Annotated in this window: 109 protein-coding genes, 2 tRNA genes, 1 pseudogene and 2 riboswitches (1 of these 114 running past the window's edge); of the genes and pseudogenes, 33 read left to right on the top strand and 79 right to left on the bottom strand. The window is 68.3% G+C overall.

From position 1 onward, the window contains the following. The 11 genes from ASC87_RS12120 to uvrC all read right to left on the bottom strand — a co-directional run. Positions 1-761, bottom strand: the 5' portion of a protein-coding gene (locus tag ASC87_RS12120; RefSeq protein ID WP_056661580.1) for a prolipoprotein diacylglyceryl transferase. The gene continues 157 nt to the left of window position 1, outside the view; the window shows 761 of its 918 coding nt (coding positions 1-761); it begins with the start codon at positions 759-761; its stop codon lies off the left edge, out of view. A gap of 59 nt (positions 762-820) precedes the next feature. After that, positions 821-1,591, bottom strand: coding sequence for an SDR family oxidoreductase (locus ASC87_RS12115; RefSeq protein WP_056661577.1), 771 nt, complete (start codon positions 1,589-1,591; stop codon positions 821-823). Next, entirely contained in the window at positions 1,588-1,986 is a 399-nt protein-coding gene (locus ASC87_RS30700; protein ID WP_157603985.1) for a helix-turn-helix transcriptional regulator, read from the bottom strand. The genes ASC87_RS12115 and ASC87_RS30700 overlap by 4 nt, the downstream gene beginning before the upstream one ends. 727 nt (positions 1,987-2,713) lie before the next feature. Then, positions 2,714-2,789 (bottom strand) — tRNA-His (locus ASC87_RS12105). A gap of 31 nt (positions 2,790-2,820) precedes the next feature. Beyond that, entirely contained in the window at positions 2,821-4,749 is a 1,929-nt protein-coding gene (locus ASC87_RS12100; RefSeq protein WP_056661574.1) for a SurA N-terminal domain-containing protein, read from the bottom strand. A 172-nt stretch (positions 4,750-4,921) separates the two neighbouring features. Continuing rightward, positions 4,922-4,997 (bottom strand) — tRNA-Val (locus ASC87_RS12095). Positions 4,998-5,077: 80 nt separating this feature from the next. Further along, complete coding sequence (locus ASC87_RS12090) at positions 5,078-5,350, bottom strand: HU family DNA-binding protein (protein ID WP_056661571.1); 273 nt, start codon at positions 5,348-5,350, stop codon at positions 5,078-5,080. A 192-nt stretch (positions 5,351-5,542) separates the two neighbouring features. Continuing rightward, on the bottom strand, positions 5,543-6,397 hold the full coding sequence (locus tag ASC87_RS12085) for a DMT family transporter (RefSeq protein ID WP_056661568.1): 855 nt from the start codon (positions 6,395-6,397) through the stop codon (positions 5,543-5,545). 52 nt (positions 6,398-6,449) lie between these two features. Next, entirely contained in the window at positions 6,450-7,019 is a 570-nt protein-coding gene (gene pgsA, locus ASC87_RS12080) for a CDP-diacylglycerol--glycerol-3-phosphate 3-phosphatidyltransferase (protein WP_056661565.1), read from the bottom strand. A 44-nt stretch (positions 7,020-7,063) separates the two neighbouring features. Then, positions 7,064-7,546, bottom strand: coding sequence for a hypothetical protein (locus ASC87_RS12075; RefSeq protein ID WP_056661562.1), 483 nt, complete (start codon positions 7,544-7,546; stop codon positions 7,064-7,066). Continuing rightward, complete coding sequence (gene uvrC, locus ASC87_RS12070; protein ID WP_056661635.1) at positions 7,533-9,461, bottom strand: excinuclease ABC subunit UvrC; 1,929 nt, start codon at positions 9,459-9,461, stop codon at positions 7,533-7,535. The genes ASC87_RS12075 and uvrC overlap by 14 nt, the downstream gene beginning before the upstream one ends. A 37-nt stretch (positions 9,462-9,498) precedes the next feature. Here uvrC and earP point away from each other — a divergent pair, with 37 nt between their 5' ends. The 3 genes from earP to mnmC all read left to right on the top strand — a co-directional run bounded on the left by earP (position 9,499) and on the right by mnmC (position 13,030). Further along, positions 9,499-10,533, top strand: coding sequence for an elongation factor P maturation arginine rhamnosyltransferase EarP (gene earP, locus ASC87_RS12065; RefSeq protein ID WP_056661559.1), 1,035 nt, complete (start codon positions 9,499-9,501; stop codon positions 10,531-10,533). Positions 10,534-10,639: 106 nt separating this feature from the next. Continuing rightward, positions 10,640-11,194 (top strand): elongation factor P, encoded by a 555-nt coding sequence (gene efp / locus ASC87_RS12060; RefSeq protein WP_056661556.1) that lies wholly within the window; start codon positions 10,640-10,642, stop codon positions 11,192-11,194. Positions 11,195-11,272: 78 nt separating this feature from the next. Continuing rightward, the gene (gene mnmC / locus ASC87_RS12055; RefSeq protein WP_082568575.1) at positions 11,273-13,030 is read left to right on the top strand and encodes an FAD-dependent 5-carboxymethylaminomethyl-2-thiouridine(34) oxidoreductase MnmC; all 1,758 of its coding nucleotides are present in this window, start codon (positions 11,273-11,275) and stop codon (positions 13,028-13,030) included. A 12-nt stretch (positions 13,031-13,042) separates the two neighbouring features. Here mnmC and ASC87_RS12050 read toward each other — a convergent pair whose 3' ends face one another. Together ASC87_RS12050 and rpiA are read right to left on the bottom strand one after the other, a co-directional pair. Then, positions 13,043-13,237 (bottom strand): hypothetical protein, encoded by a 195-nt coding sequence (locus tag ASC87_RS12050; RefSeq protein WP_056661550.1) that lies wholly within the window; start codon positions 13,235-13,237, stop codon positions 13,043-13,045. Positions 13,238-13,320: 83 nt separating this feature from the next. Then, positions 13,321-13,980 (bottom strand): ribose-5-phosphate isomerase RpiA, encoded by a 660-nt coding sequence (rpiA, locus tag ASC87_RS12045; protein ID WP_056661547.1) that lies wholly within the window; start codon positions 13,978-13,980, stop codon positions 13,321-13,323. A 50-nt stretch (positions 13,981-14,030) separates the two neighbouring features. On the opposite strand from rpiA, the gene ASC87_RS12040 reads away from it, so the two are divergent. The 3 genes from ASC87_RS12040 to ASC87_RS12030 are packed head-to-tail and all read left to right on the top strand — an operon-like array spanning position 14,031 to position 17,426. Next, positions 14,031-15,068: a quinone-dependent dihydroorotate dehydrogenase gene (locus tag ASC87_RS12040; RefSeq protein WP_056661545.1), complete on the top strand. Its 1,038-nt coding sequence runs from the start codon at positions 14,031-14,033 to the stop codon at positions 15,066-15,068. A gap of 47 nt (positions 15,069-15,115) precedes the next feature. Further along, positions 15,116-16,513 carry a cardiolipin synthase gene (gene cls, locus ASC87_RS12035; RefSeq protein ID WP_056661542.1) on the top strand — a complete coding sequence of 466 codons (1,398 nt, stop codon included), beginning with the start codon at positions 15,116-15,118 and terminating at the stop codon, positions 16,511-16,513. Positions 16,514-16,565: 52 nt separating this feature from the next. After that, complete coding sequence (locus tag ASC87_RS12030) at positions 16,566-17,426, top strand: hypothetical protein (RefSeq protein WP_056661632.1); 861 nt, start codon at positions 16,566-16,568, stop codon at positions 17,424-17,426. 263 nt (positions 17,427-17,689) lie between these two features. On the opposite strand, the gene ASC87_RS12025 is transcribed toward ASC87_RS12030, so the two are convergent. Genes ASC87_RS12025 through ASC87_RS12015 form a run of 3 tightly spaced genes read right to left on the bottom strand, consistent with a single transcriptional unit; the run spans position 17,690 to position 19,745 of the window. After that, a complete protein-coding gene (locus ASC87_RS12025; protein WP_056661538.1) occupies positions 17,690-18,343 on the bottom strand; it encodes a LysE family translocator in 654 nt (217 codons plus the stop codon). Positions 18,344-18,386: 43 nt separating this feature from the next. Beyond that, the gene (locus ASC87_RS12020; protein WP_056661535.1) at positions 18,387-19,025 is read right to left on the bottom strand and encodes a 3-oxoacid CoA-transferase subunit B; all 639 of its coding nucleotides are present in this window, start codon (positions 19,023-19,025) and stop codon (positions 18,387-18,389) included. Positions 19,026-19,028: 3 nt separating this feature from the next. After that, entirely contained in the window at positions 19,029-19,745 is a 717-nt protein-coding gene (locus ASC87_RS12015) for a CoA transferase subunit A (RefSeq protein ID WP_056661530.1), read from the bottom strand. A gap of 96 nt (positions 19,746-19,841) precedes the next feature. On the opposite strand from ASC87_RS12015, the gene ASC87_RS12010 reads away from it, so the two are divergent. Genes ASC87_RS12010 through ASC87_RS12000 form a run of 3 tightly spaced genes read left to right on the top strand, consistent with a single transcriptional unit; the run spans position 19,842 to position 22,198 of the window. Beyond that, on the top strand, positions 19,842-20,405 hold the full coding sequence (locus ASC87_RS12010) for a LuxR C-terminal-related transcriptional regulator (RefSeq protein WP_056661527.1): 564 nt from the start codon (positions 19,842-19,844) through the stop codon (positions 20,403-20,405). A gap of 37 nt (positions 20,406-20,442) precedes the next feature. Beyond that, a complete protein-coding gene (locus ASC87_RS12005; RefSeq protein WP_056661524.1) occupies positions 20,443-21,834 on the top strand; it encodes an MATE family efflux transporter in 1,392 nt (463 codons plus the stop codon). Between the two features lie 34 nt (positions 21,835-21,868). Then, positions 21,869-22,198 carry a thioredoxin family protein gene (locus ASC87_RS12000; RefSeq protein ID WP_056661521.1) on the top strand — a complete coding sequence of 110 codons (330 nt, stop codon included), beginning with the start codon at positions 21,869-21,871 and terminating at the stop codon, positions 22,196-22,198. A 63-nt stretch (positions 22,199-22,261) separates the two neighbouring features. Here ASC87_RS12000 and ASC87_RS31800 read toward each other — a convergent pair whose 3' ends face one another. The 10 genes from ASC87_RS31800 to ASC87_RS11965 all read right to left on the bottom strand — a co-directional run bounded on the left by ASC87_RS31800 (position 22,262) and on the right by ASC87_RS11965 (position 30,909). Then, positions 22,262-22,741: a hypothetical protein gene (locus ASC87_RS31800; protein WP_157603984.1), complete on the bottom strand. Its 480-nt coding sequence runs from the start codon at positions 22,739-22,741 to the stop codon at positions 22,262-22,264. 54 nt (positions 22,742-22,795) lie between these two features. Beyond that, a complete protein-coding gene (locus ASC87_RS30695) occupies positions 22,796-23,692 on the bottom strand; it encodes a septation protein IspZ (protein WP_082568573.1) in 897 nt (298 codons plus the stop codon). 91 nt (positions 23,693-23,783) lie between these two features. Further along, positions 23,784-24,212, bottom strand: a complete 429-nt coding sequence (locus ASC87_RS31795) for a hypothetical protein (protein ID WP_157603983.1) — start codon at positions 24,210-24,212, stop codon at positions 23,784-23,786. Positions 24,213-24,294: 82 nt separating this feature from the next. After that, positions 24,295-24,936, bottom strand: coding sequence for a DUF2625 domain-containing protein (locus tag ASC87_RS30690; protein ID WP_082568572.1), 642 nt, complete (start codon positions 24,934-24,936; stop codon positions 24,295-24,297). A 71-nt stretch (positions 24,937-25,007) separates the two neighbouring features. Further along, a complete protein-coding gene (locus tag ASC87_RS11990) occupies positions 25,008-26,042 on the bottom strand; it encodes an RNA methyltransferase (protein WP_056661515.1) in 1,035 nt (344 codons plus the stop codon). A 19-nt stretch (positions 26,043-26,061) separates the two neighbouring features. After that, positions 26,062-26,409 carry an SRPBCC domain-containing protein gene (locus ASC87_RS11985; protein WP_056661629.1) on the bottom strand — a complete coding sequence of 116 codons (348 nt, stop codon included), beginning with the start codon at positions 26,407-26,409 and terminating at the stop codon, positions 26,062-26,064. Continuing rightward, positions 26,406-26,864, bottom strand: coding sequence for a helix-turn-helix transcriptional regulator (locus ASC87_RS11980; RefSeq protein ID WP_056661626.1), 459 nt, complete (start codon positions 26,862-26,864; stop codon positions 26,406-26,408). Before ASC87_RS11980 ends, ASC87_RS11985 begins: the two co-directional genes overlap by 4 nt. A gap of 26 nt (positions 26,865-26,890) precedes the next feature. Next, positions 26,891-29,392, bottom strand: coding sequence for a transporter substrate-binding domain-containing protein (locus ASC87_RS11975; protein ID WP_082568571.1), 2,502 nt, complete (start codon positions 29,390-29,392; stop codon positions 26,891-26,893). Between the two features lie 67 nt (positions 29,393-29,459). Continuing rightward, on the bottom strand, positions 29,460-30,125 hold the full coding sequence (locus tag ASC87_RS11970) for a YceH family protein (RefSeq protein WP_056661508.1): 666 nt from the start codon (positions 30,123-30,125) through the stop codon (positions 29,460-29,462). Position 30,126: 1 nt separating this feature from the next. After that, the gene (locus tag ASC87_RS11965) at positions 30,127-30,909 is read right to left on the bottom strand and encodes an SDR family oxidoreductase (protein ID WP_056661623.1); all 783 of its coding nucleotides are present in this window, start codon (positions 30,907-30,909) and stop codon (positions 30,127-30,129) included. Positions 30,910-31,070: 161 nt separating this feature from the next. Between ASC87_RS11965 and ASC87_RS11960 the strand changes: the two genes are divergently transcribed. Further along, positions 31,071-32,756 carry an electron transfer flavoprotein-ubiquinone oxidoreductase gene (locus ASC87_RS11960; protein WP_056661505.1) on the top strand — a complete coding sequence of 562 codons (1,686 nt, stop codon included), beginning with the start codon at positions 31,071-31,073 and terminating at the stop codon, positions 32,754-32,756. A gap of 150 nt (positions 32,757-32,906) precedes the next feature. Here ASC87_RS11960 and ASC87_RS11955 read toward each other — a convergent pair whose 3' ends face one another. Then, positions 32,907-34,331 carry a family 16 glycosylhydrolase gene (locus ASC87_RS11955; RefSeq protein ID WP_056661502.1) on the bottom strand — a complete coding sequence of 475 codons (1,425 nt, stop codon included), beginning with the start codon at positions 34,329-34,331 and terminating at the stop codon, positions 32,907-32,909. A gap of 184 nt (positions 34,332-34,515) precedes the next feature. Continuing rightward, a riboswitch (glycine riboswitch) is annotated at positions 34,516-34,620 on the top strand. A gap of 33 nt (positions 34,621-34,653) precedes the next feature. Further along, positions 34,654-34,778: riboswitch (glycine riboswitch) on the top strand. Between the two features lie 55 nt (positions 34,779-34,833). Here ASC87_RS11955 and gcvT point away from each other — a divergent pair. From gcvT to ASC87_RS11935, 4 genes are all read left to right on the top strand, one after another. Next, positions 34,834-35,955 (top strand): glycine cleavage system aminomethyltransferase GcvT, encoded by a 1,122-nt coding sequence (gcvT, locus tag ASC87_RS11950; protein WP_056661499.1) that lies wholly within the window; start codon positions 34,834-34,836, stop codon positions 35,953-35,955. A 102-nt stretch (positions 35,956-36,057) separates the two neighbouring features. Beyond that, positions 36,058-36,426: a glycine cleavage system protein GcvH gene (gene gcvH, locus ASC87_RS11945; protein ID WP_056661496.1), complete on the top strand. Its 369-nt coding sequence runs from the start codon at positions 36,058-36,060 to the stop codon at positions 36,424-36,426. 51 nt (positions 36,427-36,477) lie between these two features. Continuing rightward, a complete protein-coding gene (gcvP, locus tag ASC87_RS11940) occupies positions 36,478-39,387 on the top strand; it encodes an aminomethyl-transferring glycine dehydrogenase (RefSeq protein ID WP_056661493.1) in 2,910 nt (969 codons plus the stop codon). A gap of 4 nt (positions 39,388-39,391) precedes the next feature. Beyond that, entirely contained in the window at positions 39,392-40,294 is a 903-nt protein-coding gene (locus tag ASC87_RS11935) for an alpha/beta hydrolase (protein ID WP_056661490.1), read from the top strand. Between the two features lie 9 nt (positions 40,295-40,303). Here ASC87_RS11935 and ASC87_RS11930 read toward each other — a convergent pair whose 3' ends face one another. The 19 genes from ASC87_RS11930 to ASC87_RS32430 form a co-directional block, all read right to left on the bottom strand. Next, complete coding sequence (locus ASC87_RS11930; RefSeq protein WP_157603982.1) at positions 40,304-40,957, bottom strand: hypothetical protein; 654 nt, start codon at positions 40,955-40,957, stop codon at positions 40,304-40,306. A 185-nt stretch (positions 40,958-41,142) separates the two neighbouring features. Continuing rightward, positions 41,143-41,490 (bottom strand): hypothetical protein, encoded by a 348-nt coding sequence (locus ASC87_RS11925; RefSeq protein WP_056661484.1) that lies wholly within the window; start codon positions 41,488-41,490, stop codon positions 41,143-41,145. 127 nt (positions 41,491-41,617) lie between these two features. Continuing rightward, on the bottom strand, positions 41,618-41,827 hold the full coding sequence (locus ASC87_RS11920) for a DUF4287 domain-containing protein (RefSeq protein WP_056661481.1): 210 nt from the start codon (positions 41,825-41,827) through the stop codon (positions 41,618-41,620). 47 nt (positions 41,828-41,874) lie between these two features. Beyond that, the gene (locus ASC87_RS11915; RefSeq protein ID WP_056661478.1) at positions 41,875-42,345 is read right to left on the bottom strand and encodes a RidA family protein; all 471 of its coding nucleotides are present in this window, start codon (positions 42,343-42,345) and stop codon (positions 41,875-41,877) included. A 128-nt stretch (positions 42,346-42,473) separates the two neighbouring features. Continuing rightward, complete coding sequence (locus ASC87_RS11910; protein ID WP_056661475.1) at positions 42,474-42,911, bottom strand: HD domain-containing protein; 438 nt, start codon at positions 42,909-42,911, stop codon at positions 42,474-42,476. A 125-nt stretch (positions 42,912-43,036) separates the two neighbouring features. Continuing rightward, positions 43,037-43,540 (bottom strand): GNAT family N-acetyltransferase, encoded by a 504-nt coding sequence (locus tag ASC87_RS11905; RefSeq protein ID WP_157603981.1) that lies wholly within the window; start codon positions 43,538-43,540, stop codon positions 43,037-43,039. 87 nt (positions 43,541-43,627) lie between these two features. After that, positions 43,628-44,416 carry a nucleotidyltransferase domain-containing protein gene (locus tag ASC87_RS11900; protein WP_056661472.1) on the bottom strand — a complete coding sequence of 263 codons (789 nt, stop codon included), beginning with the start codon at positions 44,414-44,416 and terminating at the stop codon, positions 43,628-43,630. Positions 44,417-44,770: 354 nt separating this feature from the next. Next, a complete protein-coding gene (locus ASC87_RS11895; protein WP_056661468.1) occupies positions 44,771-45,751 on the bottom strand; it encodes a quinone oxidoreductase in 981 nt (326 codons plus the stop codon). A gap of 139 nt (positions 45,752-45,890) precedes the next feature. Continuing rightward, entirely contained in the window at positions 45,891-46,175 is a 285-nt protein-coding gene (locus tag ASC87_RS31790; protein WP_056661465.1) for a hypothetical protein, read from the bottom strand. Beyond that, the gene (locus ASC87_RS11885) at positions 46,172-47,527 is read right to left on the bottom strand and encodes a type IV secretion system protein (protein WP_162255148.1); all 1,356 of its coding nucleotides are present in this window, start codon (positions 47,525-47,527) and stop codon (positions 46,172-46,174) included. The genes ASC87_RS31790 and ASC87_RS11885 overlap by 4 nt, the downstream gene beginning before the upstream one ends. After that, positions 47,527-48,300 (bottom strand): hypothetical protein, encoded by a 774-nt coding sequence (locus tag ASC87_RS11880; protein WP_056661460.1) that lies wholly within the window; start codon positions 48,298-48,300, stop codon positions 47,527-47,529. The genes ASC87_RS11885 and ASC87_RS11880 overlap by 1 nt, the downstream gene beginning before the upstream one ends. Beyond that, complete coding sequence (locus ASC87_RS11875) at positions 48,293-50,800, bottom strand: VirB4 family type IV secretion system protein (RefSeq protein ID WP_056661457.1); 2,508 nt, start codon at positions 50,798-50,800, stop codon at positions 48,293-48,295. The genes ASC87_RS11880 and ASC87_RS11875 overlap by 8 nt, the downstream gene beginning before the upstream one ends. Continuing rightward, positions 50,794-51,099 carry a VirB3 family type IV secretion system protein gene (locus ASC87_RS11870; protein ID WP_157603980.1) on the bottom strand — a complete coding sequence of 102 codons (306 nt, stop codon included), beginning with the start codon at positions 51,097-51,099 and terminating at the stop codon, positions 50,794-50,796. The genes ASC87_RS11875 and ASC87_RS11870 overlap by 7 nt, the downstream gene beginning before the upstream one ends. Next, positions 51,096-51,455, bottom strand: a complete 360-nt coding sequence (locus tag ASC87_RS11865; RefSeq protein ID WP_056661451.1) for a TrbC/VirB2 family protein — start codon at positions 51,453-51,455, stop codon at positions 51,096-51,098. Before ASC87_RS11865 ends, ASC87_RS11870 begins: the two co-directional genes overlap by 4 nt. Beyond that, positions 51,452-52,429, bottom strand: a complete 978-nt coding sequence (locus ASC87_RS11860) for a CpaF family protein (protein WP_056661448.1) — start codon at positions 52,427-52,429, stop codon at positions 51,452-51,454. The genes ASC87_RS11865 and ASC87_RS11860 overlap by 4 nt, the downstream gene beginning before the upstream one ends. Before the next feature lie 82 nt (positions 52,430-52,511). Continuing rightward, positions 52,512-53,150 carry a DUF4400 domain-containing protein gene (locus tag ASC87_RS11855; protein WP_056661445.1) on the bottom strand — a complete coding sequence of 213 codons (639 nt, stop codon included), beginning with the start codon at positions 53,148-53,150 and terminating at the stop codon, positions 52,512-52,514. Continuing rightward, positions 53,147-55,057: a conjugative transfer system coupling protein TraD gene (traD, locus tag ASC87_RS11850; RefSeq protein ID WP_056661442.1), complete on the bottom strand. Its 1,911-nt coding sequence runs from the start codon at positions 55,055-55,057 to the stop codon at positions 53,147-53,149. The genes ASC87_RS11855 and traD overlap by 4 nt, the downstream gene beginning before the upstream one ends. A gap of 4 nt (positions 55,058-55,061) precedes the next feature. After that, on the bottom strand, positions 55,062-56,648 hold the full coding sequence (gene mobH, locus ASC87_RS11845) for a MobH family relaxase (RefSeq protein WP_056661439.1): 1,587 nt from the start codon (positions 56,646-56,648) through the stop codon (positions 55,062-55,064). A gap of 65 nt (positions 56,649-56,713) precedes the next feature. Next, on the bottom strand, positions 56,714-58,009 hold the full coding sequence (locus tag ASC87_RS32430; protein ID WP_056661436.1) for a hypothetical protein: 1,296 nt from the start codon (positions 58,007-58,009) through the stop codon (positions 56,714-56,716). Positions 58,010-58,219: 210 nt separating this feature from the next. Between ASC87_RS32430 and ASC87_RS32425 the strand changes: the two genes are divergently transcribed. Then, entirely contained in the window at positions 58,220-59,083 is an 864-nt protein-coding gene (locus ASC87_RS32425; RefSeq protein ID WP_056661433.1) for a helix-turn-helix domain-containing protein, read from the top strand. 19 nt (positions 59,084-59,102) lie between these two features. Here ASC87_RS32425 and ASC87_RS11830 read toward each other — a convergent pair whose 3' ends face one another. Then, positions 59,103-60,878: a hybrid sensor histidine kinase/response regulator gene (locus tag ASC87_RS11830; RefSeq protein WP_056661430.1), complete on the bottom strand. Its 1,776-nt coding sequence runs from the start codon at positions 60,876-60,878 to the stop codon at positions 59,103-59,105. A 111-nt stretch (positions 60,879-60,989) separates the two neighbouring features. Between ASC87_RS11830 and ASC87_RS11825 the strand changes: the two genes are divergently transcribed. Then, positions 60,990-61,712 carry a hypothetical protein gene (locus ASC87_RS11825; protein WP_157603978.1) on the top strand — a complete coding sequence of 241 codons (723 nt, stop codon included), beginning with the start codon at positions 60,990-60,992 and terminating at the stop codon, positions 61,710-61,712. A 208-nt stretch (positions 61,713-61,920) separates the two neighbouring features. Here ASC87_RS11825 and ASC87_RS11820 read toward each other — a convergent pair whose 3' ends face one another. The 20 genes from ASC87_RS11820 to mltG all read right to left on the bottom strand — a co-directional run bounded on the left by ASC87_RS11820 (position 61,921) and on the right by mltG (position 79,300). Next, positions 61,921-62,508, bottom strand: coding sequence for a polymer-forming cytoskeletal protein (locus tag ASC87_RS11820; RefSeq protein WP_157603977.1), 588 nt, complete (start codon positions 62,506-62,508; stop codon positions 61,921-61,923). 5 nt (positions 62,509-62,513) lie between these two features. Beyond that, positions 62,514-62,708 carry a hypothetical protein gene (locus ASC87_RS11815; RefSeq protein ID WP_056661421.1) on the bottom strand — a complete coding sequence of 65 codons (195 nt, stop codon included), beginning with the start codon at positions 62,706-62,708 and terminating at the stop codon, positions 62,514-62,516. An 867-nt stretch (positions 62,709-63,575) separates the two neighbouring features. Continuing rightward, positions 63,576-64,889, bottom strand: coding sequence for a type II toxin-antitoxin system HipA family toxin (locus ASC87_RS11810; RefSeq protein ID WP_056661418.1), 1,314 nt, complete (start codon positions 64,887-64,889; stop codon positions 63,576-63,578). Position 64,890: 1 nt separating this feature from the next. Continuing rightward, entirely contained in the window at positions 64,891-65,259 is a 369-nt protein-coding gene (locus ASC87_RS11805) for a helix-turn-helix domain-containing protein (protein WP_056661415.1), read from the bottom strand. Positions 65,260-65,338: 79 nt separating this feature from the next. Then, positions 65,339-68,026 carry a YncE family protein gene (locus tag ASC87_RS11800; protein WP_157603976.1) on the bottom strand — a complete coding sequence of 896 codons (2,688 nt, stop codon included), beginning with the start codon at positions 68,024-68,026 and terminating at the stop codon, positions 65,339-65,341. Positions 68,027-68,081: 55 nt separating this feature from the next. Continuing rightward, positions 68,082-69,296 carry a c-type cytochrome biogenesis protein CcmI gene (gene ccmI / locus ASC87_RS11795; RefSeq protein ID WP_056661412.1) on the bottom strand — a complete coding sequence of 405 codons (1,215 nt, stop codon included), beginning with the start codon at positions 69,294-69,296 and terminating at the stop codon, positions 68,082-68,084. Further along, complete coding sequence (locus tag ASC87_RS11790; RefSeq protein WP_056661409.1) at positions 69,293-69,775, bottom strand: cytochrome c-type biogenesis protein; 483 nt, start codon at positions 69,773-69,775, stop codon at positions 69,293-69,295. Before ASC87_RS11790 ends, ccmI begins: the two co-directional genes overlap by 4 nt. Next, the gene (locus ASC87_RS11785; RefSeq protein WP_056661405.1) at positions 69,772-70,296 is read right to left on the bottom strand and encodes a DsbE family thiol:disulfide interchange protein; all 525 of its coding nucleotides are present in this window, start codon (positions 70,294-70,296) and stop codon (positions 69,772-69,774) included. Before ASC87_RS11785 ends, ASC87_RS11790 begins: the two co-directional genes overlap by 4 nt. Beyond that, the gene (locus ASC87_RS11780) at positions 70,293-72,245 is read right to left on the bottom strand and encodes a heme lyase CcmF/NrfE family subunit (protein WP_056661402.1); all 1,953 of its coding nucleotides are present in this window, start codon (positions 72,243-72,245) and stop codon (positions 70,293-70,295) included. Before ASC87_RS11780 ends, ASC87_RS11785 begins: the two co-directional genes overlap by 4 nt. Further along, complete coding sequence (ccmE, locus tag ASC87_RS11775; RefSeq protein WP_056661399.1) at positions 72,242-72,682, bottom strand: cytochrome c maturation protein CcmE; 441 nt, start codon at positions 72,680-72,682, stop codon at positions 72,242-72,244. The genes ASC87_RS11780 and ccmE overlap by 4 nt, the downstream gene beginning before the upstream one ends. Beyond that, complete coding sequence (ccmD, locus tag ASC87_RS30685; RefSeq protein ID WP_082568567.1) at positions 72,679-72,849, bottom strand: heme exporter protein CcmD; 171 nt, start codon at positions 72,847-72,849, stop codon at positions 72,679-72,681. The genes ccmE and ccmD overlap by 4 nt, the downstream gene beginning before the upstream one ends. Further along, positions 72,827-73,579, bottom strand: a complete 753-nt coding sequence (gene ccmC, locus ASC87_RS11770; RefSeq protein WP_056661396.1) for a heme ABC transporter permease CcmC — start codon at positions 73,577-73,579, stop codon at positions 72,827-72,829. The genes ccmD and ccmC overlap by 23 nt, the downstream gene beginning before the upstream one ends. Positions 73,580-73,714: 135 nt before the next feature. Further along, the gene (gene ccmB / locus ASC87_RS11765) at positions 73,715-74,392 is read right to left on the bottom strand and encodes a heme exporter protein CcmB (RefSeq protein WP_056661393.1); all 678 of its coding nucleotides are present in this window, start codon (positions 74,390-74,392) and stop codon (positions 73,715-73,717) included. After that, positions 74,389-75,006, bottom strand: coding sequence for a cytochrome c biogenesis heme-transporting ATPase CcmA (gene ccmA / locus ASC87_RS11760; protein ID WP_056661390.1), 618 nt, complete (start codon positions 75,004-75,006; stop codon positions 74,389-74,391). The genes ccmB and ccmA overlap by 4 nt, the downstream gene beginning before the upstream one ends. A gap of 77 nt (positions 75,007-75,083) precedes the next feature. After that, positions 75,084-75,296, bottom strand: coding sequence for a hypothetical protein (locus tag ASC87_RS11755; RefSeq protein WP_056661388.1), 213 nt, complete (start codon positions 75,294-75,296; stop codon positions 75,084-75,086). Positions 75,297-75,414: 118 nt separating this feature from the next. Next, complete coding sequence (locus ASC87_RS11750) at positions 75,415-76,194, bottom strand: TatD family hydrolase (RefSeq protein ID WP_056661385.1); 780 nt, start codon at positions 76,192-76,194, stop codon at positions 75,415-75,417. Between the two features lie 42 nt (positions 76,195-76,236). Then, positions 76,237-76,638 (bottom strand): PilZ domain-containing protein, encoded by a 402-nt coding sequence (locus ASC87_RS11745; protein WP_082568566.1) that lies wholly within the window; start codon positions 76,636-76,638, stop codon positions 76,237-76,239. Positions 76,639-76,690: 52 nt separating this feature from the next. Continuing rightward, positions 76,691-77,695 (bottom strand): DNA polymerase III subunit delta', encoded by a 1,005-nt coding sequence (holB, locus tag ASC87_RS11740; RefSeq protein ID WP_056661379.1) that lies wholly within the window; start codon positions 77,693-77,695, stop codon positions 76,691-76,693. After that, positions 77,689-78,300: a dTMP kinase gene (gene tmk / locus ASC87_RS11735; protein WP_056661376.1), complete on the bottom strand. Its 612-nt coding sequence runs from the start codon at positions 78,298-78,300 to the stop codon at positions 77,689-77,691. Before tmk ends, holB begins: the two co-directional genes overlap by 7 nt. 13 nt (positions 78,301-78,313) lie before the next feature. Next, positions 78,314-79,300: an endolytic transglycosylase MltG gene (mltG, locus tag ASC87_RS11730; RefSeq protein WP_235582151.1), complete on the bottom strand. Its 987-nt coding sequence runs from the start codon at positions 79,298-79,300 to the stop codon at positions 78,314-78,316. Between the two features lie 66 nt (positions 79,301-79,366). Between mltG and ASC87_RS11725 the strand changes: the two genes are divergently transcribed. The 4 genes from ASC87_RS11725 (at position 79,367) to ASC87_RS11710 (ending at position 82,768) form a co-directional block, all read left to right on the top strand. Beyond that, complete coding sequence (locus ASC87_RS11725) at positions 79,367-80,308, top strand: folate-binding protein YgfZ (RefSeq protein ID WP_056661373.1); 942 nt, start codon at positions 79,367-79,369, stop codon at positions 80,306-80,308. Between the two features lie 138 nt (positions 80,309-80,446). Continuing rightward, complete coding sequence (locus ASC87_RS11720) at positions 80,447-81,388, top strand: cupin-like domain-containing protein (protein WP_235582150.1); 942 nt, start codon at positions 80,447-80,449, stop codon at positions 81,386-81,388. A gap of 121 nt (positions 81,389-81,509) precedes the next feature. Further along, a complete protein-coding gene (locus ASC87_RS11715) occupies positions 81,510-81,821 on the top strand; it encodes a DUF4936 family protein (protein ID WP_056661367.1) in 312 nt (103 codons plus the stop codon). Next, entirely contained in the window at positions 81,809-82,768 is a 960-nt protein-coding gene (locus ASC87_RS11710) for an NRDE family protein (RefSeq protein ID WP_056661365.1), read from the top strand. The genes ASC87_RS11715 and ASC87_RS11710 overlap by 13 nt, the downstream gene beginning before the upstream one ends. A gap of 11 nt (positions 82,769-82,779) precedes the next feature. Here ASC87_RS11710 and ASC87_RS11705 read toward each other — a convergent pair whose 3' ends face one another. Both ASC87_RS11705 and ASC87_RS11700 read right to left on the bottom strand, forming a co-directional pair. Continuing rightward, a complete protein-coding gene (locus ASC87_RS11705; RefSeq protein WP_056661362.1) occupies positions 82,780-83,637 on the bottom strand; it encodes a YbgC/FadM family acyl-CoA thioesterase in 858 nt (285 codons plus the stop codon). Then, positions 83,634-84,551, bottom strand: a complete 918-nt coding sequence (locus ASC87_RS11700; RefSeq protein ID WP_056661359.1) for an alpha/beta hydrolase — start codon at positions 84,549-84,551, stop codon at positions 83,634-83,636. The genes ASC87_RS11705 and ASC87_RS11700 overlap by 4 nt, the downstream gene beginning before the upstream one ends. A gap of 112 nt (positions 84,552-84,663) precedes the next feature. Here ASC87_RS11700 and ASC87_RS11695 point away from each other — a divergent pair, with 112 nt between their 5' ends. Then, entirely contained in the window at positions 84,664-85,812 is a 1,149-nt protein-coding gene (locus ASC87_RS11695) for an iron-containing alcohol dehydrogenase (protein ID WP_056661608.1), read from the top strand. A 100-nt stretch (positions 85,813-85,912) separates the two neighbouring features. Here ASC87_RS11695 and aceA read toward each other — a convergent pair whose 3' ends face one another. Next, complete coding sequence (gene aceA, locus ASC87_RS11690) at positions 85,913-87,208, bottom strand: isocitrate lyase (RefSeq protein ID WP_056661356.1); 1,296 nt, start codon at positions 87,206-87,208, stop codon at positions 85,913-85,915. Between the two features lie 335 nt (positions 87,209-87,543). Between aceA and ASC87_RS11685 the strand changes: the two genes are divergently transcribed. From ASC87_RS11685 to ASC87_RS11665, 5 genes are all read left to right on the top strand, one after another. After that, on the top strand, positions 87,544-88,881 hold the full coding sequence (locus ASC87_RS11685) for an aspartate aminotransferase family protein (RefSeq protein ID WP_056661353.1): 1,338 nt from the start codon (positions 87,544-87,546) through the stop codon (positions 88,879-88,881). Between the two features lie 96 nt (positions 88,882-88,977). After that, the gene (locus ASC87_RS11680; RefSeq protein WP_056661351.1) at positions 88,978-89,778 is read left to right on the top strand and encodes a gamma-glutamyl-gamma-aminobutyrate hydrolase family protein; all 801 of its coding nucleotides are present in this window, start codon (positions 88,978-88,980) and stop codon (positions 89,776-89,778) included. Positions 89,779-89,846: 68 nt separating this feature from the next. Beyond that, the gene (locus ASC87_RS11675; protein ID WP_056661605.1) at positions 89,847-91,217 is read left to right on the top strand and encodes a glutamine synthetase family protein; all 1,371 of its coding nucleotides are present in this window, start codon (positions 89,847-89,849) and stop codon (positions 91,215-91,217) included. A gap of 14 nt (positions 91,218-91,231) precedes the next feature. Continuing rightward, positions 91,232-92,605, top strand: a complete 1,374-nt coding sequence (locus ASC87_RS11670; protein ID WP_056661348.1) for an aspartate aminotransferase family protein — start codon at positions 91,232-91,234, stop codon at positions 92,603-92,605. A gap of 16 nt (positions 92,606-92,621) precedes the next feature. Further along, positions 92,622-94,121: an aldehyde dehydrogenase gene (locus ASC87_RS11665; protein ID WP_056661345.1), complete on the top strand. Its 1,500-nt coding sequence runs from the start codon at positions 92,622-92,624 to the stop codon at positions 94,119-94,121. On the opposite strand, the gene dusA is transcribed toward ASC87_RS11665, so the two are convergent. The 6 genes from dusA to ASC87_RS11635 all read right to left on the bottom strand — a co-directional run bounded on the left by dusA (position 94,056) and on the right by ASC87_RS11635 (position 100,525). Next, positions 94,056-95,045, bottom strand: a complete 990-nt coding sequence (gene dusA, locus ASC87_RS11660; protein WP_056661342.1) for a tRNA dihydrouridine(20/20a) synthase DusA — start codon at positions 95,043-95,045, stop codon at positions 94,056-94,058. The genes ASC87_RS11665 and dusA overlap by 66 nt on opposite strands. A gap of 244 nt (positions 95,046-95,289) precedes the next feature. Next, positions 95,290-96,897, bottom strand: coding sequence for a glycoside hydrolase family 28 protein (locus tag ASC87_RS11655; protein ID WP_235582148.1), 1,608 nt, complete (start codon positions 96,895-96,897; stop codon positions 95,290-95,292). A 171-nt stretch (positions 96,898-97,068) separates the two neighbouring features. Beyond that, positions 97,069-97,473, bottom strand: a complete 405-nt coding sequence (locus tag ASC87_RS11650; protein ID WP_056661338.1) for a Fur family transcriptional regulator — start codon at positions 97,471-97,473, stop codon at positions 97,069-97,071. A 121-nt stretch (positions 97,474-97,594) separates the two neighbouring features. Beyond that, on the bottom strand, positions 97,595-98,614 hold the full coding sequence (locus ASC87_RS11645; RefSeq protein ID WP_056661335.1) for a Gfo/Idh/MocA family oxidoreductase: 1,020 nt from the start codon (positions 98,612-98,614) through the stop codon (positions 97,595-97,597). Continuing rightward, positions 98,611-99,606 (bottom strand): inositol 2-dehydrogenase, encoded by a 996-nt coding sequence (gene iolG, locus ASC87_RS11640; RefSeq protein ID WP_056661333.1) that lies wholly within the window; start codon positions 99,604-99,606, stop codon positions 98,611-98,613. Before iolG ends, ASC87_RS11645 begins: the two co-directional genes overlap by 4 nt. A 40-nt stretch (positions 99,607-99,646) precedes the next feature. After that, positions 99,647-100,525, bottom strand: a complete 879-nt coding sequence (locus ASC87_RS11635) for a MurR/RpiR family transcriptional regulator (protein WP_056661330.1) — start codon at positions 100,523-100,525, stop codon at positions 99,647-99,649. Positions 100,526-100,712: 187 nt separating this feature from the next. Between ASC87_RS11635 and ASC87_RS11630 the strand changes: the two genes are divergently transcribed. From ASC87_RS11630 to iolB, 7 genes are all read left to right on the top strand, one after another. Further along, complete coding sequence (locus ASC87_RS11630; protein WP_056661326.1) at positions 100,713-101,741, top strand: sugar ABC transporter substrate-binding protein; 1,029 nt, start codon at positions 100,713-100,715, stop codon at positions 101,739-101,741. Between the two features lie 99 nt (positions 101,742-101,840). After that, the gene (locus ASC87_RS11625; RefSeq protein ID WP_157603975.1) at positions 101,841-102,986 is read left to right on the top strand and encodes an ABC transporter permease; all 1,146 of its coding nucleotides are present in this window, start codon (positions 101,841-101,843) and stop codon (positions 102,984-102,986) included. A 14-nt stretch (positions 102,987-103,000) separates the two neighbouring features. After that, a complete protein-coding gene (locus ASC87_RS11620) occupies positions 103,001-103,789 on the top strand; it encodes an ATP-binding cassette domain-containing protein (protein WP_056661319.1) in 789 nt (262 codons plus the stop codon). Further along, on the top strand, positions 103,789-105,738 hold the full coding sequence (gene iolC, locus ASC87_RS11615; RefSeq protein WP_056661316.1) for a 5-dehydro-2-deoxygluconokinase: 1,950 nt from the start codon (positions 103,789-103,791) through the stop codon (positions 105,736-105,738). Before ASC87_RS11620 ends, iolC begins: the two co-directional genes overlap by 1 nt. Next, positions 105,699-107,591, top strand: a complete 1,893-nt coding sequence (iolD, locus tag ASC87_RS11610) for a 3D-(3,5/4)-trihydroxycyclohexane-1,2-dione acylhydrolase (decyclizing) (RefSeq protein ID WP_056661313.1) — start codon at positions 105,699-105,701, stop codon at positions 107,589-107,591. The genes iolC and iolD overlap by 40 nt, the downstream gene beginning before the upstream one ends. A 13-nt stretch (positions 107,592-107,604) precedes the next feature. After that, the gene (gene iolE, locus ASC87_RS11605; RefSeq protein WP_056661310.1) at positions 107,605-108,528 is read left to right on the top strand and encodes a myo-inosose-2 dehydratase; all 924 of its coding nucleotides are present in this window, start codon (positions 107,605-107,607) and stop codon (positions 108,526-108,528) included. Next, positions 108,525-109,334 carry a 5-deoxy-glucuronate isomerase gene (gene iolB, locus ASC87_RS11600; RefSeq protein WP_056661307.1) on the top strand — a complete coding sequence of 270 codons (810 nt, stop codon included), beginning with the start codon at positions 108,525-108,527 and terminating at the stop codon, positions 109,332-109,334. Before iolE ends, iolB begins: the two co-directional genes overlap by 4 nt. A 45-nt stretch (positions 109,335-109,379) precedes the next feature. Here the strand turns inward: iolB and ASC87_RS11595 are convergent, their stop codons facing one another. The 3 genes and pseudogenes from ASC87_RS11595 to ASC87_RS33180 form a co-directional block, all read right to left on the bottom strand. Further along, positions 109,380-110,309: an aldose 1-epimerase gene (locus ASC87_RS11595; protein WP_056661304.1), complete on the bottom strand. Its 930-nt coding sequence runs from the start codon at positions 110,307-110,309 to the stop codon at positions 109,380-109,382. A gap of 21 nt (positions 110,310-110,330) precedes the next feature. Beyond that, positions 110,331-111,173, bottom strand: a complete 843-nt coding sequence (locus ASC87_RS33185; RefSeq protein ID WP_255358926.1) for an SMP-30/gluconolactonase/LRE family protein — start codon at positions 111,171-111,173, stop codon at positions 110,331-110,333. Positions 111,174-111,377: 204 nt separating this feature from the next. Beyond that, positions 111,378-113,099: pseudogene (locus ASC87_RS33180) on the bottom strand (IlvD/Edd family dehydratase); the annotation flags it as partial. Between the last annotated feature and the right edge of the window lie 12 nt (positions 113,100-113,111).

The following is a 113,111-nucleotide window of genomic DNA, read 5'->3' as shown; positions in this document are numbered from 1 at the left end:
AGCAGCCGCTCCGCGCCTGCGAGCAGCAGGTACACCGCGAACAGCCAGCCCTTGCTGAACGGATGACGACGAACAGCCCACAGCAGCCCGAACAGCAGCAGCGCCATCGTGGTCTCGTAGATCGGCGCGGGGTACACGCCAGGCGCCGGGATCACGACACCGTAGATGTTGTTGTCGTAGGTCTGCGCCCACAGCCAGGTGGGCAGCCAGTCGGGCTTGAGCGCCATGTTGGCCACCGTGCCCCAGTCGCCGTCGCCCGAGATCTGGCAACCGATGCGGCCGAGGCCGTAGCCGATCATCATGGTGGGCGCGGCGGCGTCGAGCACCGGCCGCAGCGGCAGGCCCGAGCGCCATACCACCCAGATGCCGGCGAAGGTGCCGACGATCAGGCCACCCATGATGCTGAGCCCGCTGCGCGAGAAGATCATCGGCCACGGATCGGCCAAGAACTGGGGCAGGTGCTCGAAGATGTGAAAGATGCGCGCGCCGAGGACGCCACTGATCAGCACCGCGCAGGCAAAGGTGGAGACGAACTCGTCGAGCCCGCGCTTGTCTTCCACCGGCAGCGGGCTGTCGTCGCGCGGCCGCGGCTTCACCGGACGCAACTCGCCGGCGAGGCGCAGCCGCTGCAGTTCGCGGCGGAAGAACACGGTGGCGACGAGCATCGCCCCCACCACGCACAGCCCGAAGGTCGGCAGGGGCAGCGGGATGTCGAGGCCCGTCAGGGCCTTCAGCGCGTCGCTCAAGTAGGGATAGGACATGGCATGAACGGTATGTGAATGTTGGCGATGCTAGCCGCTCCGGCGGGGCATTCCGGGCCCTAGATTTTCTGGCGCGTGGGCCTCAAGCGGATGTCGTCGATGTGCACGTGGGCGGGCTGGCTCACCGCGAACGCGATCGCACGCGCCACGTCCTCGGGCACCAGCAGCGGGCCACAGTCGGCCTCGACCTGTCGCATGAAGGCCTGTTCGTAGGCCGCGACCTCCTGGAACCCGGAGCGCACGAAGCCCGGCTCCACCAGCGTGACACGCACGCCGCTGGGAGCGACCTCCTGCCGCAGCGACTCCACCACGGAATGCAGCGCGAACTTGGTAGCCCCGTACACAGGGTTGGCCGACGACACGGTGCGGCCGGCGGTGGAGCCGATGACGACGATGTCGCGCGGCACGCCGGCTTCGGCAGAGGCGGTGTCGGCCAGCAGCAGCCGCGCGCAGTCGCGCATCTGCCCGAACAGCGCCAGCACGTTGGTCTCGAACAGCTGCGGCCAAGCCTGCTCGTCGGAAGTGAGCAGCGTGCCGCGCAGGCCGCGGCCGGCGCTCAACACGAACAGCGTGGGCGCCAGGCCGGTGCGCTGCTGCGCAAGGTCCGACAGCCGCTGCACGAGGCTGGCTTCGGCCACATCCGCCGCAAGGCCGGCGAACAGCTTGTCGGCCCTTGCAGCCTCGGCCTCCAGCTCCGACAACCGTTGTGCGCGGCGCCCGCAACCCACCACGGACCAGTGGCCCTGCTCCAGCAGCTCGAGCGCGGTGGCACGGCCGATGCCGGAAGTGGCGCCGGTGACGGCGGCTACGCGCCGGTGACTGCGGCTCATGGCTGCGTAACGCCTTCGCGGCGGTGCCCGGTGGCGGCCGGCAGCGAATCGCCATATTCGTCGGATTCGGTATCGATGAACCAGCGCATGGCCGACACCCGATTATTCACACCCAGCTTCAAATAGATGCTCTTGACCTGGTTCTTCACGGTCCAGGTACTTTTCTTGAGGATCATCGATATCTCCCAGTTCGATTTTCCGGCGATCAGCCAATCGAATACCTGTCGCTCAGCCTCGCTGAGCTTCTCAATCCCTTTCGGCGGCAATGTTTTCTCCCTGAAGACGGACAACGCGATCGTCGAAGACCGCTTCGGCGACTGTGCGAATATCAGCAGCGGCCAAATTCCCATTTGTCGGGTTCGAAATTCAGTGTAGGAGTGGATGCGGGTTTGCACCCCCCTATCCTTGGGGGGGAGTACCGGGTATGTTTGGCAACCACATGTAATGGGTCGGTCCCGAACAATTCGTGATGCAGCGCGTCCGCGGGACAGAATGAGCCAAATGGCGGCACCCGGTGTTCCAGCCGCAGCCAAACCAGCCGAACCAGGAGAATGCACCCTCAGCGCACCCGGATCAGCCTCAGGACCACACACGCAGGAATCGCGGGAATCTCCATCGGTGGGGTTGGCGGCCGGAGCGCGTTCGAGCGGCGTCGCACTCGAGGGCGCGGCGCGCACGAGGCGGCCGGCACCGCGATGGGCTTGGGCTTGGGCTTGGGCTTGGCGTGCGCTCGACCAATGCCTGGATCCGAGCGCAGCAATAACACTGCTTAATGCAAAACCGCGTCCATCCAAGGCCAGGAGGAGGCGGTGCAAGTGCTGGATTCACCCACCGGCAAGATCAGTAGCAATCACGCTTGGCGCCAGGCCTGCATTCGGGCCGAATTGCCGGCCGTGCGGTTCCACGACTTGTGGCACACCTGGACCAGCGGGTACGTCCAGGCCGACACGATGTTGCCGGTGCCGGGCCTCCCTGGCCATGATGCGGAGATACACACACCTTGGTGTCAGCCACGTTGCAGCCTGGGCTGCAAACCCGGCGGCCCGGATCGGATCGGGCACAAATCGCTTTTGACGTCGCCAATAAAAAAGCCACCGAAGTGGCTGTTTTATTAACGTCTTTTGGGGTGGCTGATGGGGCTCGAACCCACGACAACAGGAATCACAATCCTGGACTCTACCAACTGAGCTACAGCCACCGTCGTAAGCCGTTGATTGTAGCCGGTTTCCTCACTTCGACGCAACGGCTTCCGTTGATTTTTCTTCCGCCGCGCCAACAGGCGCCGTGACCTTGACCTTGAAGCGCGTCTTGAGGGCCTGGTAGTAGGCATCGGACTCGGCGGCACCCCAGGCCTGCGCGTACTGCGCGGCAGCCTGTTTCGCGTCGCCGGCCACGGGGTCGCGGCCAAGCACCTTGGTGACCCGCACCACGGCATAACCCTGGTCGCCCAGGTCCACGCCCACGACGGCGGGCAGCGTGGCGGCCGGCACCTTCAGTGCGGTGTCCACCACGTCACGCGGGAACTCGGCGGCCTTGGCACGCGACAGCGTGACGGGCGCCGACGGCAACGCGGTGGCCGGCGCAGCCTTGGCTGCGGCCAGGCGGGCCTCGCCTTCCTTGCGGGCCAGCGCGGCGGCCTGCGAGGCAACGAGGCGCGCCTTCACCTGGTCGCGCACCTCGGCGAGCGGGCGCAGCGCCGACGGGCGGTACGCCACCACGCGCGCCGCGGTGAGCTGGTTCTGCTTGGTTTCCACGGCCTCGGTGTTGCGCTTGTTGTTCAGCGCCTCGGAGGCGAACACGGCCTCGAGCAGCTTGGCCGACGCCAGCGGGCCCTGGGCGCCCTGCACGGCCTGGCGCGTCACGGCCTTGGCGGTCTGCACCTGCAGCTTGAGCTTGTCGGCCGCGGGCTTCAGGCTGTCGGACTGCTCGAAGACGATGTTCGTGAACTCGGTGGCGGTCTCGTTGTAGCGGACCTGGGCCAGCTGCTTCTGGACGGCCTCCTCGATCTCGGCACGGACCGATTCGAAGCTCTTCGCCTCGCCGCCCTTGGCCGACACCAGTTGCAGGATGTAGAAACCTTCGGGCGTGGCGACCACGGGGCTCAGCTCGGTGGGCTTGAGCGCGAACAGCGCGGCTTCGTAGTCCTTGTCGGTGTCGCCGCGTGCGATGGCGATGTCGAGCTCACCACCCCGTTCGGCGGAGCCGGCGTCCTGCGAGTTCTTGCGCGCCACGTCGGCGAACGAGGCCGGGTTCTTCTTCAGGTCGGCCAGCAGCGACTCGGCCTTGGCCTTGGCGGCAGTGCGGTCGTCGCCCTTGATGAGGATCTGGCGCACACGGCGTTCTTCGGGCGCGGTGTACTGCTTCAGGTTTTCGGTGTAGTACTTCTTCAGGTCGTCTTCCGCGACGGTGATGGACTTCTTCACCGCGTCGAGGTCGAGCACGACGTATTCGATGTCGGCCTGCTCGACGGACTTGAACTGGGCCTGGTTCGCGGGGTCCTTGTAGTAGGTGTCGATGTCCGCGTCGGTGGGGCTCACCTTCGTGGCGTAGGTGCGGGCATCGAACTTCTCGATCTGCACCTCGCGCTGCTGGAACATGGCGTCGAGCGCCGACGAGGCCGCCGCCTCAGGGGCCACCACCGAGCCGGTCATGCCGAGCGTGACCTGGCGCAACGCGAGCATGTCGCGCATCTGGGCCTCCAGGCCCTTGACCGACATGCCCTGGGCCGCCACGGCCATCTCGAGGCGTGCCTTGTCGATGACACCGTCCGGGCCGCGGAACGGCGCGAACTGCGGGTCGTTGCGGTAGAAGGCGATCAGGCGTTCGTCGGTGGTGGAGTACCCCCCCTTCACGGCCGCTTCGCGCATCACACGCTCGCGCACCAGTTCATCGAGCGCCTGGCGCTTCATCTCGGGCGTCTCGAACATGCGCAGGTCGACGTTCGGGGCCTGGCGGCGGAACTGGTCGAGCGACTGGCGGAACCACGCGTCCCATTCCGTCTGCTTGATGTCCTTGCCGTTGACCTTGGCCACCGTGGCGTTGCCACCGTCACGCAGGTTGAAGTAGCTGTCGACGCCGACCAGCACGAACGAGCCGATGATCAACGGCACGAGGATGTACATCAGGACGCGTGAATAGGAGCGAATGGTTTCGAACATCAAGACCTCGAGAGGTGGGCGTCATGTGAAGGGCCGGGAGGCCCTTTCTGGTTGTGTGCGCTGCGGCTGTCCAAATGCGACAAAGGCGAACCGAGGTTCGCCTTCTGCAGGGTAGCTTTTGATTTTAGTCTACTGGCGGGGGATGCCTGGCAGAACTTGGGGTTGCCCCGAGTGGTGGGTGCTGAGGGGCTCGAACCCCCGACCTACGCCTTGTAAGGGCGCCGCTCTACCAACTGAGCTAAGCACCCGGAGTACAACGATTCAAAAGCTGTTCAACGGGTCCGTGTGGGTGCGACACGAAACGACCGGGATTAACAACCGGGATCGATCAGTTCAACGCGTCCTTCAGGGCCTTGCCCGGGCGGAACTTCGGCACCTTGGCGGCCTTGATCTTGATGGTCGCACCGGTACGCGGGTTGCGGCCTGCACGTGCGGCGCGCTTCGTGACGCTGAAGGTTCCGAAGCCCACCAGCGAGACGCTGTTGTTTTTCTTGAGTGTTGATTTCACACCGCCGATCAAGGCTTCCAGCGCGCGCGTTGCCGCAGCTTTCGAAATGTCGGCTTGCTTGGCAATGTGCTCAATCAATTCGGATTTGTTCACGTAGGTACCTCGTTATGGAAGGTGTCTCACAAGAATTCGGTCGGGTGCTTGCCCGGATGGCGGCAGCGAGGCGGCTCAAATGATTACAGCCGCAGGAAAACCCAGTGTCAAGCGCGGAAGGGGCATTCTATGCGTAATCATCTGCATCCACAGGGCGTGCGCGACACGTGCTTCCACGCTTGACAAGCAAGGTCACGCCGCAGCCGCGGGCGCCCGCACCACCAGGGCCACGGCCCCGGCGATCAACACCATCCCGGCAACCATCGTGGCGGTGACCGGTTCGCTGAACAGCACCCACGCCATCAGCGCGGTGCACGGTGGCACGAGGTACATCAGGCTCGTCACCTGCGTGGCGGCGCCTCGCTGGATCAGCATGTAGAGCAGCGAGCTGCCGCCCACCGTGAGCCCGATCACCGACCATGCCATCGCACCGATGAGGTGCGGATGGGCTTCGACGGAACCGGGCTCGAACGGCACGAACGGCAGGGTCACCACCAGTGCCGCGGCGAGCTGGATCGTGTTGGCGGTACGCACATCGCACGGCCCTACGAACCGCTTCTGGTACAGCGTGCCGGCGGTGATGGACAGCAGCGCCAGCACCGCCAGCGCGAGGTTGCCGCGCGTGACCTCCCCCGCGCCGAGCTTGTGCCACACCACCAGCAGCAGCCCCATCAAGCCGAGGCCGAGGCCCAGCCACTGGCGCGGCGACACCTTGTGCGACGCGCCCTGGCGGCTCAGCCACACGGCGGTGAGCACCGGCTGCAACCCGACCAGCAGCGCGATGGTGCCCGCCCCCATGCCGGCCTTCACGGCCGCCCACACCCCGCCGAGGTAGCCGCCATGCATCAGCACGCCGGAGACCGCGAGGTGCCCCCATTGCGCCCGCCCGCGCGGCCAGGCAGGCCGTGCCCAGGCGATCCACATCAGGAAACACAGCACCGACAACGCGTAGCGCACGCTCAGGAAGGCAAGCGGCGGCGAGTGCGGCATGCCGTAGCGCGCCACGATGAAGCCGGTGCTCCACACGGGGATGAACACCGCGGGCATGGCCCGCAACAGCCACGAAGGCGAGGACGATGTCAAGGTGCCGGGCCGGCGGTCAGCGCGCCTTCGCGCGGATCTCGGGCAGCGCCTTCTGCAGGTAGTACACCATGGACCAGATGGTCAGCACGGCAGAGATGTAGATGAGCACCGACCCCCACAGCTGCGTGTCGAGCACGCCGAACAGCGTGCCGTGGTACAGCAGGAACGGGATGGCGGTCATCTGGACGGCGGTCTTGAGCTTGCCCACCATGTGCACGGCCACGCTGCGCGACGCGCCGATCTGGGCCATCCACTCGCGCAGCGCCGAGATGGCGATCTCGCGGCCGATGATCACGAGGGCCACGAGCGAATGCACGCGGCCGAGGTGCACCAGCACGAGCAGCGCAGCACACACGAGGAACTTGTCCGCCACCGGGTCGAGAAACGCGCCGAACGACGACGTGAGCTTGAGGCGGCGGGCCAGGTAGCCGTCGGCCCAGTCGGTCAGGGCCATCACGACGAAGAGCACCGTGGCGATCAGGTTGCGGGTGGGCTCGGCCAGAATCTCCAGGTAGAACACCCCGACGATCAGCGGAATGGCGACGATGCGCGCCCAGGTCAACAGGGTGGGGAGATTGAAAAACATGAGGCCATTGTGCCGAAGTTCTGGCACGGCGGCCTGATGCTTTGTCAGTTGTCGAGCGTGCGCGGCTTGAAGCGCCGGTCGTCCCGGAACAGGAACACCTCGGTGAACACCCACGGCTTGGGCAGGTGCGACACGTCGCCGAACGGTGCCGCGCGGTGCACCGCGTCGATGGCCATCTGCGTGGTCTCGGGCGCCTGGCCGGGGTAGCGCGACACGCGGATGCGGCGCACCGAACCGTTCGCGTTGAGCTCGACCTCGAGCACCGGGATGGCGAGCAGCACATCGGGCGGCCGGTCGCCGTAGGTGCCGTTCGGGTTGGCATCGACGATGCGCATGGCGGCCTGCACCCGCACCTCGTTCATCGAGCGCAGCCGCGCGGGTGCACCCAGGCGCGCGGCCGGTTCGGGAAACAGCGGCGGCTTGCCCGAAGGCCGCCCCGACCGCCCGGATGCACAGCCGGAGAGCGCCAGCAAGAGGCCGGCAGCGAGGGCGAGCCCTGCCCGGCGGCGGTTGTCAATGCAATGCACGGTAGATCTCCTCGGCCAGTTCCTTCGAGATGCCATCGACGCTGAGCAGATCCTCCACGCTCGCGTCCCCCACGCCGCGCAGCCCGCCGAAGCGCTGCAGCAGCTTCGCCCGCTTCTTCGGGCCCACGCCGGCGATGTCCTCCAGCCGGCTGCCGCCGGTGCGTACGCTGGCGCGCTTGGCCCGCATGCCGGTGATGGCGAACCGGTGGGCTTCGTCGCGGATCTGGGCCACCAGCATCAGCGCCGCCGAATCGTGCCCCAGGTACACCTTGTCGCGGCCGTCGGCGAACACCAGTTCCTCGAGGCCCACCTTGCGGCCCTCGCCCTTCTCCACCCCGACGATCAGGCGCAGGTCGATGCCGAGTTCCGCGAACACCTCGCGGGCCATGCTGACCTGGCCCTTGCCACCGTCGACGAGCACCAGGTCGGGCAGCCGGGCCGTGCCGGCCTCGGCGGCCGCCACCATCTTGCTGTAGCGGCGCGTGAGCACCTGGCGCATGGCGGCGTAGTCGTCGCCACCGGTGATGCCTTCGATGTTGTAGCGGCGGTATTGGCTGCTCTGCATCTTGTGCCCCTCGAACACCACACACGATGCCTGCGTCGACTCGCCAGCGGTGTGGCTGATGTCGAAACACTCGATGCGAAAGATATCGAGATTGTCGCCGCCCACATCGAGGGCGTCCACCAGCGCGCGGGTGCGTGCCTGCTGCGAGCCTTCCTCGGACAGCAGCCGGGTCAGCTTGAGGTCGGCGCCGGTGATGCACATGTCGAGCCACGCGCGGCGCGGCTCGCGGGGCTGCGTCTGCGCCGTGACCTTGATGCCGCTCTGGTCGCACAACGCGTCGATCAGCGCCTTGTCGACCGCATGGCTCAGCACCAGCAGCGGCGGCACGGTGCTGTCCAGGTAGTGCTGTGCGATGAAGGCCTCGAGCACCTGCACTTCCGGGCTCGGCAGCGTGTCGCGGGCCGAGGTGTCCTCGGCCGTCATCGCGGTGGCGTCGTCCACGTGGGAGGGGAAGTACGGCCGGTCGCCGAGGTGGCGCCCGCCCCGCACCATCGCTAGGTTCACGCACGCGCGGCCGCCCTGCACCTTCACGGCCAGGATGTCGGCGTCCTTCGTGTCGCCCCCCCGGTTGTCTTCCACCGACTGCTGGTGCAGCACCAGCGACAGCGCCGACAGCTGGTTGCGGATCTCCGCGGCCTGCTCGAACTGCAGCGCCTCGGCGTGTTGCATCATCTGCGCCTGCAGCTGGTCCATCACCTGCTGCTGGTCGCCCAGCAGGAAGCGCTCGGCGTTCGAGACGTCGCGGGCGTAGTCCTCCTTCGAGACGAAGTCCACGCACGGGCCCGAGCAGCGCTTGATCTGGTACAGCAGGCACGGGCGGGTGCGGTTGTTGAAGACGGTGTCCTCGCAGGTGCGCAGGCGGAACACTTTCTGCAGCAGCTGGATGGATTCCTTCACGGCCCAGGCGCTGGGGTACGGACCGAAATAGCGGTGCCGCCTGTCCACCGACCCGCGGTAGTACGCCAGGCGCGGGAACTCGTGCGAGGCGATCTTCAGGTACGGGTAGCTCTTGTCGTCGCGGAACAGGATGTTGTACCGCGGGTTGAGCGTCTTGATCAGGTTGTTCTCGAGCAGCAGCGCTTCCGCCTCGGAGCGCACCACCGTCGTTTCCATCCGCACGATCTTGCCCACCATGTGGCCGATGCGCGAACCGCCATGGTTCTTCTGGAAGTAGCTCGAGACGCGTTTCTTCAGGTCGCGCGCCTTGCCCACGTACAGCACGTGGTCCTGCGCGTCGAAGTAGCGGTACACGCCGGGCAGGCCCGGCAATGCCGCCACGTCGCTGAGCAACTGGCGCCGCACGGGATCGGCGCCGGCGTCGGGAGGGGTCGGGGCTTGGGCTTCGGTCATGGAGGGCGCCATTTTGCCGTCCTCCGATAATCGCGCGATGCAATGGGATGTGTTCTGCCGCGTGATAGACAACCATGGTGACCTCGGCGTCTGCTGGCGCCTGTGCGCCGACCTGGCCGCGCGGGGCGACACCGCGCGGCTGTGGACCGACGACGCGTCGGCGCTCGCGTGGATGGCGCCGGCCGGTTCACCCCGCGTCGAGGTGCGCCCCTGGCCGGCCGATGCCGACACCGCCGCCCCGGGCGACGTGGTCGTCGAGGCCTTCGGCTGCGACCTGCCGCACGGGTTCGTGGATGCCATGGCGGCGCGGCGCGTGGCGCCCGTGTGGATCAACCTCGAGTACCTGAGTGCCGAGGCCTATGTGGAGCGGTCGCACCGGCTGCAGTCGCCCCAGATGAGCGGCCCGGGCCGCGGACTCACCAAGTGGTTCTACTACCCCGGGTTCACGCCCGCCACCGGCGGGCTGATCCGCGAACCGGGGCTGCTGGACGCGCTGGCCGGCCTCGACCGCACGGCCTGGCTGGCCGCCCACGGCATCGAACCGCGGCCGGGTGAACGGCTGGTCAGTGTCTTTTGCTACCCGAACCCGGCACTCGCCGGCCTGCCCGCCCGCCTGGCGGGGCAACCCACGCTGTTGCTGCTGACACCGGGCGCGGCCGTGCCCGGCCCGTTGCCCGCCGGCGTGCGCACCCAGGCCCTGCCCTACCTGCCGCAGGCGTCATACGACCGGCTGCTGCGCGCGTGCGACCTGAACTTCGTGCGCGGGGAAGATTCGTTCGTGCGCGCCCAATGGGCGGGCCGCCCGTTCACCTGGCACATCTACCCGCAGGACGACGGCGCCCATGTGCCGAAGCTGGATGCCTTCCTCGACCGCTTCCTGGCAGGGGCGCCGGCAACGCTGGCCACCGACGTGCGGGCCTGGTGGGCCGGCTGGAACGGCGAGGCCCCTTTGCCCGCGCGGTTGCCCGACACCCACGCCTGGGCCACCCAGTGCGAAAATTGGCGGGAGGCGCTCGCAGGGCAAGCGGACCTCGTCACGGGTTTGCGCCAGTTCATCCGCAAATCGAGCTAAAATCCAAGGCTTTGCGCGTTCTGGCACTTTGCGGGTGCGCGCAGACCAGCGTCCGGAACGCCCAGGCATCGTGCCTGCGCACCACGCACCGAACACGGAAATCGCCATGAAGATCGCACAAGAAATTCGCGCCGGCAACGTCATCATGCACAACAAGGATCCCATGGTTGTGCTGAAGACGGAATACAGCCGCGGCGGCCGCAACGCCGCCACGGTGCGCATGAAGCTCAAGAGCCTGCTGAGCAGCTCCGGCACCGAAGTCGTCTTCAAGGCCGACGACAAGATGGACCAGATCATCCTCGACAAGAAGGAGTGCACCTACTCCTACTTCGCCGACCCGATGTACGCGTTCATGGACGCCGAGTACAACCAGTTCGAAGTCGAATCGGAAAACATGGGCGACGCCATCCAGTACCTGGAAGACGCGATGCCCGTCGAAGTGGTGTTCTACGAAGGCAAGGCCATCTCGGTCGAACTGCCCACCAGCCTGGTCCGCGAGGTCACCTACACCGAACCGGCCGTCAAGGGCGATACGTCGGGCAAGGTGCTCAAGCCTGCAAAGCTGGCCACCGGTTTCGAGATCTCGGTGCCGCTGTTCGTGGAAACCGGCGACAAGATCGAAATCGACACCCGCACACACGAGTACCGCAAGCGCGTCTGAGCTTCAGCTCCGGCGTCCGCATGACGGCACACGATCAAGGGCACCTCGGTGCCCTTTTTCAATGGTGAACCCGCTCCCATGAACCCGGCCCGCACGATGGACCTCCCCGCACGCTGGCAAGGCCGTGAGCGGTTCGCGGTGATGCTCGACACCGTGGCGCCCTTCCCCGCGCTCTGGGCCGCGTGGCGTGCCGACCCGCAGCGCTGCGTGCTGCTCGACGTAGTGCTGCTGGCCCCCGGCCCGCTCGACGGCGGCGCGTTGCGGCAGGCGTGCTCGGCCCTCGGGCTCGACCTGCCCGCCGCGTGGCCGCCCGCCACTGCGGACTTCCATTCCCTGGCGCTCGACGGCGGCCGGCTGCACCTGCTGCTCGCCGCGGGCGACCCGCGCCGAGCATGGCGCGAGGTGGTGGCGCGCATCGATGCGTTCCGGATCGATGCCCCCATCGCCGACCCGGTGGGACTGCCCAAGGCGCTGGTGCGCCTGGCCGCACCCGGCTCCACGGTGACGGCCATCCATGCGTCCCCGGCCCTGCGCGACAGCCTGCGGGCCCGTGGGTTCGAGCTTGCCGAGGCGGGCCAGCCCCTGGCCCGCTACCGGCCCGCGTTCGTGCCCAGCCGCGCGCCGGTGCGCCAGGTGGCCGCCGCATCGGGCACGCGGCACGCACTTGTCGTGGGGGCGGGCCTCGCCGGCGCTGCCACGGTGCGGGCCCTGGCCCACCACGGCTGGTCCACCACGCTGCTCGACCGCCACGACACGCCGGCCCAGGCCGCCTCGGGCAACCCGGCCGGCCTGTTCCACGGGATCGTCAACGCCCACGACGGGCCACACGCCCGCTTCAACCGCGCGGCCTCGTGGGCCGCCCGCGACGTGGTGCAGCAGGCCATCGAAGCGCAGGGGGTGGCCGGCAGCACCGCCGGGCTGCTGCGGCTGGAAAGCGCGTCCACCGACCCGGCGGCCATGGTGTCGCTGCTGCACCGGCTGGGCTTGCCGGCCGACTATGTGCAGGCCCTCGATGCCACCTCGGCCAGTGCCGCTTGCGGCATCGCGCTGCACCAACCCGCGTGGTTCTACCCGCACGGCGGCTGGGTGCACCCCGGCGGCCTCGTGCGCGCCATGCTCGCCCAGGCGGGCACGGCCTGCACGTTCCTCGGCGGGCGCGAGGTTCACCGCATCACGCGCGATGGCACGCGCTGGCAGGTGCTCGACACCGAGGGTGGCGTGATCGCCGAATCCGAAGTGCTCGTGTTGGCCAATGCCATGGACGCACTGCGCCTGCTCGACCAGCCGGCGTGGCCCGTGCAATCGGTGCGCGGCCAGCTCACGGTGGCGCCGCGGCCTGACGGCCTGGCGTTGCCCACGGTGCCCATTGCAGGCGGCGGGTACGTGATGCCGGACGTGGCCGGCGAGGTGATGTTCGGCGCCACGGCGCAAGCGGGCGACACCGATCCGTCGGTGCGCATGGCAGACCACGCGCACAACCTGGCGCAGCTGGCGCGGTTGCTCGGATACCACTGGGATGGCGCCCGCCAAGCGCTCCACGGCCGCACCGCGTGGCGATGCGTGGCGGAAGACCGCCTGCCGTTGATTGGAGAGGTGCCGGACTTCGGCACGGCACTGCCCACTGTGGAACAGGCGCGTTTCGTGCCGCGCCGTCAGGGCTTGTTCGTGTTCACCGCGCTGGGTTCGCGCGGCATCACGTGGAGTGCACTGGGGGGGCAGGTGCTGGCCGCAGCCATTGCCGGGGCTCCGTCACCGTTGCCGGCCAGCCTGCTCGATGCGGTGGACCCGGCACGGTTCGTCACCCGGGCGGCAAGACGCGCGGGCACCTCGGGCTGAACGCCCGGTCACTCAGCGCGCGGTCTGCCCTTCGGCGGACGGGGCATCGGACGCACCTTGAGCTTCAGCACCTTGGGCATCGTTGGCGGAACCATCGCCATCGCCATGCGTCTTGCGAACGGCCTTGTCCTTCAGCTTCTCTTCTTTCTTCTTCTTCTTGGCCAGCTCGCGCTGGCGCTTCTCGAACGAATAGTTGGGTTTGGCCATATGGGCACATCCTTCCAGCAAGTTGCAAAAGTGGCAACAGCCCGAGCGTACGCGCTTTTCGTGCGTGACGCCCGAGAGAAGACCTAGAAAGTCATCGTCTTGACACCGGACATGGTGCCGAGCAGGCACACGCTCGCGCGGTTGCGCGCGAAGATGCCGACGGTCACGACACCGGGCCACTGGTTGATGTCGCGTTCCATCGCGGCCGGATCGGTGATGCGCAGGCCACGCACGTCGAGGATGTGGCAGCCGTTGTCGGTCACCACACCTTCGCGCAGGCGCGGTTGCCCGCCGAGCGCCTCGAGGCGGCGTGCCACCTGGGCCGCGGCCATGGGGATCACCTCGACCGGCAGCGGGAACGCGCCGAGCACCGGCACGAGTTTCGACTCATCGGCAATGCACACGAAACGCTCGGCCGTGTCGGCCACGATCTTCTCGCGCGTGAGCGCCGCGCCGCCGCCCTTGACCATGTTTCCCTGGTGGTCGATCTCGTCGGCCCCGTCGATGTAGACGGGGATGCTCGCCACCGTGTTGCTGTCGAGCACCACGATGCCGTGTGCGCGCAGGCGCTCGGTGCTCTTCTCGCTGCTGGAGACAGCCCCCTGGATGCGGTCCTTCATCGTGGCGAGCGCGTCGATGAAGCAGTTCACGGTGGAGCCGGTGCCGACTCCCACCACGCTGCCGGGCACCACGTAGGCCAGTGCGGCCTGGCCGACCAGCACCTTCAGTTCGTCTTGGGTCATGGAAAAACTCGGGTTTGAGACAATGGCGCCATTATCCAAGACCGTTGCCCATGGCCCTCGTCCCCTACGCCCTCACCCGCCCGTTCCTGTTCGGCCTCGATCCCGAACACGCGCACGAGATCACCCTCGGCGCCCTCGCCCGCATCCAGCACACACCCCTGATCTGCGCCGTGGCGCAAAAGCGCGTGGAGAGCCCCGTCACCGTGGCCGGCCTCGTGTTCCCGAACCGCGTGGGCCTCGCGGCGGGCCTCGACAAGAACGGCCGCTGCATCGACGCCTTCGGTGCGATGGGCTTCGGCTTCGTCGAGGTGGGCACGGTGACCCCGAAGGCCCAGCCGGGCAACCCGAAGCCGAGGATGTTCCGGCTGCCCGAGGCGCAGGGCCTCATCAACCGGCTCGGCTTCAACAACGACGGCCTCGACGTGTTCGTCGCCAACGTGCGGCGCAGCCGCTTCCGCCAGCAAGGCGGCATCCTCGGACTGAACATCGGCAAGAACGCGGCCACGCCGATCGAAAACGCGGTGGACGACTACCTGATCGGCCTCGACGGCGTGTACCCGCATGCCGACTACGTCACCGTCAACATCTCGTCGCCCAACACGAAGAACCTGCGCGAGCTGCAGTCCGATGCTGCACTCGATGCATTGCTCACGGCCATCGAGGCCCGCGGCCGCGCACTCGCCGCCCGACACGGCCGCCACGTGCCCATTTTCGTGAAGATCGCGCCCGACCTCGACGACAGCCAGGTGCAGCTCATCGCGCGCACGCTGAAGAAGACGGGCATGGACGGCGTGATCGCCACCAACACCACCGTCGCCCGTGATGCCGTGCGGCACCTGCCGCACGGCGAGGAAGTGGGCGGCCTGTCGGGCGCCCCGGTGTTCGAGGCCAGCAACCGCGTGATCGCGCAGCTGCGTGCCGAACTGGGCACCGGCTTTCCCATCATCGGGGCTGGCGGCGTGATGAGCGGCGCCGACGCCCGCGCCAAGATCGCTGCAGGTGCCGACCTGGTGCAGGTCTACACCGGCTTCATCTACAAGGGGCCGGCGCTCGTCCCCGAGGTTGCCCGGGCGACAGCCACGCGTTGATCTGCGAGACTGGGGCGGTGCGCCGCGTGGCGGCGCCGGGAGTGTCCATGTCGAATCTCTCGCGCGGCGCGTGGGGCCGGTGGCTGGTGGTGATGCAGCTCGTGCTGCTGGGGGCATGCAGCTCGCTGCCCACCATCGTGCCCGACCTCTCGCGCAAGAATCCGCGCGTGGCCGTCGAGGGCGCTGCCGGCCCGCTCACTGCCGCACAGAGCAAGGCGGTGCTCGACCGCCTGAAGGCCGGCGGCAAACCCACCAGCATCTTCGACCGCCACCTGGCGTTCGAAGACGCCCTGCCCGGCACACCGCTCGTCACCGGCAACCAGGTCACGCTGCTGGTCGACGGGCCCAACACCTACAAGGCCATGCTCGCGGCCATCCGCGGGGCACGCGACCACATCAACCTCGAGACCTACATCCTCGAGGACGACGAGATCGGCCAGCAGTTCGCCGCCGCCCTGGTCGCCAAGCAGCGGGCGGGCGTGCAGGTCAACGTGATGTACGACAGCGTGGGCACGCTCGGCACGAAGAAGGAGTTTTTCCAGCAGTTGCGCGATGCCGGCATCCGCACGCTCCAGTACAACCCGGTGAACCCGCTCACGGCCAAGGCAGGCTGGGACGTCAACGAACGCGACCACCGCAAGCTGCTCATCGTGGACGGGCGCACCGCCTTCCTCGGTGGCATCAACATCAGCAGCGTCTACGAGGCGGGTTCGTTCAGCGAACGTTCCGCGCGCAGCGGCCCCACGGGCGAAAAGCTGCCGTGGCGCGACACCCACCTGCAGATCGACGGGCCCGTGGTGGCCGACCTGCAGCGCCTGTTCACAGACACCTGGGCGCAGCAGAAAGGCGACCCGCTGCCCACGCGCAACTACTTCCCGAAGCTGGCCCCCAAGGGCGACGACGTGGTGCGCGCCATCGGCAGCTCGCCGAAGGACCCCTACAGCCTCATCTACGCCACCCTGATCTCGGCCATCGACAGCGCCGAGTCGGACATCCTCATCACCAACGCCTACTTCGTGCCCGATCCGCAGCTGATGGTCGCGTTGAAGGCCGCCGTGGCCCGGGGCGTGAAGGTCACGCTCATCCTGCCCAGCAAGACGGACTCGAAACTCGTGTTCCATGCCGGGCGTGCGTCGTACACCGAGCTCCTCGAGGCGGGCATCCGCATCCACGAGCGCAAGGGCGCACTGCTGCACTCGAAGACGGCACTCATCGACGGCGTGTGGAGCACCATCGGCTCCACCAACATCGACTGGCGCAGCTTCCTGCACAACCTCGAGGTCAATGCCGTGATCCTCGGTCCGGCGTTCGGCCAGCAGTTGCGCGCGCTGTTCGACCGCGACCTGGCCGAATCCAACGAGATCACGCTCGAGGCCTGGCGCCGCCGCGGCATCGGCCTGCGTGTCAGAGAAACGCTCAGCAAGGCGTGGGAATACTGGCTCTGACTAAAGTCGCGGGGAACCCGACGCCCCGCGCCGACCCCAACGCCCCATGCCGATGAAGCTCCCACCCTTCGCCCGCGCCTTCCTTGCCGCCGTGATCGGCTGGGCGCTCGCCGGCCCCGTGCAGGCGGACGCGCCCTCCCTGAAGGCGCGGCTGGCGGCCCTCCAGCAGGCGCTCGCGAAAAACGCCTTCGGCCGGCCGCTGCACATCGAATCCACCGAAACGTCGGGTGACATCAAGGGCGACGTCCACGCGGTGGTCGCGCACCCGTTCGCCGACGTGGTGGATGCCCTGAAGTCGCGCGGCAACTGGTGCGACATCCTCATCCTGCCGTTCAACGTCAAGCAGTGCCTGGCACCGGACGACGGGCGTTCGCTGAAGGTGCGCATCGGGCGCAAGTTCGACCAACCGGTGGAGGACGCCTACGAGGTGGACTTCACGTACCGCATGGTCGACCAGAGCCCGAACCACATCGAGGTGCACCTCAACGCCGCCGCGGGCCCGCTTGGCACCCGCGACTACCGCATCGTGGTGGAAGCCATCCCCATCGATGCGCAGCACGCCTTCATCCGCCTGTCGTACGCCTACGGGTTCGGCCTGGCCGCCCGCCTCGCGATGCAGGGCTACCTGGCCACCACCGGCAGCGACAAGATCGGTTTCAGCGTGACGGACCGCCCGGCCAACGGCGACCCCGTGTACGTGGGCGGCGTGCGAGGGGTCATCGAGCGCAACGCCATGCGCTACTTCCTGGCCATCGACGCCTACCTCAACGCCCCCGACGACGCCGACCGCCGCGCGCTCGACTGGTTCGTCGCGTCCGAACGCTACCCGCGCCAGCTGCACGAGATGGCGCAGGCAACGTACCTGGAAATGAAGCGGCGGGAGATGCGGCGGCAGGAGAAGGCGGGGTCGTGACCCGCCACCCGCCACCCCGGTACTGAAGCGACGGCGTCTCGCCGTCCTCCGTCGTCCCGGCGGAAGCCGGGACCTCGACCCGTCAGCGGAAAAGGCCGCTTCCCAGCGTCTCGGTCGGCACCCCGCGTTCCCGGGGGCTCACCTGCTCACGGCGAACTTGCGATACCCCATGCCCGACCGTCGCCACGGTCAGCGTGCCCGGCCACGCTGGAGACCCCGGCCTTCGCCGGGGCGACAACTGGTTTTTGCCGGACCGCCGGAGTTCAAGCCCCCTTGCGCGCCCCACCCATCGCCGTGAACAACCCGAGCCCGAAGTACACACCGGCCGTGGTGTACCGGCCGGCCCGTCTGGCGCTTTCGTGGCGCGACAGCAGCGGCGCGGCCACCGAGGCCGCCATCACCCACACCGTGTCGGTGGTGCCTGCCACGGCCACGAACAAGGCACCGAACAACAGGCTCTGCGACAGCGCCGAATGGGCCGGGTCGATGAACTGGGGCAGGAAGGCTGCGAAGAAGATCGCGGTCTTGGGGTTCAGCAGCGCAACGAAAAAGCCGTCGCGGAAGATGCGGGCCGCCGCGTCGCGGGGCGCATCGGCGGCGCCATCCGGGCGGCCCTTCGCACGCAACGCCTGGATGCCCAGCCACACGAGGTACGCAGCACCCGCGAACTTGACGATGGAAAACGCCACGGCGGAAACCGCGAGCAGTGCCGCAAGCCCGAGCGAGGCGCCGAGCGCGTTGCCCAGGTTGCCGAGTGCCACGCCCGCGACGGACGCGAGCCCCGCCTGGCGGCCCTGGGTGACGGTGCGGGTCAGGATGTAGACCACCGCCGGGCCCGGCGTGATGGCGAGCACCAGGCTCGCGATCACGAACGTGGCGAACGTGGCCCAGGAGATGACGGCGAAGTCGATCGGCATGACGGGTCCCTCGGGTTGGAGGGCCCCATCTTAGGTCACCTTCTCAGTGCAGCGGCACCCCGGTTTTTGCCTGCAGTTCCTCGCGGGTCACGCCCGGGGCGATCTCGACGATCTTCAGGCCCTGCGGCGTGACGTCGAGCACCGCCAGGTCGGTGATGATGCGGTTGACCACCCCCACCCCGGTGAGCGGCAGCGTGCAGGCGGGGATGATCTTCAGGTCTTCGGTGCCGTCCTTCTTGCGCGCCACGTGTTCCATCAGCACGAGCACCCGGCCCACGCCGGCCACGAGGTCCATCGCGCCCCCCATGCCCTTGACCATCTTGCCGGGAATCATCCAGTTGGCGAGGTCACCCTGCGCGCTCACCTGCATGGCACCGAGGATGCTGAGGTTGATCTTGCCGCCGCGGATCATCGCGAAGCTGTCGTGCGAGCCGAAGATGGACGAGCCGGGGATGGTGGTGACGGTCTGCTTGCCGGCATTGATCAGGTCGGCGTCGACTTCCGCTTCGGTGGGGAACGGGCCGATGCCGAGCATGCCGTTTTCGCTTTGCAGCCACACCTCGACGTGGGACGGGACGTGGTTGGCGACGAGGGTCGGCAGGCCGATGCCGAGGTTCACGTAAAAGCCGTCTTGCAATTCGCTGGCAGCGCGGGCGGCCATCTGGTCGTGGGTCCAGGCCATGGTTCAGGCTCCTGCTTGGGCGTTGGTTTCGCGGAGGGTGCGCTTCTCGATGCGCTTCTCGGGCGTGGCGTTGAGCACGATGCGGTGCACGTAGATGCCCGGCAGGTGCACGTCGTCCGGGTCGATCGAGCCGGTCGCCACGATCTCCTCCACCTCGACCACCGTCAGCTTGCCGGCCATGGCCACTGCCGGGTTGAAGTTGCGGGCGGTGCGGTGGAACACGAGGTTGCCGCTGCGGTCGGCCTTGTGGGCCTTCACGAGGCTCACCTCGGGCAGCAGCGCCCGCTCCATCACGTACGCGGCGCCGTCGAATTCACGGATCTCCTTGCCTTCGGCCACGAGGGTGCCAACGCCGGTTTTCGTGAAAAACGCCGGGATGCCGGCGCCACCGGCGCGCAGCTTCTCGGCCAGCGTGCCCTGGGGCGTGAACTCGAGTTCGAGTTCACCTGCCAGGTACTGGCGCTCGAACTCCTTGTTCTCGCCCACGTAGCTCGAGATCATCTTCTTGATCTGGCGCGTCTCGAGGAGTTGGCCGAGGCCGAAACCGTCGACACCGGCGTTGTTGGAGATCACCGTGAGGTTCTTCTTGCCGGAGTCCCGCAGCGCCGCGATGAGCGCCTCCGGGATGCCGCACAAGCCGAAGCCTCCGACCGCCAACAACTGCCCGTCACGCACGACACCCTCGAGTGCCTCTGCCGCGCTGGGGTAGACCTTGTTCATCGCCGCCTCCTGGACCAAAAAATCGCGAGAAATCTCAGAAGCAGGAGCGTACTACGTAACGGATTAAGTATTCATTACGTAGAATTCACTAAGCACATGCCCAACATCGACCTCGACTACCGCACCGCTTTCGACCTGGCCCCCGTGGGGTTGGTGATCTCGCGCAACCGCCTGATGATCGACTGCAACCAGCAGTTGCTCGAGATGTTCGGCGCCGCACGGGAGCAGCTGGTGGGCCAGTCCTTCGAGCTGCTGTATCCCACCCACGCCGAGTTCGAGCGCACTGGCGAGCGCATCACCGCCAGCCTCGACAACCAAGGCTGGTACGCCGACGAGCGGGTCATGAAGCGGGTGGACGGCCCGCTGCGCGGCGAACTGTTCTGGTGCCACGTGTCGGGCCGGGCCCTCGACCCCGCCCAGCCCCACGCCGCCGGCATCTGGTCGTTCGAGGACCTGTCGGCCCAGCGCAAGCTCAAGGCAGACCTCACCCCGCGCGAGCGCGAGATCGCCGCGCTGCTGATCGACGGGCTCACCAGCAAGCTGATCGGCAAGCGCCTGACCATCAGCCCGCGCACGGTGGACGTGTACCGCGCACGGCTGATGCGCAAGTACGGCGCCGTCACCACCCACGAGCTCGTGCACAAACTGCTCAGCGCGTGAGCGCGGCGCACCGCTGCATGCCATACTGGCGAGCGGAATGGAACCGATCTCAAAAAGCGGGGCGGCCGCCGCGCGGCCCGCGTTGTTCGCCCTCACCTGGCCGCTGTTTGCCGAGTTCGGTCTGGGCATGCTCGTGGCCGTTGCCGGCCTCTGGCTGGCATCCCGCACATCCGACGCCTCCGCGGCCGCGTTTTCGCTGGCCAACCACGTGCAGGCCACGTTCTTCCTCCTCTTTCGCATCATCAGCCTCGGCCTGAGCGTGGTCATCACGCAGAACCTGGGCGCGGCCAACCGCCGCGGGGCGGACGAAACCGCACGCGCGTCCCTTGCGGCCAGCGGCTGGATGGGCGTCATCACCGCGGTGGGGGTCATCTCGTTCGCCGCCCCGCTGCTGGGCCTGCTCAACGTGCCCGACGACGTGCTGCCGCAAGCGCTGCCGTACCTGCGCATCCTCGCGCTCGCGCTGGCCCTCGACGCCTGCAACGCCAGCATGGCCGCCGTGATGCGCGCCCACCTCCACACCCGCGACGCGCTGCTCAACATGCTCGCGATGCACAGCGTGCACCTGCTGCTGTGCTGGCCGCTGATGAACGGCGTGGGGTCGTGGGATGGCCTGGGCCTGCCCGGCTTCGCGCTGGCCATGGTGGCCAGCCGCGCGTTCGGCATCGCGTTCCACCTCTCGCTGTGGCGCGTCCGGCTGCACCTGGTGCCGCAGGCCGCCGACTGGTGGACCATGCACTGGAAGCGCCTGGCCCCGGTGCTTCACATCGGCCTGCCCGGTGCCGCCGAAAACATCGCCTACCGCCTCGCGTTCGTGTTCACCGTGGCCATGGTGGCCAAGATGGGCACCACCGCGCTGGCCACCCACACCTACACGATGCAGGTGATGTACCTCGTGCTGCTGGCCGGCCTGGCCGTCGGGTTCGCGAGCGAGATCCTCGTGGGCCACATGGTGGGCGCGGGGCACCTGCACGACGCCCACCAGCTGGTGCGCAAGAGCCTGCGCTGGGGGCTGTCCACGTCGTTCTGCTTCGCCTTGACCGCCGCCGTCTGCGCGCCCTGGGTGCTGCAGTTCTTCACCCGCGACCCCGAGGTGATCTCCCAGGCGCGCACGCTGCTGTGGATCACCGTGCTGCTCGAACCCGGCCGCACCTTCAACCTGGTCGTCATCAACTCGCTGCGCGCCACGGGGGACGCACGTTTCCCGGTGATGGCCGGCGTGGCCTCGATGGTCTTCGTGATGGCGGGCGGCGCATGGTTCCTCGGCGTGTACCTGGGCTGGGGACTCGTGGGTGTATGGATCGCCTACGCCGCGGACGAATGGGTGCGGGGCCTGACCATGGCGGCCCGCTGGTACCGCCATGGCTGGGTGCCTCATGCACGGCGCACCCACCGCCGGGTGTCGGCCCAGCGCCGGCTCGCCACGTGACGGCCGGGCATGCCCGTTGCCAGACCATGACACCATGTCCATGACCACCACCTACGCCCCCGTGGAGCCGCCCCGCGAGGAAATCGATGCGCTGAGCGGCTCGTCGGTCATCGAGTTCGGCGCCCCCTGGTGCGGCATCTGCCAGGCGGCCCAGCCGGCACTGGCCGCTGCCATGGCCGGCCACCCCGAGTTCCGCCATGTGAAGATCGAGGACGGCCCCGGCCGCCGGCTCGGGCGTTCCTACCGCGTCAAGCTGTGGCCCACGCTCGTGGTGTTGCGCGACGGCCAGGAAGTGGCCCGCGTGGTGCGCCCCGCCGGCCAGCGCGAGATCGAGGACGCCCTGGGTGTCCTGTCCGGCAAATAACTGACATCGAGACGGGCCACGACGGGGACGAGGCCAAGCGCGGAGTCAAGCCCCGATGTGCACCTAGGATTTGATGGCCAGGCAACTCTCCGCTGGTGCGAGAGGTGACTTCGCGAGCTCAATCACCGTGGGCGTGTGGATTCTGCTCGGCCCATAGTCAGCATTCCAGCCGCCACGTGAGCCAGCCAGGTAAGGGACATACCCTTCTTTGCACACCCAAAGTTTCTGGCGCACGAGTGCTTCGCCCATTAAGCCGCCCAGTGTCAATCTTCTACTGGGATCGAGGGTGACCTCGCCGCTCTCATTGCCAAGCACCAGGACATGGGGTTTTCCACCATCCACGTAGTCGTAGACAAAGGCGCCATTCAGTGGCTCCTTGGTGACTGAATCCACGATCTTCGACTTCAGTCCGTCATGCACAACAGCTGTTCTTGGAATGCAGCCTTGCAGAAGAGCCACGCAGACGGTTGGCAAGAGGTTCGAATAATTCACTATGCCACCTAGACGTTTGACATGAGCGGCGTGACCCGGCATGCCGGGCACGTCAGCTCGATGGGTTAGGCCTCGCCGGTGTGAAACTCAGGTTGCCCTCAGTGGCTAGGCAAAGAGAAGCCGAAACACTAGCCTCAGCCCGATTGCGAACAGGAGCCCGATGCCGGCTGCGACCCATACTGATCTGAATGACCCACCCGCCTTGGAATACGCCGCAAAGCTCCGGCGTAGAAGTGGCCACGATACAAGAGACCAGAGCGCCACTTGGGGCAGGTGTACAACAAGCTGAGACAACGCATCGCGTGGGGCATTGAAGATCGTCCAGAGCCACACGCCTGACGCAACAACATGGAAGCCCAACAGCATTGAAGCCTCGCGTGAAGGTGCGTGGTTCATCCTGTTGCGGGCCGCCAGGTACAAGGCAGCAAGAGGACCGCCAACAAAGCCAGCAGCGGCGAACGACCCAAGACCAAATGGGCGCGGGGTAGTCATGCTTGGCTCGATGGAAGGGTTAGGCCTTGCGAGAAAACGGGGAGCGGCGACGCAAAGTGCCACGATCGCAAAAAACGGTACGAAGGTTTTGAATTGAACCCAGACGGCAACAGGAGTGGTGAACGCGACCCCGACATTCACGATGCCAAGAACTAGATAGAGGGTGCAGAAACTCCAAGTGAACTTGCGCCAGCTACCAAATGGCAAGTGGAGGCGGTACCCCCAAACGAAAAACAGAAGCCCAGGACGAAAAACCAGCAATGAGCTTGCCAGCACGGCGGCAACCACTGCGAAGAAGAGCGATGGCTTCAGCATAAGGAACATCGCGCTTTGGCCGAGATCTGAAAGGCCTAGCACAGCTGCTACTGGCAGCAGCAGAACGGTGTGAAGTAAGAACAATCGCCAGAAGAGCGACACACTCAACTTCAAGCCATGACTACCTCGTGGCGAAGCCTCGGCGATGTCTCCGACCTGTGCTGTAGGCGGTGCGTATCGGATGTTGTCGGACATGTAGTGCGTCTGCGATGAGGCCTAACGTTGGACATGAGCGGCGGCTGGATGCAGGCGAAGCCTGCTGGAAGACGTCCGCTCGATGGAAGGGTTAGACGTCACTGGCGACCAGATGAAGTAGTTGCTTGGTGGTAAGGATAGCGTCGACGTAGATGTGAACAGGCCCAAGATTCTCTGGCCTCTCTCCACCCAGGCCGCGGTAGACCTCTATCCCGACGGACCATTCTGCGTACTCGTTCGTGAGGAGGCGTTGAAGCGCGTCGACAGTGGCTGAATTGACGACCTGTTCATCTGCTTCGACGACGGCTGTTCGGTTGGGCCACCAATCGTCCAAGACATGAACACCGCTCCCTTCGGACTCGAATACTTGGCGAGTTCGCTCGCGCAATGCACTGTCCAACGCCTCGTACGCCCGTTCCTCATGCGCCGAGCCCAGTTGTACTTCCACGGCGCGTCGTCGTACCTCGATGTCGACCGCAGTATCGCCTTGCAGGACTGTTACGGAAGCGGAGAGCGGCATCGTGACGTCTAACGTGTGATATGAGAAGCGGCGACCAGCTTGCCGGGGGACGCCCTCCCGATGAAAGGGTCAGGCCTGTGGTTCATTCCGTTTGGCTCCAGCCCTCAGTATTGAGCGCGTACTGATCCGCGACACCGATTGGCTTGCGAGAGCTGGATTCAGCAGTCCCTTCCGCGGTCCAGAGGGGTGGATAGAAGCTGAAGCACTGGCCTCCGTCTACCCTTTGCAAGTCGGCTTGCCAGTTGTTCCACCGCAAACCTTCGTAGAACGCAGACAGTCTGTCGCTGAGCACCCAGCAGAGGAAATCCGTATACCCGAGACCAAGCGACTCCCATTTCAACGTGTCGGGTGCCCAGTAGTACACCGAGCCAGGATCATCTCCCAGGCTGCCTCCGTTTACCGAAAAGAAGCCGCCGGCCACGTCATCTGCGACCAATAGATGACCGGATGAACGCCCGGCGTTCCACTGAGCGATGTCTCGTGGAAGCTTGGGATGGCCAGACCCAAGAATGCGCAGCCACCCGTGATCGACCAGGATGCCGCCAGTCTCATAGGCAATCGCACCCATCGGTGACCGAGTTGTGATCTGGAGGTTGACGAGAACTTCGCCGTTGCGCTCTGAAGGCGGGAGAAGCTCGACGGGCCTGCTGCTTTCAGCGAGCCATTGCCGAACGAACGGAATTGCCGGGTCGTCTTGATTGATGAGTTCGTCGAGCGTGCGCATGGAGATCTAGCGTAAAAGGTAAGCGGCTGCCAAATGGGGCACGCCAATGTTCACGGACCAAGACAAGCAGCTCAGGCCACGGGCTGAATCGCGATGGTGGCGCGCGCCGGCTTGGCCGACCGCGCACGCAGCTGGCCGCAGCCGCCGTCCACGTCCTGCCCGGCCGATTGGCGCAGCCGCGCCAGCACCCCACGCCGGTTCAGGTAGTTCGACATCGCCGCCGCGCGTTCCCACGACGGCCGCCGGTAGCCGGTGCCCTCGGTGGTGTTGTACGGGATCATGTTCATGATGGCGTACTTGCCGGACAGCAGCCGCACCATGCCTTCGAGTTCCTCGTCGGTGTCGTTGATGCCTTCGAGCAGCGTCCACTGGTACTGGATGGGATAGCCCGTGGTGCGGGCGTAGCGCTCGCCTTCGGCCACCAGGTCCGCCGGATCGAACCGCGGCGCGCGGGGCAGCAGTTCCGCCCGCAAATCCGCGCGAGTGGTGTGCAATGACAGTGCCAGCGCGGGCTTCACCGCCCCGAGCGGCAGCCGCTCGAACACCCGCGGGTCGCCCACGGTGGAAAACACGAGGTTCTTGTGGCCGATGCCGCCGGCCGTGCCCAGCAGGTCGATGGCCTCCAGCACGTTGTCGAGGTTGTGGGCCGGTTCGCCCATGCCCATGAACACCACCTTCTTCACCGGGCGGCGGGCGCGGGCCAGCACCACCTGCGCCACGATCTCGGCGCTGCCCACCTGGCGCAACAGGCCGTCGCGGCCGGTCATGCAGAAGAGGCAGCCCACCGCACATCCCACCTGCGTGGACACGCACACACCGTCGCGGGGCAGCAGCACGCTCTCCACCGTGTGCCCGCCCGCCAGCTCGACCAGCAGGCGTGCCGAGCCGTCGTCGGCCGGGTGTTCGGATCGCACACGGGCCAGCGCCGCCAGGTCGGCGGTGAGTTCGGGCAAGGCGGCACGCACGCTGGCCGGCAGGAAATCCTCCGGCTTGCGGCGGCCGCTGCCCTGGTCCTGCGCGGTGGCCCACAGGCGCAACACGCGGAATTCGTGGCAGGGTTTGGCGCCGTGGGCCCGCAGGCGTTCACGGAAATGGTCGATGCGCATCACCCCGCCAGTGTAGCGATCAGGCCCCCAGGAACTGCGCCAGCTTGTCGAATGTGGGCAGCCAGCCGCGCTGGTGGTTGTCGCGGGCTTCCTGGTCGTGGAAGCGTTCGTGCAGGAACGTCAGGTCGGTGCCCCCGCGCGCTGCCACCAGGTCCACCGCCACACGCGACACCCGCTCGGGCGTGCTCTTCCACGCCCACGAAAACACCAGCCGGTGCGGCGGCTCCACCACCTCGTAGATGCCAGAGACGTCGTGCCGCTCGCCGTCTTGCGTGGTGAAGCCGATGTGGTACCGGCCGCCCACACGCAGGTCGAGGTCGGCGACCACCACCGAGTCGGGCTCACCAGGGCCGAACCAGCGGGTCAGCGCCGCCGGGTCGGTCCACGCCCGCCAGACTTTTTCGACGGCGACGGGGTAGTGCCGCTGGAGCTGGAGTTTCGGCGAGCCGGAGTCGACGCGGTGTGGCTGGGGCTCGGACTGGGGCATGGCTGGATCTCCTCCTGGTGATATAGGAACCGCCCGAGCGCATCGAGCCGATCGTTCCAGAACTGCTCGTAGCGGGTGAGCCAGCCGGCGGCGTCCTGCATGGGGGCCGCGGTCAACTCGCAATGCACCACCCGGCCGAGCTTGACGCGCGAGATCAGCCCCGCCGCCTCCAGCACCGCCAGGTGTTTCATGAACCCCGGCAGCGACATCTCGTGCGGCTCGGCCAGTTCGCCAACGCTGCGGCTGCCCTCTTCGCCGAGGGTTTGCAGCACCTCGCGCCGCGTGGGGTCGGCCAACGCGGCAAACACCAGGTCGAGGTCGTTTCGCTTCACCATGGAGCCCATTTCAATAAACCATAGGGTTAAGTCTGACGCGAGGGCCCCGTGCTGTCAACCGCGTCGGCCCCGCGCACCGGCACGGGCATGTCCCGCTGCACCACCAGCGGCAAGCTGACCGTGAACCGCGCACCCCCTGCAGCCGCCTCGCCCACGTCGATGCGGCCACCCATCGCATCGACGATCTGCCGGGAGATCGCGAGGCCGAGGCCCGCCCCCTGGCGCAACCGCTGCCCCTGGGCGCCCTGCGCATACGGCTGGAACAGCGTGGACCGGTCTTCGGCCGACAACCCCGGACCACTGTCTTCCACCACGATGTCGAAACGCCGCCCGGCGCCACTGCCGGTCACCCGTCCCGCGACGGACACCTCGCCCTGGCGGGTGAACTTGACGGCGTTGCCCACCAGGTTGTTCACCACCTGGCGCAGGCGGGAGGCATCGAGCAGCACCAGTTGGGTGAGGGCTTCGGCGCCGTCCAGCCGGGCGTGGAGGGCGAGCCCCTTCGCCAAGGCGCTGAGCTCGAACGGTGCCAGCATCTGCGCCCATTGCGCCACCAGGTCCACCGGCTCGGGCTGCAGCACCATGGGCCGCTCGAGCTGCTGTTCATATTGCAGCGTGGTTTCGAGGAGGCTCTGGAACCCTTCGGCCGAGGCGTTGATGGCGTCGAGCATGCGATCGCGCGTGGAGGCCGGCAGGTCGTTCTTGGCCATGGCCGCCCCCGACGCGATGGCGCCCAGCGTGCCCCGCAACTCGTGCGACAGGTACCCGAGGAACCGCCCGCGCGACGCGGCCGCCGCCTCCGCCAGCTCGCGGGCGTCCAGTTCGATCTGCCGCGCCGCCAGAAGGCGGCGGTTGCCGCGGCGCAACAAGTAGGCCCACGTGCCCAGCCACAGCACCACCGCGGCACTCCCCCCCACGATGCGCAACACCTGCGGCATCGCCACACCCGGCTCCGGGTTGGCCACGAGCCAGCGGCGTTCGATTTCGATGGTCTCGTCCTCGGTGACGGCATCCAGTCCCTTGCGCAACAGTCGCGTGAGTTCCGGCCGGTCCTGGCGCACCGCGAAGTACAGCTCGCTGTCTGCATCCGGCACGGTGCCGGTGACCTTCACCCGCCCGGTGTAGTGGTCGTTGATGAGCTGGTTGACGACCTTGAGGTTGCCGATGCCCGCATCCGCCCGGCCGTCGGCCACCGCCTCGAGCACGGCGTCCTGCGTGGGCAGGGTCAGCAACTGCAGCGACGGGTACCGCGTGCGCAACTGGGGCAGCAGGAAGTGCTCGTCCAGGAGCGCCAGGCGCCGCCGGCCCAGTTCGTCGAGCCGGGTCACCAACAGGCCGTTGTTGCTGGCCGTCACGATGCCGGTGGGCACCCGCAGGAACGGCCCCACGAAGTCGTAATGGCTGCGCCGGGCACTGGTGCGTGCCGCGCCAACCAGCACGTCGAGGTCGCCGCCGACGCCGCGCCGGTACATCTCGGCAAAACTGCCGCCACTTTCGCTTTCGATGGTGAGGCCCACCTTGCCGGCCGCCAGCCGCATGAAGTCGGCGCCCAGGCCCCGCAGTTCGCTCATGTCGGTCTGTGCGGTGATGGGAGCGAACGAGGCGTCGTAGCCGATGCGGATGCGCCCGTGGCGGTCCACCCAGTCGCGTTCGGCCGGCAAGAGCGCCACCTTCGGGCGTTCGCGGTCCACCCCGACCTCAGGCGGCAGCCAGCGTGCAGCCAACTGGGCACGTTCGCGCTGCGTGATGCTGTCCATCGCCTTGTCGAGGATGGCATGCAGCACCGGCTGGTCGCGCGAGATGGCGGGGCCGAGCGAGGACAGTCCGGGCCCCAGCATGCCCCGCACCTGCACGTTCGCCAGCAGCAGGGACTCGATGTAGTGCACCGCCACGTGGCTGTAGCCGATGAACAGGTCTGCGTCACCCGAGGCCACCGCCCGCAGCGCGGCCTCGGGGGTGTCGTACCGCAGCACACGGGCCCCAGTGAAGCGGCGGCGCAGCAACTGGTCGGCGCCGGAGGCGTTTTCCACGGCCACCCGGTAGCCGCCGAAATCCGCCGTGGGGGAGATGTCGGGGATGTCGCGGCGCACCGCGAGCACCATGTTGGCCGCGATCATCGGGCGGGTGGCCAACAGGTCACCGGCCGCGGCGTCCGCCGGCGTCGACACGAACGGCACACCCGCCACCTCGCCGCGGCGCACCGCATCGAATGCGGCCGGCAGGTTCGGGTAGCGGCGGTAGGTGGCGCGCAGGCCCACGCGCTCCAGGGCGAGGCCCATCACCTCGACGGCGTATCCCTGCGGCTCGGCCGCACCGGCGTCAAACGTGAAGTAAGGTGGCAGGCCGCTCGACCAGCCGAACTTGACCACGGGGTGGTCGGCGATCCAGCGGGTTTCCGCTTCGGTGAGGTGCAGGTGCTGGGCCACTGCCTGGCCCACGGCCAGGCACCACAGCAGTGCACAGGCCAGGCCGGCTCGGCATGCCGCCCCCGCCAGCCGCACGCGCAACCGCCCTGCCCCTTGTTTCATGGCCCGTACGCGGTCGCCCGCCCCATGTGGATCCTGGTGCGAACCACTGTAGCGCAAGGCCCGGGGCTCACGCGTTGCGGCTTACCCCCAACTCGTCGTAGAGGCGATCGACAAGCGCCCGCAGCGTGTCAATGTCACGCTGCATGGCCTGTTGCCCGGCTTTCAACGCCGCCAGTTCGCTGGCGGCCACGAAGTCGGCGGACTCGGCGGCCACCGGCAGCGCCGAGAGGTCGATCTCGCCGGCCAGCAGGTGGGTCCAGCGAGCCTCCCGTGCGCCCGGGGCACGCGGCAGCTTCACCGCCAGCGGGCCGCCCTTGTCGTCCGAGCGTTCGGCCAGTTCCTCTAGAAAGGCCTCCACCGAGGACACGTCGGCGAACTTGTGCAGCCGCTCGCAGTTGGCGCGCAGCTCGGAGCTGGTCTGCGGCCCGCGCAACATCAGCACGCTGAGCAGCGCCACGGCCGCGCCGGGCAGCGCCATGGTGCGTGCCATGTTGTGCTCGTAACGCGTGACCCGCGACCCGCTTGATTCGAACACCAGGTGCAGCACCTTCAGTGCATCGACGGCGGTCTGCACTTCGGCTTCCGACGCGTTGAGCACCGGATCGCGCGCCGTCTTCTGGTTGCAGCCGGCCATCAAGGCGTTGAGGGACAGCGGGTAGCTGTCGGGCACCGTATGCGCCTTCTCGATGAGCACACCGAGGACGCGCGTTTCCAGCAGGGACAACGGCCTCATGTCAGATCGCGAACCCGTCGTCGGCCTGGATCACCGCGCCGTTGATGAAGTGGCTCTCGTTCGAGCACAGCAGCATCAGCACGGCGTCCAGGTCCTTCGGCTGGCCGATGCGCTTGCGCGGCGTCATGGCGATCAGCTTCTGGCCCTGTTCGGTCTGCCAGTGGTGGTGGTTGATCTCGGTGTCGATGTACCCGGGGCAGATGGCGTTCACGTTGATGCCGTAGCGGCCCCACTCGAGCGCCATGGCGCGGGTCATGTGGATCACCGCGGCCTTGCTCATGGCGTACACACCGATCTGGCTGAGCGGCTTGAGCCCCGCCATGGACGCGATGTTGACGATGCGCCCGCCGGTGAAGGTGCCCGGCGCCGCGCCGCGCGCGCGCGCCAGCATGCGCTTGCCCACCTCCTGCGCCACGAAGAAGGAACCCTTGGTGTTGGTGTCCATCACGTAGTCGTAGTCTTCCGGGGACACCTCGGTGATCTTCTGCGTGGTGCTGACGCCGGAGTTGTTGACGAGGATGTCGATGGTGCCCATCTCCGTCTCGGCGTGGGCCACGGCGGCCTTGATGCTGTCGTGGTCGGTCACGTCGAGGGTGACCACGTGGGCGTCGCCGCCCGATGCCTCGATCTCGGCGCGCAGCGCCTTGAGCCGTTCGACACGCCGCCCCGCCAGCACCACGGCGGCGCCAGCGCCGGCCAGCGTCTTCGCGAACTGCGTGCCCAGCCCGCTCGATGCGCCGGTGACAAGCGCCACGCGCCCGGACAGATCGATGCTGTAGCTCATGCGTTTCTCCTCGTTCATTTCGTTCGTCGGTGAGCGATGAAGATAGCACGCGCACCCGCGAAAACGGACCGTGGCGCGGATAGCACGATCGTTCGATTTTCACCCCCCACCCACTCTAGAATGCGGGGCGATGTGATTCGAGCTTGATTCAAGGAGACAACATGACCCCCTCAGAAATTCTTGCCCAATATGGCCCGCGCGAGGCCATGGCGTACGACGCCGTCATCGTAGGCGGCGGCCCCGGCGGGCTGGCCACGGCCATCCGCCTGAAGCAACTCGCCGCGGCGCAGGACAAGGAGATCTCGGTGGTCGTGCTGGAAAAGGGCTCGGAGCCCGGCGCGCACATCCTGAGCGGGGCCGTGATGGACCCGAAGGCGCTGACCGAACTGATCCCCGACTGGAAGGAAAAGGGCGCCCCGCTGAACCAGCCGGTGACCGAAGACGAGGTGATGTGGCTCACGAAAACGGGCGCCATCAACTTCCCGAAGTGGCTGATCCCGCAGAACTTCCACAACGAGGGCAACTACGCCATCAGCCTCGGCAACGTGGTGCGCTGGCTCGCGCAGCAGGCCGAGGCCCTGGGTGTGGAAATCTTCCCGGGCTTCCCGGCGGCCGAGGTGCTCTACAACGAGGACGGCAGCGTCAAGGGCGTGGCCACCGGCAACCTCGGCATCGGCAAGGACGGCCAGCCCAATGACAGCTTCCAGCTCGGCATGGAGCTGCACGGCAAGTACACCGTGTTCGCCGAAGGCGCCCGCGGCCACCTCGGCAAGCAGCTCATCAACAAGTTCAAGCTCGACCAGGGCAAGGACCCGCAGGCCTATGCCATCGGCGTGAAGGAGCTCTGGGAGATCGACCCGTCCAGGCACCGCGCGGGCCTCGTGGTGCACACGGCCGGCTGGCCCATGGATGACAGCACCTATGGCGGCGGGTTCATGTACCACCTCGAGGACAACAAGGTCACGCTCGGCCTTGTCACCGGCCTCGACTACGCCAACCCCTGGATCAGCCCGTTCGAGGAAATGCAGCGCTGGAAGACCCACCCGGCCATCGTCAAGTACCTCGAAGGTGGCAAGCGCATCAGCTACGGCGCCCGCGCCATCACCACCGGCGGCCTGCTGAGCCTGCCGAAAACGGTGTTCCCGGGCGGCTGCCTCGTGGGCTGTGACGCCGGTTTCCTGAACGGCGCCCGCATCAAGGGCAGCCACGCCGCCATCAAGAGCGGCATGCTCGCAGCCGAGGCGCTGTTCGCCGCCGTCACGGCCGGCCGCCAGCAAGACGAACTCACCGCCTACCCGGAGGCCTTCGAGAAGAGCTGGCTCCGCGAGGAACTGCACGCCTCGCGCAACTTCAAGGCCTGGTTCAAGCTCGGCAACATGGTGGGCGGTTTGATGAACGGCATCGAGTACTTCGTGCTGCCGCTGCTGGGCATCAAGACGCCACCGTGGACCAGGCACCGCACCATCCCCGACCACGCCATGCTGCGCCCGGCGTCGGAGTTCCCGCAGATCGTGTACCCGAAGCCCGACGGCAAGATCACCTTCGACCGCCTGAGCAGCGTGTTCGTGAGCAACACGAACCACGAGGAACACCAGCCGGCCCACCTGACGCTCAAGGACAACGCGGTGCCGGTGAGCGTCAACCTCGCGAAGTACGCCGGCCCCGAGTCGCGCTACTGCCCGGCCGGCGTGTACGAGTTCGTCAAGAACGAGGACAACACCGACCGCCTGCAGATCAACGCGCAGAACTGCGTGCACTGCAAGACCTGCGACATCAAGGACCCCACGCAGAACATCGTGTGGGTCACCCCCGAAGGGGGCGGCGGCCCCAACTATTCGGGGATGTAAGGACCACGACAAAGCGCCCGGTCAACCCGGGCGCTTTGTCGATGGAGCAAGCGAAGCGAGCGACCGATCAAGCCACCCGCGAGGACCGGCTCCGCCGGCCGACCCGGGGTCGCCCCCTGGGGGCAGGAGGCGCCAGCCGACTGGGGGGCCTCATTTCTGGTACACGCGCACCCAGTCGACTTGCATCTCCTGCGGGAAGGCCGCGTCATCGATGCCGTGCCGGCCGGCCCAGGCCCCGCCCACCGCGAAGTTCAGCAGGATGTGCGCCGGACCGCCTGCGGTGCCGTCGTCGTAGTTCCACGTGGCGGCGCGGGTGTAGATCTTCTGGCCGTCGACATACATCGTCACCGTGGTGGGCGTCCATTCCGCCCCGATCACGTGGAAGCCGTCGCTGAAGTTGAACGGTGCGCGCCAGAACGTGTACTGCGTGTTGAAGGCCGGGTCGCTGTAGAACACCTGCGACGGCTTGCGGTCCATCGTCACCACGTTCGAGTGGATCATGTTGGACGTGTCTTCCACGCCGTTGTTCACGTACTCGAAGATGTCGATCTCGGGCGGCCAGCTCAGGCGGCCCGTCGCGGACACGTCGGAGTTCAGCCAGAACGCGGGCCACACCCCCACGCCGGCCGGCATCTTCACGCGGGCCTCGTAGTAGCCGTAGCGGGACGTCCAGTCCGAGCGGATCATGCCGGACTCGTAGTTGACGCCGTTCGGATCCGTCTCCGACACCTTGCGTGCCACGAGGCTCAGCACGCCGTTGGCCACGCGGTGGTTGTCGTTGTCGCGGTAGCGCTGCTTCTCGTCGTGCATGCGGTCGCTGGTGCCGCTGTTGTAGATCATGCGGGTGTGCCACTTCGCCCGGTTCAACGTGGTGCCATTGAACTCGTCGTTGAACACCATCGTGTAGCCACCGGCCGGCACGATCGACCCGGACGGATCCGCCTTCGGCTCGGTGGTGGCGATGGCCGACCGCATCTTCATCGACACGGTGTCCACCACGGAGCGCGAGCCGTTGGCGAGGACGCTCAACTCACCCTTCGTGTACACAGGGGCGGTGAACTCGAACTCGTAGTCCTTCCAGGCCGTGCCGGTCACCGTGGTCTTGTAGGTGCGGAACGCCTCGTTGTACGGCGGGATCTGGAACTTCATCGCCACCGTGGTGACGCCGGTGGCGTTTTCGTTGCGAGCCCGGAACTTCACGGTGTAGGAAGCGTTCGGCACCAGCGTGCCATTCGTGAACGTCTGCAGCGCGCGCCAGCCCACGTTGAGCGACTTGCCGCCCACGCGCTGGGTGCTGTTCACGAGCACCGCATCGCCCACGGACCAGTTGTTGAGGCCGTCGGCAAACAGGTTGTTGAGCACCTTTTCGTCGGGCACGACGGTGTACGACGTCGTGGTGCTTTCGGGGGCCGCCGCGATGGCCTTGAGGGTGTCGGGCGTTGCTGCCGCGGCCTCGGCCTGTGCAGCGGTGTCCGTGTCGGTGGCGGAGTCGCCGCCACCACAACCGGAGAGCAGCAGGGCCGCGAAGAGGGCGGAGATCAGCGGGGACTGGATCGGCACGGGGTAGAGCTTCATGCGAGGGCATCCGGTTCGTTGGAAGACAGCGCCGATCCCTCGAAAAAAATGCGGTGGACCAGCCTCTGCCCCTTGTTACGGCAGCCCCTCTCCCCCCGATACCGCATTTCCGTAAGCGAATGCGACGACACGCAACGTCGGTGAACCGCGTGACGCATGCCACGCACGCGGCGCGGGGGTACACTACAGATCGTCAGGAGAGAGTGCCCCCCGGGGTGCCGCCGAAGGCGAGTCAGGGTTCCCCGGAACCCTGACGAGAACGCTCAGGCAAAAGGACTGGCAAACGCTTCGCGAACGGAAACGGAAACGTGATCGGGAAGGGGCGTTCCTCACTGGAGAGAGGCTGGTGACCCGGAAACGGGTGAGCCGGTCCACCGAAGGGGCAAGCGGCAGGTGTCGGCATGAACCCCCGCCAATCTCTCAGGTAAAGCGGACAGCGAGGGCATCCCCACCGACCATGGTCGACCATGGTGGTAGCACGATTGCCCTGCCGGAGAAACGCATGTCCCTGCCCGCTGTCCTCTCGAAGACCCCCCTCCACGCGCTGCACCTCGAGCTCGGCGCCAAGATGGTCCCGTTCGCCGGCTACGAGATGCCCGTGAACTACCCCGGCGGCATCATCGCGGAGCACAAGCACTGCCGCGAATCCGCCGCGCTGTTCGACGTATCCCACATGGGCCAGGTGCGCCTCTCGGGCGACCACGCCGCGGCCGCGCTGGAAACCCTCATGCCAGTCGACGTCGCCAGCCTCACGGTGGGCAAGCAACGGTACGGGTTTTTCACCAACGCCTCCGGCGGCATCCTCGACGACCTGATGATCACGCGCCGCGAGCACGACCTGCTGCTCATCGTGAACGCCGCCTGCAAGGCCGCCGACATCACCCACCTCATCACCAACATCGGCCACCGCTGCACCGTGCAGCCCTTGCCCGACCGTGCGCTGCTCGCGCTCCAGGGCCCGAAGGCGGTCGACGCCCTGCGCCGCCTGAACCCCGAGGTGGCCACGCTCACCTTCATGACCGGCAAGTCGCTGCCGCTGGCCGGCGCCGACTGCTACGTCACCCGTTCCGGCTACACCGGTGAAGACGGTTTCGAGATCTCCGTGCCGGCCGCCGATGCCGAGGCACTCGCCCGCTCGCTGCTCGCCATGTCGGAAGTGCGCCCCGTGGGCCTCGGCGCCCGCGACACGCTGCGCCTGGAAGCGGGCCTGTGCCTGTACGGCCACGACATCAACGACAAGACCACGCCGGTCGAAGCCGGCCTCACCTGGGCCATCCAGAAGGTGCGCCGCGCGGGCGGCGCCCGCCACGGCGGCTACCCCGGCGCCGCGGTGATCGACGCCCAACTGGCCACCGGCCCCAGCAACAAGCGCGTGGGCCTGCTGGGCCTCGAGCGCCTGCCGGTGCGCGAAGGCGCCGTGCTCGTCGACGCACTCGGCCACAAGCTGGGCCACGTGACCAGCGGCACGCTCGCGCCGTCGGTGAACCAGCCCATCGCGATGGCCTACCTGGCCAGCAACCACGCCCTGCCGCACCACGAGGTGTTCGCCGAGGTGCGTGGCAAGCGCCAGCCCATGCGCGTGGCGCCCACGCCGTTCGTGCCGCACCGCTACGTGCGCGGCTGAACGGCGACCTGCCGCTCTTCGCTTTCTGCGTCCCCCTCTTTCCCGTTTTCTTTGAACCAGCCCCTCCGCTCCCGCGGACCGGGCCACCCAGGAGCTTTGACCATGACGACCCTTTTCACGGCCGAACACGAGTGGATCACCACCGACACCCCCGCCACCGTCGGCATCACCGTGCACGCACAGGACGCGCTCGGTGACGTCGTGTTCGTCGACCTGCCCGCCGTGGGCGCCACCTTCAACCAGGGCGACGTGGCCGGCGTGGTCGAGTCCGTCAAGGCCGCCGCCGACCTGTACATGCCGGTCACCGGCGAGGTGGTGGAAGTCAACGAGGCGCTGCGCGCCGACCCGTCGCTCGCCAACAGCGACCCGCTGAACACTGGCTGGTTCTTCAAGGTGCGCGTGGCCGACGCCAGCCAGTTGACCAAGCTGCTCGACGCCACCGCGTACGACGAACTGGTCAAGAACAGCTGACCTGCCCCCCCCTGCCCTGCCCGCGCCACCCCCTGCCTGGATCTGTTTGCCATGTTGATGTCCGCCCTCAAGCCGCTCGGTGAGCTCGAGAACGCCGCCGAATTCGTTGCCCGCCACATCGGCATCGAGGACGCCGACGAACGCCTGATGCTCTCCGCCATCGGTGCCGCCTCGCGGCGTGCGCTGATCGATGCCATCGTGCCCCGCGCCATCGCACGGCCGGCCCCGATGGTGTTGCCGGCGCCTCTCACGGAAGCCCAGGCCCTCGCCGAGCTCAAGGGCATCGCGGGCAAGAACAAGGTGCTCAAGAGCTTCATCGGCCAGGGGTACCACGGCACGCTGACACCCGGCGTCATCCTGCGCAACATCCTCGAGAACCCCGCCTGGTACACGGCCTACACGCCGTACCAGGCCGAGATCTCGCAGGGGCGCATGGAAGCCCTCGTGAACTTCCAGACCATGGTGTGCGACCTGACGGGCCTGGCCATCGCCGGCTCGTCCATGCTCGACGAGGCCACCGCCGCGGCCGAGGCCATGACACTCGCCATGCGGGTGGGCAAGAGCAAGAGCACGGTGTTCTTCGTCGCCGACGACGTGCTGCCGCAGACGCTCGAAGTGGTGCAGACGCGGGCCCGCCCGCTCGGCATCACGGTGGCCACCGGCCCGGCCGACCACGCCGCGCGCGCTGGCGCGTTCGCCGCGCTGTTCCAGTACCCGGGTGTCGACGGTGCCGTGCGCGACCTCACCCCGCTGATCACCGCGGTGCACGCCGAGGGCGGCCTCGCCATCGTCGCGGCCGACCTGCTGGCCCTCACGCTGCTCACGCCGCCGGGCGAGATGGGCGCCGACATCGCGGTGGGCAACACCCAGCGCTTCGGCATGCCCATGGGCAATGGCGGCCCGCACGCCGCCTACATGGCCACGAAGGACGAGTACAAGCGTTCCATGCCCGGCCGCCTGGTGGGCGTGAGCATCGACACCCATGGCAATCCCGCCTACCGCCTGGCGCTGCAGACGCGCGAACAGCACATCCGCCGCGAGAAGGCCACGTCCAACATCTGCACGGCCCAGGTGCTGCCGGCCGTGGTGGCCAGCATGTACGCCGTGTACCACGGCCCCGAGGGCTTGAAGCGCATTGCCCGCCGCGTGGCCAGCTACACCGCCATCCTGGCCGCCGGGCTCGAATCGCTGGGCGCCACGCTGGTCCACGCCCACGCGTTCGACACGCTGCAGGTGCGCACCGGCCCCGACACCGACCGCATCCTGACCGCGGCCCGCGCTGCTGGCTTCAACCTGCGCCGTGCCTCGGCCGATTCGGTGGGCATCACGCTCGACGAGACCTCGAAACGCGCGTGCCTCAACGCCCTCTGGACGCTGTTTGCGGCCGGCCGCCCGCTGCCATCGTTCGAGGCCCATGAAAAAGGCATCCGCCCGCTGCTGCCCGACGCGCTGGTGCGCACCAGCGCGTTCCTGACCCACCCGGTCTTCAACGCCCACCACTCCGAAACCGAGATGCTGCGCTACATCCGCAGCCTCTCCGACAAGGACCTGGCACTCGACCGCAGCATGATCCCGCTCGGCTCGTGCACCATGAAGCTCAACGCCACGAGCGAGATGATCCCCATCACGTGGCCCGAGTTCGCGAACCTGCACCCGTTCGCCCCGGCCGACCAGCTGGCCGGCTACGCCGAGCTCGACCAGCAGCTGCGCGACTGGCTGTGCCAAGCCACCGGCTACGCCGGCATCAGCCTGCAGCCCAACGCCGGTTCGCAGGGCGAATACGCCGGCCTGCTGGTCATCAAGGCGTACCACGAAGCCCGGGGTGAAGGCCACCGCAACGTCTGCCTGATCCCCGAATCCGCCCACGGCACCAACCCGGCCAGCGCGCAGATGGTGGGCATGCAGGTGGTGGTCACCAAGTGCGACGCCGACGGCAACGTCGACATCGCCGACCTGCAGGCCAAGTGCGAGCAGCACAGCGCGAAGCTCGCGTGCGTGATGATCACGTACCCGTCCACTTACGGTGTGTTCGAGACCCGCGTCAAGGAACTCTGCGCCCTTGTGCACCAGCACGGCGGCCGGGTCTACGTGGACGGCGCCAACATGAACGCGCTGGTGGGCGTGGCCGCGCCGGGCGAGTTCGGCGGCGACGTGAGCCACCTGAACCTCCACAAGACCTTCTGCATCCCGCACGGCGGCGGCGGCCCCGGCGTGGGCCCGGTGTGCGTGGTGGAAGACCTCGTGCCCTACCTGCCGGCACACCGCTCGGCTGGCGTGGGCGTGGATTCCCCGCGAGTCGGTGCCGTCTCGGCCGCGCCGCTCGGCAACGCCGCGGTGCTGCCCATCAGCTGGATGTACGTGCGCATGATGGGGGCCGACGGCCTCAAGTCGGCCACCGAAGTGGCCATCCTGAGCGCCAACTACATCGCCGCACGCCTGGCCGACCACTACGACATCCACTACAGCGGCAACATCGCCGGCGTGAAGGGCGGCGGCGTGGCCCACGAGTGCATCCTCGACCTGCGTCCGCTGAAGGACACGTCGGGCGTGTCGGCCGAAGACGTGGCCAAGCGCCTGATCGACTACGGCTTCCACGCGCCCACGCTGAGTTTCCCGGTGGCCGGCACGCTGATGGTGGAACCCACCGAAAGCGAACCGCTCAAGGAGCTGGACCGCTTCTGCGACGCGATGATCGCCATCCGCGGCGAGATCGCCAAGGTGGAACAAGGCACCTGGCCGCGCGAAGACAACCCGCTCAAGGCCGCGCCCCACACCACCGAGGCGCTGATGAAGGCCGAATGGCCTCACCCGTACTCCCGCGAGGAAGCCGCGTACCCGGTGCGCAGCCTGCGCCAGCAAAAGTACTGGGCGCCGGTGGGCCGTGTCGACAACGTCTACGGCGACCGCAACCTGTTCTGCAGCTGCGTGCCCGTGAGCGCCTACGACGACGCCCAGGAGTGATCCGGTGCCGGCGCCACGCAGGGGGGCCGGCCTGATCGACAAGGTGGTGTACCCCGCCGGGGCTGCCGCGCTGCTCTTGCTGGGCGGCTGCGTGCAGGCGCTGTTCTTCCACCCCGACGACCGCGAGTACCGCGAGCCCGAGAAGCTCGGGCTCACGGTGGTGGACGTCACCTTCCGCGCGGAAGACCGTTCACCGCTCGACGGCTGGTGGTTCCCGGCCGACCCCAAGGCCGGGCCACCGCAGTGCACCGTGGTGCACGCCCACGGCAATGCCGCCAACATCAGCCGGCACCTGGAGGCCGTGGCATGGTTGCCCGCCCTGGGCATCAACGTGCTGATGTTCGACTATCGCGGCTTCGGCGTGTCGCTGGGCAAGCCGTCGCTCGACGGCGTGGTGGCCGACACCGAGGCCGCGGTGCACGCCGCGCTGAAGATGCCGGGCGCCACACCCGGCCGGCTCGCCCTGTTCGGCCAGAGCCTGGGCGGCGCCACCGCCATCCGCGCCGCCGATGAACTGGGACCCGGCCTCGTGCAGGGCCTGATCGTCGACTCCGCCTTCGCCCGCTACCGCGACGTGGCCCACCACGTGGCCCAGGAGATCAAGGTGCTCAAGCTCGTGGCGGGCATCGTGCGCAACACCCTGCCCGGCGAAGAGGACGACCCCGTCACCGTCATCTCACGCCTGCAGGTGCCCGTGTGGATCATCCATGGCGAAGCCGACCGTGTGGTGCCGCTCCAGCAAGGCCGGCGCCTCTACGAGGCCGCCCGCGAGCCCAAGACCTGGGTGCCTGTCGACGGAGGGCAACACCTGCATGCGATGCAACGGCCCGAAGTGCGCGCGGTTGTGCTGGCCGCGCTGCGCGAGGTGTGCGGGGTGGCCACGGCGGCGGAATCCTCGTCGCGCTGAGCGGGCCGCTCAAACCCGCGCGGCGGGGTCGATGACCGGCCGGCGCGGCCGCAACGGCAACGGCACGGTGGCGGCCGCGGTGGGGTCCGCATCCTTCAGTGCCACCACGCGGCGAACCCCGAACCAGGGTTCGTCCAACGTCACCGCGGCGCGTGTGTACGCGGTGGCCAACGGCTCGCGCCTGGCGGGGGTATCACACAGGCGGTAGGGCAGGAACTCGTTTCGCCCTTTCAGATCTCGCCGCAGTTCGGCCCGGAAGGTCTCGCCGGTGAGCACGTCGCGCAGCACCGGCTGGATGGCGCACCAGCCGGTATCCCAGCAATCCGTGCCGGAGCAATCGAGCCGTGTGTCGCGGTGGGTCCACTCCCCCACCACCTCCACCGTGCGCTCCTTCTTCTGGCCGGAGACACACGACACCGGCGCCAGCACCAGCAGCACCAGGAACCCGTACCAGAGCGCCCGGCCCGCCCACCGCGCCAGCTCGAACAGCACGAACGCTACCGGTGCCGTGTCGCGCCGCGGGGCTTCCAGGTCGAGCACCAGCAGCAGCCCAAGGCTGCCGAGCCACACGCCCCAGAACGTGGCCAACTGCACGCCATAGGAGACGGGCCACACCTGCCCCACCATCAGGTCCGCGAAGGCCTTGGCGAACAGGAACGTCATGATGCCGTTGAAGATCAAGCGCAGTGCCCCGGGTCACCCGGGAAATCGCCCGGTCGTGGCGGCGATTGGACCGGCGGGCGGACGCGCGGGACATCCCCCGCGTTGGGGAGGCGGCTGCGCCGGGGGTGTGCATGTACCGCGGAAGGGTGCGGCCGGCCGTTGGATCCGAGGCCTGAGGTTCGGCGTCAGGTCCCCCCCTCGCTCAAATACACCTCGAGCTTGGATGCAACGAGGATGTGGATGATCACCGGGCTCAACGGCAAAAACGTCACCGACAGGAGCATCCAGAACACCGCATGCATTCCCAGCACTTCGCACAGCTTGAGAAGCAGGCTCATCCAGTAGATGGCCAGGCCGCCCACCGCCACCATCAGGTAGTAGACGAACGGCTCCACCCCCGGCGATCCGGGTTCCGGTTCAGGTGCAAAAAGGTTCAGTCCGAGCACGATGGCGAGCAATGCAACCACCCCGTATGCGCACAGCCTCCAGCGGCGATGGTTCACAGCGGCGCTGCCAAACAGGATGTTGCGCATGAGATCGAAAGGCCCGCTTCGTTGACAAGGGAGACATCCATTCTTTCACAAGGCATGGCGCGCGACCCGCATGCTGGGAGCAGCGTCACCCAGGGGGAGACCCGTCAAGCGCCAGCGTCACACGCCGTCACTTCTTGGCAACGAAGGCCGCCACCAGCGCGTTCGCGTGGCCATGCCCCATCTCGTGCTGCGCCTTGAGCAAGTTCACCAGCTCCATGTGTTTTAGAGGCCCGGCCTGGGCCAGCACGGTCATCCAATGGGCGATGGGATGGCCGTACTGCTTCTCGATGGACGGGAAGTAGGAGGCGGGACCTTTGACCTTTTCTGCTTCTGGCATGGTGCTCTTTCGTCAGGTGGGCAGCCCGGCGCCCGATGGATGAACCGCTACGCTACGGCAGCCACGAGGTCCAGTTCGACGGTCGCATTCTTCGGCAGCTGGAATACGCCGACAGACGTCCGGGTGTGGGCTCCTGCGGCACCGAGGATGCGGTACAGCAGTTCCGACGCACCATCGGCCACTTCACTCTGCTGGGTGAAGTCTTCTGCCGACTGCACGTACACCGTGATCCGCAGGATGGCGCTGACCTTGTCGAGGGTGCCCAGCGAACGTTGAAGGAGCGCCAGCGCCCTCATGACGCAGACCTTCGCGGCCAGCTGCGCCGCCGCCAGCGGCACGTCCGCCCCGGCACGGCCAGTGACCACCACCGCATCGCCCACGCGCGGGATCTGGCCGCTGAGGTACACGTGGCGACCGTCGCGCACCAGGGGCACGTAGTTGCCGCCGATCTTGATCTCGCCGTCGAACGCGTAGCCCAGCGAGGCCGCGGCGTTCGAGAACTCGGTGTCACGTGACATGTGTTTCTTCCTTGGAAAAATCAAGGCGGCATGCGCCGCAGGGCCGTGCATTGGTCAAGGAGCCGGGGGGCCACGTTGCATGCCCTCGGCATTCGGCGGAATCCCGGGTGCTGTCCGATCGAACAGGGTCAGCCGCCTCCCGCGACCGCCGCCAGCAGAATGGCACGGACCTGCTTGTACTCTTCCAGGCGCTCATGGTCCCTCGGTGTCGGGTTGCTGATCCGGGAGAGATCCATGTTCTCGGCGTTGTCGGCCAGCTTGACGGTGCGTGCGATGGGGTTCGCGGCGGCTCGCCGGGCGGCGATCACCCGCGTCTCGCCCGGACGCTTCGTCAACGCGTCGACTGCATGGAGAACGTCCTCGGAGAAGCCCTCGGTGGCCAACTGTTGGAGCGTGACAGGTGAATCCTCGACGACATCGTGGAGCACCGCCGCCATCCGCTCGGTCGGGCTTTCGACACGAAGCATGACCCGAAGCGGATGCAGGATGTAGGGCTGGCCTGCCTTGTCGGTTTGCCCTGCATGGGCCTCGGCGGCGATGGCGATGGCACGTTCAAGCGTTGACATGGTTCACGACGCTCCTTCGGCCCCGGCGGCCCTGAGAATCACATGATAGATCGACTGTCCGGGATCGTTGTGGTTGGCGGGGTCTCGAGCGGGTTGTCGCTGTCCGCGCGTTGCGTGGATTCCGCCTACGAAGCCAGCATGGCCCAACGCTCGTGATCCCGCCAGCGCCCGCGGATCTTCAGGTAACGCGGCGAGTACCCTTCCTGATGGAACCCGCAAGCCTTGACCAAGCCGAGCGAGCGGGCATTGTCCGGTTGGATGTTGGCCTCGAGCCGGTGAAGCTTCAACCCCACGAAGGCGTGACGCACCACCGCCTGAAGGCCCTCGCGCATCAGGCCTTGCCCCTCGTGGCCAGAGAACGCGTAATAGCCGAGGTAGGCACTGCGAAAGGCACCGAGCACGATGTTCGTCAGGTTGAACACCCCGACGATCTGACCGCTGTCGCGCCGGCAGACGAGCAGCGCAACGTTGCCAGGTTGCGCCATGCGGTCGAGCCAGGCCCGAAACGCCAGCGGAGACGACGGCGCGGCGGTCCACGGGCCATGCAGGCTCAAGCTCGCACGCGCCGAACGCGTGAACTCGCGCTGGTCGGTGGAAGCCGGCGGGCGGATGTGGACGCGAGAGTTCAAGTGCACTCCGGTGTCTGGCGGCGGCCGCAGGCGGGCCAAAGCCGCCGGGCCGCTGCCCAGGCAATCAGTCGAAGGGCGACGGAAGGTTCACGCCCATGTGTCATGCAACACCGTTCGAAAAAGCTGGTCGAGCTTCGGCAGCACTTCACCCCGTTTGACATGCGGCACGTGCGTGGCGTCCAGCCGCGCCAATTCGGCCTCGATGAACGCGTCGATGCTGGGCACCGGCGGTGTCAGCCCCAGCTCGGGCGCGGCGCGTTTCCTGGCAACCAGGTCGTCGATGTCGCGGCGCAGCGTGCCGCCCTCGTCGACCAGGGCCAGCAGCTTGCCGAACTCGATGGGCGCCGGGGTCTGGTACCGCTCCAGCCACCGCACCGACAGCAGTGGGCGAAGCACGTAGAAGTACTTCTTGAGCGGCACCTGGTCGGCCTTCAGGTACCCCCGGTAGTTCGTCTTGGCCATGCTGCGGTAGTGGTGGATGCCGCTGTCGCAGCGGTACACATCGGGCAGCAGCGCGCGCGCGTCCTCGGCGAAGCGGCCTTCCTGGGTGTAGACGATCGGTGACTGCACCCATTCGACAAACGCAGGGTTCGACTTCCAGAGCAGTCGCAAGGCCTTGCGGAGGTCCCAGCCGTTGAGGTCGATGTCGTCGACGATCGGGTATTCGATCACGTCGCGCTGCTCTTCCAGGCCCACGGCGAGGTACCAGTCGGGCCGGTGCACGTAGATGAAGCGGGCATCGAAGTCGCTGTTCGGGGACTCGAAGCCCCAGGCCCGGCTGCCCGACTCCACCGCCAGCAGCACCTTGACGTCGTGCTCGGCTTCGGCCTTCTGGATTCGGTGCAGGATCTCGGTGCGAACAGGCAAGGGAATCATGGGCGGGGCGTTCGGTGCAGGACGCGGCAGTATCTCAAACGGCCGGTGGATCGGGTCGAGTGTCCCGTTGCATCCGATTCATGTCGACTCAGGCTCGTACGGGGTACCTTGGTGAAACCGCATGCGCCACACACCGTGCGCCTTCGTCCACAGTGAACTGCGCCGCGCGTGCTCGACCACGCCATGCTTCCTCGAGGGAGGTCAGTTCGGCAATGTCCTGAGGTGTCAGTTCCATGGGCCTGGCCGATCCAAAGGGTCGAGGGATGACTGGCACCGCCAGAGACGGTGCATCAGGTTGCGCTCATTCCATCGGCAGGACCCGCATGGCCCCCACCGTGGACAGCGTTCGCGCCGTCACGGCGTCATCACGATCGCGCCGGCGTTCGCTCGGGCTTCGGCCATCCGGTGGGCATCCGCCACCTGGTCCAGCCGGAAACGCGCGCCGATGGACGCCCTCACAGCGCCGCTGGCCATCGCGTCGAACACATCCTTCGCGTTGGCGCGGAAGGTGGCGGTGTCGGCGTTGTGCGGGAACACCGAGGGCCGCGTGAGGAACAGGCAGCCCTTCTTGTTGAGCAGCTCGGGTTCGATCAGCGGTGCCGGGCCCGAGGCGCCCCCGAACAGCACCACCATGCCAAACGGTGCCGTGCAGTCGAGCGAACCCAGGAAGGTGTCCTTCGCCACCGAGTCGTACACCACGCGGGCCTTGCGCCCGCCGGTGGCCGCCACCACCTGCGCCACCCAGTCGGCCTGCGTGTAGTCCACGGCGGCGTCGCACCCGGCGGCCCGTGCCACCTCGCACTTGGCCGCCGACCCGGCGGTGCCGATCACCGTGGCACCCAGCGCCTTGGCCCAGCGGCACAGGATCTGCCCCACCCCACCGGCGGCGGCATGCACCACCACGATGTCACCAGGCTGCACGTGGTAGGTCTTCTTGACGAGGAACTGGGCCGTCATGGCCTTGAAAAACACCGCAGCCGCGTCCTCGTCGGTGATGCCTGCAGGCAGCAGCACCAGCTTGTCGGCCGGCACGTTGCGCCGCTCGGCGTACGCCCCCACGCCGGCGTTCATGTACACCACCCGGTCGCCCACCTTCAGGTCCGTCACCCCCGCACCCACGGCGTCCACCACGCCGGCCGCCTCGTGCCCGAGGCCCGTGGGCGACGGCAGCGGGTAGCGACCCATGCGCTGATACACGTCGATGAAGTTGAAACCGATGGCGGTCTGGCGGAGCTGCACCTCGCCAGCAGCCGGTGCCGGCACCTCGGCGGTGTCGAGGTGCATCACTTCCGGGCCGCCGAATTCGGTGAGGCGGATGGCGCGGGCGGTGGTCATGGCTGGACGTCCTGTGTGTGGGTCGGAGGAGAGAGCCCCGGCCGGGGCCGGGGCCGACAGATCACGAACTGTATGCCGGCTTGCGGAAAATTGCCGGACGTCACCGACCGGCCCGCGGCAGCCGTGCCCTGCCCCGCCATCAACCGGCCGCCCCCACGCACCGAACAAGCAACGACGCCGCGGCCAGCAGCAGCAACAGGCCCACCGGCCGAGGCAGCCACGCCGGCCTGCCGAGCCACGACACCAACCCACCGAGCGACCAATGGGCACCGCGCAGCACGGCCATGCGCTGCTCGATGTGCCGCAAGCGGACAGCCAACGCGTCGTCGTCGAGTTCCCCCTTGCCATTCGCGGCCAGCGCCTGCCGCGAGGCGGCGTAACAGGCCAGCACTTCCTTGAACGCCCGCAGCAGCGAGGGCCTCACGGTGCGCGGTCCACGGGGCGGTTGACCGGGCGCGTGCCCGGTTTGGGCCGGAACGGCTTGTGCTGCGGCTTCGATGAGGCAGGACCCGCAACCGTCGGCGCGGCCGATGGATAGGCCGGCGCAGGGCCTCCCCGCACCGAACGGGCCGCCGCTACGGCCAGCCGGCCGGCCCCGTGGCCCAGCCCGCCCGCCATTCCCGAGGCCCGAGGCGCCGAGGGCGGCGCCGGCAGCGCACGCCCGGTTGCCGTGGCACCGGGCGACCCGGTGGCACCCGCCGGCATGCGACCGAACCCTTGCCAGGCGCCCTTCCCGAACTGATATGCCGCGCCCCCCGCGGACTTCACCCCCTGCCCGAGCGCGGAAGCCCCCTGCCCCCCGCCATGGCTGACCGCCCGCCAGCCATCCAGGCTCGTGGTGGCCCCACCGACCAATCCGCTGGCCAGGCTCGGCACCTTCAGGAACAGGAACGCGATCAGCAAGGCCATCAGCAGGATGACACAGCACGTCACGAAAGACATGCCGTCGTTGGTGCCCATGGACTTGGCCACACCGACGACCTGGTCGACCACCTGGGCGGACAGCGACGCGATGGCCAGGGCCATCACCCCCTGCATGGCCCCGCCGATGAGGAAGCTCAACCAGGCATTGAACAGGAAGGCCGATGGTTGCCACATGGCCCACGGGATCATGACCGGGGCAAACAGGATGGCCAGCGCCGTCTGCACCTTGGCGATCATCATCACCCCCGCCGCGATCACGCCGGCCAGCATGAGCACGACGGCCGCCACGAGCCGGTAGAGGAAGCCCACCGCCTCATGGGCCACGAGGCTCGGCACGTTGACCCAGCTGCCGCCCTGCGTGGGTGTGGCCGTGACGATCTCGAAGCTGGCCGCGGCCATGCGGTCGAGGATGTCGGCCTCGGTGGGCGGGCCGTTGGCCTGGAACAGCGTGCTGGAGAACACGAGGCCGAGCGCTTCCACCGACGCTTTCACGGTGGGCCCCAGGTGCTCGACGGACCAGAACGCCAGGCCCAGGATGATCACCGGCTGGATGAACTCCGGCAGCAATTGGGCCATGCCCTTGCCGAGGATCCACGACTTCACCAGCCCCCAGACCAGCAGCACACCGAACAGCGTGACCGCCGTACGCCGGCCCACGGCGATCAGGTCGGCGTTGCCGGCCGCGAAGGCGTCGATCGCAGACGTGATGTGCAGGAAGATGTCGCGCAGGTGGGTGACCGCGGCCGCCGCAGCGGCGGCATCCTCGGCCGCCGCGACCGGCCGGGCCAGGCACAGCAGGCACAGGGCAAACACGGCCGGTGCGACCCATGCGCCGCCAGAGGGCCTTGGCATCACCGACGCCCGGCCGACCATTTTTCGATGGCGGCCCGGTCGGCCACCCGCGCGGCCTCGGCCACCGCGCGGTAGGCGTCTTCCTGGGCCTTCGCCCGGGCCTTGTCTTCGGCCTCCTGCATCTCGCGCTCGGCCGTGGCCCGGCCGAACGCGGTTGACAGCTGGCGCATCAGCTCCGCGTTCTGCTGGATCACGCGGTTCATCTGCACGTTCATCTGCTGCACCGCCTCGTGTGTGCCGGACGTGCTGGCGATCTTCGACGCCTGCTCGCGAGCGAACTCGTAGTCGCTCTCGATGCGTTTCATGGCATGGATCTCGGCGTTGACCCTCGCCATCGCGCCCTCCTCCCGCCGGGCGAGGCGGTTCTGCTCCCACGCCACGTACTCCTTCCAAGTGAGTTTCATCAGCTTCGCGGTGTCGAGCCGCTCGTCGAAACCGTCCTTGACCTTCTTGATCGAACCGAGCAGGTCACGGTGGGCGGCCAGCGCGCGCTCGATCTGGTGCAGCTCCTCGATGCCGGTGATGTCGCCCACGATGCCGGCGATCTGCGACGGGTCCATCGTCTTGAGCTGCTGCTGCATGGTTCGAAGCTGTTGCCACTGCGTCTGCAGTTGCGAATAGAGCGTGGTCACCTGCTGGAGGGACTGGTACGCGGCCATGAAGTTCTGGATCAGGTTCGCCGCGTCGATGACCGGGAAGGCCCGCGCGGGCGCCACGCCCAGACCGAGCGACAGGACCAGCGCCGTCGCCACCGCACGTTTCACATCAACCATGAATCACCTCCTGCATGTACCTGGCCAACCAGTTGTCACCACCACGCGCCAGTTCGCGCTGGAAGATCTTCTTTGCCCGCGCATCGCTGCGGGTCAGCGACAGGATCTCGGGCGGCAGTTGCACGTCGACGAGCCGCCGGCGGGTGTCCTGCACGATGTAGTAGTCGCGCTTCTGCCGTGCGTTGCGGATCACCTCGATCTCGTGGTCCTGCAGGCCCAGCATGTCGCGGTACACGTCGCGGCTGTCGAAGGCCTGGAGGTTGGGCAGGAAGATGCGCGTCTTGATGTTGTCGTTCAACGTGGCGCTGATGGGGCTGTCACGCACGTCCTTCAGCGACTGGGTGGCGATGCCCACGCACGCGTTGCGTTTGCGCATGGTCTTGATCCAGTCTTCGAACATGTGGCGGAACGCTGCGTTCTGCAGCAGGTACCAGGCTTCCTCGAGGTAGATCAGCGTGGGGCGGGTGGCGTCGTCCACCTTTTCTTCCACCACCTCGAACAGGTACGCGAGCATGGCCGGCGCGAGGCTGTGGTCGGCCAGGAGCCCCCCCACCTCGATGCCGGTGACGTCGGACAGCGCGAAGCGGTCCTCCGGGTTGTCGAAGAACATGCCATAGCGATCGGAGGCACGGGTCCACGCATGGAGGCGGCTCGCCAGCGCCTTGTCCTGCCCCGCGATCAGCATGTAGAGCTTCGACAGCGTGTGGGCACCGCCCTGGCCGGCGGCGAGAAGGATGGCCTTGTCGAGCACCTGCACGTTCTCGGGCGTGAGCGGGGTGTCGTCGAACGCCCGCAACGCCAGTTCGACCCAGCGGCGGAACTTCGGCACCGTGGCCGGGCGCGCGATCCACCGGGCCGGGTTCATCGCGGCATCGACCTGCCCGTCCTGCAGGCTGATGTACTCGCCACCCAGCGCCTTCAGCGTGATGTAGTTGGAGAACCCCTTGTCGACCACGATCACCCGGCACGGTGCATAGCGCTGCCAGTGCGTGATCAGGAAGTTCATCAACGTGGTCTTGCCGGCGCCGGCCGGGCCCACCACCATGAAGTGCCCCACGTCGCCCACGTGCAGCGAGAACCGCTCGGGCACGTCGGTGCGCGTGGGCAACAACACCAGCGGTTCGCTGAACACCCCACGCTGCTCGGAGAGGTGCGGGTTGTTCGCCAGGCCGCTGTTGAGCGTGCGCACGATGGTGAGGTCGGACATGTTGCGCGTGCTGACGAGGCTCGTGCGAAGCACGGCGTCGGCCGCGCCGGGCAGCGTCACGGCGAACGCCGACAACACGTTCACGTTCTCCTTCACGAGGCCGTACCCGGCGTTGTTCAGGATGGCGTAGATGTGCTGGGACGCCTGCTGGTTGTCTTCACGCGTGTCGGCGATGACCTGCACCGCCATGGCGTGGTAGCCGTAGCCCACGGACTCCTTCGTGAGTTCGATCAGCGCGGTCTGGGCGTCGTCGGCCAGTGCCGCCATGCCGTGGTTGACCCGTTCGGATTCGATGCCGGTGAGCTTCTCCATGGCCTGCACGAGCGGCCCCTTGACGTTGGACCGGTAGTGCTGCTCCTGGTCCTGGATGAGCTTCTTGGCCCGTTCGGTGTCGACGAAGCGGAACATGCTGGCGAGCGTGAAGTCGCTGGCCACCCCAAGCAATTGTTCGATGGGGGCGTTCTGGGCCTCGCCGGGGTAGGCCTTGACGCTGTGCATCGTGACGTAGCGGCACCCGGCGGACGATTCGAAGCGGATGGTGCCGCCGGCCTCGCGGTACAGGGTGTCGGTGGGCACCAGGGTGTTCAGGAAGTACAGGCCATCGGGTGGCACGTTCACCGCCGCGCGCGGCGACGCGATGTTGGCCCGGTTGGCGAGTTCGGCCCGCAACTCCTCGCGCAGCAGGCGCTTGAGCGCCAGCCGGGCCGACAGCGTGTTGAAAAATTGAGTCAGCTGGGCTTCGAAGGCATCGATGGCTGCCGTGAGCCGGCCTTCCATGCGTTCGATCTGGGTCTTGCGGGACAGCCGTTGCCGTGCAATGCCCGCCAGCGCCTGGGGAAACGACTGGCCACGCGACACCACGCGGTCACCCACCTCGTCGAAGAAGCCGGCGCTGCCGCCGAACGGCTGGTAGGCGATGCACAGGACGTGGCGCAGCACACCCAGCTGCCCGTTGTCGATGCGCGCGCGCCAGGTGTCGTCGACGTACCGGGCCACCGGGTTGGCGATGGTGCTGGCCTCGCCATACTGCTTGCGCCGCTTGTCCAGGAAGGTCCACACGGTGTTGTGGTCGTCGAAGGCTTTCCAGGCCACGTCCACCGAGTCGAGGCACGCGGCGCGCTCGTGTTCATTGGAACTTTCGATGTCGTTCCCGCAGTATTCGAACGCGGCCAGCAGACTGCCGTCGAGGTTCAGCACGAGCCCGGGGGTGACGTCCTTGAACCATGGCAGCAGCTCGGCATAGCTGCGGGTGCCCTGGTTGTAGGCGGACGTGAGATGGCGGAGGTTCAGCAAAACAGCCCCCTTCCGAAACCGGGCGGGCGCTGCGCCGCCACGGGCGCGCGCACCCAGGGGTCGTACAGGTCGGCCTGCTTGAGGTAGCCCAGGAAGGCCTTCAGCAGCACGGCATCCTTGCGATACACCCAGCGCAGGAACAGGAACATGGGCGGGATGCTCAGCGCAATGGGCAGGCTGCGCAGGTTCATCGCCATCACCCCCATCACCACGATGAGGCCGAAGGCTTCGGAACCCACACCTGCCACCAGTCGCGGCCGGTTCAGGCTCATGTGAAACACGGAGCTGCTTCGGGTCATGATGCGATGCAGCTGGCGGCCACGCCGGTGTACGACGCCAGCGCCGATCCGGCGCCGAGCACGATGCCCAGCCCGAGACCCACGTACAACATGGTGCTCCACATCTTGCCGCTGCCGAGCCAGTGCCCCACGACGGAGAAGATCAGCACGATGCCTGCGATCATGGGGGCGAGCTTGGTGCGGCTGTAGGCAAAGAAGCCGCACAGCACGTCGTCGACGAGGGGGAACCCGTTGAACACGGATGCCGCTTCGGCCGGTTGTGGCACGAGGACCAAGGCGGACGCCAGCGCGAGCAATGCGGCTGCAGGCAAGGTGATGGGGCGCGGCGCGCGGAAGGCTGTCGGGAAACGTTTCATGCGGGTTCCTGGGTGAAGACGGTTTGGGTGCGGTAGGTCTGGCTTGGGATGTCGTACCCGGCGAGTTGCAGCACTTCACCCAGCCGGCGCACCCAGCGGTCGCCGATGCGGCGGCGCTCCATGTGGACGACGAGGTTGAAGGTCTGGGCAATGCGGGTCTTGATGGCGGACAGCGGCATGGCCGGGCGGCCTTCGAGCACGAGGTTCTCGAGGCGGTCGATGCCTTCGCGGGCGGAGTTCGCGTGCACCGTGCCCATGGACCCGGGGTGGCCCGTGTTGGCGGCGTCCATGAAGTCGAAGGCTTCGCCGCCCCGCACCTCGCCCACGAGGATGCGGTCGGGGCGGCTGCGCAGGGCGGACTTCAGCAGCCGGTGGACCGGGTAGCCCTGCTCGTCGTCGGCCTCGAGGCGCACGACGTTGCGGTGCGGCACCACCAGCTCGGGGATGGTTTCGATCAGCAGCAGGCGTTCGCTGCGGTCGATTTCCTGGATGAGCGCGTTGAGGAATGTGGTCTTGCCGGTGCTGGTGCCACCCACCACCAGCATGGTTTCGTGGGCCTGCACGGCGCGGCGCAGGAAGGCCGCATGGGATGCGGCGAGCTGGCCTTCGCGGACGTAGTCGTCGAGCGTGAGCACGCGGCTGTTGTGGCGGCGAATCGACACGTACGGGCCGTTGACCGCCACCGGCGACAGCTGGGCCTCGATGCGAAAGCCCGGCAGGCGGGCCGACACGATGGCGAGCTTGTTGCCGTCGTGCAGGTCGACCTCGCGGCGCGAAATGTTCGCGAGGTTGACGATCATGCCGACCACCTGGTTGTCGGTGAGCTGGAGGCCGGTGAGCTCGGGTGAGCGCCCCAGGCGCTCGACCCACACGTCCTGCGCGTTGATGGAGATTTCGATGACCTCGTGGTCTTCCATCAGCGGGCGCAAGGGCTCGACGGACATCAGTGCAAACGACAGGCCGGGGTGTTCCATGCCCACGATTCTGGAAGTACCCGGGCGCGGACCACCTGCACAAGCGGCCCCGAAAGTGCCCGCCCGCGGGGTCGTGTTCAGGTCATCGCGTGAAGACCGGCTGCATGTGCGCGATGGCGACCCACAGCGGCAGCAACGCGGCGGCCAGCCATGCCGGCATGAACAGCGGCGGCACCGCAAACGGCACCACGAGCACGGCGATGGGCACCATGGCGCTCGCGATGAACAGGTGGGACGCCACCGCGAAAGCGGCCGGGTTCTGGTAGCCGAACGTGGCGGCCTTGACGGCGCGCTGCACCATGCCGTCCACGACCGCGGCAGCGCACAACGGCAGCAGCAGCACACACCAGGCCCCCACGCCGAGCGCCCGCAGTACGGTGGTGTGGAACTGGAGGCGCAGGGCCACGAGGTAGCGCTCGGCCTGCGACACGACCAGGCGCGAAACCACCGAGAGGTAGCGATCCTGGCGGGCATCGGGCGGCGACACCCGGCCCCCGCTGCGGACCAGGTCATCGATGCCGTGGTGGCCGAACACCACCTGCGCCCCACCGGCCGCGGACAGCAGCACCGCGGCCACACGTGGTCCGAACGCCCGGTGTGTGACCGCCGCTTCGTCGCGGGCGCGCTCCACGAGCCGCTCGGGCCCCATCCACCACGGCCACACCACCAGCCCGGCCAGGCACAGCAGCAGCCACGCGGCCAGGTGGGATCGCCGCGTCAAGCGCGCCCCTTTGCCGGCGGATCGAAGGTGAGCACCGGGATGCGTCCCTTGTACACCTGGGCCCGGTTGACGATGGCGACGTATTGGAGATCGGGCAGGCTCATCAGCACCTGGGGAGGCACCAGTTCCAGGGCCTGCTCGGTCACGCTGGTCTGGCGGGTGGCGGCGTATTCGAGGCCGGTGTCCTCGGTCTTCTGGCCGGTCCCCTGGGACACCGTGGTTCGCCGAACCACGGTCTCGCCGAACTTGCGGGCCATGAAGTCGAGGGTGTCGGCGTCGGACGTGGCACCCACGATGAAGTTGTTCATGTTCCCGAGGATGCGTTTGGCGCGGCCTTCGTCACCCAGCTTGACCACCAGGTCCGACACGGTCTGGCCGAACAGGTACAACACCACGCCCGCACCGCGCCCCTTGTTGGCGAGCTGGATCACGGGCTCGCAGACGAGATCGCCCCACTCGTCACACAGCACGTGCACGCGGCGCGGCGCGGCGCCATCGGCGGGCCCGTGGTTGTAGAGGTCTCCGGCCGTTCCGGCCAGGTCGGCCAGCATCAGCGCGGCCAGGCTTTCGGCGACCGCGGTGTCCGAGAGCGCATCCAGGCCCACGTACACGACGTGTCGCCCTTCGATCCATTGCCGGGTGGAACACACCGGGCGGGTGTCGGCCAGGTCGGTGTGGTCGGGTGACAGCAGCGGACCGAGGTCGCCGGCGGTCAGGCGCATCAGGATCGGCGTGAGGCCCACGACCATCTTCGCGAACCACTGGGGATCGGCCTCCAGCGACGACAGGTAACCCGCGATGTCCGCCGGTTGTGAGGCCGAAGGCACCTCGGTGCGGAACCGGTGCACGGCATGTGCCAGGCGGGGGTCCGAGAACGCTGCGGCGGCGTGGCGGCCCGGGCGCCTGGCGGTGTCGCCGCCCGCGGCCGGCGCCGAAGCGGAAGCGCCTGGGACATGGGCCGCCCGGCGCGCGTCAAGAAAGGCTTCAAGCACTTCCAGCGCCAGCGCCTCGGCGGTGTGGCGCGAGCGGACCGTGTCGAGCAGCGATTGCAGTGTCACCCGCCGCCCCGCGCGCTTCAAGGCCCGGACGATGTCGGTGATGGTCATCCACACGAAGGCACTGAACGGGTCCTCGGCCGTGTGTCCCATCAGCAGCCGGACGCGGGAGGCAACCTGGGTGTCGCGGTCCCAGTTGGCCAGCGCGTCGAAGCGGAAACTCTGCGACGGGAATGCGGGATGGAACTTGAGGAAGCGCTCCGCCTGCCCAAGGCGCAAGGTCACGTCGCGGCACACCTGCTCCAGGCCCTTGTCGCCCTTGGGGTCGAGCACGATCACGGTGTCGCCCCGGCTCGCGAGCTGGTGCACGAGCAGGCGGGCCAACACCGTCTTGAGGGCGCCTGTGACGGCGAGCACCGCCGTATGCCCCTCGAGCGCAGCGAACGGCACGACCACGTCGCGCTCGGGGGCCAGCCCGTGCACCCAGGCCAACCCCTTCGCTGCGGCGGGGTCGTGGCGCACCCCATGCAGACGCAGGAACCAGGCCGGCGGGTAGATGTCGCGCAGGGAACGCTTGAGCACGTCGTGGCAGAGCTGGGTGTGTTCGGGTTGCCAGCGGTAGCCCCAACCGAGCCACAGGTCGCCACGGAGTGCGGGGCGGGCGCGGTCGAAGGTGGCGCTCGACACGTGCTGCACCGGCGTCCCCGCGAGGGCGACCTTGAACCGCCACAAGGTGCGCGCCTGCAAGCCGCGCCAGAAGCACAACGCCAGCGTGCCGCCACAGCAGGCCGCAGCCAGGCGGGTGTCGGGGCGGAACGTGGCCCAGAGCACGAGGCCGTATGCGAAGGCCAGCCCCCAGGCGAGTGCCGACCGCGCCTCGTGGGCCGGGCGCAAGGCATTGGCGATGCGCATGGAGTCACGTGGGTGGCACAGCCAGACCCAGTTGGCGGGCGCCTGCCTCGTTGAGCACCAGCCCGGGCTTGAGGGTGCCTGCAAAGGCGAGCAGCCCCGCGCGGGCGTGGGGCGATGGCCAGTCACCACGCCCCAGCCAATGCCGCCGATGCAGGGACGTGGCCACCGCGGCCAGGTCGGCGCCGGACGATGCGATCAGGTCCTGCGAGACGGCGAGGCCCCGGCCGGGCAGCCACACGAGGAGATCGGTGCGCCGGGCGCCGAGGGATTGGCGCCACTGATCGACCATGCGGGCCTCGGCCGGCGCCAAGCCCTGCGAGGGTGCCGGCAACACGGCGTGTTCGCCGGGCTCGACCACGCCATGGAACCGGTGGGCCGCAGGTTGCACGTCGGAGTAACCCAGCACGGACCGGGGTTCGGCGAACTTCAACGCGCTGCAATGCGTGGGTGGCGGCGCTGTGTCATGGCACGGACCGGTGCAGATGGGCCACAGCCAATTCCCTGGGGACACTTCGGCGAGCACGCCGGCACGCCCCAGCACCTCGGCCAGGGTAAAGGCACACAGCGGGATGCCCGGGGTGCCGTTGCGCAGGAGGTCGTCGCGGATCGCGCCTGCCGCCACGGGCCATTCGAGGTACAGGCCGTCGGTGCCAAACCAGAGCGGCCCTTGCCTCGGGTTGGCGCCCCAACCGCCTGCCGCAACCCGCTGCCGGATGGCATCGACAAGGTACAGTTCCAGGTGATGGCCCACGCGCAGTTGCCCGTACCGCGTACGCCGCGTGCTGGCCTCGACATGGAGCACCCGCTCGCGTGTGGCGCCCACCACCGAGGCCACGCCTCCACCCGTGCCGGCTTGGCCGAGCGCGGTGCCGAACACCTCGGCCACCAGCGCGGGCGAGGCCTCGTTAAGCCAGGCCAGCGCACCTTTGGGGATGATGTCGCCGAAAACGGCAGCCCCCTCGGCACTGGCGGGCAGACCCGGAGGGCGCCCCTGCCATGCCACGTGGTAGCGCTCCGCCTGGACCGCGCGCAGCCAGGCATCGAGGCTGCCGAGGAACGTGGGCCAGACGCGGCCGGTGGGGTCGGTGACGACCAGCGCCGCCAGGGGACGGTGCAGTTCGCTCAGCAGGCCGGCCAGGAAACAGGCGTATTTCCAGCGCGGCTCCAGGTCGCGCCGCGCTTCGGCAGAGGCGGCGTGGGCGAACATGCGGCCCTCCGCCGCCTGGCGGCTGAAGAGCGCCATCTCGACGCAGTAGCGAAAGAGGCCACCGGCGCCCGCGAAGTGCTCGAAGGCCGTGGCGGGCAGCAGGTGAACATAACGGGCCACGCCCTGGATGGGCGCGAGGCACCGGCTCTCGAATGTGGGGTCGTCGAACCCGGACACCCGGCGCAAGCGATCGATCAGGTCGCGCTGCGAGGCGACGATGGCAGGCACGGGTGCGGCGGGCAGCCCCGGGTCAGACGGGGGGTAGCGGGGAACGTCGATGGAAAGATGCTCCTCGGTGTGGACCGGCGGACCGGACACGAGGCGGCCGACGACCCCGGCCGGGACGCCGCCAGGCAGGACGGCACGTTTGAGGAAATTGAGCATGGCGGCACGGTGGGGTCTGGAGGCAACCATTCTTGGCAAAGACGGCCGAGGGCCGCCCTTGCCAGTCATGCCATAAGGGGCTGGGTGGAACGGGTGTGCGGGCGTGGCAGCCAATGGGAGGCACGGAACGCGGACGGGCGGCCCAGCTTGTTGAACTTCGCCAGGGCACACACCGGGCACTCGATGCCGTTGTGGTGCCCGTCGTGCGACAGGTGCATGGTGCCGCACTCACTGCAGTGCCCCAGGTGCACGAGGCCCTCGCGCATGGGCGTGAACACGGCGCTGATGAGGCGGGACAGCGAGAGCGGGTTCGACGGGTCGCGGTGGTGGATGGCATAGAACTCGTACGCTTCCACGAACGCCGCGTGCGGCGGCATGCCGAGCGAGACCAGGATGCGCTGGTGCGCAAAGATGGATGTGACGAGCAGCCGCCGCGCCGCGCTGCCCCAGACCGCTGCATTGCTGTCGTGGGTGCGGGGAAGATCGGGATCGACGGCATCGATGTCGGAATCGATGGCGCGGCGCACGTCGGCGGTGTGGCGCAGGCGGCGCACCTGGGCGGAATTCACCTCGGAACGGGTGAACTGCAGGATGGCCTTCGTGCTGACGCCGTGGTCGATCAGCTGGCGGATGGTGCGGGCCTCGCCGGGGGGCAGGAAGACGGCGGTGGGCCGGCCGATCTTCGTGACACGTTCGCGCCGCGGTTCCGCCAGTTCCTGGTCGAGGCCGGCGCTGATGGCCACGAAGTCGTTCCAGTGGCACAGCGTGCGTGCGAGCAACGAGCGCATCGTGGCGTCCACCGGCAAACCGCTCAGCGTGGAGAACACGCGGTCGAGGTACACCTCGTTGACGGTGAGGGCCACCAACGGCCGCGGGAGGTGGCCTGCGGACTGCACCAGCGTGCTGCAGCTCGCCGACGACATGGCCGCCATCACGTCGGCACTGCCCAGCCCGCCCACCAGGGCCGCGAGCCGGGGCTGCGTGGCATAGCGCAGCAGCGTGAGCACGACTTGCTCGTTGAGCGCCTTGACGATGGGCCGGTAGCGTTCGAGGTGCGGCAGGGCCGGGCCACCCCGGCCCCGCTGCATTTCGGCGACGTGCTCGACAGTCATGTGCACACGCCACAGCGCGGTGGGGGTGGTGGCCAGGTCCTCCAGGGGATCGACGTCGCTCGTGCGGTCGTCGGATTGCAGGGCCATCGACGCGAACCTTTGGGCAAGGCGCACGCTGATGCCGAAGAGTTCTGCGCAGTGGTGGATGTTCTGCCGGGCCACGGCCGCAACAGCACCGATGACGGCCTCGTTGAGGTCCTTCTGGTCGACGACACAGGCGGCGTGGAGCGGGATCGGGTTGGTTTCCATGGGTTCTCCGGGATGACGACGGTGGAACAAACTCGGGCAAACGAGAACTGCGATTCGCCCTATCAATGCAATTACGTTGCAGCTGCATTCATTTCGCAATCATCACCGCCATTGAATCCACATTGCAATCCCAACCCCCTAGAACGGCACAGACCGCACTTCTTTCGCAATCCTTTCTATAATCGCCCGGCCCTTCGCTCCGCCACCGACATGAACGACGACCACGACCCGCACGGCCCGCTCGACGATGGCCCCTACCCCGCGCTGAAGGCGTTCCTGCTTGGCCGCGGCATCCCGCGGCACAAGCAGACCACCGAAGTGGCCGGGCTGTTGGGGCTGGCCAAGACCAGCGTGTTCCGCAAGTTCAAGGGCGAGTCGTCGTTCTCGCAACCGGAGTTGAAGGTCATCGCGGACCATTTCGCCACCGACGTCGACACGTTGATCGGCGTGTCGGGCGGTCCGGCGGAACGCTCGGGCGGCGCAGGCGCGCCCGAACCGGCGCGGCTCCACCTGCCCGGCCTGCCGGCATCCGGTCAACTGCTGGTGGGGCCGTTGCTCGCGCCCGATGACCTCTGCGACCTGGTGGCGGTGCGTCAGGCCGACGGCTGGGCGGTGTACCCCGGTGACGCCGACGCCACGCGGGGCCTCCCCCGCCACAGCATCGCGTCATTGCGCATCAGCAGCGCTCCGCGCCAACGCGTGGCCCTGCTCGAGGACGACAGCAACGCTGCGGCGGTGGTCGCCATGGCGCTCGAAGGCGAAGGCATGGTGGTCCACACCTACCACGCGGCCGCAGACCTGGTGGGTTCGCTGGACCGCCGCCCGTGCCAAGCCTATGTGATCGACTGGCTCCTGGGTGGGGGCACGGCCGAAGGTGCCATTCGGCAGATCCGTGCACGGCAGCCCAGCGTGCCCATCGCCATCACCACCGGCGCGTTGCACACCGGGGCGGAAACCGAAGGGTCGTTGATTCCCTTTGCCGAGGCGTTTTCCGTGGGCATCTTCGAGAAGCCATTCCGCCAGGCTGTGCTGGCCAGCTACCTGCGGCGTGGCATGGCACCCACGCCGCGCTGACACCTGCTCACGAGGCCTCTCACGACGCGAGAACCGCCGCCTGGAGCGCCACCTGCAACTGCGCCGCGGCCACAGGTTTGTCGGCCCGCGCGTCGAACCAGCGCTCGACGTCGGCATCGACGGCATGCGACGCTGACAGCATCACGAGGTGGGTGGCACGGTTCGGGCCGTCACCCTGGCGCACGCGCCTGGCAACTTCGCCACCGGGCAGGTCGGGCAGGTCCAGGTCGAGCAGCACGGCAGCGAAGCGGCGTTCGGCCAATGCCCGCAGGGCCTCGAAGCCACTGCCCGCCTCGGACGGCGCGTAGCCCAACCCGCGCACCACGTCGGCCAACGCGGCCCGCACGTCGTGGGCATCGTCGACGACGAGCACCGGCGGCAGCCCGAGCGGCGGGGGTGATGCGATCTCGAGTGGCGCGGCGGTGGCGATGGGCAACCAGACCACGAAACGCGAACCGGCGCCGGGCGTGGATTCTGCATGGAGCTGCCCGTGCAGCAGTTCCACGAGGCTGCGCACCACCGCCAGGCCCAGGCCGCTGCCTTCGGCCATCGGGGTGGCCGCGGCGACCCGGTAGAACGGATCGAAGATGTGAGACAGCGCCTCGGGCGCGATGCCAACACCCGTGTCACGCACCTCCAGGCACAGGCGCCCGCTGCCAGCCTCGGCCGCTTCCACGGCGGCATGCACCGTGACACCACCGCGTTCCGTGTACTTCACGGCGTTGGAGACCAGGTTGTCGAGGATCTGCCGCACACGGCGCGGGTCGGTGACCACGGCCTGGCGCAGGTCGGGGCCGGGGGTCCAGTGGATGTCGAGGTCCTTGCGAACCACGGACTCCTCGTGGTCGGCGATGACCTCCTCCACCAGCCGGTCGAGGCGGAACTTGCGCGGGTTCACCGCCAGGCGGCCCGCGGACATCTTCGCGAAGTCGACCAGGTCGCTCAGGCGCGCGCGCAACGCGCGGGTGCCTTCCCGCAGGCGCAGGAACAGCGGTTCACCCGCCTCGACCCGGCCTTTCGACTCGATGATGTCCATGCTGCTGATGATCGACTGAAGCGGCGTCAGCAGCTCGTGGGTCAGCATGCCGAGGAACTTGCTCTTGTCGCGGCTGGCCGCCTGGGCCTGTTCGCCGGAGGCCACCGCGGCACGGCGCGCATCGTCGGCCTCGCGGCGGGTTCGCGCTTCGCGGCGCGCCAGCAGCACCCCGAAGGTGGCCACGGCGGCGGTGAGCGAGAACATCAGGCACATGAGGTGGGACAACACCACCGTGCGGGTGCGCAGGTGGATCATGGCGGCCTGCTGCGCCAGGCGTTCGGCTTCGTCTTGCGATCGCACCGCACGGCCGAGCCGCGCGAGGCGGTCGGCTGCTTCGAGCGTGCGTGGCAGGAGCGCCGGATCGGACGGACCGGCCGCGCCGGGGAACGCCTGCAGTGCGGGCAAGGTGTCGGCGTACACCGGCGTGCTGGCTGCACCGGCACGTTGCCCGAGCTGGGCGGCCAGCCGTTCGGCGTGCCCGTGGAACACGGCCAGTTGCCGGGCCACCTCCTGATCGGCATCGGCGCGCGGCGATGCCAGCAGGCGCGCGAGATCGATCAATGCCACGGCGGCGGCCTCGTGGTCGGCGGCCACCGCCTGCTGGCGCTGGAGCAACTGCGAGGCGTCACTGAACTCGTCGAGCAGGTCGCGGTTCAGGTAGCGCGACATCGACACGGACAACCCCAAGGCCAGCGCGCCCGCGAGCAGCGCGGCGCCAAAGGGTCCTCCGCGGAAAGGAAGCCGGATCGGGAAGTGCATGGCGACATTCTGGAGCAAGGCGCTCGCCGCACCCTCGTCGTTTCGCGCCGGTTTCGAAGGGGGTACCCCGGAGCGGGGACGTTAAGGTCGATGCCTCTTCAGGAGATCGCCGTGCCCACTGTCCGCACTTCACCATCACCCGTCCCGAACCTGCAGCCGCACCCGCAGCCCATCCAGTTGTTTTGCACGGAAGGCGAGCCCGACGCCCCGGTTTCGTTCGCCAAGGGGTTCCAGGGCGGCATGGTGCTGTTGCCCTGCGAGATCCACACCCTGCGCGTGCGCCAGTTCTATCGCCGCAACTTCGAACAGCTCAGCCATTGGCTGAGCGGTCTCGATCGCGTGCGCAACTTCCGTGACGTGGACCCTCGGCAAGTCGACGCGGCCGACGCCGCCATCGCCGCCTGCCTGAAAGACGCACACGCTAGATGTGCCGACGCCAGCCAGCAGGCGAACACCCTGCTGGAAGCCGGCGGGCTGGCCGACATCGCCATCCACTACGCCGCACCGGCCACGGTCGCCGTGCCCATCATCCACCCGCATGCCCGCACCTGCCTCGAGGTGCTGCTGGCGGCCGATGGTGCATTCGCCACCATCGAACGCCTCTGGCTCCTCGGCCAGATCGACACCCGCGAGCGCCGGTCACGCGAGGCCGTGCTGCGCCAGGCGTTGCGATCGGTCGCGGGCGAAGTGCGGCAGCAGTACGGGGCCATGGCACGGGTGGTGCGCGGCGACCGCCCTCGGGCCCCGGCCCCCGTCCGCCCCTTGCACACGGGAGACGCCGGCGACCCCGGCCCGGAGACCGTCCTGCCGCCTGAGACACCCCACGGCGAGTGACGTCCGGACGACGTGCACCACACGATCGCTGCGGCACCCGTTTGATGTTTGATGCCGGGCGAACGCCCCCCTTTTGCAGTGCCATGCCATGGCTTGGTGGCCCGCAGGCGCGGGCCACCCTTTTTTGACGTGCGCACCGGGCCGGCACGGCAGGTCAAGACGACCGGCCTGCGCGCCCCACCGGCAACGCCCGCGGCCGCGCGACGCCTCACTCGGTGCCGGACCGATCCCACCCTTGTGCGACCGGCAGCAGGTCGCCCTCGACGCGGGCGCCTTCGTACAGGGCCACCACCCCGTGCACCACGGTGCCGGTGATGTGCGCGCTGCAGGCGATGTCCAACCGGCCATGGGCCACCACGGCTGGACGACCCCGGCGGCCTTGCACCCGGCCGGCAATGACAACGGCCGCGGCGCCCATCACGCCGCCGCGAACCCGGGCCCCGGCGGCCACCACCAGCGTGCCGCTGGTGGCACACACGTGCCCGTCCACCTCGCCCAGCACCCAGACGTGCTGGGCCTGGCAATGGCCGCGCACACGCGCGCCCACCGGCACCACCAGCGTGGGCCCATCGGCCTGTGACGCGGTGAACCAGGCCGGCTCGGGCGGCGGTGGCCGTGCCACCGGCGGCCGCACGGCCGCGTGGAGCACGGGCACGCGCACGTGCGCAACCGGGCCGCCCTGGATCGGCGCCACCTCCTCGCCATGGGGTGCATTCCGCAGGCGGTAGTCTGGATCAGGATGGGGGCTGTCCGGCACGCGGCCGGGTTCGAGGTCGAGGTCGAGGTGGAATTTCATGCTGTTCACTCCAGCCGGATCAGGCCGCGGTCGGTTTCAGCCTCGCCACTGCGTGGATCGACCCTGAGCAACCGGGCGCCCGACGGCAGGCGTTCACCCACGCGGAACGACGCCGGGAGCCCCTTCGTGTCGGGCACCACGATGGAGTTGGCGCTGGTGATGGCCACCAGCAGGTCCGAACGGTTGGGACTGGCGACCACGCCGTCGTTGGGCGGCGCCTGCGATGCCGGAGCGGCAGGTGCTGCCAGATCGGCAGGCCCACGCCCTGGGCGCCGCGTTGAACGGGCAGAACGTGCCTCGGGGTTGGCGGCAACTTGGCCGATTTCACCCGCCAGGCCCGACGCAGGCGGGCGCGTGGGCCGCCGGGGTGCGCGAGTCTCGCCAGTGTCGGGCGCAGGAAAAGCGTGCGCTGGTGCGACAGCCATGCCCGCTGGCGTTGCACCAGATGCAGCGGCCCATTCAGGCCGCGGCGCCATCCGATCGCCCGGCGGAGGGGATGGCACCCCCGGCACGGGCGAACTGGCGGCGCGCGAAACCGGTTCGCCCGCGCCAGCAGCACCGAGGTGGCCGGCATCCGGCGATGGGACTTGCGCCTTCGCTGGTGAGGAAGCGGCGGGTACCGGAACAGAACCCTGAGCGAGAGCCGACGGCGGCGCGTCGGCGTGCAGCAGCAGCCACGCCACCAGGGCCCCCATCCCGAGCACCCCCAGCACCGGCAACACACCAGCGTGTGACAGCCAGCCGGCAAGGCCGCTGCGGCGAGCCGGCACCGGCACCCAACCGCCCGCGCGGTGCCACACCAGACGACGCCCGGGCTGGCCCACGTTGGCATGGGCCAACACGCCCAACCGGACCTTGATGTCGACGTTCGATTCCTGAGCCATGTGGTTTCCCGTGGAGCGATGGACACCGCAGGCAAACCACACACACGGCGCCATGGCATTCCACACGAACCATCATGCGGGGACCCGCCAACGGCACGACCTCATGACCGGTGCCGAAAGTGCCCACCGGCGAACCCGGTACAGCGATGCGCCTGGAAGCGATCCGCGTGGGATTGGCCAGGGTCAGCTGCGCCGAAAAGGGCTCGTTCGTTTCTTCCTGGCCGTTGCCGACCGGAACCTGGCCTGATCGAAATCGGTGCGCTGGGCCAGGAGTTCTTCGCCGTCGATGCGCTCCGCCAGGCTGTCGATGTCGCGCGCCGTCACGCCGGCCTGCGCGAAGTGCGCCTGCCATGTGTGCACGACGTCGATGACGGCCGCCACTTCGGCCGCAGCCTCCGCGGGCAGCAGGCCGAATGCATCGCACTGCGACATGGCGTTCTCGAGCGTCGAGTCGCGGCCCTGGGCGCCGCAGATGAACTCCTGGTAGCCCTGCCCCGAGTTGGTTGGCAAGACGTCGTACGCCGGCGCCAGCTTCAGGCGGCCATTCTCGAACGGGTTCACGACCAGCAGGGAATGGTTCTTCTCGTGGTCATCGGTGTTGTCGACCAGGATGTTGAACACCATGCGGCGAAAGAGTTCGCGTGCATCCCGCTGGTTGATGTTGTCCTGGGCGATGCCGACGCGGCGGAGAATGCGCGCCAGTTCGGGGTACCCCATCTCGGGTTCGTCTCCGGACGCAGTGGCCGCGCGGATGGCCGTGCCCGCCGAGATGCTGTGAATGCGCCGGCCCTGTTCGCGGTCGAAGCGGCGAACGGCAATGGCGTTCCCGCCGGCGAGGTGGACGACACGCGTCTCGGCCACGGCAATGCCCGCGCGCCTGGCAAGCGTCATCGTCGCATGCTCGATGACCGGCGTGTCGACGGGCTCGCCATTGAAGAACTTGATGACCCACTGCTCGCCGCCGATGTCGACGAGCGCCTTGGGCTTCGCGCCACCGAGGCTGCCGCCCGCGCGGATGATCTTCGCCTCCAGGGCGCTGAGGGGCTCCGCGGCTTCGATCTTTGCCACGACCTCGCTGAGCAACTGTGCCTCCTCGAGCCGAGGAAGTGCACTCCCGGCTCGCGGGCTGTACGTGCTGGCCGACGTGGAAACGCCGAGCGCACCAAACCGGTCGTCGCCCGCGTAGTACAGGTACTCCATGAGGGAGAGACGCTTGGGCTTGTCCACGAAGCGGATGACTTTCTCTCCCCAACGGTCCGGCCGCGCATCGTCGACCGCGCCGACGGCGCGCTGCGCATCGGCCCCCAGGCGACTTGGCGGCATGTGCTCGACATCGACGAGCGACAGGTCCTCGCTCAGGGCGAATCCGCTGCCCAGCCACGCCTTGCCGTAGTGCAACGAGACGCCTTTGCCGGCGGACACGAGCTTCAGTGCGCCGACGAGGCGTGGTGTGGCCGGGTCGCCCAGGAACCAGAGGTGCAAGTCGTCCAGGCGCATCTCAGCCCTTCGTCCGGCTCGCGCTGATGCGGGCTTCCGCGGAAGCCTGGGCGCGCGCACGACCCAGCTCGACGGCCTCGCGGACATTCATCTCGATGGCACCCTGGTCGTGTTCGGGTGCGGCGAGATTTCTCAGCTCGCCGTCGCGCTGGATGAGCCAGAGGGCCGTCGCGACGATGCCAAGGCCAACCGACGGGTCACCGGCTTCCAGCCGTTGAAGCGTGGGCACGGAAACCCCCATGCGCTTCGCCCAGGCCTTCAATGACTCCTTGCGGCGCAAGCGAGCCACAGCCAGGTCGGCGCCCAGCTTCTCGATGGCGGCGGCCGTCGAAGGTGGGAGCTGCAGGAGGGCGCGGGCGGTCTTCGGCATACATATAGATTATAGCGAAACAGGCCATTTCATCAATATCTATGTGTACAAACTATGCCGAGCGGCCCTTCGAACAGCGTCAATCGCGGTCGCGGATGGCCGTGCCGGTGCGTGCGACACCGACGCGTGTGCCGTTGCCCGGAGGCGCGCAGGTGAAGGTCAGCGCGGCGTCGTCGGCCGCGGCGGCCGACAGCAACTCGGTCAGCGTGAGTGCCGCTTCAGACGACTTGTCGGGCACGAACTGGTCGGTGCCGCGGTTGTGCACCCAGCCCTTCGGCACGTTCGCGATCACGCCCTTGGCCACCACCTCGCACTCGGCGCGCGGGCTCGTCACCTTGCCACGCGCGACGATGAGGTTCAACCGTGCGCTGACGTCGCGCTGCCCCGCGTTGGCGGGGGTCACGGTGACCTGCTGGCCCACGATGGGATTCATCTCCGAGTTCATGGCCAGCACGAACTGCTCGACCTGGTGGCGCTGCGTGGCGTTCAGCGTGAACACCGCGGCGCCCAGGAAACCGGCCACCGTGCCGGACGCGCCGGTGTTGTCGAACCCGAACCCGCGGATCTGGTCCCCGGCATCCGGGGCGCCAGCGACCTGCGTGTTGCGCGCAAACATGCCCACCTTCGCGTACATGTTGCGCAGGTGCGGGATCTTCATGTCCTCGTCCACCCCACCGCCTTCGACGGCCAGCGTGCCGTCGGTGCCGAACTGGTTCTGCACGGCGTTGACGGCGTGGCAGCCGTTGCAGGTGGTCAGCGTGTCCGACGTGACGGTGTTGTAGATGTGCTGCCCCTGCGCCTGCGCCGTGGTGAGCGACAAGTCGAGGTTGAGGACGGGGCTCGGCGGGTAGCTGAGGCTCAGCGCGTAGTTCGTGAGGGCCGCCATGTCGGCGTCCGGCAGCTGCGCCGCGTTGCCCAGCAAGGCGGTGAATGCGGCGTTGAAGTCCTGGAACGCCTGCTGCTCGAGCGTCTCGCCGGTGCTGCGGCCCTGGCCCGTGCGGTCGCCGCGCCAGTGCATGGGGCCGTTGCCCATCAGGCCGCGCAGGCTCTGCGTGGCCATGGGGCCCTTCATCGGGTGCAGGTTGGTGTTGCGGCCCAGGCGCGGGATGTTCACGTTGTAGGCGCCCGGGTTCTGCACGCGGCGTTCATCCGGGTTGCCCAGGTCCCACGCGAGGTGGTCCGTGTCACCGAAGATGTGGCAGCCCGAGCACGACGAATCGCCGCGGCTGGACGTGAGCGATGCATCGAACAGGAACTTGCGGCCGCTGGTGACTACCGCCGGTTCCGGGTTGTGCATCTTCACGTGGGCCTGCTCGGTGAACGATTGGGTGTCGACGACGGACACGCCGTTGTCGCCCCGCGTGGTCACGAAGGCGAGGTGGCGCCCCGGGTCCAGCACCACGCCGGTGGGCAGGCCGCCCGTCAGCGCGACATGGCTGCCGGCCGACGGCGTGAAGGTGTCTCCTTCGAGTTCCTGCGTGCTGAAGCGGCCCAGCTTGTTGGACCCCATGGCCGCCACGTACAGCGTGCCACCGTCCGGGCTCACGGCCATCTCGAGGGGCGTGGCGAGCGCGGCGGCTTTTTCGGCGGCGGTGCCGGTGGTGCTGGCGTAGCTGGTGATGTGCTTGTTCAGGTGGCGCGGCGAGGCGGTCATGCCGTCGATCACCGTGATGCGGCTTTCGACGAAGTGGCCGCGCACCGTGCTGGACCGGGTGCCAGGGCCCTCGAAGCGCGTGAGGTTCAGCGCCTCCTGGTTGCTGACGTACAGCTTGCCGGACGACGGGTTCACCGCGATGTTGAACAGCGTGGTGCCCACGCCGGTGACGCGCGTGGTGGTGACCGTGGGCGTGGGGCCGCTCGTGTCGATGGTGAACAGGTCGTAGTCGGGCAGGTTCAGCTTGACGCGCGAGTTCCACGTGCGCGCCGCGGTGCCGGTCTTCGGGTCACCGCTGTCCACCCAGTTGCCGGCCGCGTTCTTCTGCACGATGAGCCCGGTCTGCGGCTGCGTGGCGCCATCGGCCGCCGTGGTGGGCGGTGGCTTCGTGATGCCCCCCTCGCCGATGTCGCTGGCGAGGATGGTGGTCTTGTTGCCCGAGTTGAACACCGCGGCGTACACGCGCGTGCCGGCGGCATTCCTGGCGAGTGCGCGCAGCGTGTCGCCGAACAGGTTCAGCACGGTGACCGGCGTGCCGCCCAGCGCGGTGCCGGGCGCGGTGGTGTCGAACACCCACACGTCGGCGCGGCCGGTGCCGGCGGTGGTGAGTTTCGGGTCGAACTTGACGTTCTGGCCGCGGTGGGCGGCGGTGATGAACGCCCACTTGTTGCCGGTGCCGGCGAACACGATGTCGCGCGGTTCGTCGCCCACCAGCAGCGTGTTGACCACACGGGCGGGGCTGACGGACACGTCTACGATGCTCACGCTGTCGGACAGGTGGTTGACCACCCACAGCTGGTTGTCGCTGGCCAGCGCCACCGCCACGGGTTCGAGACCCACCGGGATGGACTCGGTCAGCACCGGTGTGCCGGGTGCGGTGTCGTACACCTCGACGCGGTTGTCCGGGGTGTTGACGACGAACAGGCGCAACCCGTTGCCGGACAGTGCCATGGGCCGCACGTGGCCGCTCTCGAAGGTCACGAACTCACCTGCCGCGGGTGGCGTGCCCGTGGTGCCGGCGTGAACCGGCGCCACCACGGCACACAGCCCCCATCCCGCGCACAAGATGGCGCCGGCGAGCCCCCACAAGGCGGCTCCCCCGGGGAACTTCATGGGTTGCCTCCTCGTGTCCTGCAATGTGGCCGTGCTGCAGGAAACGAGCTGGAGATCACAACTGGCGGTCGATCACCAGGCGGACACCCTTCGTGCCCGGCGCCACGGCCGCGCTGGGTTCGCTGGCCAGGTCGCCCGGCTGTTGCATGGGCTGGCCAGAACGTGAAATGCGCGCCACCAGCAGCACCGACTTGGTCTTCGACACCGTGCGCTCGGGCATCATCGCCATGCTGTCATCGAGGGTGAACGTCAGCGGCAGGTCGGCCACGCGCTTGCGCAACACAGCCACCGGGGCACGCGAACCGTCGTCGGGCCGGGCGATCACGAACAGCACGTCGTCGGGCTTGAGCTGGGCGGCCAGCGCCGGGGCCAGCGTCACCTCGCCGCTCACCGTAGCGCCGGTGGCCGCGGCCACCGGCGGGGCCGCCGTGGGTGCCGGCAACTTGCCCTCGCTCCGCGCCTGGTCGATGTTCGATTGCACCTGGCGTGCCTCGGGCGAATCGGGCGGCAGCACGGCCATCAGCTTGTCCCATTCGGCCACGGCACCGGCATGGTCGCCGCTGCGGTAGGCCGACATGCCCATCAGCATCAGGCCCATCGGGTGTTTCGGGTTGAGGGCAAGGGCCCGCTTGACGAGTTCCATGGGCCGGCCTTCGAGCTGGTCACCGGCGGCCGCGGCGAGCACGTCGGCCTGTTCGACGAGCAGGCCAGGGTCCTTCTGGATCAGCGGTGCGGCGCGTTCGTAGGCCGCGGCGGCGTCAGCGAACCGCTCCATGCGGGCGTAGGCCCGGCCCAGCAGCACCCAGCCCTCCAGGTTGTCGGGTGATTTACGCAGGGCCTCGGCCAGGTGCTCGACGGCACGGAGCACGTCCTCGGGTGCAGCCCCCGCGCGCGCCGTGGGTGTGTCGATGGCGGCGGCATTGCCTACTCGGTTGTAGAGCCCGGCGGCGCCCAGCGGCACCAGCACGGCCAGCGCCACCGCCGTCCAGCGGCCCGACGTCGACACGGGAACCGCGGTGCTGGCCGGGGCGGCCGACACGTCTTCGAGCAGGCGGCGCTGCAGTTCGTCACGGGCCTCCGCGTAGGCGGGTTCGGTCAGCTGCCCGCGGGCGAGGTCGCGTTCCAGTTCCTGCAGCTGGTCGCGGTAGACCTTGGAATTGAGCTGGGCCACGGTCAGCGTGCTGCCGCGCGACCCGCGCAACAACGGCCACAGCAGCCGCCCGATCACGAGAAGGGTCAGCAGCGCGGCAATGGACAGGAAGGCGGTCATGGGCGGGGGTCCGTGGCGTCCAGCAGCGCCTGGGCGCGGCGGCGCTCGTCGTCAGACAGCCCGGGAGCGGCCGACGCGGCATAGGTTTGCTGGCGGCGGCGCAGGTACGCCACGAGGAAGACGACACCCGCCACCACCAGCAGGAACGGGCCGAACCACAGCACCCACGTCAGCGGCTTGACGGGTGGGCGGTACAGCACGAAGTCACCGTAGCGACTGACGAGGAAGTCGGTGATCTCGGCGTCGGTCTTGCCCTCGTGGATCAGCTTGCGGATCTCGCGGCGCAGGTCGTTGGCGAGGTCGGCGCGCGAGCCCGCGAGCGATTCGTTCTGGCACACGAGGCAGCGGATGTCCTCGGAGATGCGGATGAGGCGCTGCTCCACCACCGGGTCTTCGGCCAGCGGGGCGGCTTCGCGGGCCGCGGCGGGGATCACCACCAGGCACCAGGCAGCAAAGGCGGACAGCAGGAAGCGCTTCACCGTTGCAGCTCCTTCAGCAGCGGCCGGATCTTCTCGTCGAGCACCTCGCGGGTGACCGGGCCGATCTGCTTGAAGCGGATCACGCCGGCCTTGTCGATCACATAGGTCTCGGGCACGCCGTACACGCCGTAGTCGATGCCCACGCGGCCGTCGGCGTCCACCGCCGACAGGGTGTAAGGGTTACCGTGGCGCTCGAGCCAGAGTTTCGCGTCAGCGGGCTGGTCCTTGTAGTTGAGGCCGACGAGCGGCACCAGCTTCTCGCGTGACAGCGCCACCAGCACCGGGTGTTCCTCGCGGCAGGCCACGCACCACGACGCCCACACGTTGAAGATCCACACCTGGCCCTGCAGGTCCTTCGGCGCGAAGCGCGCCGTGGCATCGAGCTGCGGCAGGTCGAACACCGGCGCGGGCTTGCCCACGAGCGGGGACGGCACGAGGCTCGGGTCGCGTTTCAGGCCCACGGCCAGGAACCCGACGAGCACGATGAAGATGGCCAGCGGCCACAGGAAACGCTTTTTCATGCGGGGGCTCCCTGGGCTGCCACGGCCGGCGCGGTGCGTGCCTTGCCCAGCCGGTAGCGGCGGTCGGCCGCGGCCAGCAAACCACCCAGGCCCATCAACAGGCAACCGCCCCACACCCAATCGACAAAGGGCTTGTGGTACACGCGCAGGCTCCATGCGGAGGCGTCGAGCGGTTCACCGAGTGCCACGTAGCGGTCACCCGTGAGGCCGGCGTCGATGGCCGCTTCGGTCATGGGCATCGTGGATGACAGGTACTTGCGTTTTTCAGGGTGCAGCGAACGCAGCACTTCGCCGTTGCGGGAGAGTTCCACGTCGCCGCGCTGGGCCACGTAGTTGGGCCCGCGCACCTCGCTCACGCCCACGAGGCGGAACGTGTAGCCACCCACGTCGACGGTGTCGCCGGGGGCCATGCGCACGTCGCGCTCGGTCTGGTACGTGGACACGAAGGTGGCGCCCACCACGAACACGGCGATGCCGCAGTGCGCGAGGTGCATGCCCCAGAACGACAGCGGCGCCCGCATGGTACCGCGGCGGGTCTGGTGCCAGACGTGCACGGCCGAGCTGCTGACAATCCACGCGGCCAGGAACGCCCCGAGCGCGGCAAGCCACGACCACGCGCCCATCAGGAACGGCACGGCCACGGCGGCGATCACGGCCACCACGATGGCAGGGCGCAGCCGGGCGAGCATGTCGCGCCAGTCGGCCGCCTTCCAGCGGGCGAGCGGGCCGAGCGGCATCAGCATCAGCAGCGGCACCATCAGCGGGCCGAACACGCTGTTGAAGTACGGCGGGCCCACCGAGATCTTGCCGAGGTTCAGCGCGTCCACGATGAGCGGGTACAGCGTGCCGAGCAGCACGCTGGCAGCCGCGGTCATCAGCAGCACGTTGTTCAGCAGCAGCAGCGCCTCGCGCGACACCACGGCGAAATGGCCGCCCACGCTCACCTTCGGCGCGCGCCAGGCGAACAGGCCCAGCGACCCGCCCACCACGACGGTCAGGAACCCGAGCACGAAGACGCCGCGGGTGGGGTCGGTGGCAAACGCGTGCACCGACGTCAGCACGCCGGAGCGCACGAGGAAGGTGCCCAGCAGCGACAGCGAAAACGCGCTGATGGCCAGGATGATGGTCCAGTTCTTGAACGTGCCCCGCTTTTCGGTGACGGCCAGCGAGTGGATCAGCGCGGTGCCCACGATCCACGGCATGAACGACGCGTTTTCGACCGGGTCCCAGAACCACCAGCCCCCCCAGCCCAGTTCGTAGTAGGCCCACCAGGAGCCCAGCGCGATGCCGAACGTGAGGAAGATCCACGCGGCCGTGGTCCACGGGCGGGACCAGCGTGCCCAGGCGGCGTCGAGCCGGCCCGACAGCAGCGCCGAGATGGCAAAGGCAAACGCCACGGAGAAGCCCACGTAGCCCATGTAGAGCATGGGCGGGTGGAACACGAGCCCGGGGTCCTGCAGCAGCGGGTTCAGGTCGCGCCCGTCTGCGGCGGCCGGCACGAGGCGGGTGAACGGGTTCGACGTGGCCAGGATGAACAGCAGGAACCCCACCGCCAGCAGCCCCAGCACCCCCAGCACACGCGCCACCATGTCGTCAGGCAACTGCCGCGAGAACGTGGCCACGCCCAGGCCCCACACGGACCCCATCAGCACCCACAGCAGCAGCGACCCTTCGTGGCCGCCCCACACCGCCGCGAACCGGTACATGGCCGGCAGCTGCGAATTGGAATGCTGGGCCACGTACAGCACCGAGAAGTCGTTTGCGAGGAACGCCTGCGCGAGGCAGCCGAACGACACGGCGATGAGCAGGAACACGAGCTGGGCGCTGGGCCGCGCCAGCGCGACCCAGTCCGCCCGCTGGCGGTGGGCGCCCACGAGCGGCAGCACCCCCTGCACGATGGAGACGAGCAGCGCGAGGATCAGCGCGAAGTGACCGATCTCGGGAATCATGGCTTCAAGGTCCTCGCGGCCTTCTGGGCCTGGTCCACTGCGTGCTGGGCTTCGGGGGGCATGTAGTTCTCGTCGTGTTTGGCCAGCACCTCGTTCGCGACGAACAGCCCTTCGGCGTTCAACCGCCCCTGCGCCACCACGCCCTTGGCCTCGCGGAAGAGGTCGGGAAGGATGCCGGTGTACGTGACCGGGGTTTCGCGCACGGTGTCGGTGACGACGAACCGCACGGTGAGGTCGGTGCGCTGCACGCTGCCGGCCTTCACCATGCCACCGATGCGGAACGTGCGGTCCTTCGGGGCTTCGCCCGCGGCGATCTGCGACGGCGTGAAGAAGAAGACGAGGTTGCTCTGGAAGGCATTCAGCACGAGGGCCGTGGCGATGCCGAGGCTGGCCACGCCGCCCACGATGAAGGCCAGGCGTTTCTGACGGGGTTTCATGGCATCAGGTCCTGAGGGAGCGCGGCCTGCGCCAGTGCCTGGCGGCGGCGGGCGCGCAGCAAGGCGGCCTCGATGCCGAGGGCCAGGACCGTGGCGCCGAAGCTACCCCAAACATAGAAGGCGTATCCGCCCATCGCGAAAAACTCACCGAGACTGTGCCACTGCATCTTTCACCCAATCCGCATGCCGCTCCCGCTCGAGGATGATGCTGCGCACCCTCGACAGGCAGGCGGCTGCCGCGTACATCCAGCATGCCATCACCATCAGCAGCATGCCCCACAATATCACGCTCGCCATGGATGGCGAGCGGGTCACAGAGACAGAGGCGCCCTGGTGCAATGTGTTCCACCATTTCACCGAAAAATAAATGATGGGCACGTTCACCACGCCCACCAGCGCCAGCAGCGCACCGGCGCGGTCGGCGCGCCGCGGGTCGTCGATGGCTGCCTGCAGCGCGAGGAACCCGAGGTACAGGAAAAAGAGGATCAGCGTGGACGTGAGCCGGGCGTCCCACACCCACCAGGCGCCCCACATCGGCTTGCCCCACAGCGCGCCGGTCCACAACGACAGCAGCGCGAACAGCGCGCCGGTGGGTGCCAGCGCCGACGCCATCATGCTGGCGAGCCGCAGGTTGAACACGAGCCCCACGGCCGCCCAGGCGGCCATCACCACGTAGAGGAACATGGCCATCCAGGCGGCAGGCACGTGGATGAAGATGATGCGGTAGCCCTGGCCCTGCTGGGCATCCACCGGGGCCACGAAAAACGAGACCCAGAGGCCGGCCACGGCAAAGCCGGCGGCCAGCAGCGCGAACAGCGCCCACAGGCGTCCGGCCAGAGGGTAGAAGGTCTGGGGAGACGCAAAACGGAACCAGTTGATCTTGGTGGCTGAGGACATTCGGCTGCCGCGTGAACTTCTCGTTCGAAAAAATCAGCCTCGGAATGTACTGTGGGAAACACAGCCCCCGGGCGGGCGACTCCTCGGGGTTTCAACTTATAACAGTTGCCCGGGCCCTGGCCCGAGGCCGATCGCCTACTCCAACGAGATGCGCAACGCAGCCGTGGTGGCCCACGGCGCGAAAAACGCGCTCAACACGAACATCGCGCCCAGCAGCAGCAGGTGGCCCGACGGATCCAGCCCGGCCGCATCGGCCTCCACGGCACCCGCCCCGAAAATCAGCACCGGCACATACAACGGCAGGATCAACAGCGCCAGCAGCACCCCGCCGCCCCGCACGCCCAGCGTGAGCGCGGCGCCCACGCCCCCCACCAGGCTCAGCACCGGCGTGCCGAGCAGCAGCGACAGCATCAGCAGCCCGAGGCTGCGCGGGTCGAGGTTGAACTGCAGCCCGAGCACCGGCCCCACCAGCACCAGCGGCAGCCCGGCCACGAGCCAGTGCGCGAGCGTCTTCGCCGCCACGGTGACGTACAGCGGCGTGGGCGACAGCACCATCTGCTCGAGGCTGCCATCGGCGTGGTCGCCCGCGAACATGCGCTGCAGCGACAGCACCGCGGCCAGCAGGGCCCCCACCCACAGGATGCCGGGCGCGATGCGCTGCAGCAGCGCCGTCTCGGGCCCGATGGCCAGCGGGAACAGGCTGGCCACCATCACGAAAAACACCAGCGACATGAGCACATCGCTCTTTTGCCGCATGGCCACCTGCAGGTCGCGCCGCAGCACGGTGGCGAACACGGTGGGATCGCCGCTCATCGGGTCAGCTCCAGCAACTGGCCGGAACGGCCGGGGATGTCGACGGCCTGGTGGCTCGTGAGCACGGCCAGGCCACCGCGTTCGAGGTGCGCGGCGATCAGCCCGGACAGCACCTGGAGCGCTTCACCGTCGATCGCGACAAAGGGTTCGTCCAGCACCCAGACCGGCGCGGTGCTGTCCACGAGGCGGGCGAGCGCCACGCGGCGCTTCTGTCCCTGGGACAGGAACCGGGCCGGCAGATGGGCGCGGCCGGCCAGGCCGAGCCGGGCGAGCGCAGCGGTGAGTTCGGTGTCGGACGGGCGGGACCCGGCCAGTGCCGCGGCCACCCGCAGGTTCTCGCGTGCGCTGAGCATGCCCTGCAGGCCACTGTCGTGGCCGATGTAGAGCAACTGGCGCCGCCAGGTTTCACCCAGCGCTTGGATGGGCTCGCCGTCCCACCGGATTTCTCCGGTGGCGGGGGGTGAGAGGCCGCACAGCAGGCGCAGCAGGCTCGTCTTGCCGATGCCGTTGGCACCGGTGACGTGGAGCCATGCGCCGCGTTCGAGTGTGCAATGCACACCCTTGAAGAGGAGGCGTTCGCCCTTGGCGCAGGCGAGGTCGTGAAGGGTCAACATGCGGCCTGGATTCTGCAACACGGCGCGGGTGCGCCGAGGCGGCCAGGCGAAACCGAGGGTTTACCCTCGGTCAACCCTCATTCATCGGTTTCGGGTTCGGCGTCGATGGCGTGGTCGTAGTCGCTGAAATCGGCCGGCACGTGGGCGATCAGCGGCTTGTCCAGCGGGCGGCACACACGACGCTGCAGACGCTCGAGGCGATCGGACCGCCCGATGGCCTGGAACACTTCGGCCGGGTTGAGCATCAGCGCGAAGGGGTTGGCAATGGCCAGGGTGTCTGAGGTCTGCATGTGAATTCTCCGGTGAACAGGGGAAGTCGATGCATGAACTGTAGGGACCGGGGGCATTTCCGGTAAGTCGGCCCCGCGCCAAACGGCGTGTCAGAAGTTCCCAGACAACCTTGTCCCGTCAGACACGCTGGCGGACGGGGAACAGGCGTTCGAAATTCTCGGTGGTGGCCTGGGCGATGGCCTCGACCGGCACCCCCTTCAACTCGGCGATCTGCCGGGCCACATAGGGCACGTAGGACGGGTTGTTGGTCTTGCCGCGGTAGGGCACGGGCGCCAGGTAGGGGCTGTCGGTTTCGATCAGGCAGCGGTCGAGGGGCACGTAGGCGGCCACCTCGCGCAGGTCGGCCGCGTTCTTGAACGTCAGGATGCCGGAAAACGAGATGTAGAAACCCAGGTCGAGCGCGGCACGGGCCACGGCCATGGATTCGGTGAAGCAGTGGAAAACCCCGGCGTCACCGCCCTCCTCCTTCAGCACCGCCACGGTGTCGTCCGAGCTGCTGCGGGTGTGGATCACGAGCGGCAGCCCCGTTTCTTTCGACGCGCGGATGTGCACGCGAAAGCGCTCGCGCTGCCATTCCATGTCGGCCACGCTGCGCCCGTTCAGGCGGTAGTAGTCGAGTCCGGTCTCGCCGATGGCCACCACCCGCGGGCGGGCGGCCAGGGCCACGAGGGTGGCGACGTCGGGTTCGCGCACGTCCTCGTTGTCGGGGTGCACGCCCACCGACGACCAGAAGTTGTCGAATTCCGTGGCGAGCGAGTGCACGTCGTCGAATTCCTCGAGCGTGGTGCAGATGCACAGCGCGCGATCGACCCGGGCCTCGGCCATGGCGGCACGGATCTCGGGCAGCTTGGCCCGCAGTTCGGGGAAGGCCAGGTGGCAGTGGGAATCGACGAACATGGGCAGGCAAGGGGCGGCCGAGGGAGGCCGCGGCCGGCAAGGTCAGATGGTCTGGGTGGGCTTGGCCGATGCAATCGACGTGCCGAGGATTTCCTCGATCTTCAGGCGCAGCAGGCGGGTCTTTTCGTCGCCGGGGAAGCGCACGCCCACCCCTTGGGTGCGGCCGCCGGACGCGTTGGCCGGCGTGATCCAGGCGACCTTGCCGGCCACCGGGTAACGCTGTGGGTCGTCCGGGAGGGACAGCAGCAGGTAGATGTCTTCGCCGAGCTTGTACTCACGGGTGGTAGGCACGAACAGGCCGCCGTCGGTGAAGACGGGGATGTAGGCCGCGTACAGCGCGCCCTTTTCGCGGAAAACGAGCTGGATCACGCTGGGCCGCGGTGCATTCGCGGCGGCCAGCGTGGTGGTGCCCATCGGACGGGGGGTGGCGGTGGGTTCGCTCATGGTCTGCAGTGTAACGAAGCGGCGGCCGCGCGTTGGCCAGGGGATATGCGCATCAGTTGGCGCGGGGCGCGAGGGCGTTCCTCGCCTTGAGCACCAGCGACTCCACCATCAGCGGGCCGCTCCACGGGTGCTCGGCGTGGCGCAGCACGGTGCCGAGTTCCTTGGACCAGGCGTTCAGCGCCGCCACCGACCCGGCCTTGGGCAGGGCCGCCGGCGGGTAGTAGCGGGGGGGTGCATCGCAGGCCACGCACATGGCGTCGTGGCAAAGCTTGTGCATCGCGTCGAGCAGGCGAGGCAGCGGCCAGGTGGCGAGCGTGCCGGCCTCCCCCGCGGCCAATTGGCGGGGCAGGCGTGTCCAGGTGACGGCGTCGAGCCCGTCCTTCGACCACGCGAGCGCTTCGAGCGGCTGGCCACCGGCGGCCGCCAGCAGCACCTCGGGCTGGGCCACCTGGTGGCTGGCGAGCCACTGGCGGGCCACCTCGGCGTCGGGCAGCGCCAGCGGCACGGCCTGGCAGCGGCTGCGGATGGTGGGCAGCAGGTCCTGGGGCGCACCGCAGCTCAGGATGAACCGGGCCGCGCCGGGCGGCTCCTCGAGCGTCTTCAGCAAGGTGTTGCTGGAGATCATGTTCATGCGCTCGGCCGGGTGCACCAGCACCACCTTGCCCCGCCCGCGCGCGGACGTGGTCTGCGCGAACAGCACCGCGGCGCGGATGGCCTCGACCTTCAGTTCCTTGCTGGGCTTGGCCTTGGACGCCTTGTCGCTGGCGGTGTCGTCGGTGGACCACCCGAGCGCCTCGCTCAGCGCCTCGGGCAGCAGCACCAGCAGGTCCGGATGCGACCGGGCCTGCACCAGGTGGCAGCTGGCGCAGTGGCCGCAGGCCTGGTCGCCCGTGCGTTGTTCACACAGCCAGCTCTGGGCGAGCGACAACGCCAGTTCGAACTGGCCGATGCCCTGCGGGCCGTGCACGAGCAGCGCATGTCCCTGCTGCGTGCGCAGCGCGTGGGCCAGCGGGCCGGCGAGCCAGGGGAGCGGCAGGGCGCCGTCAGGACCTACCATCCGCGCTGCTCCAGTTCGGTGACCAGTTGGGCCCACACCTCGTCGCGGGTGCGGGCGGCGTCGAGCCGCACGAACCGGCCCGGGTCCTGCTCCAGGCGCGCCTGGTAGCCGGCACGCACCCGTTCGAAGAAATCGGTGTCCTGCTGCTCGAAGCGGTCAGGCGTGCGGGCAGCGGCCCGGCGCCCTGCGGCGGTGGCGGCCGGCAGGTCGAACCAGACCGTCAAGGCGGGCTGCAACCCTTCCTGCACCCAGCCTTCGAGCGTGGCGAGCACGTGCGGGTCGAAACCGCGGCCACCGCCCTGGTAGGCGAAGGTGGCGTCGGTGAAGCGGTCGCACAACACGGTGTGGCCGGCGGCCAGCGCCGGACGGATGACCTCGCGCAGGTGGTCGCGCCGGGCGGCGAACACCAGCAGCGCCTCGGTGAGCGGGTCCATCGCGGTGTGCAGCACCTGGTCGCGCAGGCGCTCGGCGAGGTCGGTGCCCCCGGGCTCGCGGGTCAGCACCACCTCCTGGCCGGCCGCGCGCCAGCGCTGGGCCAGCGCCTCGATGTGCGTGGACTTGCCCGCACCGTCGATGCCTTCGAAGCTGATGAATCGTCCACCCACGGGGAAACCTCTTTCAGCGTTGGTACTGGTTGACCGCGCGGTTGTGATCGGCGAGGTTGTCACTGAACTGGCTCGTGCCGTTGCCCTTGGCCACGAAGTACAGCGCCTTCGTGGGGTCGGGCCGCACGGCGGCCAGCAGCGCGGCCTTGCCCGGCATCGCGATGGGCGTGGGCGGCAGGCCTGCGCGCAGGTAGCTGTTGTACGGGCCGTCGGTCTGCAGGTCGCGTTTGCGCAGGTTGCCGTCGAAAGACGGCCCCAGCCCGTAGATCACCGTGGGGTCGGTCTGCAGCGGCATGCCGATCTTCAGGCGGTTGACGAACACGCCGGCCACGAGCCCGCGTTCCGAGGCCACGCCGGTTTCCTTCTCGACGATGGACGCCAGCACCAGCGCCTCGTCCATCGACTTGAGCGGCGTGCCAGAGGCCCGCTCCTCCCAGGCCGCGGCCAGCTGCCGCTGCATGGTGCGGTGGGCGCGCTTGAGCACCACCAGGTCGCTCGCCCCCTTGCTGAAGGCATACGTGTCGGGGAAAAACCGCCCCTCGGGCGGCAGGCCCGGGGCCCCGATGGCCGCCATCAGCTCGGCCTCGCTCATGCCGGCGGTGGTCTGCTTCAGGTCGGGCGCGCGGGCCAGTTCCGCGCGGAACTGCCGGAACGTCCAGCCGTCGATCAGTCGCACGTTGGCGAGCACCTCGTCGCCCCGCACCATCTTGTCGAGCAGCGCGCGCGGCGTGGTGCCCTGCCCGATCTGGTAGCTGCCCGCCCGGATCTTGCGGGCCTGGCCCGACCAGCGGAACCACTCGTACAGCAGGAAGGCATTCGACCGCACGCCCGCCTGCGACCACAGGTTGGCCACCTCGCGCGGCGACGTGCCGGGTTCGATGGAGACTTCGACCGAGTCGGCCGCCAGCGCCAGCGGCGCCTGCAACCACCACACGGCCGCACCTCCCACCGCCAGGGCGGCAAGCACGATCAGCAACAGGCAACGGCGCAGGAACTTCACGAGGTGGATATGGGGGCGGAGACCCCAGGGACAATGCGAGGACGGGGCCGTGATCATAATCGCCACATGACCAGCCACTTCACACTCGACGGCGCCGTGCCCCTGGCGCACCTCGGCGCCATCCGCGCCGCCGGCGCGGACGCCGCCGCCTTCCTGCACGGCCAGCTCACCAACGACTTCGCGCTGCTCGACACCACCCGCGCGCGCCTGGCCGGCTACTGCTCGGCCAAGGGGCGGCTGCTCGCGAGTTTCACCGCCTGGAAGACGTCCGCCGACGAGGTGCTGCTGCTGTGCAGCGCCGACGTGCTGCCCGCCACGCTCAAGCGCCTGTCGATGTTCGTGCTGCGCGCGAAGTGCAAGCTCACCGACGCCACGGCCGACCTGCAGCGCCTGGGCCTCGCCGGCCCGTCGGCCACGGCCTGGCTGGGCGCCGCCGCACCCGCCGCCATCTGGGGCCGCACCGAACGTGATGGTGCCAGCGTGGTTCGCCTGCCCGACGTGGCCAGCGCCGCCCGCTATCTGTGGGTGGCACCGGCCGGCACGGCCGCCCCCGCGTTGCCCGCCCTCGACCTGGCCGCCTGGCGCTGGGGCGAGGTGCAGAGCGGTGTCGCCGCCATCGAGGCCCCCACGGTGGACCAGTTCGTGCCCCAGATGCTGAATTACGAACTGATCGGCGGGGTCGACTTCAAGAAGGGCTGCTACCCCGGCCAGGAAATCGTGGCCCGCAGCCAGTACCGCGGCACCATCAAGCGCCGCACCTACTTGTTCTTCGGTGCGGCCCCGGCTGCGGCCGGCCAGGAAATCTTCCACAGCGCCGACCCGGGCCAGCCCGCCGGCATGGTGGTCAACGCGGTGACCCTGCCGGGAGCCCCCGGTGGCAGCAGCGTGCTCGCCGAGATGAAACTCGCGGCACTGAACGACGGCACGCTGCACCTGGGCGCCGCCGACGGACCGCTGCTCACGCAGGCGCCCATGCCCTACGAGGTCACCACCGAAGCGGCTGACTGACCTCCCCCTCGGGCAGGGGTGTCAATAGTTCACGATCACGGCGGGAGGCACGCCCCCTCCCCTCGAACGCGTGACTGCGCCCATCTTGCGGGCTCTGCACACTGCCGTCTCATCGAAGACCGCATTGGAGCAACGCCCGTGACCAGTACACGCATGACCTGTTTCGCCGAGGACGTCCGGCCCGACCTGTTCGACCGCGAACCCTTCATGTTCAAGCACCGGCTGCTGGGCCACCCGGCGCTCGAGATGTCGAACCTCGCCCGGATGATCCCCACGCTGCCGGACTGGCAGGTGCACTACTCGAGCGGCAAGTTGAAGCGCAGCGACAACTTCGAGACCGCCGCCCGCGACCACGCGAACGGCATGTCGATCGAGGAGACCATCGACACGCTGAAGACGTCGAACTCGTACATCATGATCCGCGAACCGGACCGTGACGGATCGTTCCACCCGCTGTACCGGGAGCTGATGAAGGACGTGCGCGGCGTGCTCGACGCCGCCGGCACCCGCGGCCAGCCTAACGACCCGAAGATGTACCTGTTCATCTCGTCGCCCGACAGCATCACGCCGTTCCACATCGACCGCTACACCAACTTCCTGATGCAGTTCCAGGGAAGCAAGCAGATCTCGGTGTTCCCGCAATGGGACCCTGCCGTGATGAACGCCGACGTGCGCGAGAGCCTGGTGGCGTACTCGGGCAAGCGGCCCTTGTGGCGGCCGGAGATGGACGCGCTCGCCACCACGTACGACTTCCAGCCCGGCGACACGCTGCACATCCCGTTCGTGGCGGGGCACCACGTGCGCAATGGCCCCAGTGAAGTCTCGATCTCGCTGTCGCTCTTTTTCAAGACCGACGAAAACCTGCTGCTGACCGACGCGATGGTGTTGAACGACCACCTGCGACGGCTGAAGCTGAACCCGGCCGGCGTGGGCGCGAACCGCTGGCGCGACGCAGCCAAGGCCGGCGCGTGGCGCACCGGCAAGCAGCTCAAGACCCGCGTGCGCAATCTCGGCGCAGCGGGTGCCGTGGGCGCGTTGGGCGCCATCGGCGCGCTGGGAGCGCTTGCCCTGATCGACTGACGCCCCCGCAGGGGCTTGCCGCCCGTTCGTGACACGCTGCACACCTCGCGGCGAGAATCCGGTACCCCCCTGACCAAGGGAGGCATCTGCGTCGACAAGTTCACAACCCCTGCCCACCACCATGGCCGTCGCCCGCGAGTTGTTCATCTACTATCGAGCGAAGACGGCAGACGCGACCGCGTTGCAGTCCGAGGTCATGGCGCACCAGACGCGCCTGCGGAACCGGTTCCCCGGCCTGCAGGCCCGCCTGTTGCGCCGGCCTGAACCGGCTGATGGATGGCACACCTGGATGGAAACCTACGCGTTGCCCGGGCACCCCGACGGGGTCACCGAGGCGCTTGAACAATCGATCGAACAGTCCGCGGCCGAGGCGTTGGCGCCGCTGGGCTGCACCGCGCGCCACGTCGAGGTCTTCGTACCATGTGCCTGCTGACCCTCGCCATCGACCAGTCGCGCCGCTTCCCCCTCGTGGTGGCGGGGAACCGCGACGAATTCTTCAACCGGCCCGCCGCCCGCCTCGCGTGGTGGTCACCCGGCCCCGGCCTGCCGGACATCCTGGGCGGCCGTGACCTGGAGGCCGGCGGCACCTGGCTCGGCCTCACCGCCGAAGGCCGCATGGCCATGGTCACCAACGTGCGTGCGCCCACCGCCCCGCGCGATGCCGGCGCACCGTCGCGCGGCGAGATCGTGCAGCGCTGGCTCGCTGGCGACGCCACCACCGACCGCTTCTGGATGCGCACCGCCCTCAGCGGCTACAACGGCTTCAACCTGATCGCCGCCGATTTCCAGCGGGGCGACTGCTTCTACGCCACGAACCAGAGCTCGCACCCGGTGCGCCTCGAGCGGGGGCTCTACGGCCTCTCCAACGGCACGCTCGACACCCCGTGGCCGAAGGTCGAGGTGCTGAAGGACGCGGTGCGCGAGGCCGTCGGCACCTGCGAAACCGTCGACGCACTCGCCGCCCGGTTGTTCGAGGCGTTGGGCGACCGCACCCCGGCCGACGATGGCGAACTGCCCAACACCGGGGTGTCGGCGGAATGGGAGAAGGTGCTGTCATCGGCGTTCATCCGCACCCCCGACCAGACCTATGGCACACGCTGCTCCACGCTCGTGATCGCCGAGCGGGTCAACAAGCGGCTCGTGACCCACGTGTTCGAGCGCACGTTCAGCGCCACCGGTGGCATGGCACTGCTGCGCCGATCACTGCTGAAGGACTGGCCGCCGCGTTACGCCGAAGCCCCCCCGTCTCACGCGAGTGCGCAGGAAGCCGTCACGGAAAGCACCGAGACGCAGGAGATGGCCCAGCCCGTGCGGCGAACCCGCGTGCGCACGCTGCTCAAGCCCGATCCGCCGGCACGGCGCAAGCGCGCCACGGCCTGAGAGGCTGACTCTCACAGCGCGCACACCATCTCGACGTGGGGGATCCCCACCTCGTCGAACACCGGCCCGCGCGGCACGAAGCCCGACCGCACGTAGAAGGGCGACGCAGACACCTGCGCGTGCAGCACCGCTTCGCGGTAGCCGCGCTCGCGGGCGGTTTTCATCAGCGCGTCGAGCACGGCCTTGCCCACGCGGCTGCCACGCATCGGCTGCGAGACGGCCATGCGGCCGATCTTCGCGACACCCGGCACGTGCTCCAGCAGCCGGCCGGTGGCCAACGGGGCGCCGAAGTGGTTGTAGGCCACGGCGTGCACACACCCCTGGTCGGCATCGTCCCATTCCATCTCGGCCGGGATGCCCTGCTCCTCGATGAACACGGTGGTGCGGATGCGGTGGGCATCGGCGCCCAGTTCGTCCCAGGACCCCACGCGCACGTTGGTCATGGGCCGCCCCGCCTCGAAGTTCTGCAGCAGCTCGCGCAGTTCCTGGGGCACCGGCTTCGGCGTGGGGGCCACTGCATCGGCGAACACGTACACCAGCTCCGCGCTGACGAGCACCTCGTCCTGGCGGAACACCACGCCGTTGAACACCATCGACGAGTTGCCGACGCGGCCGCAGCGGATGCCCACGTCGAGCACGTCGTCGAAACGCGCCGGTGCGTGGTATTCCAGCGTGGACTTGCGGACGAACAGGTCGCCGCCGAGGTACTTCAGCGTGTCCTCGTACGGTGCCGCCATGGCCCGCCAGTAGCCCGACACGGCGGTGTCGATGTACATCAGGTAGTGGCCATTGAAGACGATCTTCTGCATGTCGACTTCGGCCCAGCGCACGCGCAGGCGCTCGGTGAATCGGAACTCGCTTCTTTTCATGGTGCCTCGAATGCGTGGGTCAGTGCGCGGGCGGCAAACGCCTGCGCGGCCTGGGCCTCGCGCAGCGCGCGGCCCATCTTGATGAAATCGTGGGTCATGCCACGCTGGATGTCGATGTCGACCGGCACGCCGGCGGCACGCAGACGGTCAGCGTACGCCACACCTTCGTCGACCAGCGGGTCGCATTCCGCGAGCACGAAACACGCGGGCGCAACCCCCTCGACATCATCGGCGTTGAGTGGCGCGAAGCGCCAGTCGGCCCGGCCGGAGACCGTGATGTAGTGGTCGAAGAACCAGTCGATCGTACGGGCATCGAGCAGGAAACCTTCGGCGAATGCCGCACGCGATGGCATGGAGGCGACATCCGCCGTGCCGGGCGTGATGAGCAGTTGAAGCCGCAGCGCAATGCCCTGGTCGCGCGCCCAGAGCGCGGTCACTGCTGCCAGCGTGCCACCGGCGCTGTCGCCCCCGATCGCCAGGCGCGCCGCATCGAGGCCGAGCGACGTGGCGCCTGCCTCGTGCAGCCAGCGCAACGCGGCCCACGTGTCTTCCACCGCCATCGGAAACCGGTGTTCGGGTGCCAGGCGGTAGCCGAGCGACACCACCGCCGCCCCGCTGCGCAGGGCCAGCTGGCGGCACAGGCTGTCGTGGGTCTCGATGCTGCCGATGGTGAACCCGCCGCCGTGCAGGTACAGCATCACCGGCAAGCGTCCGGCCGAAGGTGCGTACAGGCGTGCCGGCAGCGGCGTGCCATCGAATGCGGGGATGGTGACGTCCTCGACCCGCGCAAGCGGCGCGCGCGGCAGGTCCAGCACCTCGGCGCTGCGGGCATAGAGCGCGCGAGCCTCGGCGGCGGTCTGGGTATGGAACGGCGGCTGGCCGGCGCGGCGGATGCGGTCGAGCAGGCCCCGCATCGCGGGGCTCGGGGAAGGCGAGATCACAGGGTTTCCATCGAAGGTCGGGCGGTCGGGAAGGGGCGCAGACCAGAGCATACTGAGTGTGTTCGATCCCCTGCCCATCCTGCCCATGGCCACCATCCTCTACCTCACCCAGATCCAGCTCGATTTTGGCGCGGTGAACCTGCTGCCCGAGGAGTGCGAGCGGGCTGGCATCCGCAAGCCGCTCGTGGTCACCGACCCCGGCGTGCGCCAGGCGGGTGTGCTCGACAAGGCCCTCGCCGCCCTCGCGGGCCGGCCCCACGCCATCTACGACCAGACCCCGTTCAACCCCACCGAGGCCGCCGTGCGCGCGGCCGTCGACGTCTACCGCGCCGAGGGCTGTGACGGCCTGGTCGCCGTGGGCGGTGGCTCCAGCATGGACCTCGCCAAGGGCGTGGCCATCGCCGCCACCCACCCGGGCCCGCTGAAGACCTACGCCACCATCGAAGGCGGCAGCCCGAAGATCACCGCCGCGGTGGCCCCCGTCATCGCCGTGCCCACCACGGCGGGCACCGGCAGCGAAGTGGCACGCGGTGCCATCGTGATCGTCGACGACGGCCGCAAGCTAGGGTTCCACAACTGGCTGCTGATGCCCAAGGCCGCCATCTGCGACCCCGAGCTCACGCTCGGCCTGCCGCCCCTGCTGACCGCCGCCACCGGCATGGACGCCATCGCCCATTGCCTGGAAACCTTCATGGCCCCGGCCGTCAACCCGCCCGCCGACGGCATCGCGCTCGACGGCCTGGAACGGGGATGGGCCCACATCGAACGGGCCACGAAGGACGGCAGCGACCGCGAGGCCCGCTGGAACATGATGAGCGCCAGCATGCAAGGCGCCATGGCCTTCCAGAAGGGGCTGGGCTGCGTGCACTCGCTGAGCCACAGCCTCGGTGGCGTGAATTCGAAACTGCACCACGGCACGTTGAACGCGGTGTTCCTGCCCGCGGTGGTGCGCTTCAACGCCCCGGCGGAATCGATGGTGAAGGACCGGCGCCTGCAGCGCATCGCCCACGCCATCGGGCTGCCATCGTGCGACGCCGCCGGCCATGACGTGGCGGAGGCCATCCGGGCATTGAACGCGCGGCTGGGCCTGCCGTCGGGCCTCGCCGTGATGGGGGTCACCCGGGACCTGTTCGAGCGGGTGATCGACGGGGCCATGGTGGACCACTGCCACAAGACCAACCCGCGCCTGGCCACCCGGGACGACTACCGCGAGATGCTCGAAGCGTCGATGTGACGTCTCGTGCGCCCACGCGAGAAAGCCCGGACGCGTTTGCCCCCGGGCCCCTGTCTCCTCATCCGCGCGGCCTTTTCGCCGCGCGGCCCCACGTGACGGTTCAGTGGTTGTTGTCGAAGAACTGTTCGTCTTCCGTCGAGCCCTTCAGCGCGGCGGTCGATGCGTCGCGTTCGATCGTGGTGGTGACCGCGTCGAAGTAACCCGTGCCCACTTCGCGCTGGTGCTTCACGGCGGTGAAGCCCTTCTCGGCCGCAGCGAATTCCTTCTCCTGCAGTTCGACGAAGGCGCTCATGTTGTTGCGGGCGTAGCCGTAGGCCAGGTCGAACATCGAGTAGTTCAGGCTGTGGAAGCCGGCCAGCGTGATGAACTGGTACTTGTAGCCCATCGCGCCCAGCTCGCGCTGGAACTTGGCGATCGTGGCGTCGTCGAGGTTCTTCTTCCAGTTGAACGACGGCGAGCAGTTGTACGACAGCAGCTTGCCCGGGAACTTGGCGTGGATGGCGTCGGCGAAGGCCTTGGCGAAAGCCAGGTCCGGCTTGCCGGTTTCGCACCAGATCAGGTCGGCGTACGGAGCGTAGGCCAGGCCGCGGCTGATGGCTTGTTCCAGGCCGTTGCGGGTGCGGAAGAAACCTTCCACGGTGCGCTCGCCGGTCAGGAACGGCTTGTCGTTGTCGTCCACGTCGGTGGTGACCAGGTCGCCGGCTTCCGCGTCGGTACGGGCCAGCAGCACGGTCGACACGCCCGACACGTCGGCAGCCAGGCGGGCCGCCACGAGCTTGGCGACGGCTTCACGCGTGGGCACGAGCACCTTGCCGCCCATGTGGCCGCACTTCTTGGCCGCGGCCAGCTGGTCTTCGAAGTGGACGCCGGCGGCACCCGCGTCGATCATGGCCTTCATCAGTTCGAAGGCGTTCAGCACACCGCCGAACCCGGCTTCCGCGTCGGCCACGATCGGGGCGAAGTAGTCGATGTCGTTCTTGCCTTCCGACCATTGGATCTGGTCAGCGCGGGCGAAGGTGGCGTTGATGCGCTTGACGACCTTGGGCACCGAGTCCACCGAGTACAGCGACTGGTCGGGGTACATCTCGCCATTGCTGTTGGCGTCACCCGCCACCTGCCAGCCGGACAGGTAGATGGCCTTGAGGCCGGCCTTGACCTGCTGCATGGCCTGGTTGCCGGTCAGCGCGCCGAGCGAGTTGACGAACGGCTCGGTGTTGATCAGGTTCCACAGCTTCTCGGCGCCACGCTTCGCGTAGGTGTGCTCGACTTGCAGCGAGCCACGCAGACGGACCACGTCGGCCGCGGTGTAGCCGCGCTTGATGCCCTTCCAGCGGGGATTTTCAGCCCAGTCCTTCTCGAGGGCGGCAATTTGCTGTTCGCGGGTGAGTTGCGTCATGTGGATCTCCTAGGGGTTGAGACAGGTGAATACGAGCAATCTGTGAACTCAAGCATAGAGAAGAAGCCGTGGAGCAGGAAGACTTATGTCTTATATAAGAGTAAAAGCAACACCCAATGAAATCAATGACTTAGGCATCGTATTTCTGGATGTGAAAAGGCATTCCTCCATCAGATAAGGATTGCCGCGCCGCAGCATGCCATGATTTCACTACATGAAAGCCCCGTTTCTGAATGTGGAATGCGAGTGCCACAGTGGGTCGTCGCACCGTTCGGCACCACGGGCCGCGCGGAAGTCCTAGACTGGCATCGACCCTCGACCCCACGGAGCTTCCGATGACCGCCACCCCCGGCACCGCCGTCCCGTTAACCCAGGCCGCGCTCGATGCGCACTGGATGCCATTCACCGCGAACCGCCAGTTCAAGCAGGCCCCCCGCCTCATCGCCCGTGCCGAGGGCATGAACTTCTGGACCCCCGAAGGGCGTGAGGTGCTCGACGGCATCGCCGGCCTCTGGTGTGTCAACGCCGGCCACGCCCGGCCGCGCATCGTGGAGGCCATCCGGGCCCAGGCGAGCGAACTCGACTACGCCCCGCCCTTCAACATGGCCCACCCGAAGTCGTTCGAGCTGGCCGAACGCCTGGTGCACATCGCACCGCCGGGCATGAACAAGGTCTTCTATACGAACTCCGGATCCGAGGCGGTCGACACCGCGCTCAAGATGGCCCTCGCCTACCACCGGGCGCGCGGCGAAGGATCACGCACCCGGCTGATCGGCCGGGAGCGCGGCTACCACGGCGTCAACTTCGGCGGCATCTCGGTGGGCGGCATGGTGGCCAACCGCAAGATGTTCGGCACGTTGCTGGGCGGGGTCGACCACCTGCGCCACACCCACGACCCGCGCAACCTCTTTTCCGCGGGCCAGCCCGAACACGGGGCCGACCTGGCCGACGACCTCGAACGCCTCGTCGCGCTGCACGACGCCTCCACGATCGCGGCCGTCATCGTGGAGCCGGTGGCGGGTTCCACCGGCGTGCTGCTGCCCCCCAAGGGATACCTCGAGCGCCTGCGCGCCATCTGCGACCGGCACGGCATCCTGCTGATCTTCGACGAAGTCATCACCGGGTTCGGCCGGCTGGGCGCCCCGTTCGCGGCCACGAAGTTCGGCGTCACCCCCGACCTGATGACCCTCGCCAAGGGCCTCACGAACGGCTGCGTGCCCATGGGCGCGGTGCTCGCGAAACAGCACATCCACGACACGTTCATGACCGGCCCCGAGCACGTGATCGAGTTCTTCCACGGCTACACGTACTCGGGGCACCCGCTCGCGTGTGCCGCGGCCATCGCCACGCTCGACACCTATGCGGAGGAAGGCCTGCTGACCCGCGGAGCCACCATGGCCGAACCGTTCGGCGCGGCCGCCCGGGCCATGCGCGAGCTGCCCAACGTGGTGGACGTGCGCACGATGGGGCTGGTGGCCGGCATCGAGCTCGCGCCGATCGACGGACAACCCGGCGCGCGTGCGTTCAAGGTGTTCCTGGACTGCTGGGAGCGCGGTGTGCTGGTGCGCACCACGGGCGATACCGTGGCGCTGTCGCCTCCGCTCATCATCGAACCCGATCACATCGACCGCCTCTTCAAGACCCTGACGGAGGCCATCCGATCCGCCGCGTGATTTGACTTATGCGCCCACGCGGGCACACTCGTTGCTCAGCATGGTGACCAGCAAGCCCAACGTCCCGCGGCCAATAACCGTGGTGCAGCAAGCCCAATGAAAGCCCCTCTCCCGACCCTTTCCACGCTCACCACAAAACGCAAACCCCTTGTGCTGATCCCCGCATGCAGCCGCATGTTGGGCTACCACCCGTTTTTTGTGGCGGGCCAGAAATACGTCGATGCCGCGCGCCTCGCCGGCGGCATCGCCCTCGTGGTGCCCACAGTGCCGGTCGATGAAATCGACGCCCTGCTCGACATGGCCGACGGCATCCTGCTCACGGGCTCCCCGTCCAACGTGCACCCCAGTCACTTCGGCGAAGCGGTGCACGACGAAAGCCTCCCGCTCGACCCGGTGCGCGACGGCTGGACCCTCCCGCTGATCCCCCGCGCGCTGTCCCGCGGCATCCCGCTGTTCGCCATTTGCCGCGGGTTCCAGGAAGCCAACGTGGCCCTGGGCGGCAGCCTGCACCAGGCCGTGCAGGAAGTGCCCGGCCAGAACGACCACCGCGGCGCCACCGACGGCCCCGGCGAGATCCAGTACGACTTCGCGCACGAGGTCGAGGTGATTCCCGGGGGCACGCTCGAGGCCATCCTCGAAGAACGGGTGTTCCGCGTCAATTCGGTGCACGGCCAGGGCGTCAACCGCCTCGCGCCGGGGCTCCGCGTGGAGGCCCGTGCCCCCGATGGCCTCATCGAGGCGTTTTCGCTGCCCGGCAACACCTTCAACCTGTGCGTGCAGTGGCACCCGGAGTGGCAGGCCGCGAACAACCCCATTTCCATCAAGCTCTTCAAGGCCTTCGGCGCTGCATGCCAGGCCTACCACGACCGGCGCCGCCAACCTGCCCCCGATCGTTAGGTTCCACCTGGTTCTGCTCGCCGCATGCCGGGGCGTCCTCCCGGCCCACGTCCGACAACAGGGGAACCCTGGTGGCCCACGACAGCAATTTTTCCTTCAGCGACCTCGAACAGTGGCTCAACGACCGCCACGTCACCGAGATCGAATGCCTGGTCCCCGACCTGACCGGGGTGGCGCGCGGCAAGATCCTGCCGCGCGAGAAGTTCACCGAAGACCGCGGCATGCGGCTCCCCGAGGCCATCGTGGCCATCGGGGTGACGGGCGAGTTCCCGTCCGAGGGCCCGTACTACGACGTGATCCACGCCACCGACCGCGACATGCACCTGCGGCCCGACCCCAGCACCGTGCGCATCGTGCCGTGGGCCGCGGACCCCACCGCCCAGGTGATCCACGACTGCTTCGACCGCCACGGCACCATGATCCCGTATGCCCCGCGCTCGGTGCTGCGCCACGTGTGCGACCTCTACACCGCCGAGGGGTGGGACCCGGTGGTGGCACCGGAGCTCGAGTTCTACCTGATCGAGCGCAGCACCGACCCCAACCAGCCGCTGCGCCCGCCCCGCGGCCGCAGCGGCCGTGCCGAGACGTCGCGCCAGGCCTACTCCATCGACGCGGTCAACGAGTTCGACCCGTTGTTCGAGGACATCTACGACTACTGCCAGAAGATGGAGCTCAACGTGGACACGCTGATCCACGAGGTGGGTGCCGGGCAGATGGAGATCAACTTCTTCCACGACCACCCGCTGGGCCTGGCCGACGAGGTGTTCTTCTTCAAGCGCACCATCCGCGAGGCCGCGCTGCGCCACGAGATGTACGCCACGTTCATGGCCAAGCCCATGGCCCACGAACCCGGCAGTGCCATGCACGTGCACCAGAGCATCATCGACACGGTGAGCGGCCGCAACCTCTTCAGCAACGAGGACGGCTCCCCGTCGAAGGAGTTCTTCTGGTACATCGGCGGGTTGCAGAAGTACACGCCGGCCGCCATGGCGCTGCTCGCCCCCTACGTCAACTCGTACCGCCGGCTCGCCCGGTCCACCGCGGCGCCCATCAATATCCAGTGGGGCACCGACAACCGCACGGTGGGCATCCGTTCGCCGGTGGCCACACCCGCGGCGCGGCGCATCGAGAACCGGGTGATCGGCGCGGATGCGAACCCCTACGTGGCACTGGCGGCCACCCTCGCCTGCGGCTACCTGGGCATCAAGAACAGGATCGAGCCGTCGGCCGAGTGCAAGGGCGACGCCTACCTGTCCGAGTACCAGCTGCCGCGGTCGCTCAGCGAGGCGCTCGGCTGGCTGGCCGATGAAACCGACCTGCACGAGGTGCTTGGCAAGGACTTCATCACCGTGTACTCGGAGGTCAAGGAGATCGAGCACAACGAGTTCATGCAGGTGATCTCCCCCTGGGAGCGCGAACACCTGCTGCTGCACGTCTGAACCAGGGAGCCCCCATGACCCGCACCACCCAGCAGTGGCAGGCCGCCGACAGCGCGCACCACCTGCACCCCTTCACCGACTTCAAATCGCTCGCTGCCAAGGGCTCGCGCGTGATCACGCGCGGCGAGAACATCTACCTGTGGGACAGCGAAGGCCACCAGATCCTCGACGCGATGTCGGGCCTGTGGTGTGTCAACCTGGGCTATGGCCGCCAGGAGCTGATCGACGCGGCCACGCACCAGCTGAAGACACTGCCGTTCTACAACTCGTTCTTCCAGACCACCACCCCGCCGGCCATTGAACTCGCGGAGCTGCTGGCCGAGGTGACCCCACCGCAGTTCAAGCACGTGTTCTTCAGCGGGTCCGGCTCGGAGGGCAACGACACCGTGGTGCGGCTCGTGCGCCGCTACTGGGACCTGATGGGCAAACCGAAGCGCGACGTGATCATCAGCCGCCACAACGCGTACCACGGCTCCACGATGGCCGGTGCCTCGCTGGGTGGCATGAGCGGCATGCACAGCCAGGGCGGCCTGCCCATCCCCGGCATCGTGCACATCCAGCAACCCTTCTGGTTCGAGCAGGGCCAGGGCCACACACGTGACGAGTTCGGCGTGATCGCCGCACGCTGGCTCGAGGAGAAGATCCTCGCCGTGGGCGCAGACCGGGTGGCCGCCTTCATCGGCGAACCGGTGCAAGGTGCCGGTGGCGTCATCGTGCCGCCCGACACCTACTGGCCCGAGATCCAGCGCATCTGCGACCAGTACGGCATCCTGCTCGTCTCCGACGAGGTCATTTGCGGATTCGGCCGCACGGGCCGCTGGTTCGGCTGCGAAACCTTCGGCTTCCGGCCCGACCTGATGACGTTCGCGAAAGGCGTGACGTCGGGCTACATCCCGCTCGGCGGCGTGATGGTGGGTGACCGCGTGGCCCGCACGATGATCGACAAGGGTGGCGAGTTCGCACACGGCTACACGTACTCGGGCCATCCGGTGGCATGTGCCGTGGGCATTGCGAGCATCCGGGTGTTGCAACGAGAAGGGCTCGTGGATCGCGTGCACGACGAACTGGGCCCGCACCTCGCGTGGCACTTCTCCGAGCTGGCGGACCACCCGCTCGTGGGCGAGGCACAAACGTGCGGAATGATGGGCGCGCTGCAACTGGTGCGCGACAAGGCCACGAACGCGGTGTTCGATCCCACGCTCGAAGTGGGCATGGTGTGCCGCGGCCACTGCTTTGCCAACGGACTCATCATGCGCGCCGTGGGCGACCGGATGATCGTGGCCCCGCCCCTCGTGATGACCATCGGCCAACTCGACGAGATGGCGGCACTCATCCGCCGCTGCCTCGACCTGACCCTCGATGCCCTGACCCGGCGCGGCTGGGTCTGACCCACAGGAGACCGCCATGAATGCACCCCGGATCGACTGGCATGCCCGCGCGGCGCAGCAGGGTTACGACGGCCGCGCCTTCATCGGCGGCCAGCGCGTGGCGGCGCTGGACGGCGAGACCTTCGACTGTGTCTCGCCACTCAACGGCCGCGTGCTGACCCCCGTGGCGCGGGGCCGCCAGGCCGACGTTGATGCCGCGGTGGCCTCCGCCCGTGCCGCCTTCGAATCGGGCCACTGGGCCCGCCAGGCGCCCGCCGCACGCAAGCGGGTGCTGTTGCGGTTCGCCGAGAAGATCCTCGCCGCACGCGACGAACTCGCCCTCATCGAAACCATGGACATGGGCAAACCCGTGCGCTACAGCCAGAGCGTGGACGCGCCGTCGGCCGCACGCTGCATCGCCTGGTACGCCGAGGCGGTGGACAAGGTCTACGGCGAGATCGCCCCCACCCCCCACACCGCGCTGGCGCTGATCACGCGCGAGCCCATGGGGGTCGTCGGTGCGGTGGTGCCGTGGAACTACCCGATGATCATGTCGGCGTGGAAGCTGGGCCCGGCGCTGGCCGCGGGCAACAGCGTGGTGCTCAAGCCCAGTGAGAAGTCCCCGCTCACGGCAATGCGGCTCGCCGAACTGGCCATCGAGGCCGGCCTGCCCGAAGGGGTCTTCAACGTGGTGCCCGGCTTCGGCCACGAGGCCGGCGAGGCGCTCGCGCTGCACATGGACGTGGACGCCATCGGGTTCACCGGCTCCACCCGCGTGGGCCGCAAGATGCTCGAGTACGCCGGGCGCAGCAACCTCAAGCGGGTGTTCAACGAGCTGGGCGGCAAGTCGGCGTTTGTCGTGTTCCCCGATTTCGACGACCTGCCGCGGGCCGCGCGCACCGTGGCCGGGTCCATGTTCTTCAACCAGGGCGAGTCGTGCAACGCGCCGTCGCGCGTGTTCGTGCACGAGAACGTGGCCGATGCCTTCACCGCCGAGGTGGTGCGCGAAGCCCCGAAGTACCAGCCCGACGACCCGCTGGGTGCGGACACCGAGATGGGCGCCCTCGTCGACGACGGGCAGTTGCGCACCGTACTCGGGTACATCGAATCCGGCCACGCCGAAGGGGCGAGGCTCGTCGCCGGGGGCCTGCAGGCGCGCGCCGACAGCGGCGGCTACTTCGTCGAACCCACCGTGTTCGACCATGTCACGAACGACATGCGCATCGCCCGCGAGGAAATTTTCGGGCCGGTGCTGAGCGTGATCCGCTTCAAGACCGAGGACGAGGCCGTGCGCCTGGCCAACGACAGCACCTACGGCCTGCAGGCCAGCGTGTGGACAAGCCACATCGACCGCGCCCACCGCGTGGCCCGGGCCTTGCGCGCCGGCACCGTGCACGTCAACCAGTACGACGAGGACGACATCACCGTGCCGTTCGGCGGGTTCAAGCAGAGCGGCAACGGCCGCGACAAATCACTCCACGCGTTCGACAAGTACACCGAGCTGAAGACCACCTGGATCCGCATCAACGGGGCCTGACGCGCCGCGCGCGATGCGCGCCACCTCGCGCGGGTCGGCGCCGCGGCACTTCGAATCGGACCACACCTGGCGCCGCTTGCGCGCGCCGGGCAGCCCGTTCCACAGCCCCAGCATGTGGCGCGACACCCGCTGCCACGGTTCGCCGGTGGCGGCCACGCGCACCATGTAGTCGACCATCTGTGCCTCGATGGCTTCGCGCGTGTGGCCGGCATCGGGTTCACCGAAGTAGCGGTGGTCCCAGTCGGCCATCAGCCAGGGGTTGTGATACGCCTCGCGCCCGAGCATCACGCCGTCGACGTGGGCCAGCTGCGTGTCGATCTCCGCGGTGGTGGCCACCCCGCCGTTGAGCACGATGGTGAGGTGCGGGAACTCCTGCTTGAGCTGGTGCACGAACTCGTAGCGCAGCGGCGGCACCTCGCGGTTCTCCTTCGGGCTCAGGCCCTTCAGCCACGCGTTGCGGGCATGCACGAGGAACACCTGGCAGCCGGCCTCGGCCACCGTGCCGATGAAGTCGCGCACGAAGCCGTAGTGTTCGGTCTTGTCGATGCCGATGCGGTGTTTCACCGTCACCGGGATGTCCACCACGTCGCGCATCGCCTTGACACTGTCGGCCACGAGTTGCGGCTCGTTCATCAGGCAGGCGCCAAAGGCCCCGCGCTGCACCCGTTCGCTCGGGCAGCCGCAGTTCAGGTTGACCTCGTCGTAGCCCCATTGCACCGCGAGCTTCGCGCACTTGGCCAGGTCCTCCGGCTCGCTGCCGCCCAGCTGCAACGCCACCGGGTGTTCCTCGCCGTTGAAATCGAGGTGGCGCGGCACGTTGCCATGCAGCAGCGCACCGGTGGTCACCATCTCGGTGTACAGCAGCGTGTGGCGCGTGAGCAGGCGATGGAAGTACCGGCAGTGGCGGTCGGTCCAGTCCATCATCGGGGCGACGGACAGGCGCCACGGGCTAAGTAATTGATTCACAACGAATTTCCAGCTTCCCGGCAGGACAAGATGCCGCCATTCTTGAGCACCAGGTGCACACGATGGCTTCATTTTCGCAGTTGCCAGGCGGCAAGTGGTGCGTAAGCACCCGATGGTGGCGCATCGAGCCCTTCGGCCATCAAGCGAAAAGGGACGGCGATCTCCCGATCGCCGTCCCTTCGACCCGCGTTCCGCCCGACGCTCAGATCGGGGAATTGGCCGACGGGAACTTCACGAAGGCGCTGTCGCAGTTGATGGCCGACACCGAACCTTTGCGGGAATCGACGATGCTGAACTTGTTGGCCGACGATGCGGCAAAGGGAATGGTGACCGGGCCCGGGCCGAGCGTGAGCGTCGCGTAGTCCGGCTGCGTCGGGCCACCCTTCTTGCCCGTGGAGGTGAGGAAGCTCGTCGAGTCGAAGACCACGTTGTCCAGTGCCATCGTCAGCAGGTTGGCCGTGCTGCCGTAGTTGTAGCCGCGGAAGATCACCTTGCCGGCGCCGTACTTCGCGCTGGCCAGCACATGCATGCCGCTGATGGCGATGTCGTGCACGTTGGGCGAGTTGGTGTGCTTGCCCGAGCTGTAGTACGGATCGAAGATCAGCGGCTGCTTGATGTTGCGCATGCAGATGTTCGAGTAGGTCACGTTGTTCACGTCGCCGCCCACGGTGTCGTAGGTCTTGATGCGAAGCCCGTTGACCTGCGCGTCGTCGAAACCGTCGACGCTGAGGTCGTCGACCAGCACGCTGTTCACGCCCTTGGTGGTTTCACTGCCGATCGACACGCCGTGGCCGTAGTAGAGGTGGTTGTGGGCGAGGTAGATGTTCGACGCCGCGGCATCGGCGGCCTTGATGGCGACGTGGTCGTCGCCGGTGCTGATGTACGAGTACGCGATCGTCACGTTGCTGCTCTCGACCGGGTTGATGCCGTCGGTGTTGGCGGCCGTGGCCGGCGTGAAGCAGGTGCTGGGCTTGGTGGCCGCCACCGCCGGGTCGGGCATGGTGCCGGCCGCGCATGCATAGTTGGCCACCGTGTAGGCCAGCGATGGTGTCAGCACCTTCGTCCCCCACGCCACGAACCCGTTCAGCCCGCTGACGACCACGTGCGCGTTCGGCGAGTTCTGCAACGTGACGCGATACAGCGTGAAGTTGGTGCCGCCGATGAGGTTGATCAGCCGCGGGTTGTTCTGCTTCGCGCCGGTGGCCTCAAAGAGGTTCGCGACGTCCCACCAGGTCATCTTCCCGGCCCGGGCACCCGAGGTCAGCACGCTGCCACCGCGGCCGTCGATGATGCCGTCGCCGACGACGCCGCTGTTGGCCGCGTTCTTCAACCGGATCAGCGCGTAGCAGGACTTGCCGTCGCCCGCCGCATTGCCGCAGTTGCCGCCGCCGTTGTCGAAGTCGACCGGGCTGCGCGAAGCGAACAAGGTGACCCCGCTGTCCACCCACAGCGTGACATCACTGTTCAGCACCAGCGGCCCGGACAGGAACGCGTTGGCACTGCCGCTGGTCACGAGGCGCACCGCCTTGCCGGCGCCGCACGCGTTGATCGCGGCCTGGATGCGGGCGGTGTCCGGCTGCGACTTCGAGATGTCCGAGTCCACCGAGTCCGGCAGCTTGCCACCGCTCTGGGTGAGCGTGGCGGGCACCGTCTGGCACACGTTGTTCGTCGGCAGCTTCGGCTCCAATGGAAGGGTCGGGCTGTAGCGGGTGGCCGCGAACGCGTGCGACATCGACGTGGTCAAGCCCACGACCATCGTTGCCAGCGTGACGATCTTGGTCAGGCGTCGATTGGGGGTACTGCGGAACATCTTCAAAGTCCTTCCAGGGCCAGGAGGCTGCCGGACTACTTCAGTGCCCGGCAGGGATTGCCTATTTTTCGAGCAGTGCTTGCGCGCCGTCGCGCCTAAAGTCTAATGGTCGAACTATTGTGAAGTCATGACCAATTCATGACCATCGCGTGACACAACGGCGCCTCGCCGTCAGCGCGACAGCCCGTACGCGGTGATGACGTAGTCGGACAGGTCGAACCCGAGGTCGGTGGCGATGGCCTTCAGCCGCTCCTCGATCACGGGGTCGAAGAACTCCTTCACGTCGCCGGTGCGGGTGCACACGAGGTGCCCGTGGTGGCGTTCGCCATCATTGAGTTCGTAGACGGCCTTGCTGTTGCCGAGCTGGCTCTTTTTCAGCAGGCCGGCTTCCTCGAACTGGTGCAGCACGCGGTACACGGTGGCCAGGCCCAGGTCGGCATCATCGGCCAGCACCAGGCGGTACACGTCTTCGGCCGACAGGTGGCGCCGGTCGCTGGCGCGGAAGAGTTCGAGGATCTTGACGCGGGGCGCCGTGGCCTTCAGGCCGTTGTGTTTCAGGTCGAAGGAATGTTCCATGTGCCGGGACTCTGCTGGGGATGAACGATGCGCCTCGGCGTGCCGGGCCACGTCTCGGACCCCTCTCCTGCCATCACGCCCGCATCGATCACCCCAGCATATCACCAAATGCGAATGGTTTTCATTTAATGACCTCGGGCAAACCGCTCTTCAGTGACCGCGTGATGGCCTGGCCGATGCGGGTGGCCTCGGTCGCATCGGACAGCGTCAGCACCGGCGCAGCACCGCGGCATGCGGCGGCGAAGTGCTCGATCTCCTGCCGGAAGGCGTCGCCGAAGCGCTCGAAGAAATCGCTCAGCACGCGGTGGTGCACGCCGCGCGCGTCGCGCGTCTGCAGCCGGTCGCGGTGGGCGCCCACGCCGATGGTGAGGGCCCCGGCGGTGCCGATGACCTCGGTGCTGGTTTCGTGGCCATGCGCCATCGTGCGGCTGGCGTAGAAGACCGCCCGTGCCCCGCCTTCGAATTCGACGATCGCCAGCCCGTTGTCCACGTCCCCGTGGTCGGCCAGGCGAGGGTGCAGCGCGATCGTGCCGCTGGCGAAAGCCCGCGTGGCCTTCGGGTTGCCGAGCATCCAGCGCGCCAGGTCGATGTCGTGCACGCTGCAGTCCATGAAGATGCCGCCGGAGGTGGGTGCGAAGTTGACAAAAAATCCGTCGGCATCGTTCATGTCGCACGTCTGGGACCGCACGAGGAAGGGCCGCCCGATGGCGCCGGCTTCGATGTCTGCGCGGGCCTGTGCGTAGCTCGTGTCGAAGCGGCGCACGAAGCCCACCATCGCGACGAGATCGGGGTGCTGTCGTGCCACCGCCTCGACGCGCTCGCAAGTCGCCACGTCCAGCGACAGCGGCTTCTCGATGAACACATGCTTGCCGGCCTCGAGCGCGGCGATGGCCTGCCCGGCATGCAGCGTGGTCGGGGTGACGAGCACCACCGCGTCGAGCCCGGGGTCGCGCACGAAGGTGTCGAAGTCCTCGTGCAGCGTGGCCACGCCCAGGTGCTCGCGCGCCCAGGCGAGTTCGGCTGTAACCGGGCTGCAGGCCGCGACGAGTTGCGCCCCCTGCGTGCGCCGCGCCAGCTGTTCGGCATGGCGCTTGCCGAGCCGGCCGAGGCCGGCGATGCCCACGCGCAGCGGCGCGGTCACAGCGTCACCACCTGGCCGGATTCCAGCGACCGGGCCGCCGCGTCGGCAAGCTTCTGCGCCGCCACGCCGTCTTCGATGGTGGTGCGAAAGGGTTGGCCCGACTGCAGGCAGTCGAAGAAGTGCGTGACCTCGAGGCGGTAGGCCTCTCGGTAGCGCTGCAGGAAGAAGTGCTCGGGCTTGTCGGCCCGCACGCCTTGCGCGTCCGACTGCACCACCTCGCTCGGCCGGTGGTTGCCACACTGGAGCATGCCCGCCGAACCGAGCACCTCGAAGCGCTGGTCGTAGCCGTAGGCGGCACGGCGGCTGGTGTTGATCTGGGCGAGCCGGCCGCGCCGCGTGCGGATCGTGACCACGCTGCAGTCGATGTCGGGCACCTTGGCGATCTCGGGGTCGATCAGCACCGAGCCGGTGGCATAAAGCGTGTCGGCCTCGTCACCGTCGCCGCAGAGGATCCAGCGGAACACGTCGAAGTCGTGGATCAACATGTCGCGGAAGATGCCGCCCGACCCCTTGAGGTACTGCGCCGGCGGCGCCCCCGGGTCGCGGCTGGTGACGACCAGCATCTCCGGCACGCCGATCTCGCCGCGCACCAGGCGTTCCCTGGCCTCGTTGAACGTCGGGTCGAAGCGGCGCTGGAAGCCGATCATGCAGGCGATGCCGGCGTCCTTGACGGCCTGGGCGCAGGCCTCGGCGCGCGACACCGACAGGTCGATGGGCTTCTCGCAGAAGATGTGCTTCCTCGCGGCAGCGGCGCGGCCGATCAGGTCGCTGTGGGTGTCGGTGGGCGAGGCCACCGCGATCACGTCGATGTCGGGGTCGGCGAACACCGCTTCCGGCGTCGCGACCCGCGCACCGAGTTGCGCGGCCAGCTGCGCGGCGTTTTCGCCGACGGGATCACAGACGTACTTGAGCGTGACCCCGGGCAACGCGGCCAGGTTGGCGGCGTGGATGCGGCCGATGCGGCCAGCGCCGAAGACGGCGACGTTTTTCATGGGAACTCCCTGTCGGTAGGACGGTGGATGGACGCGGCCGTCACCCGGCGAGGGCGGACGGCGCGGTGGTGGTGGTGCGGTAATCGAGTTCGAGCCGGTAGGCCAGCGCGATGAACAGGCTTTGCGCCAGCGCCATCACGTTGGTCAGCGCCCGAAAGCCGAACGTGCTGCTCTCGTGGACGAGCAACACGGCCTGGGCCTCGGCAGCCAGCGGGCTCATGCGGCTGTCGGTGATGGCGATGAGCCGTGCACCGCGCGAGGCGGCGAGCTGCGCGGCCAGCAGGGTCTCGCTGGCGTACGGTGCGAAGCTGATGGCGATGACCACGTCCTGCGCGCGCAGCCCGCGCAGTTGGCCCTCGTGCATCGCGCCGACGCCCGTGACCAGATGGACCGGCTTGTCGGTGTGCTGCAGCGCGTAGGCGAGGTACGAGGCCACCGGGAACGAGCGCCGCGCACCCACCACCCACAGTGCAGGCGCGTGCGCGAGCAGTTCGACCGCGTCGCCCAGCGTGGAGCCATGCAGGTCGCGCTGCAACTCGTGCATGCCGGCGATCGCGCCGTCAATGAACTCGCTGGCGATGTCTGCACTGGACAGGCGGCCCTGCGCCTGGTCGATCACGTCGCGGATCCGCGCCTGGTAGTTGCGGCTGGGTGCGATCTGCTGCGAGATGCCGTCGCGAAAGATTTTCTGCAGCTCGCTGTAGCCGGTGAAGCCGAAGTGCTTGGCAAAGCGCACCACGGCCGAGGGCTGCACGCCGCAGCGCGCCGCCACGTCCTGGATCTTCTCCAGGCCCAGGTGATCCCGGTGCTGTTCGACGTGCCGGGCAATCAGCTTGAGTTGCCTGCTGAGCCCGGCGTACTCCTCGGTGATGCGCGTGAGCAGCGCATCGACGGCAGAGGCGGGGCGGGATGGCGTCATGGCTCGGAACAGTGGCTTCAGGTGCTGGGAATCATAGAGGGAGCGGCCGGAAAATAGAAACTCTTTTCTAAGTGAATACACTGAAAGAATTTTGTTTTCGATCGACCTAGACTTCCTCCTGTCCTGCCGGGCATCCCGCCCGCGGACCGTCGGCAACCGCCGCCCTGCACACCTCCGGAGGCCAGAAATGTCATTCCCAAGCAAACGCGCCGCCCTCACCACCCTGGCCTTGGCTGTCTGCCTGGCCGCCGGCTCGGCCCATGCCGCGGGCCGGTACGTGCTGATCAGCCACGCGCCGGATTCGGATTCCTGGTGGAACACCATCAAGAACTCGGTCAAGCAAGCCGGCGAGGACTACGGCGTGACCGTCGACTACCGCAACCCGCCCAACGGCGACCTGGCCGACATGGCCCGCCTGATCGAGCAGGCCGCAGCGCAGGGCTACGACGGCGTCATCACGACGATTGCCGACTACAACGTGCTGCAAGGCGCGATGAAGAAGATCACCGACAAGAAGATCCCGCTGATCACCATCAATTCAGGCACGCCCGAGCAGAGCGAGAAGCTCGGCGCGCTGATGCACGTCGGCCAGCCCGAGTACGCCGCCGGCAAGGGCGCCGGCGAGCGCGCCAAGGCCGCGGGCATCAAGAGCTTCCTGTGCGTGAACCACTACGCCACGAACCCGGCCTCGTTCGAACGCTGCCGGGGCTTCGCCGATGCGATCGGTGCCGATGCGAAGACGAGCACGCTCGACGCCGGCGACGACCCGACCGGCGTCGAATCGAAGGTCAGTGCCTACCTGCGCCAGCACCCCTCCACGCAGGCCGTGCTCGCGTTGGGCCCCTCGTCGGCCCACCCGACGCTCAAGGCGCTCGAGAAAGGCGGCCAGAAGGGCAAGATCTGGTTCGCGACATTCGACCTCTCCGACGAGATCAGCCGCGGCATCAAGGACGGCTCGGTGCAGTTCGCCATCGACCAGCAGCCGTACCTGCAGGGCTACATCCCGGTGGCGGTGATGGCCACGATGAAGGCCATGAAAACCACCGACCTGGCCAAAGTGGCCGAGGCCGTCAAGGCCAACCCCGCGACCGTCAAGCGCTTCGAGGAGTACGGGCTCGCGCCGGCCTATGGACCCCGCCACATCGGCTCGGGCCCGGGCTTCGTCACCCGCGAGACGCTGCCCAAGGTCGAGAAGTACGCGGGCCAGTACCGCTGAGCAGGACCGGGCTGCGCCCGGACCGGCCCCGCCCTTCCCTGCCCGCCACCGCGGGCCGGGTGCGCCACTTCGTTTCCAGAGACTGCGATGCGTACAACGATGCCCACTCCCACCACTCCGATCTCCAGCCCGCCCGCGGCGGCGGATGAGCGCCTGCGCCAGACCGGCCGCGTGCGCAAGCTGCTGGCCCGGCCCGAGTTCGGTGCGCTGTCGGGCACCGTGCTGGTGTTCGTGCTGTTCGGCCTCAGTGCGGGCGGCTCGGGCATGTTCAGCGCCGAGGGGGTGATCAACTGGGGCACCGTCGCGGCGTTCCTCGGCATCATCGCCGTTGGCGCGGCCTTGCTGATGATTGCAGGCGAGTTCGACCTCTCCATCGGCTCGATGATCGGTTTCGCGGGGATGATGATGGCGATCCCCTGCCTGTACTGGGGCTGGCCGGTGTGGCTCGCCGTGCTGTTCGCCTTCGCCACCGCCATGCTGCTCGGGGCGGTCAACGGCTGGCTGGTCATCAAGACCGGGCTGCCGAGCTTCATTGTCACCCTTGCCTTCTACTTCATCCTGCGCGGCCTGAGCCTGGCGATCTCGGTGCTGATGACCGGCAAGACCATCCTGTCGAGCAACGCAGACGCCGTGCTGCGCGACTTGATCGTCGCCGACCCGGTGGTGCAGATGCTGTTCCAGGGCCACGTGCTGACCGGACTGTTCGACGCGCTGGCCAGCGCCGGCTGGATGGCAGCCCGCGACAACGGCACCGCGCTGGCGATCGGCGTGCCCAAGGTGATGGTCTGGTGGGTGCTGCTGACCGGCGTGGGTGCCTTCATGCTGTCCCGCACCCGCCTGGGCAACTGGGTGCTGGCCGTCGGCGGCGACCCGCACGCGGCCAAGAACGTCGGCATCCCGGTGGCCCGCGTGAAGATCGGCCTGTTCGTCCTGATGGCCTTCTGCGCCACGCTGTTCGCCGTGCTGCAAGTGGCCGATGCGGGCTCCGCCGCCGCCGACCGCGGCCTGCAAAAGGAGTTCGAGGCCATCATCGCCGCGGTCATCGGCGGCTGCCTGCTGACCGGCGGTTTCGGCTCGGTGATCGGGGCCGCGCTGGGTGCGCTGATCTTCGGCGTCGTCCAGATCGGCATCGGCTACACGAGCATCGACAACAACTGGTACCGGGTCTTCCTTGGCGGCATGCTGCTGGCGGCGGTGCTGTTCAACAACTACATCCGCAAGCGTGTGACGCTGGGCCGGGTGTGACGCGGGATACGACCATGACCACCGACTACATCCTGCAGCTCGAGAACGTCAGCAAGTTCTTCGGCCCGGTGATCGCGCTCAACGGCGTCACCCTGCGCCTGCGGCGCGGCGAGGTGCACTGCCTGCTGGGCGACAACGGCGCCGGCAAGAGCACGCTGATCAAGACCCTGGCGGGCGTCTACGCACCCGACAAGGGACAGTACCTCGTCAATGGCCAGCCGGTTCACCTGCGCTCGCCGCGCGAGGCGCTGGATGCCGGCATCGCCACGGTCTACCAGGACCTCGCCCTGGTGCCGCTGATGAGCGTGTCCCGCAACTTCTTCATGGGCCGCGAGCCGCGCCGCAAGCTGCTCGGGTTCCTGCCGGTGATGGACCACGAGCTGGCGGCCACCACCGCGATGGCCAAGCTGGCCGAGATGGGCATCCGCGTGCGGGACGCGGACCAGATGGTCGGCAACATGTCCGGCGGCGAAAAGCAGTGCCTGGCCATCGCCCGCGCGATCCACTTCGGCGCGAGCGTGCTCATCCTGGACGAGCCCACTGCCGCGCTCGGGGTCAAGCAGAGTGTCAACGTGCTCAAGCTCATCCACCGGGCCCGCGACCGCGGCATCTCGATCATCTTCATCACCCACAACGTGAACCACGCCTACCCGGTGGGCGACAGCTTCACGCTGCTGAACCGCGGCAAGTCGATGGGCACCTTCGCCAAGGCCGACATCAGCAAGGAGGCGGTGCTCGACATGATGGCCGGAGGCGCCGAGATGAAGGAAATGATGAGCGACCTGGAAGGAGTGACCATCTGATGGACGGACTGAACTTCCCCACAGGCCGCGACCACGACCTGGCCTGCCTCGGCCGCCTGGCGGTGGACCTCTATGCCGAGCAAGTCGGCTGCCCGCTCGAGGACGCCTCGAGTTTCGCGAAGTACCTCGGCGGCAGCTCCGCCAACATCGCGTTCGGTGCGGCCAGGCTGGGCCTGCGCAGCGCCATGATCTCCCGCGTGGGCAATGAGCAGATGGGCCGGTTCCTCGTGCGCACGCTGCAGCGCGAGGGCTGCGACACCTCGATGGTGCAAGTGGATCCCGAGCGCCTGACCGCGCTGGTGCTGCTCGGGCTGAAAGACCGGGACACGTTTCCCCTGCTCTTCTACCGCGAGAACTGCGCCGACATGGCCATCGACGCCGAGGCGATCCGCGAAGACTTCATCGCGGGGTGCCGCGCCTTGCTGATCACCGGCACGCACCTGTCCCGGCCCGGGGTGCGCGCGGCGTCGGCCACGGCACTGGGTTTTGCCGCCAGGCACGGCACGGTGCGGGTGCTCGACATCGACTATCGCCCCGTGCTGTGGGGCCTCACCCAGCCCGGCGAGGGCGAGCGCCGCTTTGTCGCCGACGAGGGGGTCACCGCCAGCCTGCAGGAAATGCTGCCGCAGTTCGACCTCGTGATCGGCACCGAGGAGGAGTTCGTGATCGCCGGGGGCGTGCCGGGCGACCTGCTCGCCTCGCTGCACCGGGTGCGCGCGGTCACGGCGGCGGCCCTCGTCGTCAAGCGCGGCCCGCTCGGCTGCAGCTTCGTGCCGGGAACCGTGCCGGCACACATCGACGCCGCCATCACGGTGCAGGGGGAACAGGTCGAGGTCCTGAACGTGCTCGGCGCCGGCGACGCCTTTGCCGCCGGGCTGCTGACCGGCCTGCTCAACGGCCAGGACTTCCTCGAGGCGGCACGCCTGGCGAACGCCTGCGGCGCGATCGTCGTCTCGCGCCATGCCTGCGCGCCGGCGATGCCCACGCCAGCGGAGCTGGCGCACTGGTTCAGCGGCTCGCGTCACCCGAAGGTCGATGCCGACGCCCAGCTCGCCCACCTGCACCGCACCACCGCGGCGCGCCAAGCGTGGACGGAAGTCAACGTGATGGCGTTCGACCACCGCAGCCAGTTCTTCGACATGGCCCGCGAGGCCGGCGCGAGTGTCACGCGGCTGCCGGTGCTGAAAGCGCTGCTGGTCCGCGCCGCGGAGCAGGTCGAGCAAAGCCGCTCGCTGGCCGGCCGGCTGGGCGTGCTGATCGACAGCGTCTACGGGGAGCCGGCGTTGCACCAGGCCACGGGCCGCGGCTGGTGGGTGGGTCGCCCGATCGAGCTGCCCGGTTCGCGGCCCCTGCGTTTCGACGGCACGCACACGATCGGCTCGGCGCTGGCGCACTGGCCCCGCGAGCAGGTCGTCAAGTGCCTGGTGCACTACCACCCCGACGACCCGGTGGACCTGCGCCTCGACCAGGAGGCCCGCCTGCTCGAGCTGTGGGAAGCCACCCGCCAGAGCGGCCACGAGTTGCTGCTCGAGTTGATTCCGCCGCACAACGTCACCGCCGCCGGGACGGCCGACACCGCGGTGCTGCGCGCCGTCAAGCGCCTCTACAACCTCGGCTTCAAGCCCGAGTGGTGGAAGCTCGCACCGATGGCCAGCGCCGCCTGGGAAACGCTTGCACAGCTGATCGCCGAGCGCGACCCCACATGCCGCGGTGTCGTGATCCTCGGGCTGAACCAGCCGCTGGCAACGCTGGCCGCCGGCTTCGCCCAAGCCACCCATCCGATCGTCAAGGGCTTCATGGTCGGCCGTACGCTGTGGGCCGCACCGAGCCTGCGCTGGCTGAAAGGCGAGATCGACGACAACGCCTTCGTCGCTGAAACAGCCGGCAACTTCGCCGCGCTGGTGGACGCATGGCGCGCCAGCCGCAAACCCCACCAGGAGGCCGCTTGAAAACCGAACGCATCACGATGACCCAGGCGCTCGTGCGCCACCTCGCCGCGCTGCGCGTGGAACTCGACGACGGCACGCTGCTGCCCTACTGCGGCGGCGTCTGGTCCATCTTCGGCCACGGCAACGTGGCCGGACTCGGCGAGGCGCTGTGGGCGGAACGCCGTTCGCTGGCCACCCACCGCGCGCACAACGAGCAAGGCATGGCGCATGCCGCCATCGCCTACGCCAAGGCAAATTTCCGCCGGCGCATCATGGCCGTGACCAGTTCCATCGGCCCGGGCGCCACCAACCTGGTGACGGCCGCCGCGCTGGCCCACGTGAACCGCCTGCCCGTGCTGCTGCTGCCCGGCGACACCTTCGCCTCGCGTGCCCCCGACCCGGTCCTGCAACAGCTGGAAGACTTCCATCACGGCGACCTGTCGGCGAACGACGCACTGCGTCCCGTCACGCGCTACTTCGACCGCCTCATGCGCCCCGAGCAGGTGCTCACCGCGCTGCCTCGGGCGATCCAGGTGATGACCGACCCGGCCCTCTGCGGCCCCGTGTGCCTGGCCCTGCCCCAGGACGTGCAGACGCAGGCCTTCGACTGCCCGCTGGATTTCCTGCACCCCGCGCCGATCCGCCTGCGCCGGCCGGAACCCGATGCCGGCGAGCTGGCGCACGCCATCGCCGCCTTGCGCGCCGCGCGCCGCCCCGTGATCGTCGCCGGCGGCGGGGTGCTCTACAGCGGTGCCAGCGAGGCGCTGGCCGCGCTCGCGCTGCAATGCGGCATCCCCGTCGCCGAAACGCAAGCGGGCAAGAGCAGCCTGGCCTGGGACCACCCGATGAACCTCGGCGCGGTGGGCGTCACGGGTTCGCCCGCGGCCAACGAACTGGCCCGCGAGGCCGACCTGGTGCTGGCGGTGGGCTCGCGGTTGCAGGACTTCACGACCGGCTCGCACACCCTGTTCACCGGCGCGAAACTGCTGAGCCTGAACGTGCAGGCCTTCGACGCCGCCAAGTGGCATGGCCAGTCGCTCGTCTGTGATGCGCGTGTCGGCCTCACCCGCCTGGCCGCCGAGACCCGCGGCTGGGCGGCCGATCCGGCCTGGACCGATCGCGCGCGGGCCGCCGCGGCAACGTGGAACGCCCGTGTGACCGAGCTGACCCTCGCCGCGCCAACCGGCGCGGCGCCCTATGACGCCGAGGTGATCGGCGCGGTGCGCGACTCGGCACCCGATTCACCGCAACGCGACATCGCCGTGTGTGCCGCCGGTACGCTGCCGGCCGAGCTGCACAAGCTCTGGCGTGCGGCGCGCCCTGGCGGCTACCACGTCGAGTACGGCTACTCCTGCATGGGCTACGAGATCGCCGGGGGGCTGGGCGTCAAGATGGCGTGCCCCGGCGCCGAAGTGATCGTGATGGTCGGCGACGGCTCGTACCTGATGATGAACTCGGAGATCGCCACCTCGGTGATGCTCGGCCACAAGCTCATCGTCGTGGTGCTTGACAACCGCGGCTACGGCTGCATCCAGCGGCTGCAGACCGCCACCGGCGGCGCGCACTTCAACAACCTGCTGCAAGACTGCGTGCCCGAGGGCGGCCACGACGTGCGCATCGATTTCGCCGCGCACGCCGCAAGCCTGGGCGCCGAGTCCGTGCACGTGGACGGCATTCCCGCGCTGAAGGCCGCGATGCAGCGCGCGCGCGCGGCCACGCGCACGCAGGTCATCGTGATCGACACCACCCACACCCGCACCACCGACGACGGCGGGTGCTGGTGGGAAGTCGCGGTGCCGGAAATCTCGCAGCGCCCTGAAGTGAACGACGCCCATGCCCTCTACCGGGCTGGCAAGCAAACCCAACGTCTCTGAGAAAGAACTCACCATGACCTGGAACGTACGCATCGGCATCAACCCGATTTCCTGGAGCAACGACGACTTGCCCGCCCTCGGCGGCGAAACGCCGCTGGAGACCGCCCTCGCGGAGGGCTCGCAGATCGGGTACGAGGGATTCGAGCTCGGCAACAAATTCCCCACGGACCCCGAAGCATTGGCCGCCAAGCTGGCCGGGTACGGCGTGGCCTGCATCAGCGGCTGGTACTCGGGCCACCTGGCCGAAGGCTCGGTCGACGACGAGATCGTCCGCTGCGCCCCCCACATGGAGAAGCTGCGCCACAACGGCTGCCGGGTGGTCGTCTACGGCGAGGTGGCCGGCTCGATCCAGGGCCGGATCGACACGCCGCTGGCCCGGCGCCCGCGCTTCACCACCGACGCCCAGTGGCAGGGCTATGCCCAACGGCTGAACGCCTTCGGCGAACACCTGGGAGCCGCCTACGGCATCACGCTGGCTTACCACCACCACATGGGCGCCTGGGTCGAGACCCCGGACGACATCGACCGCCTGATGGCCGAGACCGACCCTCGCCACGTGGGGCTGCTGTTCGACACCGGCCACGCGTTCTATGGCGGCGCCGTCGACCCGGTGGCGCACCTGTTGCGGCACGTCGATCGCGTCGTGCACGTGCACTGCAAGGACGTGCGGCCGCAGGTGATCGCGATGGCGCGCAACGAAGGCTGGAGCTTCCTGACCGGCGTGATCAACGGCACCTTCACCGTGCCGGGCGACGGCGTGATCGACTTCGACGCCGTGCTGGCCACGCTGCACGCCGCCGGCTACGAAGGCTGGCTGGTCGTTGAAGCCGAGCAGGACCCGGCGGTCGCGCCCAGCTACGCCTACGCGAAAAAGGGCTACGACACGCTGCGCCGCATCGTCGACCGGCTCGACGCACCCGTGGCGGAGCCCGCGTGATGGTCAGCCCGCTGCTGGTCAAGGCACGGCACGACGGCCGCGACATCGTCGAGGTGACGCCCGAGCGCGCCGGCTGGACACACGTGGGGTTTCGCGCACTGCGCCTGGCCGATGGTGAGCGCGAGTCGCTCGACACCGGCACGCGCGAACTGTGCCTGGTGGTGCTGGCCGGCACCGTGGACGTGACGGTCGATGGTGTCACGCACGAATCGCTGGGCAACCGCGCGAGCGTCTTCGAACCCAAGTCGCCGGCCGCGGTGTACGTGCCAGCGGGACGCCAGGTGGAAGTGCGCTCGCGCGGGCGCTCCGAGGTGGCACTGTGCACTGCCCCGGGTGGCGAGGCGCCACGCGAGGTGCGCGTGATCGACCCGGCAACGATGCGCCGCAGCGTGCGCGGCAAAGGCAGCAACACCCGCCACATCTGCGACATCCTGCCGCACGACGACCCCACCGCGGCCCACCTGCTGGTGGTGGAAGTGCTGACGCCAGCGGGGCACTCTTCCAGCTACCCGCCCCACAAGCACGACGTCGAATCGCCACCTGCCGAGACGCAGCTGGAGGAAACCTACTATCACCGCCTCGACCCGCCGCAGGGCTTTGCCTTCCAGCGCGTCTACACCGACGACCGCAGCCTCGACGAGGCCTGCGCCGTGGAGGACCACGACGTGGTCATGGTGCCGCGCGGGTACCACCCGGTGGTCGCGCCACACGGCTACGACCTGTACTACCTCAACGTGATGGCCGGGCCCCACCGGTTCTGGGTCTTCCGCAACGACCCCGCGCACGAGTGGATGCTCAAGGGCTGAGGCGCGAGTGACAAGGGCCGGCCTGTCGAGGGCCGGTTCGCGCGATCAGCGCACGGCCGATGCCGGGCGCACGCGCCACTGCACGGAGAGGCTCATGCTGTCACCCAGGCGCAGCGTCTGCAGGCCGGGACGACCCGGCAGGTGAAACGCATCGATCGGGTGCGTGATGGGCTCGAAACAGAAGGCTTCGCCCTGGGGCGGCCGGTACAGCAGGCAGTAGCCGTCGATGCAAAGCTGCTGCAGCGACAACACGTTCACCGACATCTCGAGGCCGTGTTCGGGCCATTCGATCAACGCGTCGCCCGGCCAGCCGGTGTACCCGTTGTCGACCAGCGTGCCGTTCACGTCGGCCTGGCGCCGCAAGTCCCACGTGTCAGGGAATTCGGAGCTGTGGCGCGTGGGCAGGGGATCGGCGCCGCTCAGCCACACGCCCTGCACCGGCGCCGTCAACCGGCAACCGGCCGTGCGCGGGAACCACGGGTGCAGGCCGAGCCCGTACGGCATCGTCTTGGCCCCGAGGTGGGTCACCTGGACCGTCTGGTCGAGCCCGCCATCCACGAGCGTGAACGTCTGCACCGCGTGGTACTCGTACGGGTTGCCGCCGTGGCCACGCGATTCGAGTGACATCTCGATCGTGTCCGGCCGGCGCTGGTTGTACGTCCACTGCTGCAGCCAGCCGTCGCCGTGGATCGGGTACGGCTCGCCGACGCGGTTCGGCGCCATCGGGTAGAACCGGCCGTTGTGCTCGAAGCCGCCACCGCTGATGCGGTTGGACCAGGGCACCATCGCGAACGACGCGAGCTTGTACATGTCTTCCGTCTGGCCGTCCCACGGCCGCCACAGGTCGAGCGGCCCCTCGGGCCGGTCGAGTTGCCACGCGGCCACGCCGCCACCGAGCGTGGGCAGCAGGCCCAGGCGCTGGCCGGCGTGGTGCAGCCAGACAACTTCATGGCGAGGCGAGGAGGTGGCAGGCATGGCAGGTGGGCTCCAGGAACGTCAACCGGCGAATCGGTGGGGCGCCTGCCCCGGACTGTCCACCTCGACGGCGAACAACGAGCCGGCCAGCGGCTGCGCGGCCAGTTGGTCGGCGGACAATTCGTACTGCGCACTGGTGATGAACAGCGTGCGGAAGTCAGGCCCGCCAAACGCCACGTTCGTGATGTGCGCCGTGGGCAGCTCCACGCGGGCCAGTTCCTCGCCCGTCACCGGGTCGTGGCACGTGACACACGCACCGCCCCAGTGGCAGATCCACAGGCGGCCGGCGGCGTCGGTGGTCATGCCGTCGGGATACCCTTCTCCCGGGGCGAGCTTCAGCCACGGGCGCTTGTTCGACAGCGTGCCGGTGGCCGGGTCCAGGTCGAACGCGTTGACCTGCTGGTGCACCGTGTCGTTGAAGTACATCGTGCGCCCGTCGGCCGACCACGTGGGGCCGTTCGTCACCACGTAGCCGTCGTCCATGCGCTCGCACCGGCCGCCGGCCTCGTAGCGGTACAGGGCGCCGGTGGGATGCGTGGCGCCGAAGTCCATGGTGCCGCCCCAGAAGCGGCCCTGCGCATCGCACTTGCCGTCGTTGAAACGGTTCCCGGTGCGCTCGGGCTCGGGGTTGTGCAAGCGCTCCACCGCGCCGGTGGCGGGGTCGAAGTAGGCAAAACCGCTGCGCAACGTGACGATCAGGCCCGGCGCGCTGGTGCGTTCGGCCACGGCCGAGATCTCCTCGTCGAACTGCCACCGGGCCTGGGCGCCGGAGTCGAGGTGGTACCGGTACAGCGTGCGGCCGAGGATGTCGACCCAGTACAGCGACTGCTCACGCGGCGACCACATCGTGCCTTCGCCCAGCATGGCCTTGGCAGGCCACACGCAACGGACAGGGCTCAAGAGCTTCGGAGAGGAGAGTTCGGACTTCAATGGGATTCCCTGGGCACTTCGGCCCCACTGCCACCCACCAGGAAGTCCAGGTCGGCGCCCAGGTGGGCCTGTTGAACGTGTTCGACGTAGAGCTTGTACCAGCCGCGCTTGGGCACCTCGGGTGCCACCCACAGGGCCCGATTCCCTGGGCACTTCGGCCCCACTGCCACCCACCAGGAAGTCCAGGTCGGCGCCCAGGTGGGCCTGTTGAACGTGTTCGACGTAGAGCTTGTACCAGCCGCGCTTGGGCACCTCGGGTGCCACCCAYAGGGCCCGGCGGCGGGCGAATTCCTCTTCGCTCACYTCGACGTGCAGGCGGCGGCCYGCCACGTCGAGYTCGATCATGTCGCCATCCTTCACCAGCGCGAGCGGCCCGCCCGCGGCCGCCTCGGGCGACGTGTGCAGCACCACCGTGCCATACGCCGTGCCGCTCATGCGTGCATCCGAGATGCGCACCATGTCGGTGATGCCCTTTTGCAGCACCTTCGGCGGCAGCGGCATGTTTCCCACCTCAGCCATGCCGGGGTAGCCCTTCGGGCCGCARTTCTTCAGCACCAGCACGCARTGTTCGTCCACGTCCAGGTCCGGGTCGTCGATGCGCGCGCGGAAGTCCTCGGTGTTCTCGAACACCACTGCGCGGCCGCGGTGCTGCAGCAGGTGCGCCGACGCGGCCGACGGCTTGATCACCGCCCCGTTCGGCGCCAGGTTGCCCTTGAGCACCGCGATGCCGGCCGACGGCATGAACGGTTCTTCCGGCGTCTGGATCACCTCGCGGTTGTAGTTCGGCGCGTCCTTGATGTTCTCGCCGATCGTGTGGCCGTTGACCGTCCTGGCATCCAGGTGCAGCAGCGGCTGGATGTCGCGCATCACCGCGGGCAGGCCCCCGGCGTAGTAGAARTCTTCCATCAGGTACTTGCCCGACGGCTGCAGGTTCAGCAGGCACGGCACCTCGGCGCCCAGGCGGTCCCAGTCCTCCAGCGTGAGCTTCACGCCGATGCGCCCGGCAATGGCCAGCAGGTGGATCACCGCGTTGGTGGACCCGCCGATGGCCGCGTTCGTGCGGATCGCGTTCTCGAACGCCTCGCGCGTGAGGATCTGCGACATCTTCAGGTCTTCGTTGACCATCTCGACGATGCGCCGGCCRGTCAGCTGCGCCAGCCGGTTGCGGCGCGTGTCAGCCGCGGGAATGGCCGCGTTCTCGGGCAACGACATGCCCAGCGCCTCGACCATGCTGGCCATCGTGGACGCCGTGCCCATCGTCATGCARCTGCCCTTGGAGCGRTGCATGCACGACTCGGCCGCCGTGAACTCGTCCATCGTCATCTCGCCGGCCCGCACCATCTCCGACATCTGCCAGACGCCGGTGCCCGAACCGATGTCCTTGCCGCGGAACTTGCCATTGAGCATCGGCCCGCCCGACAGCCCGATGGTGGGCAGGTCGCAGCTCGCTGCACCCATCATCAGCGACGGGGTGGTCTTGTCGCAGCCCATCAGCAGCACCACGCCGTCGATCGGGTTGCCACGGATCGATTCCTCGACRTCCATGCTCGCCAGGTTGCGGAACAGCATCGCCGTGGGRCGCAGCTGCGTCTCGCCGAGCGACATCACCGGGAACTCGAGCGGGAAACCACCCGCCTCGTAGACACCGCGCTTGACGAACTCCGCCAGCTCGCGGAAGTGCCCGTTGCACGGAGTCAGCTCGCTCCACGTGTTGCAGATGCCGATCACCGGGCGGCCGTCGAACTCGTCGTGCGGGTACCCCTGGTTCTTGATCCAGCTGCGGTGCATGAACCCATCGCGCGGGCGGCCGTCGAACTCGTCGTGCGGGTACCCCTGGTTCTTGATCCAGCTGCGGTGCATGAACCCATCGCG

Origin of the sequence: Rhizobacter sp. Root1221, from assembly GCF_001425785.1 — a bacterium.
Taxonomy (GTDB): domain Bacteria; phylum Pseudomonadota; class Gammaproteobacteria; order Burkholderiales; family Burkholderiaceae_C; genus Rhizobacter.
Note: the sequence above shows the minus strand (reverse complement) of the source record. Positions and strands in the feature narration are given on the sequence as shown.

Coding starts and splice junctions, on each gene's coding strand:
- ASC87_RS12115 (WP_056661577.1), bottom strand. CDS start 1,591: ATGAGCCGCAGTCACCGGCGCGTAGCCGCCGTCACCGGCGCCACTTCC.
- ASC87_RS12100 (WP_056661574.1), bottom strand. CDS start 4,749: ATGTTCGAAACCATTCGCTCCTATTCACGCGTCCTGATGTACATCCTC.
- ASC87_RS12085 (WP_056661568.1), bottom strand. CDS start 6,397: ATGCCCGCGGTGTTCATCCCCGTGTGGAGCACCGGCTTCATCGTGGCG.
- pgsA (WP_056661565.1), bottom strand. CDS start 7,019: ATGTTTTTCAATCTCCCCACCCTGTTGACCTGGGCGCGCATCGTCGCC.
- uvrC (WP_056661635.1), bottom strand. CDS start 9,461: ATGACCGAAGCCCAAGCCCCGACCCCTCCCGACGCCGGCGCCGATCCC.
- earP (WP_056661559.1), top strand. CDS start 9,499: ATGCAATGGGATGTGTTCTGCCGCGTGATAGACAACCATGGTGACCTC.
- efp (WP_056661556.1), top strand. CDS start 10,640: ATGAAGATCGCACAAGAAATTCGCGCCGGCAACGTCATCATGCACAAC.
- mnmC (WP_082568575.1), top strand. CDS start 11,273: ATGAACCCGGCCCGCACGATGGACCTCCCCGCACGCTGGCAAGGCCGT.
- ASC87_RS12050 (WP_056661550.1), bottom strand. CDS start 13,237: ATGGCCAAACCCAACTATTCGTTCGAGAAGCGCCAGCGCGAGCTGGCC.
- rpiA (WP_056661547.1), bottom strand. CDS start 13,980: ATGACCCAAGACGAACTGAAGGTGCTGGTCGGCCAGGCCGCACTGGCC.
- ASC87_RS12040 (WP_056661545.1), top strand. CDS start 14,031: ATGGCCCTCGTCCCCTACGCCCTCACCCGCCCGTTCCTGTTCGGCCTC.
- cls (WP_056661542.1), top strand. CDS start 15,116: ATGTCGAATCTCTCGCGCGGCGCGTGGGGCCGGTGGCTGGTGGTGATG.
- ASC87_RS12030 (WP_056661632.1), top strand. CDS start 16,566: ATGAAGCTCCCACCCTTCGCCCGCGCCTTCCTTGCCGCCGTGATCGGC.
- ASC87_RS12025 (WP_056661538.1), bottom strand. CDS start 18,343: ATGCCGATCGACTTCGCCGTCATCTCCTGGGCCACGTTCGCCACGTTC.
- ASC87_RS12020 (WP_056661535.1), bottom strand. CDS start 19,025: ATGGCCTGGACCCACGACCAGATGGCCGCCCGCGCTGCCAGCGAATTG.
- ASC87_RS12015 (WP_056661530.1), bottom strand. CDS start 19,745: ATGAACAAGGTCTACCCCAGCGCGGCAGAGGCACTCGAGGGTGTCGTG.
- ASC87_RS12010 (WP_056661527.1), top strand. CDS start 19,842: ATGCCCAACATCGACCTCGACTACCGCACCGCTTTCGACCTGGCCCCC.
- ASC87_RS12005 (WP_056661524.1), top strand. CDS start 20,443: ATGGAACCGATCTCAAAAAGCGGGGCGGCCGCCGCGCGGCCCGCGTTG.
- ASC87_RS12000 (WP_056661521.1), top strand. CDS start 21,869: ATGTCCATGACCACCACCTACGCCCCCGTGGAGCCGCCCCGCGAGGAA.
- ASC87_RS30695 (WP_082568573.1), bottom strand. CDS start 23,692: ATGTCCGACAACATCCGATACGCACCGCCTACAGCACAGGTCGGAGAC.
- ASC87_RS31795 (WP_157603983.1), bottom strand. CDS start 24,212: ATGCCGCTCTCCGCTTCCGTAACAGTCCTGCAAGGCGATACTGCGGTC.
- ASC87_RS30690 (WP_082568572.1), bottom strand. CDS start 24,936: ATGCGCACGCTCGACGAACTCATCAATCAAGACGACCCGGCAATTCCG.
- ASC87_RS11990 (WP_056661515.1), bottom strand. CDS start 26,042: ATGCGCATCGACCATTTCCGTGAACGCCTGCGGGCCCACGGCGCCAAA.
- ASC87_RS11980 (WP_056661626.1), bottom strand. CDS start 26,864: ATGGTGAAGCGAAACGACCTCGACCTGGTGTTTGCCGCGTTGGCCGAC.
- ASC87_RS11975 (WP_082568571.1), bottom strand. CDS start 29,392: ATGAAACAAGGGGCAGGGCGGTTGCGCGTGCGGCTGGCGGGGGCGGCA.
- ASC87_RS11970 (WP_056661508.1), bottom strand. CDS start 30,125: ATGAGGCCGTTGTCCCTGCTGGAAACGCGCGTCCTCGGTGTGCTCATC.
- ASC87_RS11965 (WP_056661623.1), bottom strand. CDS start 30,909: ATGAGCTACAGCATCGATCTGTCCGGGCGCGTGGCGCTTGTCACCGGC.
- ASC87_RS11960 (WP_056661505.1), top strand. CDS start 31,071: ATGACCCCCTCAGAAATTCTTGCCCAATATGGCCCGCGCGAGGCCATG.
- ASC87_RS11955 (WP_056661502.1), bottom strand. CDS start 34,331: ATGAAGCTCTACCCCGTGCCGATCCAGTCCCCGCTGATCTCCGCCCTC.
- gcvT (WP_056661499.1), top strand. CDS start 34,834: ATGTCCCTGCCCGCTGTCCTCTCGAAGACCCCCCTCCACGCGCTGCAC.
- gcvH (WP_056661496.1), top strand. CDS start 36,058: ATGACGACCCTTTTCACGGCCGAACACGAGTGGATCACCACCGACACC.
- gcvP (WP_056661493.1), top strand. CDS start 36,478: ATGTTGATGTCCGCCCTCAAGCCGCTCGGTGAGCTCGAGAACGCCGCC.
- ASC87_RS11930 (WP_157603982.1), bottom strand. CDS start 40,957: ATGACGTTCCTGTTCGCCAAGGCCTTCGCGGACCTGATGGTGGGGCAG.
- ASC87_RS11925 (WP_056661484.1), bottom strand. CDS start 41,490: ATGCGCAACATCCTGTTTGGCAGCGCCGCTGTGAACCATCGCCGCTGG.
- ASC87_RS11920 (WP_056661481.1), bottom strand. CDS start 41,827: ATGCCAGAAGCAGAAAAGGTCAAAGGTCCCGCCTCCTACTTCCCGTCC.
- ASC87_RS11915 (WP_056661478.1), bottom strand. CDS start 42,345: ATGTCACGTGACACCGAGTTCTCGAACGCCGCGGCCTCGCTGGGCTAC.
- ASC87_RS11910 (WP_056661475.1), bottom strand. CDS start 42,911: ATGTCAACGCTTGAACGTGCCATCGCCATCGCCGCCGAGGCCCATGCA.
- ASC87_RS11900 (WP_056661472.1), bottom strand. CDS start 44,416: ATGATTCCCTTGCCTGTTCGCACCGAGATCCTGCACCGAATCCAGAAG.
- ASC87_RS11895 (WP_056661468.1), bottom strand. CDS start 45,751: ATGACCACCGCCCGCGCCATCCGCCTCACCGAATTCGGCGGCCCGGAA.
- ASC87_RS11885 (WP_162255148.1), bottom strand. CDS start 47,527: ATGCCAAGGCCCTCTGGCGGCGCATGGGTCGCACCGGCCGTGTTTGCC.
- ASC87_RS11880 (WP_056661460.1), bottom strand. CDS start 48,300: ATGGTTGATGTGAAACGTGCGGTGGCGACGGCGCTGGTCCTGTCGCTC.
- ASC87_RS11870 (WP_157603980.1), bottom strand. CDS start 51,099: ATGACCCGAAGCAGCTCCGTGTTTCACATGAGCCTGAACCGGCCGCGA.
- ASC87_RS11865 (WP_056661451.1), bottom strand. CDS start 51,455: ATGAAACGTTTCCCGACAGCCTTCCGCGCGCCGCGCCCCATCACCTTG.
- ASC87_RS11860 (WP_056661448.1), bottom strand. CDS start 52,429: ATGGAACACCCCGGCCTGTCGTTTGCACTGATGTCCGTCGAGCCCTTG.
- traD (WP_056661442.1), bottom strand. CDS start 55,057: ATGCGCATCGCCAATGCCTTGCGCCCGGCCCACGAGGCGCGGTCGGCA.
- mobH (WP_056661439.1), bottom strand. CDS start 56,648: ATGCTCAATTTCCTCAAACGTGCCGTCCTGCCTGGCGGCGTCCCGGCC.
- ASC87_RS32430 (WP_056661436.1), bottom strand. CDS start 58,009: ATGGAAACCAACCCGATCCCGCTCCACGCCGCCTGTGTCGTCGACCAG.
- ASC87_RS32425 (WP_056661433.1), top strand. CDS start 58,220: ATGAACGACGACCACGACCCGCACGGCCCGCTCGACGATGGCCCCTAC.
- ASC87_RS11830 (WP_056661430.1), bottom strand. CDS start 60,878: ATGCACTTCCCGATCCGGCTTCCTTTCCGCGGAGGACCCTTTGGCGCC.
- ASC87_RS11820 (WP_157603977.1), bottom strand. CDS start 62,508: ATGAAATTCCACCTCGACCTCGACCTCGAACCCGGCCGCGTGCCGGAC.
- ASC87_RS11810 (WP_056661418.1), bottom strand. CDS start 64,889: ATGCGCCTGGACGACTTGCACCTCTGGTTCCTGGGCGACCCGGCCACA.
- ASC87_RS11805 (WP_056661415.1), bottom strand. CDS start 65,259: ATGCCGAAGACCGCCCGCGCCCTCCTGCAGCTCCCACCTTCGACGGCC.
- ASC87_RS11800 (WP_157603976.1), bottom strand. CDS start 68,026: ATGAAGTTCCCCGGGGGAGCCGCCTTGTGGGGGCTCGCCGGCGCCATC.
- ccmI (WP_056661412.1), bottom strand. CDS start 69,296: ATGACCGCCTTCCTGTCCATTGCCGCGCTGCTGACCCTTCTCGTGATC.
- ASC87_RS11785 (WP_056661405.1), bottom strand. CDS start 70,296: ATGAAAAAGCGTTTCCTGTGGCCGCTGGCCATCTTCATCGTGCTCGTC.
- ASC87_RS11780 (WP_056661402.1), bottom strand. CDS start 72,245: ATGATTCCCGAGATCGGTCACTTCGCGCTGATCCTCGCGCTGCTCGTC.
- ccmE (WP_056661399.1), bottom strand. CDS start 72,682: ATGAAACCCCGTCAGAAACGCCTGGCCTTCATCGTGGGCGGCGTGGCC.
- ccmD (WP_082568567.1), bottom strand. CDS start 72,849: ATGCAGTGGCACAGTCTCGGTGAGTTTTTCGCGATGGGCGGATACGCC.
- ccmC (WP_056661396.1), bottom strand. CDS start 73,579: ATGTCCTCAGCCACCAAGATCAACTGGTTCCGTTTTGCGTCTCCCCAG.
- ccmB (WP_056661393.1), bottom strand. CDS start 74,392: ATGAGCGGCGATCCCACCGTGTTCGCCACCGTGCTGCGGCGCGACCTG.
- ccmA (WP_056661390.1), bottom strand. CDS start 75,006: ATGTTGACCCTTCACGACCTCGCCTGCGCCAAGGGCGAACGCCTCCTC.
- ASC87_RS11755 (WP_056661388.1), bottom strand. CDS start 75,296: ATGCAGACCTCAGACACCCTGGCCATTGCCAACCCCTTCGCGCTGATG.
- ASC87_RS11750 (WP_056661385.1), bottom strand. CDS start 76,194: ATGTTCGTCGATTCCCACTGCCACCTGGCCTTCCCCGAACTGCGGGCC.
- ASC87_RS11745 (WP_082568566.1), bottom strand. CDS start 76,638: ATGAGCGAACCCACCGCCACCCCCCGTCCGATGGGCACCACCACGCTG.
- holB (WP_056661379.1), bottom strand. CDS start 77,695: ATGGTAGGTCCTGACGGCGCCCTGCCGCTCCCCTGGCTCGCCGGCCCG.
- ASC87_RS11725 (WP_056661373.1), top strand. CDS start 79,367: ATGACCAGCCACTTCACACTCGACGGCGCCGTGCCCCTGGCGCACCTC.
- ASC87_RS11715 (WP_056661367.1), top strand. CDS start 81,510: ATGGCCGTCGCCCGCGAGTTGTTCATCTACTATCGAGCGAAGACGGCA.
- ASC87_RS11710 (WP_056661365.1), top strand. CDS start 81,809: ATGTGCCTGCTGACCCTCGCCATCGACCAGTCGCGCCGCTTCCCCCTC.
- ASC87_RS11705 (WP_056661362.1), bottom strand. CDS start 83,637: ATGAAAAGAAGCGAGTTCCGATTCACCGAGCGCCTGCGCGTGCGCTGG.
- ASC87_RS11700 (WP_056661359.1), bottom strand. CDS start 84,551: ATGCGGGGCCTGCTCGACCGCATCCGCCGCGCCGGCCAGCCGCCGTTC.
- ASC87_RS11695 (WP_056661608.1), top strand. CDS start 84,664: ATGGCCACCATCCTCTACCTCACCCAGATCCAGCTCGATTTTGGCGCG.
- aceA (WP_056661356.1), bottom strand. CDS start 87,208: ATGACGCAACTCACCCGCGAACAGCAAATTGCCGCCCTCGAGAAGGAC.
- ASC87_RS11685 (WP_056661353.1), top strand. CDS start 87,544: ATGACCGCCACCCCCGGCACCGCCGTCCCGTTAACCCAGGCCGCGCTC.
- ASC87_RS11680 (WP_056661351.1), top strand. CDS start 88,978: ATGAAAGCCCCTCTCCCGACCCTTTCCACGCTCACCACAAAACGCAAA.
- ASC87_RS11670 (WP_056661348.1), top strand. CDS start 91,232: ATGACCCGCACCACCCAGCAGTGGCAGGCCGCCGACAGCGCGCACCAC.
- ASC87_RS11665 (WP_056661345.1), top strand. CDS start 92,622: ATGAATGCACCCCGGATCGACTGGCATGCCCGCGCGGCGCAGCAGGGT.
- dusA (WP_056661342.1), bottom strand. CDS start 95,045: ATGATGGACTGGACCGACCGCCACTGCCGGTACTTCCATCGCCTGCTC.
- ASC87_RS11655 (WP_235582148.1), bottom strand. CDS start 96,897: ATGTTCCGCAGTACCCCCAATCGACGCCTGACCAAGATCGTCACGCTG.
- ASC87_RS11650 (WP_056661338.1), bottom strand. CDS start 97,473: ATGGAACATTCCTTCGACCTGAAACACAACGGCCTGAAGGCCACGGCG.
- iolG (WP_056661333.1), bottom strand. CDS start 99,606: ATGAAAAACGTCGCCGTCTTCGGCGCTGGCCGCATCGGCCGCATCCAC.
- ASC87_RS11635 (WP_056661330.1), bottom strand. CDS start 100,525: ATGACGCCATCCCGCCCCGCCTCTGCCGTCGATGCGCTGCTCACGCGC.
- ASC87_RS11630 (WP_056661326.1), top strand. CDS start 100,713: ATGTCATTCCCAAGCAAACGCGCCGCCCTCACCACCCTGGCCTTGGCT.
- ASC87_RS11625 (WP_157603975.1), top strand. CDS start 101,841: ATGCCCACTCCCACCACTCCGATCTCCAGCCCGCCCGCGGCGGCGGAT.
- ASC87_RS11620 (WP_056661319.1), top strand. CDS start 103,001: ATGACCACCGACTACATCCTGCAGCTCGAGAACGTCAGCAAGTTCTTC.
- iolC (WP_056661316.1), top strand. CDS start 103,789: ATGGACGGACTGAACTTCCCCACAGGCCGCGACCACGACCTGGCCTGC.
- iolD (WP_056661313.1), top strand. CDS start 105,699: ATGGCGCGCCAGCCGCAAACCCCACCAGGAGGCCGCTTGAAAACCGAA.
- iolE (WP_056661310.1), top strand. CDS start 107,605: ATGACCTGGAACGTACGCATCGGCATCAACCCGATTTCCTGGAGCAAC.
- ASC87_RS11595 (WP_056661304.1), bottom strand. CDS start 110,309: ATGCCTGCCACCTCCTCGCCTCGCCATGAAGTTGTCTGGCTGCACCAC.
- ASC87_RS33185 (WP_255358926.1), bottom strand. CDS start 111,173: ATGCTGGGCGAAGGCACGATGTGGTCGCCGCGTGAGCAGTCGCTGTAC.